Below are 83,993 nucleotides of genomic sequence, written 5' to 3' on the forward strand. Positions count from 1 at the left end.
AGCAGCATGAGTCTCTTTACCATACAAATAGCGAAGAACTGCTGATAATTTATCTTTTGCAGTAAACTTAGACAAAAAAACTGCACCTCCAACTGTTAGGTGTGTCTAACAATTGGGGTGCAATTCAGTCGGGGCTGTTTTTCTTGTTGCCTTTTCCATGTACTATCAGACTATAAAAATTATAAGGATGATAGTATAAGTGCTACTAAGGCCCTGCCTGCGCCAATAGGCTTGGCAAAGCCAAGTTTTCTAATGGTATAATGGACGAAGTTTCTGGTTGGAGAGGAGAAATTTCACGCACATGGGTCAAGAAAAGGCATCTGTACAATTTGTGAAAGGCGCCGCGATTCTCGGGGTTGCCGGTCTTGTCTCCAAACTGTTGGGCGCAGTATACCGCATTCCGTACCAAAATATTGCCGGTGACATCGGTCTGTACGTATACATGCAAGTGTACCCTCTATATACCACCCTCCTGATTTTGGCGACCGCAGGCTTTCCGATTGCCATCTCCAAAATCGTCTCGGAGCGTGTGGCAGTCGGCGATGTAATTGGCGCGCGCAGGGCATTTCGCGTAGCCAGTATTTCGCTCGTGATCCTCGGCTTCTTTTTCTTTCTCCTGTTGTATACAGGAGCCCCTCTAATTGCCACGTTTATGGGCGATCAGCATTTGACTACACCGCTTCGCGCGGTCGCTTGGTCGTTACCGTTAGTTCCGATGGCAGCTATTTTACGAGGTTATTTTCAGGGACACCAGAATATGATGCCTACAGGTGTTTCACAGGTAGCTGAGCAGTTAATTCGCGTTGTTTTTATTTTATTGTCCGCGGTTTGGGCAATGAGTGTGTATCAGGATGCTTATTTGGCGGGAACAGGTGCAGTATTTGCGGCATTCCCTGGTGGGGTGGCTGCTGTTCTCGTATTGCTGTGGTATTGGAAAAAGGACAAGCATAACCTGCTTCCGATTGCTTCGACGCAAGTACAGTCGTCAGGTGTAAGTGCGTGGACGAATCGGCAAGTGCTACAGAGCTTGTTGTATTATGCGCTGCCAATCTGTATGGGGGCATTGGTTCTGCCGCTCATTCCTCTGGTAGACTCGGTGACGGTCGTGAACATGCTCCAGTGGAGCGGTATGCATGAAGATTTGGCCAAGCTGGCAAAAGGTGCGTTTGACCGCGGGCAGCCGCTCATTCAGTTTGGAACGTTCTTTGCCACTTCGCTTTCATTGGCATTGGTCCCAGCTATTAGTGAAGCGGCGGCGCAGCGGCAAAACAAGCTGATTGCCAACCGGGCAGAGGTTGCCATTCGTCTTACCTTTTTGCTAGGTCTCCCAGCATCCTTTGGCCTCGCGCTGCTGGCTGAGCCAATCAACGTGATGCTCTATGGAGATGATAAAGGAACACAGGCACTTGCGATCCAGTCGTTCACGATTATTTTTGCGACGCTCAGTATTGCGAGTGCGGGAATTTTGCAAGGAATGGGCCGGGTGATGCGACCTGCGCGCAATTTGTTTATCGGGGTAGTTGTAAAGCTTGTCCTCAATCTAGTGCTCGTTCCTTTTTGGGGAATTGCGGGTGCAGCATTGTCCACGGTTCTCGCGTATCTGGTTGCCATGGGCCTCAATGTGCTTGCGGTGAAAAAATATACCGGAGCTCGAATCGGTCTGCGTCAAACAGCTCTGAGGCCATTCATCTCGGTCATCATGATGTCAGTCGTGGTGCTGGTTGTAGAATGGGGAGCGAGTGCTCTGTTCGGTAAAGTCATCACCTCGGAGCGACTGTTCCAAACCATTGTTGGCCTGATCGCGGTCGGGGCTGGTGCTGTCGTCTATTTGCTGGCGCTTCTCAAAACTGGTGGCCTAACGAGAGCTGACATTCACTTTTTACCAAAAGGCAAGCGTATTGCAGCGCTTTTAACCAAGTTTCAATTTCTTCCTAAGGAAAGACCATAGACGAACGTAACAGGTAAGGAGGCAAGGCCAGTGGGAACAGCGAAAAACACGCTTACGGTAGTAGGCTTGGGTGCTGGTGATCTCGATCAGCTTCCATACGGGATTTACCGCACGCTCAAGCAGGCATCTCATCTGTATCTGCGAACACAGGAGCATCCGGTCGTTACGCAATTAGTAGCGGAGGGCGTAACTTATGAGTCATTTGATGCAGTGTATGAACAGCATGATGCTTTTGCCGAAGTGTATGCGGAGATTGTGGAACGACTGTTGACGAAAGCTGCACAAGAAGACGGGATCGTATATGCGGTCCCGGGCCATCCTCTCGTGGCAGAGCGCACGGTTCAGCTTTTGCTGGATAATGGTCCGGCAAGAGGTGTAGAAATCGAAATTGGCGGAGGACAGAGCTTTATTGATCCTCTGTTCGCTCGTTTGAAAATTGACCCGATCGAAGGCTTCTCCTTGCTCGATGGTACGGCATTGGTTGCGCATCAGATCTCTCCTTGCTTACATACGATTATCGCCCAGGTGTATGACGCGTTTATTGCATCGGATGTAAAGCTAACCTTGATGGACGTGCTTCCGGATGAGTACCCAGTGACCGTTGCGACAGCGGTGGGGGTAAAAGGTGAGGAGCGCATAGAGACTGTCCCATTGTACGAGCTGGATCGACAGGGTCACTTTGGCAATTTGTCTCTCGTCTACGTCCCCCCTGCAAAAGATGAGAGTGCACTGTACCGTCAGTTTTCTCACTTGAAAGATATCGTTGCGATTTTGCGCAGTCCAGACGGTTGTCCGTGGGATCGGGAACAGACGCATCAGAGTATTCGCAAAAACTTGATCGAAGAGACGTATGAAGTGCTGGAGACAATCGATGACGAAGACCCCGATGCGATGTGCGAGGAGCTGGGTGATCTGTTGATGCAGATCATGCTGCATTCCCAAATGGCCGCCGAGGAAGGGTACTTTACAGTAGATGATGTCATTGCTACCTTGAACGAAAAGCTGGTTCGCCGTCATCCGCATGTATTCGGTGAAAAAAGCGCAGAGGATTCCGAAGAGGCGTTGGCGAATTGGCAGGAAATCAAGGCGCAGGAAAAAGCGGCAAAAGGAATCGACGTCACGACCCAGTCACAACTGGCTGGCATCCCGCGTGATCTGCCTGCACTCATGTACGCGTACAAGCTTCAGAAGAAGGCAGCACATGTCGGCTTTGATTGGGACAATATTGCCGATGTATACGCCAAGGTAGACGAGGAATACCGTGAGCTCCAAGAGGCATCCGAGGATGAGCGGGCGGGAGAGCTGGGTGATCTGTTGTTTGCTGTAGTAAATCTGGCGCGTTTCCTAGGGCTCGACCCAGAAGAGGCACTTGCGTTAACCAACAACAAATTTAAAAAGCGTTTTTCCTATATCGAACAAAAGCTCCAGGAAGCAGGCCGTTCATTCGAAGAGACGGATTTGCAGGAGATGGACAAGTGGTGGGAGGAAGCCAAGCACCACGCGAAAGGGAGAGGATAATACATGAGACTGGATAAGTATTTGAAAGTATCTCGTTTGATCAAAAGACGTACGCTCGCAAAAGAGGTATGCGACAAGGCACGAGTGGAAATCAACGATCGCCCGGCAAAAGCATCTAGTAACGTAAAGATCGGTGACAAGCTTGCTATCCGCTTTGGTCAAAAGATCGTTAGCGTAAAGGTAGAGGACATCAAAGAAAATCCGCGCAAAGAAGAGGCAGCATCACTCTACACCGTTATTGGAGAAGTACCAGTGCCGCGTGACGAAAAAGAAGAGGAAGCTTACATCAAAGGCAAAGAATAGACCGTAAATGCAAGAAATCGAAAAGGATGGGCATTTAGATGAAAATCTGACTGCACTGTCCTTTTTTCTTCGACAAAAAATACGTACAAGAAAATGATGGTAAATAGGCTAATTAGGTTAAATAAGTAGATAATCCCAATTCACCTGATTGTGAATGTAGAAAAATCAGATATTTTGGGTTGGTATGCAGATTGCAAAGTCCAGTATTGCCATTAAACCAAATTACGTTTAACTGAGGTGGAATGACAACTGGATAAAGTAGAGATGAAAAACGAGCATGGTCATTATTTTGAGGAATCCATCGAAGCGTTAGCCAGTAGATTGATTCAATTTGAGGCTACAAGTGCAGAACGGGTCAATCAAAGTGCCGATTATTGCTGCGACTGGTTGCGCAGCCATGGACTAGGCGTCGACGTTTATGTGAATCAGGGATTAAAAAGTGTGGTGGCGACTGTAGGTGAAGGGGAATCTACGCTCATCCTGAACGGACATCTGGATGTTGTGCCGGGGCAGCCGGAGCTGTTTGCACCAAGAACAGCGGATGGGCGACTGTATGGCAGAGGCAGCTACGACATGCTGGGAGCAGTGGCCTCGATGATGGTGCTGATGGCTGAATTGGTCAAGAATCCTCCTGATTGCAAAGTGATTTTGGCATTGGTGCCAGACGAAGAGACTGGTGGTGAGCTGGGAAGCGGCTTTTTGGTCCAGCAAGGAATACTTGGGGATTTGGTCATTTGCGGGGAGCCGACGAATTTCAAGATAGGCGTTCACGCAAAAGGGATTCTACAGCTAAAGGTCGATGTAAAAGGAAAAGCTGCACATGGCAGCAGACCGTGGCTGGGTAAAAACGCCATTCTAAAAGCAATGGAGCATTACCAATCGATCATTTCCATGGACGTTTTTCAGGAAAGCACAACGTATTTCAAGCAGCCGTCCATCAATTTAGCAAAAATACAGGCTGGAAAAGTATATAATCAGGTGCCTGATTTTTGTTCAATGGGGATCGATATTCGATATTTACCAGGGCAAAATCCTGATGAGATTATGGATCAAATCAGAGCATTGCTGCCTGATGCCGAGATCAAGGTTGAATTTCAGGGCAGACCAGTCGAGACCAAAAGCGATGATCAATTTGTAAGAAAATTATGTGAAGTTGCCACCCAGCTCGCGGGAGATCAGGTTATTCTCTTCGGGCAGGATGGATCAGCGGATACACGCTTTTATGCTGCAAAAGGGGTACCTGCTGTTGAGTTTGGTCCAGTTGGTGCGAATCATCACGGGCCGGATGAGTATGTCGATATCCATTCCTTATATGTATACAAAGACATTTTGAGGGAATTGACTAAAAATTCAAAAACAAAGGGTGAATGACATGAGTTTTCGTGACAAGGTAGTGATTGTAACAGGTGCTGGTTCGGGTAATGGGCGGGCGATTGCCCTGCAATTTCTGGCTGAAGGGGCAAAAGTGGTGATTGCCGACATTAACGTGGATGGAGCAAACGAGACTGTTTCCCTCTCCGAACATGGTGACAATGCGCTGGTCGTCAAAGTAAACGTGACGAAAAAAGCGGAAGTCGAGGGCATGATTGCGCAAACGATCGCGCATTTTGGAAAGCTCGACATTTTGATCAACAACGCAGGAATCGTCAAATTCTCCACCTTCCTGGAGATTGAAGAGGAAGAGTGGGATCTGGTGCATGACGTGAATCTGAAAGCACCATTCTTGTGCTCGCAAGCGGCAGCCAAGGAAATGATCAAATCGAATACGCGGGGACGGATTATCAATATTACGTCCGTAGAGGCTCACCGCATCGTATCTAGCAGCGGTCATTGTCAGCCACACTACAATTCCTCCAAGGGCGGTCTAAATTTGCTGACCAAAGCGATCGCGCTTGAGCTCGCCGCGCATGGAATTACGGTTAACAGTGTAGCTCCGGGTGTAGTAGAAACGCCGTTCACAGCAAAAGGTCTGGAAAATCCGGAGATTCGAGCATGGGTACTTGATCGCGTTCCGGTAGGACGTGTGGCAACGCCTAATGATATCGCCAATGCCGTTCTGTTCCTGGCAAAGCCAGAGTCAGAGTACGTGACAGGCGCGACGCTGTTTGTCGATGGCGGATGGACAATCCACTAAACAAATTTGGAGGGCGAATCAGATATGACAAGGCTGGACATGAACCGTCTGAAAGAACTGGAAGCACAAGGTGAGATTGATACGATCATCATTGCTGGTGTGGACATGCAAGGCAAGCTGTTTGGAAAGCGCGTGCCGGCGTCCTATTTTATTGAGGATGCAAAGGACGGGATTCACACATGCGCGCTCAATCTGGCTTGGGATGTCAGCTTGAACTTCGGTGGCTTCAAGTTTTGCAACTGGGATACGGGCGTACACGACATGAAAACGGTGCCTGATCTGTCGACGCTTCGTCCGTATCCGTGGCAAAGCAAAACAGCTTTCGTACTAGCTGATTTGCAAAATAAAGATGGCTCGGATGTTTCCATCGCACCTCGCAACATGCTGAAAAGGCAAATCAACAAGGCGCGGGAACAAGGGTTCATGGCAAAGGCAGCTTCTGAGATCGAATTTTATGTGTTCCGGGAAACGTCTTCCTCCGTGCGCGAAAAGAACTACAACAATTTGACGCCACTGTTTGAGTATCCGATCGACTATTCTCTCTATCGACTGACGGTGGATGACTGGTTCCTCAGCCAGCTGACTCGTAATTTGGAGGCGGTAGGAGTACCGATCGAAGCTCTCAAAGGGGAGTGGGGAAATGGTCAGATCGAGCTGAATGTTCGCTATGCCGAGGTTTTGGAGATGGCGGACCGCACGGCTATTTATAAAAATGGCATCAAGGAAATTGCGGCACTGAATAATTTAATGGCGACCTTCATGGCAAAACAAGATGCCAATGATTCCGGCAGCAGCGGACATACCCATATCAGCCTGTGGGATACCGAAGAAAAAAATAACATCTTCTACGATCCTTCCATGGAGTACGGGCTTTCACAGCTCGGTCGCTACTTCCTTGGCGGCATGCTGGAGCTGGCACCTGAGATGATGCTGATGTATGCCCCTTACGTCAATTCCTACAAGCGACTCAGCAGCTTTGGCTCTGGCGCACCGAATACGGTCAGTTGGGGGATAGATAACCGCAGTACATCTTTCCGCTACGACGGTAAAGGCAAGTCCAGCCGTTTTGAAAACCGAATTCCCGGAGCAGATGCGAACCACTATTTGGTGCTTACCGCGATGATGGCATCAGGAATGTACGGAATTGAGAATAAGATCGATATTCCACAGCCTGTGAGTGGAAATGCGGCAGATCAGCCCGTTCCGCGTCTACCCACCAACCTGTTTGATGCGATCCGCCTGTTTGAAAAGAGTGAACGCGTAAAAGAATTGCTTGGCAAAGACGTGTTTGATCACTATTTGCAGGCAGCGCAAAACGAGCTTCAGGACTTCTTGACTGCTGTAACAGATTGGGAGAGAAAGAAGTACTTCGAATTTATTTAGGAGGGAAATAGATGGCTGTCGATCAATTGAACCGTTGGAATCATAACTGGATTAATGGTAAAAAGATAGAAACCGATCAGGTCGTTGCTGTACGCAATCCGGCAACGGGTGAGGTGATCGGCCATGTTCCCAGTCTCACCGAGGAATTGGTCACAGGTGCGGTGGATGCAGCAAGCCAGGCGCTCCCAAGCTGGTCTCGCCTAACCGCGAAACAAAGGGGCGACTATTTGCTAGCGTGGGGAGAACGAATTCTTTTGCACAAAGAAGAATTGGCACAGCTTCTCTCGCAGGAACAAGGAAAAGCCCTGAAAGAGGCAAGGGGAGAAATCGGCGGATCGGTTGAAATTCTTCGCTGGTATGCCGAAGAGGCCAAGCGCGCATACGGAGAAATCATTCCCGCTTCGAATCCAGGCCAGCAATTGTTGATTTATCGCGAGCCAGTCGGTGTTGTCGGGCTGATTACACCGATGAACTTTCCTGCTGCTACGCTGATGCGCAAGGTAGCGCCAGCACTTGCAGCGGGCTGCACAGCGATCTTGAAGCCGGCGAGCACGACTTCACTCATCGCAGTTGCGCTGTTTGAGCTTCTGATGGACACGAACCTGCCCAAAGGGGTAGCAAATCTCGTAACGGGCAGCTCCAACGTGATTGGAACGGTATTAATGAACGATTCACGGGTGCGCAAGGTTTCCTTTACAGGGTCTACAGAGGTAGGCAAGCTGCTGATGGAGCAGGCAGCAAAAACGGTCAAAAAGCTCGGACTGGAGCTTGGCGGCAACTCACCTGTGATTGTCTTCCCGGATGCCGATTTGGACAAAGCTGCGCGTGATATCGTGGACAACAAGTTTGAAAACTGCGGGCAGGTATGCAACGGAATTAACCTGATTTATGCTCATGAAGATATTCGCGAGCAGCTGGCTGAAAAAATCGTAGAGCTGGTCAGTGGTTTGAAGGTAGACATCGGCACACAGCCGGACGCAGATGTCGGTCCGCTGATTGATCAGGGAGCTGTCAAAAAGGTAGAGGCATTGGTCAACGATGCGGTTGCCAAAGGTGCCAAAGTGCTGACAGGCGGCAAGCGCATAGAAGAAGGCGTGTATCAAAAAGGAAGCTTTTATGCGCCTACTGTGCTCGATCAAGTAACACCTGAGATGAACATCACTCAGGAAGAGATTTTTGGACCAGTGGCACCGATTCTCACGTTCAAGGATGAGGCAGAGGTATTGAAGCGTGCAAACAACACGCCGTATGGACTGGCAGCCTATTTCTACACGAAAGACGCAGCGCGCATCTATCGCGTGATTCAGGAGTTGGAGACGGGTAATATCGGCGTAAACGGAACCTCGCTTGCCTATGTCCAAGCTCCGTTCGGCGGGGTAAAGGAAAGCGGTATGGGCAGAGAAGGCGGCCGTCACGGCTTGGATGAGTATTTGGAGTCCAAATACGTTGCGTTGACCCTGTAGACTAGGCAAAAAAGAAATGAACTGACAGACAGTGGCAGAGTGAGCGGGTGGCAGCAAGCCAGTCAGTACCCGCTCCACTTTTGACCACAGAACATCTCAAATAAGGTGGGAATGGCGTATGGGAAGTATTTCGAGTGCAGAATTGAATAAGGGCAGCACTGAAACAGGCCACGATACCGAGAAGTTTGGGTATAAGCAGGAGCTGCATCGCGGACTGACATTAAAAGACCTCATCATTTATGGTTTAATCACCATGCTGCCGATCGCGCCCATTGAGGTGTATGGACTCGTAGCAAGTTCGAGCTTTGGGATGGTTCCGTTTGTATACATGATCGGGATTGTTGCGATGGTATTTACCGCGCTAAGCTACAATACAATGAGTAGAGAGTTTCCCATTTCAGGCTCTGTCTACTCCTATGTACAGCGTGGCTTGAATCCACATGTTGGTTTTGTGACAGGCTGGCTGATCATGATCGACTACATCATGTGTCCGGCGCTGCTGACAGGCTTTGCTGCATTGTGGCTGAACCGAATCATTCCATCCATCCCTATTTATTTAATTATTCTGATATTCACGATCATCAATACATTCATTATCGCTCGCGGAATCACGCTGACTGCGATTGCCAATCGGATCTTCCTTGCCATGGAGCTGATCATTCTCGCACTCTTTATCTTTTTTGCCGTAAAGTACGTCTTTATCGATGGACATGGCGCAGGCGGATTCTCTTTGGAGCCGTTGTTCCAGGCTGACAAAATGGACCTTGGCTTTCTCGCAACGGCAACCTCGATTGCGGTTCTAGGATTTTTAGGCTTTGACGTCATCAGTACATTGTCAGAGGAAGTCAAAAATCCGGTCAAAACAGTCGGAAGAGCTACCGTATCATCTCTATTAATTATCGGGCTGCTGTTTGTGGTTCAGACCTATGTAGCGGCGCTGGCTCATCCACAATACGAGAATCTCGACCCTGACATGGCGATGTTTGATATCGCAAGAGAGGTTGGGGGAGACTGGCTCTACTATACGTTCATCATCGTGGGCGTTCTCGCAGTAGGTGTCGCGAACGCGCTCGCGATTCAATCCGCTATCTCCCGTATTATTTATTCCATGAGCAGAGACAAGCTGCTGCCGTTTTCAGGGGTCTTGGGCAAGATCCATCCGCAATACAAGACACCGTTCAACGCGACCATCTTTGTCGGAATCGTTACACTGGTAGTTGCGGTTACTGTTTCAATCGAAGCGATCGTGCAGCTGTTAAACTTTGGCGCGCTCACTTCCTTTATGCTTTTGAACATAACCGTTTTTGCTTACTTCTTTATTAAAAAACGTCAAAGAGATTTCAAGGGCTTTTTGAAATACGCCGTACTTCCGGCAATTGGCTTTAGTATTATCGTGTTTGTTTGGTCCGGCTTTGACGCCAGGACGTTCATGGTTGGTTTCGTATGGATGGCGATCGGGATCATCATGGGTGCGGTAAAATCAAAGGGATACAAAGAAGTACCTCCAACACTTAGGGATGTTTAAGAAAACAGAATTATGTTACAACTAAATAGAACCATCAGCAAAAAAGAGCATGATGGGATCGTATCTTTTACTTCATATATGAAAATATGTGAAGTTTTTTCTTTGCTTCAAATAAAAATGAATAGATGCGATCAGCTTACGGGGGTGTTTCCCATTTCAATCGTAAAAGTTGCCATCATTGCCGGATATGAAACAACCAGTCAACGAATCTGTGATCAGCTCACGGCTCTTTGGGGCGCGTATATTTCATTCATCCCGATGGCTGCGGGCCGCTATGAAGAGAGTATGGCGCTTGATGTCGACTTGATATTGGTCAGTTCGCATATTATTTTTACCCGCTCATCACCTGCTGTGATCAATAAACGGACAGATGTACAAATTATAGGTCGAACATTGTCCAAAGCAGGGTGGGAAAAAATCAAAAACCTACCCGACGGAAATTATATGATTGTCAATGATGAGCGCGACTCTGCCGTGGAGACGATCTCGTTGATCTATGAATTAGGGCTCAGAAATGTCAATCTGCTGCCGTGCTACCCTGGCGTTCCAGAACAGCCAGAATCGGCGATCGCGATTACGCCTGGCGAGCGCAGCTTTGTCCCCGCTCATATCGAGCATGTCATTGATGTAGGAGAGAGGGTCGTCGATATTAGTACGATGGTGGAGATGCTGATGCGCTTTCACCTGCTCAATCATGAGACGACGCTCATCTTAAATGAATACGCGAAAAAAATCGTTTCGCGTAGCCAAGGTCTGCAAGCGACCATGCATGGCTTGATTCACACAAAAAACTTGTTCGAGGAAACGCTGAACATGGTTCAGGACGGAGTCGTTACGTATGACGAACGAGGAAAGATTACTTTTCTCAACAAAGTAGCGGAAGAAATTCTGGCCTTGCCGTTTTCTCGCGTAGCGAATCGGGATATACGCGGTGTGTGCAGAGAAATGCAGATTGATACAAGCTTTTTAGACGTGGATATGCAAAATCAATTAATTACGATTCGAAACCAGAATATTCTGGTTAATAATATGAAGATTTTGAGTCGCGGGAATGTGGCAGAAGGTGTCATTACGCTCAAGATTGCCAAGGAAGTCGAGGAATTGGAGCTAAAGCTCAGGACCCAGCTCAGAACGAATGGACATACGGCACGCTTTCACTTTTCAGACATCGTAACGAATTCACCGATCATGAAGCGGGTGGTCAGCCGCGCACAGCGTATGGCGCCAAACGATTTGGGTGTGCTCATCCTGGGCGAAAACGGAACGGGCAAGGAGCTGTTTGCTCACTCTCTTCACAATGCGTCGCTCAGGGCCAACTTTCCCTTTGTAGCTGTCAATTGCAGCGCGCTTCCTGAGTCGTTGTTGGAATCGGAGTTGTTCGGGTATGAAGATGGGGCCTTTACTGGTGCGAAAAAAGGAGGAAAGCCCGGCCTGTTTGAACAAGCTCATAGAGGAACAATTTTTCTGGACGAGATCGGCGATATTTCTCCCCATCTGCAAACTAGACTTCTTCGGGTTGTTCAGCAAAAAGAGATTATTAAAGTAGGAGGAACCAGGGTGCTCCCGGTCGATGTTCGCGTCATCGCAGCGACCAATCGCAATCTGGCTACGATGATAAGGGAAGAGAAATTCCGCGAAGATCTATACTATCGGCTCAAAGTATTGCAAATCGAGGTACCGCCGCTTCGGGAACGCAAAGAGGATATCCCTTATTTGGCCCAGCACTTTTTGAAGAAAAAGAAGATGCCCACGGAATTGCCAGAGCCCATCATAGACGTCATTACTCAGTACCATTGGCCCGGAAACGTCAGGGAGCTGGAGAACACGATTGAATATTTATCAATTATGAACGATGGAGACTTACAAATCGAGGACCTGCCCTTTAGCATTGGCGAAGCTGTTGTGCAGGTAGCAAGCGCGAGCGACAAGATGACCCAGCCGAGACAGGCGGTGAATCAGCGAGATGAAAAGCTCGTGCCCGCTGAATATGTGGAGATGAACGTCGAGCGACTTCTTTTGGAGCTCGTTCTGGAAGCCAAAGTGAGAGGGCTTCATACAGGGCGGAAGCATCTCATGCAGCTGGCTAGAGAAAGAGGCGTTCTTTTGACAGAGAACATGATTCGTAAGCAGGTCGATTCTCTCCGCCAAAAAGGACTGGTTAACGTACAAATAGGGCGAGCGGGCTGTCAACTAACGCCGAAGGGCTATGCCTATATAAAGAATCGAGAGGAAGATCTCTAGACTACTGCCTTCATGAAAAAAAAGGATATAATGGGGGTAAATGAAAGCGAAAAGAAAGGATGTGGTAACAGATGCAACAAAGAGGAGTGCGTATGGGTTACTTCCTAGCCATTTCGCTTTTGCTTTCAGCCTTGTTTTACTTCTTTGCCTCGAATTGGCCTGCGCTCGATCGATGGGGAAAAATCGGTGTGAGTGCTGCAGTGTTGGCTCTTTTTTATCTGTTTTCCTATGTGGGAGCATTCATATTAAAACGCCATTCGTTCATTAGTAATTGGCTGTTGGTAGCCGGAGGGCTGGCATTTGGGCTGAGCGTAGCCCTACTTGGGCAAATATACAATTCCCACGCGGATAGCTACATGCTTTTTGTCGTCTGGTTCATCCCCAATCTGCTTTTTGCCATATGGACCCGTTATCAGCCCTTTTACGTGATTAGCTACGTTCTCGCACACTTGGCAGTCTTCTTCTTTCTGGACCCTTCTGTTGTCAATGTGGCTCGTGAGGATGAATGGTGGTTCATGGTTTTCTGGCTGATTGCACTCGTGAATATCGCGTTATTCTGGCTCACCTCGACAGGGAGACTCCAATCGCGTCCGATCTACTACCTTTCCTTTTTTGTTTTTCAAGTAAGTCTGTTTACCTCTTCTTTTGTGGATGTATACGGCCCGTTTCCAGAGCTTTTATATATGCTGCTTGGGGTAGGCTTATTTATCACCTTTTTAAAAGGGGTACCGAATCGTGGCTTGTTAATTGCCACGTCTGCATTTTTGGCCCTGTTTTTACTGGCGAATTTCTTTTGGTTTATGATGAGGCATTTCTCAGAGGGCTTCTTTCTGATTGCTTTGCTGGTAGCGGCTGGACTTGTATGGGGAGCGGTGGCTGGTATCAAATGGCTGCGTCAGGATTCGCCATATCAACAGAGTGGTTGGGTGCGGTTTTTCCAGGAGGCGTTTACGGTTCTGGTCACCACGATTGCTTCCTTGATTGGAGCCATCTCGTTGACGGGGCTGCTGTTCCTGATTTTGGAGGATGAAACAGTTGTTAATTTTATCTTCTTCTTGTCTTTGATCGGCTTTGTTGCACCGGTCCTGTTCTATTCCAGAATGAATGCAACGGTGAGGTATACGCTGCTTACGATGGGATATCTCCTCGCAGCCGGCTCATCGATCTTTTTGGAGGGCTATTACTGGATCTTTTTCCTGGCCGTGCTTCTGTATGCGTGGTTTACTTTGTCCAGTATTCCTGCGAGGCTGTTGACTCAGCTGGCGTTTCTGCTCGTTCTGTATTTTCAGCTGGGTCATCAATATGCGGTTCGCGAAGAGCTCGCTTTGCTAATTGTGATTGTCTCACAGCTAGCGATGTATTTCCTTCCGCGTTTGCCAGTCGTTTTGCAAAACAGCTCCTTGGTTTATGCGCTACTCAGCTTTTTAGCGCTGACGGAGACGAATTCGTACGGCCCTGCTATGAATGTAGCGATTAATCTAGTGTTTTTCGGATTTACCACGTATATGCTCTACCGTACCCTGCATCAAAACAGGCGAGTTGATTTTGGCATCATCCTTGGCTTTTGGTTCGCCTTTTTACTGATGAAATACTACGACTTCCTCTGGAGCTTGCTGCACAAATCGCTCTCACTGATACTACTTAGCTTGTTGTTTTTTGCAGTCAGCTATTGGCTGGAACGTCGCTCGAAAGAAGAAGCGCCGCTACAGACACCGTTTTTTTTGCAAAGGCATAAACGACTCTTGCTTGGTGCTACAATTCTGCTGCAATTTGCGCTGCTCGGCTATCAGGTATGGAGCAGCGAGTCCATTCTGACCAACGGAATGACAGTAAAGCTTGAGCTGGCACCAGTAGACCCGCGCTCCCTGCTGCAAGGGGATTATGTACAGCTGTCTTATACAATCGCTACTTTGCCGGATACGGACTTCGAGGCTGGCAAGAAGCTTCGGATCGTGCTGAGGAAACAGGAAAACGGGATACACGGATATAGCGGGTTCTACGAACAAGATGGTGTGTGGAATCAGCCGTATGAAAAACAGGCGGATGATGTCATCATCAACGGGACGACAGTTGGCTACCAACGGATCGAGTATGGGATCGAAAGCTTTTTTGTCCCAGAAGGAACCGGTCTGGAGGTCGAGAGAACCGCAAAGTACGCGATCATCAAAATAGGAAGCAAAGGCGATGCCCTATTGGAAAGCTTGTCGCCAGAATAAAGAGACGTAGAAAGAGGCTGCTCGCTATACTGAGCAGCTTCTTTGTATGCTTTGGGTAAAGCCATTCGTTACCAGTCTGTAACCTTTTTTTGTCGAACTTTTCCTATCATAGAAGGAATTGCAGATCACAGTCTTGGCTGTGTTGTGCTGACCGCAAGCGGTCACATCCAATTTTTTGAAAGACGTCACGGGCGTTTTTCACGGAAAAGGGAGGAGTTACCGTTGAACAAGAGCGCGAAAAAAGGGATTTCATTACTGCTGGCAACATCGGTGTTGGCTAGCCCATTTGTCTTGGTACCGCATGCTGCATATGCACTTACCGTTGAAGAGGTTTCGGCGGACGATACGGGTGTAGACGAGGAAACAGAATATACAATTGAGTTCGAAATCGACAAGGAACTGAAAGCGGGCGGTACGATTACCGTCAAATTTCCTTCTGGATATCAGGTAGACAAGAACCTGAAAAAGAAGGATGTTACGCTAGAGGATGACGACGGCGATAAAATTGCGATTTACAGCGTGGATGCATCCAAGACAACTGTCGATATCGAAGTAGACGAAAAGATCAAAAAAGGCACAACCCTCGTACTGACCATCGACAAAGTAACCAACCCGGACGACAAGGACAGTTATTCGATCGGTGTGAAGACAAGTGCTGAGAGTACGTACAAATATGAAAAAATCAGCATTGGCAAGTCTTCGAGCAGCAGTAGCAGCAGCGGAAAATTCGTAGTCTCACTTAGCAGCAAAGACTCTGAAGCGGCAATCTCGCTGACGCTGGGTAAGCTGAGCCTAGCTTCCAAGACAAAGCTCAAAAAGGGCAAATACATTTACGTGAACTTCCCGACCAAGGACATGCTTCCCAAGAGTATTAACAAGTCTGACGTTCGAGTGAATGGTGAAAAGGTCGATTACGTATCAATTTTGTCTAATAATTCGGTTCGTATCGAGGTTCCGAGCAGAGTAGATGGAGACAACTATATTGATCTAGAATTTTCGAAATCAGCAGGAATCGTGAATCCATCAAAGGCAGATAAATATTATACCTTTACGATTGAATACGATGACAAAGAGTATAAATCAAAAGATGTAGAGGTAAGCGGATCTTCCTCCTCCAGTTCTTCATCGATCTCGGTGGGGATGTCCGATTACAAAGCAGGAGCACGCGCCAGCTATACGCTTGATTTGGAACTATCCGAAAAACTGTATTCGAATACAGACATTCAGGTTGACTTCCCAACAGCAGATATGGTGCCGCCTGTGCTCTCCGCTTATAATGTAACGGTGAACGGAGACCAGGTGTCGAATCTGTCTACCAGTGGAAGCAGGGTTAGCTTCCGTACACCAAGTGGATTCAAGAGCACAGACAGCATCACGATCCGATTTACCCAGGATGCGTATATTACCAACCCTAGAACAGCAGGATTTTATAACATCACGGCCAAAGTGGATGGCAAAACGTATCGCTCCAAAGAATTCCAGATTACTGGTGCGGCAATCCCTACCCCTATTGCAGTAGACAATTCGCTGGCAACCATCGGCCTCACAAGAGCGACAGCTGCTACTCCTGCGGGCCTTTCGATTGGTATTAAAGGTCTGGGTGTTGCGATTCCACGTGCCCAAGGCTTCGTGGAGGTCGTACTTCCTGCCGGATTCCGCGTACCTGCCTATCTGCCAGCAAACACGGTAACGGTAAACGGTGTGGCTGCCAACTACGTAGGTGTGCGTGGGCAAAATCTCATTATTTATCCTTCTCAGGATATTCCGGCACAAACCGCTGTTCAGGTAAATATCGCGGAAACAGCAGGTGTCGTGAACCCGGCGACTGCTGGTGTATACAGCATCGGTGTGTACACATCGGAGGAAAAAGGATTGCTGTTTGCTCGCCCAACGACCGTCGTTGCGCTGAACGGTGTCAGCTTCAAAGCGGATGTAGCGAATTTTACCAAGTCGGGTAAAACAACTGCTCTGGCAGTGGCTCCTTATACGGTAAACGGCAACACGCTGATTCCTACTACGTTTTTCCGTGATGCGCTAGGCTTCCAAATCAGCTACACAAAAACGACAGCGAAGGTCGTCAGCGGAAATACGGTCATGAATTTTAAAGTGGGTTCGAACGTAGTCAATATTAACGGACAAAACGTAACCCTTCCCGCAGCTGTTCAATTGAAAAACAATATTCCAACGCTGCCATTGAAAACAATTGCTGACCGTACAGGCTATAAAATCATTTATGTGAACGGAAATTACACCGTTTATAAATAGAGTGCGAGCAAAGCCCCGTCTATTGGCGGGGTTTTTTGTTCTAAAAGGACATCCCCCTCCATACGATTGTACAAGAAGGGTACGTTAGGGGGGAGTAATCATGAATGACCACATGAAGCGGCCTCGCCATGAAATCGTAATGATCAATCGACGCAGCTTGGCGATTTCAGGAGTGAAAAACGTCGAAAGCTTTGACAGCGAAGAATTCCTCTTGGAGACGGATGGCGGCTTTTTAACTATACGTGGCCAAAATCTTCATATGAAAAATCTGAGTTTGGAAACCGGAGAAGTAGCGATCGAGGGCCTGGTTCACGAAATGGCATATCTGGAGCAAGGGCAGGCGTCAGATCGGTCGAGAGGATTCTTCGGCAAACTGTTCAAGTGAGTATCGTCACTCAGCTGCAGACGGTGCTGGCCATGTCGACGTGTGGAGCATTAATGGGAATAGGATTTGACACGTATCATGTATTCAAAGGAAAGAGCAGGCTGCCGCTTTGGATCGTGTTCATCTTTGACATCCTTTTTTGGGTAGGAAGCATGGGCGCTGTTTTCTACATCCTTTTAAAAGTGAACGATGGTGTCATTCGATTCCCCATCTTTTTTGGAATGATCTTTGGTGCATGGCTGTATTTTTTAATAGGTAGTAAGAAGTATATCCATTTTTTACACCGCGTGATAAAATTTTGTCAGTGGTTATACCGAACAATTATACAAATCATTGACACCCTCGTAGTACGTCCCGTGTTGTTTTTGTACCGAGTGATCCTGATGTTGCTGGCATTTTTGTATTCCGTATTGCTTGCGATCACAGGCTTTTTGTGGAAAGTGACGCGTTTTGTCATTTCTCCGTTTGCCAAATGGGGTCAAGTTTTGGGGAAAAAAATGTTCGGGAAAACAACAGGAATTTGGACCAATTGGAAGAATTGGTTTCACTCAAAGAGAAAGCGGGAGTAAAAACGAGGTGGCCTACTCATGAAAGAAGCGATATCCATGCCAACTAATCGAAAAGGGCAACGGCGTAGAATGAGGCTCTTTTTCTTTTTTGTCCTCTGCTTTTTCATCTGGACTGGCTATACCCTTTACTTGCAGAGTGGTGTGCTGGCGCAGAAGAAAACCGAGCTGGAGACCCTGAAGCAAGAAGCAGCGGCCTTGCAGCAAAAGCAAGAGGAGCTTACCTATGAAGCGAGCCGTCTCAACGATCAGGAATACCTGGCGGAGCTAGCGCGCAAACGAATTTTCTACACCAAGCAGGGCGAGAGTATTTACGTGATTCCAGAATAAGTTGCCTTATCTGATCTTCGAGGAGAGGGAGGCTTTCCACATACATGGGAGTCGAGGTCGGGAGCAAACTTGAAGGAAAAGTGACAGGTATCACGAAATTTGGCGCGTTTATAGAGCTGCCTGGGAATGTGACCGGTCTTGTCCACATCAGTGAGATTTCGGACGTTTACGTCAAAGATATTCATCAGTTTTTGAAGATTGGTGATAAGGTGATTGTAAAAGTACTGAGTATCCGTGAAGGCAAGATTGGTTTGTCGATTAAAAAAGCACAGGAAAAAGAGCGTCCGCCGCGAAACCACCGAGAGCGTGGAGAAGGCTTTGAAGATAAATTAAACCGCTTTTTAAAAGAAAGCGAAGACCGCCAATCCCCATTGAAAAAGAGTGGGGACAAAAAGGGACGCGGTCGGTAAATGTTATTCCGAAGATTATGACTTTTCTTTCTTTGAGAAAAGTGTATTTTACTGCAAATTCAGGAAGGGCATTTGAAAGCAATGACGAATACGTATCGTAAGCCCGTTTCGCAAAGCGCGAATCACCTGTCAGCCGACGTTATCCGCCATAACGTCGGTTTTTTTTGTCCAAATACGTTAATGAATTTGTCGCACGATTCTGTGAATACTCTTTGGTTTTTTGACAAATTTTACAATACCACCTCCGTATAATTGAGAAACACATTGAACAAGAACGGGGTGGTACGGAATGATCGCAAACAAAAATGTCACTGGAGCCGGACAGGTATGGACCAGGCAAGTTTCAGAACGAATGGATACAACTACACGAACGTGGGGAGAGAAGGTGGCTGATGCAGCACAGAAGTGGAATGTCCTTCCGCTCCTGATGGGCTTCTTGCTCGGACGTGCGTTGATTCTCGAAGAACTGACCCCTTTTGTCATACCTTATTTCATTGTCATGTTTTATATCCGGCGAGATTGTATCCTAACAACCGGGTTTGCTCTGATTCTGGGAGCTTTTACTCAGTCAGTCCCCATTGGCTTGCAGACAGTCCTCAGCGTCGTGCTGGCGCTGGTTGTGTGCAAGATCATGGAGAGAACGCGCAGAAAGGATTTCTCTCGTACGCCTCTTTTAGTCGTAACGACGGTATTCATCAGTCATTTGCTTTATGCCGTGTTGACCAACCAGGTTAACACCTATGAGCTGGTGATGATCGCAGTCGAAGCGGTACTCGGTTTTGTTTTGACGCTCATCTTTATCCAGTCACTTTCGATCATCCATTTGGCCAAGCCCTATGAGCCGTTGAAAAACGAAGAGATCGTGTCGTTGGTCATCTTGCTGGCGTCATTGATGACAGGAACGGTCGATTGGATGGTAGAGGGAGTGTCGATGGAGCATGTACTCTCACGCTATCTGCTTCTCGTATTTGCCTTCGTTGGAGGTGGCACAATAGGTGCGGCTGTAGGTGTAGTTACTGGCTTGATTCTAAGCTTGGCAAATGTCAGTGCACTCTTGCAAATTAATTTACTGGCGTTTTCCGGTCTTTTGGCTGGTTTATTGAAGGAAGGCGGCAAAGTAGGGGTTTCCGCAGGACTTTTGATTGGAACAGCTATACTTGCGATATATGGCGGGGCAGAAGAGACACTGTACCTCTCATTAGTTGAGACTTCAATTGCGATCGCCCTGTTTATTTTGACACCGGCAGCTCTGTGGAAAAAGGTTGCCCGATTTATACCCGGAACTCCCGAAAATCTCCAATCCCATCAGGAATATATGCGTCGTGTCCGTGATGTTACTGCAGGAAAAATTCAGCAGTTCTCTGATTTGTTTACGCAGCTGTCACATAGCTTTGCCCAGACGGCGGATCGGGATGAGATCGAGGAGCAGGCCGATGCCTTCCTCAGTCGCGTAACTGAATTCACATGCCAGAGGTGCTGGAAAAAAGAACAGTGTTGGGAAAAGGATATGCAGTCTACCTACGAAGGTATGCGCCATCTTATGGATAAGGTGTACGAAAATGGTACGCTTGCTGGCGTAACACCGCCTCGGGATTGGGAACGGAAATGTGTGAAAACGGAAAAAGTGATGACTGTGATCGAGCAGGAATATGATCGACAGGAGTCGTTTGATCAACTGAAGAAGCAGGTAAAGGAAAGCCGCAAGCTCGTCGCTGATCAGCTGTCGGGTGTATCGCGAGTGATGAGTGACTTTGCCCGGGAAATTCAACGGGAGGGCATGGAGCTGAGCCTACAGGAAAAGCAAGTTTCGAAGGCGCTGGAAGGACTGGGTCTTTCTGTACGCCGCGTTGACATACACAGCTTGGAGGAAGGCAAGGTAGATATCGAGATCAGTCAGCCCACCTGCTATGGAAGGGATGAGTGCGCCAAGATTGTTGCCCCCATGCTAACCGAAATATTGGGAGAGAATATCGTGGTCAGGGAGCGGCATTGTGAAGCGCAAAAAGACGGCTCGTGCACGATGTGCCTCGCTTCCGCCAAAACGTTTGAAATTGAAATCGGCGTGGCTGGAGCTGCCAAGGACGGCAAGCTATTGTCCGGCGACAGCTTCCGCACGATGGATTTAGGGAATGGAAAAATGGCCTTGGCGATTAGTGACGGGATGGGAAATGGGGAGCGAGCTTCTCTGGAGAGCCAATCCGCGCTCGACATGCTCCAGCAACTGTTGCGCTCGGGAATGGATGAAAAAATTTCGATCAAAACGGTGAATTCAGTGCTTGCCCTGCGCTCAACTGAGGAGATGTTTGCCACTGTTGACCTGGCACTGATTGACCTTCAAACCGCTCATACCCGGTTTATCAAAATTGGTTCTACACCCAGCTTTGTTAAAAGAAGCCATGACGTCATAACGATCACAGCGAACAATTTGCCAGTGGGCATACTAGAGGAAATCGAAGTAGATGTCGTATCCCGTATGCTAAAGCCTGGAGATCTGTTAATCATGATGTCTGATGGTATTTATGAGGCCCCGCGGCATATCGAGAATCGCCAGATGTGGATGAAGCGGATTATTAGTGAGCTCGAAACCGATGATCCTCAGGAAGTGGCTGATCTTTTGCTGGAAAAAGTGATACGGCAGCATTCCGGAAATATTGTCGATGACATGACGGTACTTGTAGCCCGCATCGACCGATTTGTACCACAATGGGCAGCGATTCAGGTCCATGGGATGCCGAAGCTAGAGCGTCCACGGATTGTAAGTTAAGAGTATGATTTCCGATCTCCCCGTCGATACTGTTGCTAAAACAGGCAGAATGGGGAGATTATTTGTGAAAGAAGCGACACTTAAACAAATTTTGGTGGTGACCGATGGCTGCTCGAATTCCGGTATGAGTCCGGTTGCTGCGGCTTCCCTGGCACGAGAGCAAGGCATTACGGTCAACGTGATTGGCGTCATCGATAAAAGTGAGCTGGGTGAAAAGGGAGAACGTGAGATTCGGGATATCGCAGAAGCTGGAGGCGGTTTGTGTGATATCGTCTATCCTCAGCAGCTGGCACAAACGGTACAAATGCTGACGCGCAAGGCAATGACGAGAACGATTCATCAAGTGGTCAATAAAGAATTGAAAGAGATTTTGGGCGATTCCGGAATAGAGGAGCTGGCCCCGGAGAAAAGGGTACAAGTCGCGGGGATGGTAGATGAGCTGGGCGAAAAAAGCAGCCTCAACGTGGTCATGCTGGTAGACACCTCGGGTAGCATGAAGCCAAAGCTGTCTGCTGTGCAACAGGCGATTCACGATTTCAGTATCAGCCTGCATTCTCGAAGCGGACAGAGCAGAATGGCGGTAGGTTCTTTCCCGGGTAAACATAAATATTTGGACATTCGCATTCCGTGGACAGAAAAAGTAGAGCAGGCCCATCAAATCACCAGCGATTTGGCGATGAGTGGGATTACTCCTACAGGTCCAGCTATTGTCGAAGCGATCGCTTTGTTTGAGCAGGTAAAGCTCCCTCAGTCGTTATCTGACCGTTATGCCAGCATGGAAGAGGATGACGATCACAACGGAAGCTTGCGTGACCATGTCTTCTAAAGTGAATATTCCGGATCTGCCGAAGTATTTTCAGGGCAAATGGAACAAAAAATCGTATCACGTCCTAAGGGAGCTGGGACGTGGTGCGAATGGAGCCGTGTATCTAACCTCTCAGGACGGTATAAAGCGGGCGGTTAAAGTCGGGCTCGAGGGCATAGATATCTTAATGGAAGTAAACGTGTTAAAAAGCGTACAGCAGGGGCGGGATTCCCGAGTGGGACCGCTCCTGTGTGATGTGGATGATCTTGTCCTTAACGGCAAGCCTTGTACGTTTTATGCCATGGAATACCTGGATGGGGAACAGCTGGATCATTATATACAGCGGGCCGGGACAGAGTGGGTGACAGTGATGATTGTCCAGCTTCTTGCCCGGCTCGACATTCTTCACAAGCACGGCTGGGTATTTGGCGATTTGAAGCCAGAGAACATCATGGTGACCCAGTCTGACAAGCAGGTACGCCTGATCGATTTTGGCGGAGTAACCAAGCTGGGCAATGCCGTTCGTCAATTTACCGAAGAGTATGATCGGGCTGCCTGGCACGCAGGTGACAGACGAGCAGAGATTGGATACGACCTGTTCTCAACAGCCGTCATGATGGTGCGACTTATGGTCGACAAGGAAACGTGGAAAAGTAGCTTGGGCGACCCGCGCGAGACGGCATTGCTCTGTGATATAATACGGAAAAGTGACAGACTATACCCCTATCGAGTGTCTCTTCTTAAGGCCTTCCACGGAAAGTTCGCAACGGCGGGGGAAATGAGAGCAGAGCTGCTGGCCATTCTGCGAGAGCAGACTGTTGCCGCTATGCAGAAACCAAAGCGGGCATCCAAACCTGCAGGCAAAGGAATCAGTGGCCTGTTTGTCGCCTCTTTGCTGCTCTTGGCTGGAACTTTGTATTATGCATGGTTCATGTGAAGGGTGTGACAGTCGTGTCCTCAGATTTGGTGATGGATACATGCTTATTGGCTGGCTCGATTATTTTGAAGAACGGTGGAGAGACCTACCGGACAGAAGAGACGATGGCGCTGATAGCACAGGCAGCAGGAATGGATGATGTCAACAGCTCAGCAACGCCGACGAGCATCATTTTGTCTTTCCGCTGCAAGGGGCAGGACCATACACGTATGGTTCGTACTCCTAGAAGAACAACCAATCTAAACAAAATTACATTGGTCAACGATGTTTCCAGAAAGTTTGTCAGTGGTGGAATCAATCTGGAGCAAGCGTATCTGACACTGCGTGAAATCGATCAAAAAAAGCCGTTGTATCCCAAATGGATGCAACATATGGCAGCCACGATAGCCAGCGGCTCCTTTTCTATGCTGGTTGGTGGAACCTGGTACGATCTCGCTCCGGCCGCTCTGGCAGGGCTGATCGTCAACCTGAGTCAGGAATATTTGGAACAGTTTGTACGAATGAAGTTTTTTACGGAGTTTTCTGCGGCTTTATTGGGAGGATTATTCGCATTGCTGGCTGTGACAATTTTTCCGCAGCTGCACATTAGCATCATTATTATCGGTGCGATGCTCCCGATGTTCCCTGGTATCGCGATCACCAACTCTTTGCGTGATTTGATGGCGGGAGATTTGGTCGCAGGTGTTTCGCGCGGAGTGGAAGCGATGCTGACAGCTGTTTCCGTCGCGGTAGCTACAGCTATTATTCTATGGTTTATGAGGTGAGCCCAGATGTTGCTGCAGGGTATGGTGCTTAGCCTGATTTCATCAACCGCATGGTGTGTGCTGTTCAACGTCCCGATTCGTACGATCTTTGCGGGAGGACTTGCGGGAATGATCGGATTTTTGGTCTTTTCCTATCTTCCTACGTTGGGGTCGGAGGTATTGTTGTCCACATTTGTTGCTGCTGCGGTTGTTTCCTTGTTAAGCCAGTTACTATCCATCATATTGCGTGTCCCTTCTACCAACTTTAGCGTTGCGGGAATTATTCCGCTCGTGCCGGGGTCGTTGGCTTACAAATCCATGCTGGCATTTGTGAACAATGATTATGTAGAAGGCATTACGCTCGCTACCAAGACGATGATGGTAGCAGGAGCGATCGCTTCCGGTCTGATGTTTGGCATTTCTGTGTTGACGATTTGGAGAGGAGCGCGTCATGCTGGCAGACGTACGCAACGAGATTGAATCAGAAAAACTGCTGAACCCAGGCGAAACAGTTGTTGTAGGAGTTTCCGGCGGAAATGATTCTACAGCTCTTTTGCATATCTTGGCGACTCTGAATGAAAACTATCACTACGGTTGGAAGCTTCACGCGGTTCACTTGAATCATGGGTTTCGCGGTGAGGAAGCGCGGCAGGATGCATTATACGCCCAGGAGCTGTGCAAAAAGCTAGGCGTTACCTTTCACCTGTTTGAGTATGACGTGCCCGCTTATATGGAACAAACGGGTATGGGAGGGCAAGAAGCCAGCAGGGAAATTCGTTATCGCCTGTATCAGGAGGTAGGAGCCAGGTACAAAGCGACAAAGCTGGCAGTCGCCCATCATGCGGATGATCAGGTAGAGACAATCCTGTTTCGTCTTGTGCGCGGGACTAGGCTCCATGGGCTTTCGGGGATGCCTATGCGGCGGATGCTTGAGGATAGTCAGATGGAGCTGATTCGGCCGCTTTTGCATAAAACCCGTAAAGAACTGGAAGCCTACTGTCTGGAAAATGAGCTGAAGCCACGAGAGGATAGCAGCAACCAATCACGCAAGTATTCGCGCAATTTATTGCGGCTTGATGTGATGCCGCTACTAGCGAAAGTCAATGAGCGCTACCGTGAGCATATCCTTGATGCAGCCGCTGCCATTGGCCAGGACGAAGCCTTTTTGATGAAGCTCGCAGGCGAGCATTTGGAACAGGTTGCGATGGAGACAAAACGCGACTCTGTCGTGATTGAGAAAGACAAGTTTCAAACTTGTGACGTTGCTTTACAAAGGAGAATGATTACTCTAATATTAAGTTATCTCTCAAAACAAACCGAATGGTCTTCGCAGCATGTGGAGACCGTTTTGCACATGCTAGGGGGAAGTCGCCCCTCTGCGGAATTGCATTTGCCGGGGCAACTGGTTGTAAGCCGGATGTACGGCCGAATTCTTTTTCGTCGTAGCGGGCGGGAAGATCGCATACATACGTATTGTTACGAACTCGCCGTTCCGGGTAGTACCTGGATCGATGAGAGCAAGGCCACGGTACATATTACTTACCTTGAGGGTCCCATGGATTTGGAGCGACTTCCGAAGAATGAAGCGGTATTTGATGCCGATCATTTGCCTGGAGCGCTGTATTTGCGTAACCGAAAGCCTGGAGACCGTCTCACCCTGTTTGGCTCAGCAGATGGAAAAAAGCTGAAGGATTTACTGATTGATGCCAAATTCCCGAGAGTCTGGCGGGACAAACTTCCGCTTTTAACGGCGGGCGATGAGGTGATTTTGGTACCGGGCGTGCGCCGTTCCGCCGTAGCGCCAGTAAGTGAACAGACCAGGCGTTTTCTACACGTGCGGATAGAGTTTGGAGAAGATTGGCGGGAGGTTTTTTCATGAATCAAGACATCGAGAAGATTTTGCTATCAGAGAAAGAAATCGCAGACAAAGTACAGGAATTGGGCAAGACATTGGCTGCAGAATATCGGGATAAAAATCCTTTGGTTATCTGCGTGCTAAAGGGTGCAGTTGTGTTTATGGCTGATTTGATCCGTCACATGGATATTCCTTGCGAGATGGACTTCATGGCTGTTTCCAGCTACGGAAGCGGAACAGAGTCTTCTGGCATGGTGAAAATCCTGAAGGATCTGGATGCCTCTGTGCAAAACAGGCACGTACTGGTAGTAGAGGATATCATGGACAGCGGACTGACGCTGAGCCGACTGCTTGAGCTGCTGCGCCATCGTGAGGCAGCATCTGTTAAAGTGGTTACTCTCCTGAACAAGCCAGAGCGTCGCAAGGTGGATTTATCACCAGATTACAGCGGTTATGATATTCCAGACGAATTCGTTGTCGGATACGGCCTGGACTATTCCGAGAAGTATCGTAACCTGCCGTACATTGGGGTATTGAAGCCTGAAGTCTACACGAAGTAGGTTTGTTGTGGAGACTGTGCTTACTATGATAAAATGTGAAAAGTGTCTGTTCGTGAGAGGAGGTAAGGCATGAATCGCTTTTTTCGTAATACCGGGTTCTACCTACTGATTTTTCTTGTCACGGTCGGGATCGTGAATTTCATCCTCTCCGGTACTGATAAGGTTGGGAAACTTACATATCAGGATTTCCGGGTACAGCTGAAGGCCGACAACATTACTGAGTTGTCTATTCGACCAGAGAACGGTACATACCGCATCGAAGGTACGTTGGCCAAGGCAATTCCGGGACAGGAAAGCAACAAATTCTTTACCAATGTGTTTTTGTATGACTCTGATATTATCTCTTTGGTAGAAGCGAAGATTGATGAACAAAAAGTGAAGAAGGTAGAGGTCAATCCGGCCGAGGGCAACAGCATTTGGCTCACGTTCCTGACTTCCATCATTCCGTTTGTCATCATTTTCATTCTGTTTTTCTTCCTTTTGAATAATGCCCAGGGTGGCGGAAGCCGAGTAATGAACTTCGGTAAAAGCCGCGCGAAGCTTTACAATGAAGAGAAGAAGCGCGTTACATTCGACGATGTAGCGGGTGCAGACGAAGAGAAAGCGGAGCTGGAAGAAGTCGTTGATTTCTTGAAAGACCCGCGCAAATTTAACGCTGTTGGTGCCCGTATTCCTAAAGGGGTCCTGCTCGTAGGTCCTCCAGGTACAGGTAAAACCTTGCTCGCTCGTGCTGTAGCCGGTGAAGCAGGCGTTCCGTTCTTTAGCATCTCTGGTTCTGACTTCGTGGAGATGTTCGTCGGGGTGGGTGCATCCCGCGTGCGTGACCTGTTTGAAAATGCTAAGAAAAATGCGCCTTGCATTATCTTTATTGACGAGATTGACGCGGTTGGTCGTCAACGCGGAGCTGGACTCGGCGGCGGCCACGATGAGCGTGAGCAAACTCTCAACCAGTTGCTCGTAGAAATGGACGGTTTCGGTGGAAACGAAGGCATCATCATGGTGGCTGCGACCAACCGCCCTGACATTCTCGACCCGGCACTTCTGCGTCCGGGACGCTTTGACCGTCAAATTACAGTAGATCGCCCTGACATCAAGGGACGTGAAGCGGTGCTCAAGGTACATGCCCGCAACAAGCCGCTTGGTGAGGACGTAAAGCTGGATGTGATTGCTCGCGGTACTTCGGGCTTCACAGGCGCTGATCTGGAGAACCTCTTGAACGAGGCAGCTCTTTTGACAGCTCGTAAAAACAAGAAGCAAATTAATATGTTGGAAGTGGACGAAGCCATTGACCGCGTAATTGCTGGTCCGGCGAAAAAGTCTCGTGTGGTTAGCGAAGACGAAAGACGCCTGGTTGCATTCCACGAAGCTGGTCATACGATTATCGGCTACTACCTGAGAAATGCAGAAATGGTACATAAGGTAACAATCATTCCGCGCGGCCAAGCCGGTGGATACACAGTGATGCTGCCAAAAGAAGACCGTTTCTTCGCTACCAAGACTGACCTGCTTGATAAGATCGTTGGTCTGTTGGGCGGACGTGTTGCAGAGGAAATCGTGCTCGGTGATATTAGTACCGGTGCTCACAATGACTTCCAGCGCGCGACTGCTATCGCTCGCAGCATGATTACCGAATACGGAATGAGCAAGCTCGGTCCGATGCAGTTCGGTAAGAGCCAGGGACAGGTATTCCTGGGCCGCGATTATGGTAACGAGCGCAACTACTCTGATCAAATCGCATATGAGATCGATCAGGAAATGCGCAATATTATTAACGAGTGCTATGCGAAGTGTACAGAGCTGTTGACTACACATCGCGACAAGCTCGATCTGATTGCCAACACTCTGCTTCGTGTAGAGACGTTGGATGCAGAACAAATCAAACAACTCATCGAAACTGGTGAAATGACAAATGACCCACTCGAAACAAAAGATGTGGTAGTCAATATTTTGTCGAAGCAAGAACCAGTTCAACAAGATGCAGTTCAAGAGACCGTTCAAGAACAAGGAACGGAGCAAAAGCAAGAAGAAGATACAAAAGAAGAACCGAAACAATAAGGGGCGCCTCAGGTGCTCCTTTTTTTCACATGAAGGATATTGATACAAAAAGACATGAGAGAGGGGAAAAGGGATGCTACTCACACCGGGCTTGGCTGCTTTTGATATGGATGGGACCTTGTTAAACAAAGACTCACAAATGACAGAGGTTACCAAAGAAGCGTGTCGTCAACTAAGAGAGCATGGCTGTAAACTGGTTTTGTCTACGGGCAGAACGTATGGGTCGGCACAGATCCCCATCGATTCCTTTCCATTCGACGGCTATGTATGCAGCAACGGAGCGACTTTGTACGAGGCAGACGGGACGTTGGTTCAACGTATTTCGTTGCCTAAGGACATCGTGTTTGATATGCTTCATATGCTCAGAGCGGAGCCGATTTACTACGAGCTGCACGATACAGCCAGTAGCCGCATGATGGTGAAAGAAGACCGTGAGCGTCTTGAAAAGTTGATCGAGGAAGATATCTCGGTCGAAGGCATGCTCATGCGCAGATTTGCTTTTTACAAGCTGGCTCGCATCGTTCCCTTGGCAGAAATGGTGGAAAAGGTGAATTCCGGTGAAAGCGAGATCGTAAAAATCTTTATCTGGCACAGCAATCCGGAAAAATTAGAATGGGTTCGCCAGCAGCTGGAACCGTGGAGTATGCGTGCGAACATCACTTCTTCTGGAAGCCACAATGTCGAGGTCATCCCTCAGGGCGTTTCCAAATGGGAGGGTCTGCGGTATTTTTGCGACAAATGGGGCGTAGGGCCAGAGAAAGTAATGGCTTTTGGTGACGCAGAGAACGATAGGGAAGCGTTGACTGGGGCCGGTTATTCGGTGGCAATGGAAAATGCGTCCGAGGAAATCAAGCAGCTGGCGAAATATATCGCTCCACACCATAATGAAGACGGTGTCGCTACATTTATTCGTGAACGCATCATCGGCAAATAAGAATAAGCATATACAAACCGATCTGGAAAAGGTCGGTTTTTTGTATTGGCAAACCAGATACATTGACAAGGCTAGGTAATCAGCTTACAATGACCGTAAATTATGACACCACCGTAGGGGGATTTTTTCCATGGACGCTTTAGCGTTAGAAAAAAAAGCCCAGCGAAACGCTGAGTTACGTGAACGGCTGATGCAGCTGAAGAAAGAGAGAAACGCCATTATTCTTGCTCACTTTTATCAACGTCCAGAGATTCAGGAAGTAGCTGACTTTATCGGGGACTCTTTTGGCTTGGCTCAAAAAGCGAAAGAAACCGATGCAGATGTGATTTTGTTCTGTGGAGTTCACTTCATGGGAGAAAGTGCAAAAATTCTCAATCCCCAAAAGACAGTAATCATCCCTGACGAACGAGCAGGCTGTCCGATGGCCGACATGGTGAATGTGGAGGGTCTTCGCAAGCTGAAAGCACAGCATCCAAACGCGAAGGTAGTGGCTTATATCAATACTTCTGCTGATGTCAAAGCAGAGACCTACATCTGCTGTACGTCGTCCAACGCGAAGCGGGTGATCGAGTCTGTAGACAGCGATGAGATCATTTGGGTGCCGGATAAAAACCTGGGCCACTATGTCTCGCAGTTTACAGACAAGAAAATGATTATTTGGGAAGGCTACTGCAATACGCATGACCAGCTGTCTGTAGAAGACATCATGACGTTGAAGCAGCAGCACCCGGAAGCAGTCGTTGTCGTGCATCCGGAATGTCGTCCTGAAGTCGTTTCTTTGGCGGACTATGTCGGTTCTACAACAGGAATCCTCAAATACTGCCGCGAATCGTCTCACAAAGAGTTTATTATCGGTACCGAGGATGGCACACGTTATATGCTGGAAAAAGACAGCCCAGAGAAAACGTTTATTTTCGCTTCCAAGTACCTCGTTTGCCCGAACATGAAGGTAAACAACCTTAAAAAATGTGTGGAAGCACTGGAAAATATGAAGCCAGAGATTTTTGTTCCAAAAGATGTTGCAGATGCTGCGCGTGCTTCTTTGGAGCGTATGCTGGAAGTTGCTCCGGCTTAAGAAAACGATTCATTTATAGAAAAAAGCAGGGAGTAGGGCCGCTTATAGGCTCCACTCCCTTTTTGCTTGTGATATCCTTACTGTTTCGTTAGCTGCATGATATCTTTACGGCGATAGACATTGAGAACCAGCCCGATCAAGGCCATTTGCAGGACGAGATGCACAACTCCATTGCTGACAAATGGCAGAATAGCGGAGGTGGGTGGTACAAGTCCGATGGTCATGAAAATACTCCAGAAATACGGAGTGAAGAAGACTGCCATCCAACCGGACAAAAGCAGGAAGCCGTAACGGTCTTTTACCAGTTTTGTCGCTCTAAGCAGACGGGCGAACAGAATTATTCCAATCAGCACCAGTGCCGCCCCGGCTACCAAGCCAAAGCTGTAGACCAGATAGGTGAAGATGAAATCGGACTCGATGGCAGGGAGTGCATCCAGGCGTGAGCCGAAACCATTGCCCCAGAGCCCTGCGGAGGATAAGGCTTTCATGGATTGTACGAGCACGTATCCTCTGCCGTTTGGATCGGCATAAGGATCAAGAAAACTAAGAAGTCGCTCCCATTGGTTGAGGTTCATAGAAAAATATATCAAGCTTGCAACGGCAGGGATCGAAGTGCAAAGAAAAGATAGAATGATTCGTCGGTATGCCTGGGAAGTGAGAATGAGCACAAGGAATCCAACGAGATACAGCAGGAGAGAAAATGTGTTATTTCCTCCGAGCAGTAATAGCAAGGGTAGAGCAAAAATAGCAAGGATTTTTATAAAAGAGTAACTCGCTTTCCAATTCCATTCCGCAAAGATCCCTGCCAGCGACACGATGAGAAGGTAGGGAGCTATGGCAAAGATATTGATATACCAGCTGCCTAAAAGGAATTGTGGCTGCCCGTTAATCGTATTTCTGGTTAGCAAGCTATAGAGCAAAAGAAGAAGCGTCAGGAAGTACAGGTGCTTGCTGTATCGTTTGAGCTTGGTGTAGTCGGCAAAGAGAATCGCGATGAAAGCGATGCTGCCAAGCAGCACCCCGATCAGCTGTCGTTCTAGCAGTCCCCCCTCATCCCGAGAGACGTTGATCGAATACATGGAAAACAGTCCAAACCCAATCAAAACGGCTGCAAGTCCAAATATTCCCCACTCCATGCGAGGCTTATGTGCCTGATGAAGCTGTCGACCTAAAGTAGTAGGATCGCCCATGGCAGCTATCGCTTTTTCTACGGACTCTTCTTCGCCAACCCCCATGGAGCGAAAGTCTTCGATTTTGTCGGCAATATGATTCTCCAGTTCTAGCGTAATTGAGGGATGTACCTCTTTATTACGGATTTGTTTACAGACAAGCTGTATGTAATGGTCTATCCGTTCCTTTCCCATCATGCCTGTCCACCTCCCAGTACATGATCTACGGCTGTACGAAAAGTGACCCACTCCTGTTTTTTATCCTGAAGATATTTTTTGCCTTCTGGCGTAATTTCGTAGTATTTCCGCTTTCTTTCTCCTTCGCCCTCACTCCAATACGAATGGACCATTCCATCTGATTCCAGCGTGTGTAATATCGGGTAGAGTGTTCCTTCTTTAAGCGAGAGGACGCCATTTGAGTTCTTTTCCATGGCTTTGCTCATCTCGTAGCCGTACATCGGCTTTTGCTCCAACAGGGTCAGAATGAGAATAACCGTACTGCCCTTCATCAATTCCTTGTTAATTTTCATAGATACCTCCTTATGCATAGAAATACGATACATAGAATATCTAGGTATGATTCTAAAACAATTTGGCATCGTTTGGCAAGCGCTTTGACCTGATACGAAAAAAAGCTCCCGATTACCGGAAGCCATTTTCATTGTGATTGAGGTTTTACGAAGGCATAGGTGTAGGTGTTGGTTTGCCGTAGCCTTCTTTATAGGTATTGTCTATGTAGTTGCGAATCTCTAACGGTGTTTTACCTGCCTCTTTCAGCTTGGATGAAATGACGGCGATTTCCATACACACGCCGCAACGTGTACCATGGTCGTCCCAAACGATTGAGCCATCAGGTAGCTCTTCTTTTATGAAGCAATTGCCATTGTGAAGATGGCCGGCACTCTCACCACATCCGCAAAAGCAAGGGATCGATTTGAGCAGTTCGCGATTGGCGCCAGCGATTTTGTAGGACTCGATGATGACTGGGTCCAGGTTATCCAGAAATTTGGGCAGCTGATCGACCGAAGCCGTCTTCTCCTGTAGATCACCATTCGCTGCGTGCTGCGTGTGATCATGTTCATTGCTGGCATTATCCGTAGCTCCACAGCCAGTGAGAAGGGCTGCAGTAACGATACTAATGGCTAACCATGATTTACGTTTCATTGTGGACATACCCCCTACCCCCTATATTATCACAATCACATGGAGGAAATATGAAGCTATGCCAAAGGAAATGAACATATTCCAGTTAAATCGGAATAAATCCTATTTACTTTTTAGGCACCTGTCCGTATAATGAAAAACGAGAGAAAAGTAAATCGGAATCATTTTGAATTGGAGTAGGAGGATATCAGAGATGAAAAAGAGCCTGTTGGCTATGATAAGTTTATTAACTGCAGTGAGCATGGTAGGCTGCGGGGCAAAAGAGGCAGCGAGTACTCCGCAAGCGGATGGTCAAACTGCGGCAAAGCCAAAGGTGTATACAACGATTTATCCATTGGAGTATGTTTCAAAGCGCATCGGTGGCGAACATATTGACGTAACCAATCTCGTTCCCCCAGGTGTGGAGCCGCATGACTATGAGCCAACCGCAAAAGACATGGTGGCGCTCGCAGGTGCAGATATTTTCGCATTCAATGGAAGTGGTTTGGAGCTGTGGGTTGATAAGGCTGTAGGAAACCTCGACAAGAACAAAACGGTGATCGTCAATTCAACTGAGGGTATGGATTTGCTGCAGGCAGCTGAACATAAGCACGAGGAAGAGGGGAAAGCCGAAGAGCATGCTGAGGAAGCGCATGAGCATGAGCACGGTGAATTTGATCCACATGTATGGCTCGACCCGACCAAGCTAAAGGCACAGGCAGAAAAGATCAAAACAACTCTGGTACAGAAAGACCAGGCACATGCAGCTGATTATGAAAAGAACTTTGCACAGCTGGCAAGTGATCTCGATCAGCTGGATAAAGACTTCAAAGACATGGTAGCGCAAACGTCCAAAAAAGAATTCATGGTTGCTCACAGTGCGTTTAGCTACTTAGCGAGTCGTTATGGACTTTTGCAGGTAGCGATTTCCGGAGTGAATCCTGCTGATGAGCCATCTCCTTCGCAATTGAAAAACCTGGTGGAGCATGTCAAAGAGCACAACATCTCCTATGTGCTGTTTGAAACATTGGTATCGCCGAAAGTAGCGGAGGTCATTGCAAAAGAAGCGGGTGTGAAAACGGCTACCCTCAATCCATTGGAAGGTTTGACACAGGACGATATTAAGGCAAATCGAGATTATTTGTCGATTATGCGTGATAATATGGAAACATTGCGGACAGCATTAAAATAAAGCAAGAAAAAAGGGATGTCGCTTCTTTAGGGAGCGACATTCTATTTTTTCCACCAAGTGCTTTTTGACCAAGATATACTTGTGATTGGAGTAAAATCGTAGTAGGATGAAATCAAATCAGAACAAATCCGATTTAAGGAATGATTGATTCATGGAGCGGACAACACAAGGGACACCTGTCGTTAAGCTCACAGGAGTGTCCTTTCAATATGAAGACAAAGTGGTTCTCGATGAGGTTGGCTTCGCGCTGGAGCGCGGGGATTTTGTGGGCATCGTCGGTCCAAATGGATCAGGGAAGTCTACCTTGATGAAGCTGATTCTCGGTTTGCTCTCGCCTACCAAAGGAACCGTTGAGCTTTTTGGTCAGCCGCTACCCAAATTCCGTGAGTGGAACCGCATTGGTTACGTTGCCCAGCAGGTGGCACATGGTGCTGGCGGATTTCCAGCTACAGTACGCGAAGTCGTCGCCTCTGGTCTGGTTGGCAAGGTGGGGCTGTTTCGCAGGTTGACCTCTCGTCACCATGAGAGTGTGAAAAATGCCGTAGAGCGTGTGGGCTTATCGGCAAAGCTCGATCAACGGATTGGCAGCCTGTCTGGAGGTCAGCTGCAGCGCGTGTTTATTGCTCGTGCTTTGGTAGCCGAGCCGGAGCTGTTGATTTTGGATGAGCCGACCGTGGGTGTCGATCAGGAGTCGATCGAGCAGTTTTATGGTTTGCTGCGTTCTCTAAAGGAAGAAAACGGTTTGACGATGATGATTGTCAGCCATGATGTTGGTGTCATGACCCAGTGGGTGAACAAGGTCGCATGTGTACAGAAGAAAATTCACTTCCACGGAACAGCACATGACTTTGAGCACAACCAGGATAAGATTTTGGAAAGCATGTACGGCGGCTCGATGAAGCTGCTGTCTCATCATCACTAAGCTCGTAAACACGTTAAAAGAGGGAGTATGACCATGCTTGCTGATTGGTGGCAGTATGATTTTTTGCGGTATACCCTGTTTTCAGGGATTTTAATTGGACTGATCTGTCCGGTACTCGGGACATTTCTCATTGTTCGCCGTTTGTCCATGATGGCGGATGGCTTGTCGCACGTAACGCTTTCCGGGGTAGCGGCAGGGATGCTGGTATCCAAGAAGATCGCATTTTTCTCAGCTGTGAATCCGTTGTTCTTCGGGATGCTGTTTGCCGTGGTGGGCTCGCTCTTTATTGAGCGACTGCGCAAGGTGTACAAGGCTTATCAGGACTTGGCCATTCCGATTATTCTATCGACTGGCTTGGGGCTTTTCACTGTCTTGATCAGTGTGGCAGATGGATTCAATGCTGATTTGTACTCGTACTTATTTGGTAAAATTGTTACTGTCTCTATCGAGGATTTGTATGCACTGATTGGTGTGGCTGTCGTTGTTTTGGGTACAGTTGTACTGATTTACAAAGAATTGTTTGCTGTTTCCTTTGACGAAGAGTTCGCCCGGGTTTCAGGAGTGGCTAGACGTTCCATCAACTTATGGTTTATGGTATTGGTAGCATTGACGATTGCCGCTTCCATGCGCATCGTTGGTGTACTGTTGATCTCGGCACTGATTACGCTCCCGGTTGCCGCAAGCTTGCAAGTTGCGGGAAGCTTTCGCCAGACGATCTTTTTTTCCATTCTGTTTGCCGAAACCTCGGTATTGAGTGGTTTATATTTTGCCTATCTACTGGACTGGGCATCTGGTGGTACAATTGTATTGATGGCAGTATTGATTTTGCTTGTCGTTTTGGGTGTCAAAAAGCTACGGGTTCTTTTGCGATAAGGTCATCTGGATAAGACAAAAGGAAGGAGTGTTTGTCGATGAAAGTAGAAGAAGCGCTGCAAATATTGAAAGACAATGGGTTCAAATATACCGGCAAGCGGGAGGAGATGATTCGCATCTGCGCCGCAGAGAAGCGATACCTCTCAGCCAAGGATATTATGGAGCGAATCAAGGAGCTGTATCCTACACTCAGCTTTGATACCGTTTATCGCAACATCTCTACCTTTGTTGAGCTGGGGATCTTGGAGGAAACGGAGCTGGATGGCGAGGGCAAATTCCGGCTGGCCTGTTCGGCAGACGGTCACCATCACCACCACGTCATTTGTACGGAATGTGGAAAAACATCGTCGTTGCCAGGCTGTCCAATGAATATCATGGCAACGGTACCTGATGATTTTGAGGTGACGGGCCACAAGTTCGAAGTGTACGGAACATGCAAAGATTGCGTTTCACATACAAACTAAATGAACGTTTTTTCAAAAGGGAGTATCTGTTTTGGCAGATACTCTTTTTTCGTTTTCTTCCAGCGCCGATTTGCTATAATGAGTGGAAAATCATCCGTTTTTTCTTGAACCTTTTATTACATGGAGAGAAGGGACACTTATGATTCCCCGCTATATTGTGGACTTTGATTTGCAAGCTCTGCCTCGAATGAAAACCGATGTAGCCGTCATTGGAGCAGGCATCGCCGGCTTGTATACGGCGCTGCAAACGAGCGAATATGCCGATGTCGTACTGATTAGCAAAAAGGGATTGGATGATAGCAATACGCGCTGGGCGCAGGGTGGAATCGCAGCCGTGACGGCAAAATCGGATTCGCCCGAGCTTCATCGCCAAGATACGTTGGTTGCCGGAGCGGGTCTTAGCTCGTTTGAGGCAGTGGATGTATTGGTGCATGAAGGTCCAGAGCGCTTGAAAGAATTGATTGCTTATGGAACGGAATTTGACCGGGATGCAGAGGGCCGATACGAACTGACCCAAGAAGGGGCGCACAGTAAGCGGCGTATTTTGCATGCGAACGGGGATGCGACAGGCGCAGAAATCGTCCGAGCCTTGTCTGCAAGAGTCAAGGAGCAGCCACATATTCACGTACTGGAGCATCATTTTGCGATAGATGTCATCACGCAGGATGGCGAATCGGTGGGGGTTATTGTACAGAAGCCAACCGGGGAGCTCTTTTTCCTGGAGGCAAAAGCGACAGTGCTTGCAACAGGTGGGGCTGGTCAGCTTTATCGCTACACGACGAATCCGGACATTGCCACCGCAGATGGGATCGGAATTGCCTATCGGGCGGGTGCGCGCATCAAGGATGTCGAGTTTATTCAGTTTCATCCGACAGCTCTCTACTACCCGGGAGCACCTCGCTTCCTTATTTCTGAGGCTGTTCGCGGAGAAGGGGCGATTTTGCGCAATAGTAATGGCGAGCGCTTCATGGACAAGTACCATCCGCAAAAGGAGCTGGCCCCTCGTGATATCGTAGCGCGCGCGATAGTTTCGGAAATGGAGCAAACGCATGCTTCGTTTGTGTATTTGGACATTACGCATGAATCCGAGGAATTGATTAAGCATCGGTTTCCGACGATTTATAACTTTTGTCTGCAATATGGCTTGGACATGGTAACGGATTGGATACCCGTAGCACCAGCTTGCCACTATATTATGGGTGGGGTACAGACCGATCTCCACGGCGAAACGACGACAAAACGTTTGTTTGCCTGCGGTGAGGCTTCTTGCACGGGTGTACACGGTGCGAACCGATTGGCGAGCAATTCGCTGTCAGAAGCAGTCGTGTTTGGACATCGGATATCGGAGCGGATCAAGGAGCTGCCTGAGCTTCCCGTTATTCGAGCGTTTTCCGTGACTGCGGAACAGCGTGGGCATCGGATGTTCAATACACGTGAACAAAGAGTCAAGCTGCAAAAGCTGATGCTTCGTCATGTCAGTGTGAAACGCCATGAAAAAGGACTGAAAAAAGCTCTGGCAGAGCTGGAGCGTATGGAGCAATACTATCATTTTCAAATAGATGGAAAAGAAGCGTTTGAATTCTTCAATTTATTAAATGCAGCGGTGCTCACCACCAAAGCTGCACTCATGCGCGAGGAAAGTCGGGGCGGGCATTATCGCATTGACTTCCCAAACAAGGACGATTTGATCTGGCGCAAGCACTTGATACAATCGGTGAGCGAAGGTGTTCAGGAGGAGAGTGACCAATATGATGTGGAATAAACGAGAGCTTGGTAGAAAAATCGAAGAATGGCTGCAAGAGGATTTGGGATTTGGCGATGTTACGACGATGAGTACCATCCCCGAAACTGAGCATGGAATCGGGATTTTGTATGCCAAGGAGGCAGGGATTGTAGCTGGCCTGCCTATTGCTCAGCAGGTGTTTGAGACTGTGGACCCTGAACTGGTGTTTAGCGCTAAAGTAGAAGAGGGAACACGTGTAGAGGTCGGCGACCAAATTGCTGAGGTGAGTGGTTCGGTTCGCTCGATTTTGAGCGGTGAGCGTCTCGCCTTGAATTTGATGCAGCGTCTTTCCGCGATTGCGACAAAAACGAGCGAATATACAGCTGCAGTGGCTGGCACAAAAGCGCGAGTCGTTGATACACGCAAAACAACGCCAGGACTGCGCTTTTTGGAAAAGTACGCTGTTCGCGTCGGCGGAGGCTATAACCATCGCTTTGCTTTATATGATGCGGTTATGATCAAGGACAACCATATTAAAGGCGCAGGTGGTATCGCACAGGCAGTTGCGGCAGCTCGTGCAGCAATCCCGCACACGATGACGATCGAGGTAGAGGCAGAGTCGCTGGAACAGGTACGAGAAGCGCTTGAAGCTGGTGCAGACATCATTATGCTGGACAACATGTCGAACGAGCAGATGGTAGAAGCGGTGCAGCTCATCGATGGACGAGCATTAGTCGAGGCGTCTGGCGGAGTGAACCTGGATACGATCGGTGCTATTGCCAAAACGGGCGTCGATATTATTTCTGTCGGGGCTTTGACCCACTCTGTTAAGGCGTTTGATATTAGTCTTGATTTGAATACGCGGAAGCGCTAAGGAGTAATCGCTATGCTATTGGTGGTCGACATCGGCAATTCCAACGTGGTCATGGGTTTGTATGAGCGTGATTTACTGCGGCATCATTGGCGGTTTGCCACGGATCGCCAAAAGACGGAAGATGAGTATGGCATGCTGGTGAAAAGTCTTTTTGACAGTGTGGGAATGACGCTTGACCAGGTGAGCGGGATTATTATATCTTCGGTGGTTCCTCCGTTAAACGATACGATTGAGCGGATGTGCGTCAAATATCTGAGGCAAAAACCGCTGATTGTCGGGCCAGGAATCAAAACGGGTCTGAATATCAAATACGAGTACCCGCGAGAAGTAGGGTCTGACCGGATCGTCAATTCTGTTGCCGCGATTCATCATTACGGGACACCGCTGATTGTCGTGGATTTCGGAACAGCGACTACCTTTTGTTATGTGGACGAGCGGGGGCAGTACTGGGGTGGAGCAATTGCACCTGGTATTGGGATTTCGACGGAAGCGTTGTTTAGCCGTGCAGACAAGCTGCCACGGATCGAGATAGTCAAACCTGCGAGTGTCGTAGGGCGCAACACGATAACAGCGATGCAGTCGGGTATTTATTACGGATTCGTCGGACAGGTGGAGGGGATCGTGCGGCGGATTAAAGCTGAATTCGGTACGGAGCCAAAGGTGGTTGCCACCGGGGGATTAGCATCGATCGTTGCGAACGAGACGGAGTGTATTCACGTTGTTGATCCGATTCTTACGTTAAAAGGACTCCGCTTGATCTATGAACGGAATCAATAACAGGTATGGAATAAATAACAGCCGTGGCTCAAAATGCTACGGCTGTTTTTGGTGCCACCTAGACCTTTTTGCAAAAAAATAATTCCGGATCAGCCTGGTCAAGATGCGCAATTGTTCCACTGTAATCATAGCCTAACTTGTGGCAGAGCCGTTGCATCCGTTTGTTGGAGAGATTGGTGGAGGTAAATAGCTTGTCGGTAGGACAGATGGATTCCAAATACAAAAGAAGATCAGAACCAACACCGTGTTTTTGATACTGAGGGTGAACCATGATTAGTGATACAAAACTTTGTTTAAAAAATGACTGATCCATAAGAGCAAAACCGATGACATCCATATCAAAAGAAGCAACGTAGCATTGACCTGCTGCGATGGCGTTACATAGCTCAGCGGAGCGACTCGTATTGCCGAGAACCATAGCATCGATTCGACAGACAGCCGCGGAGTCCTGAGAAGTAGCTTGCCGGATGAGAGTCATAAGAACACTTCCTTCCTTTGCTAATCATCATAGCATTTTGACACTCTGGCATGAATTATATGGATCACCTCCGTTTGTAGGGGCCATTGTTTGTCTGCCTTGTTAGTCCATATGCAGATAGTGTAGAGAATAATCCTGGAAAAGCGTGATTGCGAAGAAAAGAATCTCGGGTATTTATCAGGGCGTTTGGTAATGATAATTTCGTGGTTGTTAAGAGCGCGTAAAAAAACCTCTATCGAGGCCTCCTCAAGAAAGAGCGACCGCGTTTAGTGGAAAGTTTTAATGCGCTCCGGAATTCATAAGCGTGACGCTTATAAATTCCTATACGTCAAAAAAAGTGTGATTTTTTATCATCTTTTCGTTGACACCAGGTACATGAGAGGATACAATGGCTATTGTGCCTAGCAGGGAAGTTTTATCACGATAAACTTTTTAAGCGGAATTGAAAATAACTCTTGCTTTTACAAAATAAACGTGATAACATTTGAGATCTGGAAGGCAACAATAAGTTGGATCACCTCGATCCACTTTGTATAGATTGTGGATGGATGTCCGAGCGGCCGAAGGAGCACGATTGGAAATCGTGTAGGCGGGGTCGACCCGTCTCGTGGGTTCAAATCCCACTCCATCCGCCATAACACTTTCATGGCCCGTTGGTGAAGCGGTTTAACACAGCAGCCTTTCACGCTGTCATACAGGGGTTCGAATCCCCTACGGGTCACCATATAAAACACCCCACAAAGTGAAGCTGATGATTTTTATCATCCTGCAAGTTGTCGGGGTCCCCGAAAAGTAATCGGTGTTGTTACAACGCTTCACTTCACTTTTTGGGGTTGCGGAGGCTTAGCTCAGCTGGGAGAGCATCTGCCTTACAAGCAGAGGGTCGGCGGTTCGATCCCGTCAGCCTCCACCACTTATATTCTTAAAGGATAAGGAAGGTCAGCTAAAAGCACCACGTCCTGTGGTAACGCTGACACCAGGTCGTCCTGATCATCGCGGGATGGAGCAGCTCGGTAGCTCGTCGGGCTCATAACCCGAAGGTCGCAGGTTCAAATCCTGCTCCCGCAACCAAATATGGAGCTGTGGTGAAGTTGGAGTTCACGCCGGTCTGTCACACCGGAGGTCGCGGGTTCGAGTCCCGTCAGCTCCGCCATTTTTAACCTAATGGTTTTAAGTGGCAGGAAACAATATAGCACGAGCCATTAGCTCAGTTGGTAGAGCATCTGACTTTTAATCAGAGGGTCGAAGGTTCGAGTCCTTCATGGCTCACCAGTTTTTAAAAAGCAAAAACTTCAAATGCGGTCATGGCGGAATTGGCAGACGCGCTAGATTCAGGTTCTAGTGGTGGCAACACCGTGGAGGTTCAAGTCCTCTTGACCGCACCAAACAACGCACAACTAAATTCATTTATGCGGACGTAGCTCAATTGGTAGAGCGTCGCCTTGCCAAGGCGAAGGTCGAGGGTTCGAGACCCTTCGTCCGCTCCATTACATGTGCCCTTAGCATAGCTGGATAGAGCGTTTGACTACGAATCAAAAGGTCGGGAGTTCGAATCTCTCAGGGCACGCCACTTTACACCCAAAAGTGAAGAAGAGCGTTGTAGCCTATTCCGAGTACTTTTCGGGGGCCCCACAACAAAATAAAATCGGGAAGTAGCTCAGCTTGGTAGAGTACTTGGCTTGGGACCAAGGGGTCGCAGGTTCGAATCCTGTCTTCCCGACCATGATTGCCCTTTATTAGATGCCGGGGTGGCGGAATGGGCAGACGCAACAGACTTAAAATCTGTCGGGAGTTTCTCCCGTACCGGTTCAAGTCCGGTCCTCGGCACCATAGATCTTCGATGCGGGTGTAGTTCAATGGTAGAACTCCAGCCTTCCAAGCTGGTCGCGTGGGTTCGATTCCCATCACCCGCTCCATAGTCAGAAAGCAGAATGTCTCATCGTCATTCTGCTTTTTTGTATTGTCAAAAAGAATAAGAGATCTACGCACCCACTTACTAAAAAAGGCCGCGTAGATCTCATTGCTTTTGCATTACTGGATCAGCTCATGTCTGTCGAACCGTGTCTGATCTTTTTTGTGGTAGAAACATATGTTTTCGTGTAGAGTAAAGCTATGATCGCTTACCAGATAAAGGTAACGGATCTCTTGCATCTCCTCCTGATCGCTCAGGAGGCTTTTTCGTTCATGGGTATAAAAGTCTACGCCGGCAGAGCACGGGGTAGTCATGTTTTCAAATTCATGCTTCTAAAGTCGGAAGCTTCCTGGAAAAAAGAACATGGAAACGATTATTCAGCCTGTCCAATTGGTAGTGATACGACAAAACGAGTACGTTTTTCGTTGGAATCACAATGAATCGTCCCGTTATGTTTTTCGATTATATTTTTGCAGATGGACAGTCCAATGCCTGTCCCATTTTGTTTTGTGGTAAAGAAGGGTTGAAACAAAATCTCAGCAATTTCTGGTGGAATCATTTCTCCATTGTTCTCCACACTTAAATACAGCCATCCATCAGAAGACGTAGAGATGACGTGAATGCATTTGTCCGTTCGATTCTGTACGGCATCAATCGCATTGTTCAACAGATTGACGACGACTTGCTTTAAGCCTTCTTCATAACCAGCAAGTGAGCAGGGGTGGATTAGTTTTTCAAAGCGTATGTTTTCTCCCAGTAAGCGTGGGGTGATCAGTACTTCGACTTCTTCCAGTAAGCTTTTCATTTCGATAGTTTTAAAAATTTCGTCTAGAATCGGTTTTTTCGAAAAACTGAGAAAGCCTGTAATTTGTCGGTGCAAATTTGCAAACTCATGCATAACAACCTGAATATAGGACTGCAGCTGCGCCTGTTCCCTGGTGGACTCCCCAATCAGCTTCAAGAAGCCCTCGATTGCACAAAGGGGATTGCGAAGCTCATGGGCCATATTTGCGGCGATTTTGCCCAGCATCGTCAATTTGTCATTATGCAAATAGGAGATAGTCTCTTCTTTTTGGATCAACTCACGGTTCATCATTTGCTCAAAATGATAAACAGCCCAAAATACGCTTTCATCCATAGCTTTGCCGAGCTGGGATTCTAAATAATGCATGTCCTGCGAGGAAAGGGCCCATTTTTGCAGTTCAGGTTGGAGTACCCGCCAGAAAACATTTCGATACAACTGATACGTACGCAAAATGGAGGAGAAGGGGTATTCCTGCGAACGCAGCCACTCTCCCATATCCAGTGACCAGGTTTGCATATCTTGATCCACATTTTCCACCAGATAACGGGCTAAGAGCACCGTTCGTTTCTCCGCGAAATCGCGGGGGATTGTTACAGGAATTTCCATACTTCGAATAATTTCTTGCATCCAAATTGTAGTGATATTTGGTGCGAGGTCCAATATTTTCCTAGAAACGTCCATTAGGTTTAGCGTCACAGTACCCACCATCTCTTATCCACCCCACTAAAATCGTAAAGGAAAAGGGATAGGGAAGACAAGGTATAAATTGCCCTTTTTAGCAATAAAAAGTTTTTTGCTGAAACTTTTTATCTACAAAATCTGCCGAAAAACGCCTTATTTCGGAAAAATATTTAATCATGAGTCCGATTCTAGTCGCATAAAGTAGAATGGACAGACTTTTGGTGGACCAGGGAGGCGGAGATGGAGGAGCATTTTTGGCTGGGACTGGTGCATATTTTCATGATTGATTTGGTCCTGAGCAGCGATAACGCGATCGTAATTGGGATGGCCTGTCGGGGGCTGCCGAAGAAGGAACGAGGAAAGGCAGTATTATATGGAACGCTGCTGGCAGTCATGCTGAGAATCCTTTTGACTTCAATGACAACCTGGATGCTAGATATTCCTCTAGTAAAAGCAGTAGGCGGGATGCTGTTGCTGTGGATTGCGTGCAAGCTGATGATGGGCGAGCAGGAGGAAATGACTGAAATCTCTCAAAACCAAACAGTAGGTCAAGCTGTGAGGACGATTTTGCTCGCTGACTTTGTGATGAGCCTGGATAATGTACTGGCTGTAGGCGGCGCTGCACATGGAGATTTGCGACTCGTCATTTTGGGATTGGTTATGAGTATTCCGCTCTTGATGTGGGGAAGTGCTTGGGTAGCTCGTCTCATGAACCGTTTCCGCAGCTTAGTGATCATCGGGGGAGGCATGCTCGCATTTACGGCAGTTGATATGTGTCTGGAGGATCCGTACATGTGGAAATGGATCAATCCATTCATGTTGAATCATATTTGGTTGCCTGTCATTGTTGCTGGACTGGTCATGCTGTGGGGACGCATGAAAAGAGCGTGAACAGGTAATGAGGAACTACTGTTATAGGGCATACTACAAAGAAAACGAGGCAAGAAAGGAACCGGTTGCAGATGAATACAAGCCTCTTGATGCTGTGGGGATTCTGGGATGAAATCTATCAACGCTGTACCCGGCTCAAGTATATTGAAAAAGGAAACAATATTTTCCGTATCGTTCCTTTGCGTTATCGTGGAGAATCATTGGTAACTGCAGATGGTCAGAGCATTCACAAGGGAGATCTGATTGTAAAGATACATATCCACAACTACTACTTTGCTACCTTGTGTAATGGAGTAAAGGATGAGCTTCGTATGGCATTATTGCTACGGCGTCATATTATGCAATCATTGCCCAAGCTGGCTGCCTATTTGGAAGGGATGAATAATCGGGAAGAAATTAAAGGGATTGTCGGGACAACCATGCTGCATAAAGGGGTTCAGCCCTTGGGTTTTTCCATCTCTGATGTACCGATGAACACCTTGTTCCGTTTCAAGCGGTGGTATTTGCACTTATTGATTCGTCTCATTCATCCAGATGGCAAGCGCAGGGTGCAGACACGGAGGCAGGAGATACCGTTAAAACGGGTGTACATGTCAAAAGAGCACTTATTAAGCCGTTATGGTTCTAATAGCAATGAGCCTACAGGAGAATTGTTCTAATGGCAAAACGATTCCTGTTAGTTACCGAAGAATGGGCAGGCAGTGGCCACCGAATGGCCGCGGAGGCACTACATGAAGTGCTGGACTCACATGAAGGCATAGAACGATCGAGAATAGTAGGGGGATTAACCACGGCCAGTCCCGCTTTACGGGAGCTGTCCCGTTTTTTTTATCTAAGCATGCTCCGCTATGGCAGGCCCATGTGGCAACGAATATACGAGCAAGACCGTCTCTTTGGGACGATACTGAAAATGCCGCTTGGCTGGTGGCTTTCCAGGCGCCTGGAGAACACCCTAATAGACATAGAAAACCCGGATGTCGTAATTGCCACACATGCCTACTGCTTATCGGCACTAGCTCAATCCAAGCAAAGGATGGATAAGCCATTCCATTTGGTCAGCATACCTACTGACTATCATTTAAACCGGTTTTGGGTGCATCCAGAAATCGACACGTATATAGTCGCTCATCAACAGATTGCGGATCGGCTTATTCGCTCGTACCAGGTACACGCCAGCAAAATACAAGTTCTCGGTATTCCCATACGCTCAGCGTTTACTACGGCTGCAAAAGTAGAAAAGAGCATTTGGAAAAAACAGCTTGGTCTAGAAGAGCAATTTACCGTTCTCGTATGCGGTGGGGAAGGTGGTTATGGGAGAATAGCTGAGGTCATGAAGGCACTTGCCAAAGAGATGGAGCCCCTCCAATTGATCGTGATTACCGGAAAAAACGAGAAGCTGTATGAAGAATTGCAAGGATTGACTGGCAAGTATCCTTCTACCCACCGTATCTTACTGAGGAAATTCGAAGCACAAATGTGGCAATGGATCGGAGCAGCGGATGTATACATAACCAAGCCAGGTGGAATTAGCTGTGCAGAAGCAATGGCACTGCGGACACCGTTGCTTCTTTATCAGCCCTTGCCGGGACAGGAGAGGGAAAACTCTTCCTTTTTGCTTGATCAAAAGGCTGCGGTTCTTGCTAATGACACGGAGGATATCAGGACATGGATCAGACATTGGCGAAATCAGAAGCAACGCGACAAGATCATTGAGCAGATGGAGCAGGTGCGGCGTCCAGAAGCAGCTCGGGAAATAGCAGAGTACTTACTTCATATGTAATACGTAAATTTGGAAATGAGAAAAAGAAAAAAGTACGAATGAACAATCCAAGCTTCACACATATTAAACTTACCAACGACGAGGAGGTGATAGAGATGGCTAACAACAACAACGGTTCCAGCAACAACCTTTTGGTACCTCAAGCTAACCAAGCGCTGGACCAACTGAAATACGAAATCGCTTCTGAATTCGGCGTTCAGCTTGGCCCTGACACTACTTCCCGTCAAAACGGTTCTGTTGGAGGAGAGATCACAAAACGTCTTGTCTCCTTCGCTGAACAACAATTGGCTGGACGTGGCTAATTGAATACGCTGGATGAGGAAAGGCACCTGCGGGTGTCTTTCCTTTTGTTCATGAATGAATATGGTAAAATTTTACAAGAAAACTTTGTAAACAAACAAGAATAAATTACGGTCAACGGTACGAATCTATATGTGTCAGGAGGTGAAGGGACATGACCGTATCAGCACAAGTGAAGCAAGCTCTTGCCAGCTTGAAAGGTGCACAAGCTGACCTGGAGACATTTGCGCTTAGCACGCAAAACCAGCAAGCGAAGCAACTGTACACACAAGCGGCGGAACAAACCCAGACGATTGTAAACAACCTGCAACAACGGGTAACAGAGCTGGAAAACGAAGAGCCGCAGTACAAAGGATTCTAGGGAATGGCAAAAGGGGGAGAGGGTCTCCCCTCTCTTCTCGCTTTTCCTCATGGCTGATGGAGGTGGATTATGCCTGACTGGCTGAACATAGCACTACGAACAATTGGCGCTTTGGTGTATTTATTTATCCTCACGAAAATCATTGGAAAAAGACAGATCAAGCAACTTACATACATCGAGTATATCGTCGGTATCACGATTGGTTCCATTGCTGCTTTCATGGCAACGGAAATGGACGGCCCAGCTTATCACAGCTTGATCGCGATGGGTATTTTTGCACTCTTTCCGGTTGTAATGGAATGGCTTTCTCTCAAAAGCAAAAAACTTCGTGATTTTTTCGAAGGCAAATCAACGGTCCTCATCAAGGAAGGAAAAATTTTAGAAGACAACCTGAAAAAGGAACGTTTGACGGCGGAATATTTAATGGAGCAGCTGCGAATCAAAAACGTGTATAAAATAGCCGACGTAGAATTTGCCCTCATGGAAACAAGCGGTGAAATCAGTGTCCTGCTCAAGTCACAGAATCAGCCCATTACTCCCAAGCTTATGGAATGGTCCGTAGCCCCCGTGGAAGAGGGACAAGTAATCATCATGGATGGCGTCATTATGGACGAGCCGTTGGCGACAGCAGGTCTTAATCGCAGGTGGGTGAGAACCGAGCTGCAAAAAGCAGGAGTGGCTCTTGAAAATGTTTTTCTTGCTCAGGTAGACAAAGGTGGAGAGCTGTACCTGGATCTGTATGACGACAAAATTAAGGTGCCACAGGCGCAAGCGATGAAGCAAACCTTTGCCACTTTGAAAAAATGTCAGGCGGATCTGGAGCTGTTCGCTTTGGATACAAAAAATGAACGAATGAAGCTGTGTTACCAACGAGATTCGGAAGAGCTGCAAGACGTAATCGATCAAGTAAAGCCGTTTCTGATACGGTAACCAAGGAGTGAAGAGAAGTTGGCCGACCAGAAAAAGAAAAAATTGACACCCGTGCAGCAGGAATACCAGCAGCTAGCAAAAGGACATGAACCGCCTAGACCGCTTCTGCGCAATTTCATTCGTGCGTTTTTAGTAGGGGGTGTCATTTGTTTCATCGGGCAAGGGATACAGGAGCTGTTCATCCAATACTTTGACTTCACGGAGAAGACAGCAGGCAATCCGACAGTAGCCGTATTAATTCTCATCTCCGCTCTTTTAACCGGATTCGGGTTGTATGATCGTATTGCACAATGGGCGGGCGCAGGAACAAGTGTCCCAGTAACCGGATTTGCAAACTCGATTGCCTCAGCCGCCATTGAGCACCGGAGTGAGGGATATGTTCTCGGGGTTGGCGGGAACATGTTCAAATTAGCGGGCTCAGTTATCGTTTTCGGGGTCGCGGCAGCATTCGTCATCGGGTTGATAAAAACGTTGTTCCTGATGGGAGGATAAGCGATGCGCCAGGGTCATCAGTCTTGGGTCTTTGCCACAAGGCCAGTCATAGTCGGTAGGGCGGCGATTGGTGGGCCGTTCGAGGCCAAGGGACCGTTGGCAGAGGATTTTGATACACTGCATGGGGATTTGATGCTCGGCCAAGACAGCTGGGAGAAGGCAGAAAGAGTGCTAATGGAGGAAGCGTGCACCAAGGCAATCGAGAAGGCTGGCGTACAAAAAGAAAAGATCGACTTCCTTTTAGCCGGCGATTTGATGAACCAGATTATTTCAGCCAGCTTTTCGGCGCGTACGCTCTCCATTCCTTTTCTAGGTCTGTTCGGTGCTTGCTCTACTGCGATGGAAGGGTTGGCGTTGGCAGCGCTTATGGTAGACAGCAAAGCGGCCGATTACGTAGTCGCAGCAACTGGAAGTCATAATGGAGCTGCAGAGAAGCAGTATCGGTATCCAACCGAGTACGGCTCACAGAAGCCGCCAACGGCACAATGGACAGTGACGGGGGCAGGTGCAGCCGTCGTAGCTAATCAGGGAACAGGGCTGCGTATTCAATCAGCTACCATCGGTCATGTGGTGGACATGGGAATGACAGATCCATTTAACATGGGAGCTGCGATGGCACCGGCTGCCCTTTCGACCATTGAAACGCATTTCCGGGACTTAGGACTCGCTCACGATCATTATGACTTGGTAGTTACCGGGGACCTCGGAAGAACGGGACATTCCATTTTGTCTGAGCTGCTTCCCAAGCATAATGTGCATGTTCCACTCGAGAGGTATAACGATTGCGGCAAGCTCATTTATGGTGAAAATCCCAATGTTTGGTCAGGCGGTAGCGGCTGTGGCTGCGTTGCAACGGTCACCTATGGCCACTTATTGAACCGTTTGCAGGCTGGCGAGTGGAAACGGATCTTGGTGGTAGCGACAGGTGCATTGTTATCACCTATCTCTTATCAGCAAGGAGAGAGTATTCCTTGCATTGCTCATGCCGTAGCCATTGAAGCAGAGTAGCTTGGAGGTGACATCATGACGTTTTTATGGGCGTTTTTAGTCGGAGGAATTATTTGTCTGATTGGGCAATTTCTCATGGATGTAGTAAAGCTGACACCTGCGCATACCATGTCGTCACTTGTTGTCGCCGGAGCTGTTCTGGATGGCATTGGGGTGTATGAGCCGTTGATCGATTTTGCCGGGGCTGGAGCGACTGTTCCCATTACCAGCTTTGGAAACGCACTCGTGCATGGAGCCATGGCCGAAGCCGAGCAGAATGGAGTTATTGGTATTGTTACCGGGATTTTTGAGGTGACAAGTGCAGGGATTTCTGCTGCCATCGTGTTTGGTTTCATCATGGCGCTCATTTTCAAGCCAAAAGGATAATCCAGGATTGAGTATCGCTATTTCTTGCCTGTACTACCAATAACATTGAATTGAACCTGCTTTCACCAACTTGTAGAATGGGTGCTTGAGGAGGGGATGTTCATGTGGTTCCATAAAAAAACGCTGACGACCCTACTGATGGCCATTTTGACCATAGCATTTGTACTGCCGACGAATTCACTCGCAGCTCCTTTACTGCAAAGGGGAAGCGAGAATGGCGATGTATGGGATCTACAATATCGGTTGCAAATCCTAGGATTCTATCAAGACAGCTTGGATGGCAGCTATGGAGGAAACACTTATCAGGCCGTCAGAAAGTTTCAGAAAGCATATGGATTGACTGTTGATGGGATAGCAGGGAATCAGACGTGGAGCAAGCTAAAGAAAGTTTCTGTGAATCGTTCGGAAATGCAAATGCTCGCGCAGCTCGTATACTCAGAAGCGCGTGGAGAGGCATTTGAGGGACAGGTAGCGGTTGCGGCAGTTGCAATGAATCGCGTGCAATCGGAAACTTTTCCGAACACACTGAGTGGCGTGATTTTTGAACCGTACGCGTTTACCGCTATTGATGATGGGCAATTCTGGTTGACTCCTAACAAATCAGCTTACAAGGCAGCATGGGAAGCTGTACGCGGATGGGACCCAACCAATGGTGCTCTCTACTACTTCAACCCGGATACCGCAACTTCTAGCTGGATCTGGTCACGCCCGCAAATCAAGCGTATCGGTAAGCATATCTTCGCTCGATAACAGAAAATGAAAATCGACTCCCTTGAATCTGGCTTAACGCTGTGGTTCAGGGGTTTTTTATTTGATCAACCAAGCATTGGGAAGAATTGTGCATTGTTTTCTGAAAGTGGTTCGGTAAAATGGAAAAAAGGTTACAAACCGATGACAACGGAGGTTGATGATGAAGAAGATGCTGATCCTGGCCTCTCTGGTCGTCCTGACGCTTGTAGGGACACCAGCCGTAGAGGCGGAGACAAACACGAATACCGCAACACCTTATGCTGATATTGCAGGACATTGGGCCGAAAAAGAAATTGAGAAATGTTACATAGCGGGTGCAGTAGGTCCATCTGAAGATTTTCGACCAGATGAAGCTGTGACACGCATAGAGCTGTTGACGATGTTTGTGAAGGCAAAGGGAATTGAGCCAGTGCAAACAAATCAGTCGTCATTTAAAGACATACCTGCAGATAGCTGGATGACGCCATATGCTGAAATTGCTTACCGTTTAGGCATCGTTCATGGACAAAAGCAGGGGAAGGACCTTTACTTACATCCAAACGACCCCGTTCAAAGGGAGGAGCTCGTATCTATGCTCGTTCGCTCTGCGGGGGATAGTGGAGTCGTCAATCAGCTGAAATGGTCAACGACGATCCAAGCCTTGGCTAAGTACCCTGATGGGGAGCGCGTACAGGAAGTGTATCAGCGCCCATACGTTTATGCACTCCAGAATGGGCTGATGAATGCTTATGCGGATGGCAGCTTGCAGCCGCAAAAACAGATGACACGGGCTGAAGCGGCGACCTATGCAGCCTTTCATCTTTTAACAGGAAAAACGAGCGAGCAAAAGACATTGGCAAACGGAACTGCTTTTAAGCAGACGATGACTGTGCAGACGACTGCGTACAGTTATCCCGATGATAAAATTTTGTCCTATCTGGAATATCCGCTCAGAGAAGGTGTTGTTGCAGTGGATCCAAAGGTCATTCCTTTGGGGAGTCATCTGTACATCGAAGGCTACGGATATGCAGTAGCAGCTGATATCGGTGGAGCTGTCAAAAACAATCACATCGATCTCTATTTGCCTACTGTAAATGAGGCACAAAATTACGGGCTGAAAAAAGGAGTCCAAGTCTTTTTGCTTGATTAAGATAAGTGATAAACATATTTCCTACTCTTTCCACTCATACTAACGTGGAAGGGGTGGGATTTTTTTGTGGATCTGGTTGCTAATAGCATGTATCGTTTTGGTGATCATATTGTTGATCACGCCGGTAAAAATAACACTGTATTACGATCGAGCGGGAGAAAATGATCAGCTTGTATTTGAACTGTCTGTCTGGTTTGGGCTGTTCCATAGAAAATATGACATCCCCATTTTGTTTTTGAAGCAGACAAAGGGCGGACCACAGGTAGTAGCCAAGGTGGAAACGATACAGGGTGGAAATAAAGTAAGAGATACCGTCCGCGATTTTACGCGCAGACAAGCAAAAAAGTGGTATCACAACTACCGCGATGTACTAAAAAAAGTACGTGATTTACAGCCTTTATTTAATCAGTTCTCCAAGCATATTCGCTGTTCGTATTTGGAGTGGCATACGCAAATGGGAACAGGACAAGCTGCAGAAACAGGGGCTTTGACTGGTATCATCTGGGGAGTAAAGACGATGATCATTGGAGTCCTATCGCATACGATTTCCCTACATGCCATGCCTCGTATGAGTGTGCAGCCCGTCTGGAATCAGGCATTGATCCAAACGCGCTTTCAATGTGTGCTCCATTTTTACCTCGGGTATCTGCTCATTACGATGCTGAGAATGGGACTGCGCCTCAGAAAAACGAGGGAGCACAAATGGCAAACGAGAACATCCGAAGCTTGAATGCGCATGTAGGCTCTTCTGGAAAAAATGCTTGCCTGTACATGCTCTGAATTTGTTGTGGGTATGTTAATAGATGAGCATGAGTGAAAGGAGGAGCATACATGGCAGACCACCCGATTCAAGGATTAATGCGGACAGCAATGGAAAATCTGAAACAGATGGTCGATGTGAATACAATCATTGGAGATCCGGTTGAGACTCCAGATGGCAGCGTTATTCTTCCTATATCCAAGGTTGGCTTTGGCTTTGCGGCAGGGGGAAGCGAGTTTCAATATGAGCACCATCACCAAGGAACGATTGGCTATCCATTTGGTGGGGGTAGTGGTGGCGGTGTTTCGATTACTCCTGTAGCCTTTCTGGTTGTTGGGAAGCAAGGAATTCGTTCCATTCCTCTTGAAAATACTACGCATCTGTATGATCGGATTTTGGATTCTGTACCGCAGTTTGTGGAGAAGATGCAGGGCATGTTTGGAAAGCATGAGGAGCCGCAGATTCAAAACACCACCATTATCGCCAAAACGGACGATCATGATCTGGAAGAACTGATGGAACGGGGATAAGTAAAAAGCAAAACAGGTATGCCTATGTTGCTTACAGGCATACCTGTTTTTTTACCACAATACATTCAAAAACAAGCCGGTTTTCGCCACGTGCAAATATTGCATGCTGGAGATCGTAGCAATCGTATACGGATGGGAACCGATGGCCTCATCGTAATACCTGGAAAAGCTACCGAATGGCTTGCTTTGGAGCTCCAGGACTTGTTCACGGAATTGGAGGGACAACCCTTGCATGGCCTCTTTAAAATCGGTGTAGCCCTCTTGAACAGAAGTCACCCATTTTTGTTCATCCAACACAAGTTCTCCAGTTGGCAGCGAACTGATCCCAAAACGGTTCAATACATCGTCAGCGGCTTTTGCAATCCTCTCGAAGGTAGGAAGCTTTTGCATTGCCAGAGTTTCTTCGTTCCGTTCCAAGAAATGATGCATGCTGTTAAAACGATCTACGAGCTTACGGGTATGCTGGAGCAAGCGCTCCAAGTCCGGCTTCACGGTAAGAATGATCGGCTCTGTCCCGGCATTATGGAGAGTAACAACAAGATTATCACTTTCTAGCATGAGTTGGTTCGTTGCTGATGTTTGCACTTTGCCATTTACGTAATAGGTGGCATCTGCGGCATGTGTCACGATATGATCGATTCCGAGTGCGCTAACACTGTTGCCAGACAGATCACGGAGTGTAAAAGCTTGTGCGGCCCCCGTTTTGGTGCTGGTGATGACCAGCGACTGCATGCTCCCGGAGGTTTCAATCCGAGTCGTCAGTCCTGATTGGTTTTGATCCAGCGCTTCCTTCATCCGCGCTAGGCTCTGTTCGGACGTATCACTAGCAACAGAGAAAAAGGAAAGCAGCTCCTCTTTTTCACCTGTTAGCAGAGAAAACTGCTGAAATCCTTCTCGCACCGAGGTAGGTGAAGTCTTCTCCAGCAAACGACCAGCATTGGTTTGTCCATTTGCCAAGCGAATAACATCTATGCGATAGGTAGCAGGCGCGGCCTCCGCATTGACTGTTGCAGTAGCCAAATTAGGCTGTGAGCTGATCGCCAGACGCCTGTTGATCGAGCTGTGTGGGCGCTTGGCATCAAACTCTTTGGCAGTCTGGTCCAGTAAGGCGGAATAACGGTACAGGTGCGACAGCGAATCGGACAGCTCTGTCATCCATTGCTGCTGGCGGGTGTAATAGGGCAGCAGGTTGTAAGCAGAAATCGGGTCTACCGGTGTATTCAGCTTTGCCTGAACCATTTGAAACTGATAACGGCCTACCCGTTGGCTGTATGGGACATAACTGACACGGTTCACTTTCATGATGATCACCTCACCTGCGAACAAGTAGCGTAATGATTGAACTACCTTCCATTATAAACGATGTTTATTCCATTTCAATGAGCAGGTCGCCAGTTTCAATCGCTTCTCCTGCTTTGACATACACGGCTTTGATTTTTCCGTCCATCGGAGCCTGAATGGTGGTTTCCATCTTCATCGCTTCACTTACCAGCAGGTGCTCGCCTTTTCGTACCTTGTCGCCTTCTGAGACGAGTACTTTGAGAACCTTTCCTGGCATCGATGCTCCGAGGTGGGCAGAGTTTTGCGAATCTGCTTTGCGTCTAACGAGCTCCGATACTTTCGCTGACTGATCTCGGACAAAAAGCTCGCGTGGCTGTCCGTTCAGCTCAAAGTAAATGATGCGACGGCCATCAGGATGCAGCTCGCCAATAGCTACAAGCTTGATGATGAGCGTTTTTCCGCGTTCAATGGTAATGGCTGTCTCTTCTCCGGCACGTAGTCCATAGAAGAACGTGGACGTGTTCAAAACAGAGAGATCACCGTATTCCTTCATGCGTTGCTCAAACTGCAGGTACACCTGTGGATACATAATGTAAGAAAGCACATCCAGCTCACTCGGTGCACGCCCGATTTTTTCCTCCAATTCAGAAGCGACCTGGTTAAAATCGACAGGAGAGAGCAATTCACCTGGTCGTGCTGTAAAGGCGTCTCTTCCTTTTAACACGAGCTCCTGCAGCTTTTTAGGGAAGCCACCAGGTGGTTGGCCCAAATAACCTTGGAAGAACTGAATGACAGAGTCAGGGAAGTCGAGGCGTGTGCCTTTTTCCCAAATGTTTTCTTCGTTCAGGTTGTTTTGCACCATAAACAGGGCGAGGTCACCCACTACTTTTGAAGAAGGGGTTACTTTTACAATGTCCCCACACATTTGGTTAACGACAGCATACATGTGTTTCACTTCATCCCAACGGCCTTCCAGCCCGACAGCTTTGGCTTGCTGCTCCAGGTTGGTGTATTGGCCGCCCGGCATTTCATGTACATACACTTCTGTGTTGCTTGCTTTCATGCCGCTTTCAAAGCCTTGGTAGTAAGGACGCACATCTTCCCAGTAGTCGGACAGTTTGTTAAACGATTCGAGAGACAGTCCCGTATCACGCTCAGTATGAGCCAAACTCGCGATCAGACCGTTCAGGCTTGGCTGGGATGTCAGACCGGACATGGAGCTGACGCATGCATCGACGATATCTACGCCGGCTTCAATTGCTTTAAGCAGCATAGCTGCGCCGTTTCCGGAAGTATCATGCGTATGCAGATGAATCGGAATTTCGATCTCTTGTTTCAGCGCGTTGATTAGCTCGTAGGCAGCATAAGGCTTGAGCAGACCAGCCATATCCTTGATTGCGAGGATGTGCGCGCCCGCCTTCTCCAATTCCTTGGCCAGATCAACATAGTAGGAAAGCGTATATTTGGTTTTCGAAGGATCGAGAATATCGCCAGTATAGCAGATAGCTGCTTCCGCTACTTTGCCATTGTTGCGCACGGCTTCGATTGCAGTTTGCATGCCTGGCAACCAGTTCAAGCTATCGAAAATGCGGAACACGTCTACGCCATTTTCTGCAGAAGCTTTGACGAACGAGTGGATGACGTTATCCGGGTAGTTGGTGTAGCCTACGCCGTTTGCTCCGCGGAGTAGCATTTGGAACAGCACATTCGGGATACGCTCACGCAAAATCTGCAATCTCTCCCATGGCGACTCCTGCAAAAAACGCATCGTAGTATCGAACGTAGCACCGCCCCACATTTCCAGTGAGAAGAGTCCAGCTCCGAGCTTGCCCGTCGCTTCTGCTACGGAAGCGAGATCATAGGTCCGTACACGAGTGGCGAACAAAGACTGATGCGCATCGCGGAAGGTCGTATCGGTAACGAGTACCTGCTTTTGCTCCTGAATCCAGCGAACGAGTCCGTCTGCGCCCTGCTTATCCAAAATTTGTTTTGTTCCGTCCGGATACGGCTGGGCAAAAGGTGTTCGCGGGATGCGCGGCGAATCAAAATGCGGCTTTTTATCCAGCTTTTCGAGTCCAGGATAGCCATTGACAATGGTGTTTCCGATGTAAGATAGTAATTTCGTACCGCGATCCTGGCGTCCAGGGAAGATGAACAATTCAGGCTTGGTATCGATAAACGAAGTGTCGTAGCTGCCGCTTAGGAAATCTGGGTGGGTGACCACATTTTCCAGGAATGGCAGGTTAGTTTTTACGCCACGAATACGGAACTCGCGCAGCGTTCTGAGCATTTTCCGTGCTGCCTGATCAAAGCTCGTTCCATAGGTAGAGATTTTGACCAGCAGGGAATCGTAAAATGGGGTAATGATTGCTCCTGGATAACCGTTTCCGCCATCGAGACGTACACCAAAGCCACCACCAGAACGCCATGCTGACAAACGACCAGCATCTGGCAGGAAGTTGTTTTCAGCGTCTTCTGTCGTTACACGGCACTGAATCGCAAAGCCGCTCATTTGAATCTGGCTTTGATCAGCAATGCCGATTTCCTCATCGGACAGAGCATGACCTTCCGCTACGCGAATTTGGGCTTGTACGATGTCGATTCCGGTAATGAGCTCCGTAATTGTATGCTCAACCTGAATTCGAGGATTCACCTCAATGAAATAAAAGCGATTGTCAGGGGTCAGCAAAAATTCAACTGTACCTGCGTTGGAATAACCAGCCTTTTGCATCAGCGTGAGTGCGGATTGGCATATCTCCTCGCGCAGCTTGTCGTCGAGAGAAAGGCTAGGTGCGACCTCAACCACTTTTTGGTGACGACGCTGTACGGAGCAGTCACGTTCGAACAGGTGAACAATGTTGCCGTGGTTGTCGCCGAGAATTTGAACTTCAATATGTTTTGGTTGCTCCAGGTAGCGCTCGAGATACACCTTGGCATTACCAAATGAGGAGCGGGCTTCGGAACGTGCCCGATCAAGTGAATCTTGGAGCTCGTCTTGACTGCGTACGATGCGCATGCCTCGGCCGCCGCCACCGGATACACCCTTGATGATGATTGGATAGCCGTATTCTTTTGCAAAAAGCAGCGCCTCTTGCAAAGTCTCAATCGGCTCAGGCGTACCTGGAATGACAGGAATGTTTGCTTCAATTGCTAGACGTCTTGCTTCTACCTTGTCTCCGAATTTATCAATCAGTTCTGGAGACGGGCCGATGAAGATGATGCCTTCATCCTGGCATCGTTTGGCAAATTCGGCATTCTCGGCAAGGAAGCCGTAGCCGGGGTGAATCGCGTCGATGTCGTTGCGTTTGGCAATCTCAATAATGCTGTCAATGTCCAGATACGCTTCAATAGGCCCCTTACCCGCACCTACCAGATAGGACTCGTCCGCTTTAAAGCGGTGAATAGAAACGTTGTCCTGCTCGGAATACACAGCTACGGTACGGATGCCTAGCTCGGTAGCGGCACGAAAGATTCGGATCGCGATCTCTCCACGGTTCGCTACCAATAAACGATTGATTTTTTTCCCTAGCATGATATTCTCTCCCCCTTGGTCTCCTGCGAGACTAATAAAAATTTTATATATAGTACAAATATACAAAATTTTCTCTACGCAATACACCCTTTTTTACGAAATGGAGTGCAATTCAATGAATTCAGTGCTTCCAATTTTTGTGTATGGCTCTCTTTTGGAAGGTTTTTGGAATTACGAGCAATACATCCGGCCATATGAGCATCGGATTATTCCTGCGGTCATCAAAGGTGAATTGTATCATCTGCCGCCTGGCTATCCGGGTTTGCTTGCAGGAGCTGATGATATTATCGGAGCAGTCGTCTACCTTTCGACGCAAGTATATGAAAAGGCGCTTACTGGTCTCGATGAGCTGGAGGACTTTTATGGAGCAAACGACCCCCGAAATGAGTACGAACGAATGATCGTGCCAGCACGAGTTTTGGATGAAATCGAAAAGGTAGAGAACGTATACGTCTATCGCTACGTAGATGAACAATATATAAAGGAAGAAGGAAAGAGGCTTGCACACGGAAACTGGCGCTATTTCATGCTTGGGAGGCAGGCTGAATAGGGATTGCCCGTTTTGCCAAAACTGGTAGGGAAAAGGAGGGTCCCTGCCATGGAAATTAATAATGGAGCTCCAGCTCAGATTTGGCGCTTATTGATTCCAAAGAGCTACTGGATGTACGCGGATGAAGTGCCAGAAGACGAACTGATTTTTCATTATCGCGACCATATTTACTTTGTAAACAATGATGGTTCTGTTCTAGCAATGCCAAAGCCAGCCTGCTATGATCTCTTGGATTTGGGCACCATTCTGGAGTATTTGGCTACTTCTGATGATACGATTGATTTTGATGATGAGGGAGAATTCGATTTTGGTTTTGTCCTGAAGCAGATGGGCTATATCGCTTCTGTAAAAGAAAGGCGGGCCAAGGCGACGTATCAAATCGAAATCATCAATACGGCGCTGCCCAAATCAAATGGATCACACTATGAATTAAAAAATGTCCATTTTGTATTTGCTCTTTATCACGCCTTGATGCGCTGCCATGAGCTCAATCAAAAAACAGATTGGGAATATGAGCATGAAGTAGTGAGGATTGTCAAAGTAGAGGCGAGCACCTCTGGAAAAGTGCAAGTGAATCTGTAATTTCTACTATTGGCATAGTGAAAAAAAGTGAATGATAGGGTATGATAAACAAGTACATATGATTGATTGGTGAGGAGGAAGAAATCATGACAACAGCTGTAGAGCGTCAAGGCGCATTTGCATTCAAAGGAGCACCAGTTACACTGCTCGGTCCTGAAATCAAAGTAGGGGATACTGCTCCTGATTTCACAGTAGTAGGTGGCGATCTGTCTCCTGTAACTCTGCAAGATTCCAAAGGCACTGTGCGCATCATCTCCGTAATTCCGTCCATCGACACAGGTGTATGCGATGCACAAACTCGTCGTTTCAACGAAGAAGCTGCGAAACTGGATGGAGTAACAGTCCTGACTGTTTCCGTTGACCTGCCATTCGCACAAAACCGTTGGTGCGGTGCTGCTGGTATCGATAAAGTAAAAACAGTGTCTGACCACAAAGACCTGTCCTTCGGTACAGCGTACGGCGTAGCAATCAAAGAATACCGTCTGCTGTCCCGTGCAGTATTCGTTGTAGATGCAAACGACAAAGTAGTTCACGCTGAGTACGTGGCTGCTGCTGGTGAGCATCCAAACTACGAGGCTGCTATCGCTGCTGCACAAGCTGCGAAGTAAGCAAATATTAGTCTATAAGCAAGAGAAAACCTCTTTTCGTGCAAGTCGCGAAGAGAGGTTTTTTATGTAGACAAATGCCTAGGAATAGCCTGAATGACTCATATGGAAAAAGTCCCTTGACATAAAAATAACCAGTGGTTATATTATAACCATCGGTTACTAACCACTGGTTATTAAGGTGAAGCAAATAGCATTAAGGAGTGCACACTAATGGCAACCAAACAAGAAATGCGATCGGAAGAAACTAAGCGCGCTATTTTGGCAGCTGCTGGTGAGCTTTTTGCCAATAGAGGCTATGACTCAGTATCCATCAGGGAGATCGCCAAGGCTGCAGGCTGTTCTCATACGACTTTGTACATTTACTTTAAAGATAAGGAAGCATTGCTGCATCAGCTGTCCAAGGGGCCGCTACAAGGATTGGCGGATCAGATGGAAGGGATGCTGAAGGACCACTCGCTGGCTCCTGAAGACTGTTTACGTCGAATCAGCATGCTGTTCATTCGTTTTGCGCTAGCAAATCGTACGATGTATACACTATTTTTCATGACCAAGGCTACCCGAATTGACGAGGATACTTCTGAGAGTCAGCTCCAAAAGCTGCGGATACACTTGTTTGATCTGTTCAGGCAGGCATTGACGAATTGCTTACCAGAGGAAAGAAAGGCGGAAGACTCGCTTGCCTATGCACGCGTCTATTTTTACACCTTGCAAGGCATTGTGGGGACGTACACACATTCCGAGGAAAATCTGGAGGGCATCTTGGATCGACTGACATCTACCTTTGAGCTGACGATAGACGTGATGCTTGCTGGAATCACACAACATGCGAACAATGGAGGGGACTTAAAATGAAAGTAGAACAAATTTCGGAGCATATTTGGAGTGTTCGTTCATGGCTGATGATTCCGTTTCGGGTATGGGTAGTTGTGGAAGCAGACGGTGTGACGCTTGTGGATGCAGGTATGCCTTTTATAGCAAAGGGGATTCTTACATTTGTGGAAGAGCTTGGTGCTGGTCCCTTAAAACGAATCGTACTTACGCATGGCCACTCCGACCATGTAGGCGCTATCCAAAAAATCATGGAGAAGAATCCGGTTCCGTTATTTGCTCATCGAATCGAGCTTCCCTATATGCAGGGAGAGCAGCTGTACCCAAGACGCAAGAAGCTAGAAAGAAACGTGCAGGCAGGCTTAGCACAGCCACTGGCTGAAACCGAGGAAGGCGGACTTGCTGCGATTGGAGGATTGCGTCCTTTTCTCACTCCGGGACATTCTCCGGGGCATGTCGTCTATTATCACGAGCAGGATCAAGTGCTGCTAGCCGGAGATCTGTTTACGTCGAAAAAGGGTAAGCTTCACCGTCCAATGCCGATGTTTACTGCCGACATGGCAGAGGCGTTAAAGAGTAGCCAGATTGTTCGTGAATTGCGCCCAGTGCATCTGGAAGTATGCCATGGGAAGCCGGTAAAAAATCCAGCAGAGCAGCTGGATGCTTATCTTGCGGATACATCAGCTGCTCTCTCTATCCCGACCAGTACGTGGCAGTCATCGTAAGAAACAAGTCACGGCATTAATACCGCAGAAGGATCGCTCAAACTTTTGCTCAGCAGCACGCTTCTGTAGTTCGTCTCGTTCCATTGGACGTAATCTACGAACCGGTAGCCTCTGGCAGAGTAATAACGGATCAGGTGATGAGCACCTTCTGCGGTATCAAGCGCCAGCTCGGCTGCTCCATCCTGAACGGCCAGCTCCTCGACACGGCGGATCAGTAGGTCACCGAAACCTCGTTTGCGATGCAATGGATTGACGGCGAATTGACCGAATTTCGCCACGTGAGACTGCTCATACCACTGCGTTCCTTTTGCCAATGCTGGTGGGTAATACATAATCGTTGCGATCAGCTCTCCTTCCAGCAAACCGACGAGACAGTGACCATTCTGCATCCTTTTGCGAGTTCTGGCAGCGTCTTGATAGGAAGCCACGAATTGGAACCCCATGTCGGCAAGCGTTTGATAGGATTGATTCAGAAGTCGGGTCAGGTCTTCAATTGAGTCGGTTTGTGGCTGAAAGGGTCGAATCACGATTTGGCTTTGAAGAGCATCGGCATCTGACATCATTTGCAGCTCCTTTGGCAACTGTTCATTTCTGTAAATTCTGATAGTATAGCACAAAATGTCGAAGTCGGATGAAACGTACCGGCTTTTTTTTCGTCTTACTAGAGAGGTGATTGGATGAAAAAGGTAGGAATCGCTGCCCAGCTGTTTCTGACAGCAGTACTTTTAACAGGTTGCCAGAGTAGCTTCTTCAATCAAGCCAAATCACAGGAGCTCGCCCAACCGCCAGAGCCGACTATAGCCTGGAAGGGAAAGTCAGCTACGACAGTGCCGACGTCCTCTTGTTGGCAGTATGAAAATGTAGGGCATTGCATTGATAAAGCCGCACCCCCTGAGATTATTGGTGAGATGAAGCCTAAGCCGCTTCAAGTAAATCCTGGTGCCGTTCTGTCTGTGACATATACCGCGCCACCCGAGGAAAATTCATTACGAGTGACCCAGTGGATCGGTACGAAGCAGATTGAGCAGCTTCTGGAGAATGGAAACGAGTGGAAGGTACCTGATCAGCCAGGGTGGTATTTGTTTGACGTCCGCGGCCAATGGTCACAAGGCGATGCAGGGCACGCATTCGTCATTGAGGTCCGGGACACGTTGCGTCTGTCGCCGCTGTAAAGCTCTTTTTGGTATACTAAGCGATGAGGGATGACCAAAAGGAGAGACAGCATGCTAGAAGAGTTGATGCGCTTTACGGCAGACGAATTGGATGAGGGGCATACCGTACGGGACGTTTTGCAAAAACGTTATGGGGTATCACGCCGTTTGCTCATTCGCGCCAAATTTAAAGGAAGAATAACACGCAACGATCAGCTGGTCTTTGTCAACGAGAAGCTGCAAGCAGGCGATGAAATTGTCGTCATGGTGCAGGAGGATGCGGAAGAAACGGTAGCACCTGAGGAAATGCCGCTGGAGATTCGCTTTGAGGACGATGATTTGATGGTGATTGCGAAGCCTGCAGGGCTGGTCATCCATCCCACAGGTAACCATGCAGGTGGCACGCTTGCAAATGGAGTGGTCGCTTACTGGAAAAGTCGCGGGGAACACCGGAGGTTTCGCGCGGTTAACCGTTTGGATAAAGATACATCAGGTCTCTTGATTGTCGCGAAAAATCAATGGGCTCACGAGCAGTTCAGCAGGATGCAGCAGGATAGAGAACTACACCGTACCTATCACGCGATTGCAGAAGGGGAAGTACAGGAGAATGAGGGGACACTAGATGGACCGATCGGGCTTGCCGAGGACTCCTTTATTACCAGAATGGTGCGCCCAGATGGACAAGCGGCTCTGACCCATTATCGTGTCTTGGCGCGAGGAAACGGGATGACTCACCTGGAGGTAAAGCTGGGAACAGGACGTACCCACCAAATCCGGGTACATATGAGTCATTTCGGGTATCCGCTGGCAGGTGATGATCTGTATGGCGGAGGCCGAGAGTACATCGGGAGGCAGGCGTTGCATGCCGCACGTCTGTGCTTTGTGCATCCCCGTTGCGGTGAGCTGATGGATTTTATCGAGCCGATGCCTGCAGATATGCAGGAGCTGGCGAGACGCTTCTTATTGTTGTAAAAGGAACAGGAAATGACATAGGCAAAAAATTTCGTCATTTTCCTATGGAAAGTTGAAAGCGTTTTCGATATGATGAGAGTAAGAAATGATAAACAAGAAACAGTGGAAACACTGGGACGACAGCTGGTTGTCTGCGGGGGAAAATCCCGCAAAGATTTTTTTCGTTAGCAGACAAAGCCCAGCTTGCGCCTAACGCTTGTTTCGGAACGTTTGACAAAGGGGTACCCCGCGTATTTGTCATGCAACCGATTCGGCTTGGGGGTGAGCTGGGCTTTTTGTTGACTGGAAAAGACGAAGGAGGAGAGAAGATGGCTTTTTATCATCGAATGGGGGAAATACCTAAAAAGCGGCATACGACCTTTTACAAGCCAAACGGAGAGCTGTATCGGGAACAAGTGATGGGCACAAAAGGGTTTTCCGGGATTCAGTCCATCTTGTATCATCACAATCCGCCTACACAGGTTCGGGAAACGCGTAAATATGCGGATGTCCGGCTGGAATTTGTCGAGCAGGAGAATTTGAAGCATCAGCATTTTCAAACCTTCAATCTGGAGCCAGGTGGAGATCCGATCTTTGGCAGGAAGTATCTCATGGGCAACAATGACGTCGTAATGGGCGTGTGTGCACCGACAGAGCCGATGGATTACTTTTATCGCAATGCGGATGGAGATGAGGTGGTATTCGTTCATCAGGGAGAAGGGGAGCTGCAAACAATTTTCGGTACGCTCGCCTACAAGCCAGGCGATTATCTCGTCATCCCGATTGGTACGACCTACAGGATCGTGCCATCGGTTCAGAGTCGGTTTTTAGTGATCGAATCACAAAATGAGATCGTTCCTCCCAAGCGCTATCGCAATGAGCACGGACAATTGCTGGAGCATTCGCCATTTTGCGAACGGGATATACGCGTGCCAGAAAAACTGGAAACGCACGTGGAAAGCGGGGATTTTGAAGTCCGCGTAAAACGCCAATCGGTCGTTTACAGCTACTTTTTTGATTTCCATCCGTTTGATGTGGTCGGCTGGGATGGCTATTTGTATCCGTATGCGCTCAGCATCCATGATTTTGAGCCGATTACAGGACGCATTCATCAGCCACCTCCTGTACATCAGACCTTTGCTGGCCAAAACTTTGTGATTTGCTCGTTTGTGCCGCGGATGTACGATTATCATCCTGATGCTATTCCGGCGCCGTATTTTCATAGCAATGTAGAAAGTGATGAAGTGTTATACTACGTGGAAGGCAATTTCATGAGCCGCAAAGGGATTTTTGAAGGCTCGATTACGCTGCACCCGATGGGCATTCCCCACGGACCTCATCCTGGCAAAGCCGAAGCGAGTATCGGCAAGAAAGAAACGAAGGAGCTGGCGGTTATGCTCGATACGTTCCACCCGCTGCGCGTCACTCGCGAGGCACTGCCAATTGAAGATGGAGCGTATATGTCGAGCTGGATGCCGCCACGTGAATAGAGAAGAGGGAGAGAGGCATGGAAATTTCCATTCAAGAGATCGATCGTCAGGACAAATACAAGCTGCTAATCGGATGTATCATCCCCAGGCCGATTGCATGGGTGACAACTGTTGGTAGTGAGGGTGTCATCAACGCTGCTCCATTCAGCTATTTTAATGTAGCTAGTATTGAGCCGATGATGGTCTCAATCGCTGTCATGCGCAAGCCAGGGAGTCTCATGAAGGATACGGCCAGGAACATTCAGGAGACCGGAGAGTTTGTCGTCAATATGGTCGATGTTCACAACGTCGATGTGATGAATCAAACATCTGCCGACTATCCTTCGACTGTCAGTGAAGTAGAGGCACTTGGACTTGAGCTCGTGCCATCCGCTCTGGTCAAAGCACCGCGGCTCTCTGCTTCGCGCATCCATTTTGAGTGCAAGCTGCATCAGATTGTAGAGCTGGGATCACCTACGACAAGTGACTTGATTCTGGGAGAAGTCGTCCATGTGCAGGTTGCAGATGAATTGTACCAAGCGGGCAGAATTGACGCTAAAGCATTCGCGCCTGTCAGCAGGCTGGCTGGGCATACGTACGCGGAGTTAGGCGAGCTGTTTGACCGCCCTCGCCCAGTATATACACCAGAGAACGATCAAAAATAATTCGTGAATTCGTATCCAATGAGAAAAGACCGTTCCTCTATAGGGAGCGGTCTTTTGCCTGTGTTGCCCAGCCCTACTTCAGACCCGGATAATGAGAAACTGCGTCTGGTCGTATCCAGCGATCGTATTCGCCAGAGGTGCTTGCGTTGACAGGCGGGCCATAGGGTGTGGCGTTTGGCTCATGACCTAGGGGATGCACGACGTTTTGCTGATAGTAAAAATTGCGATCACTTTGAATGAATGATCGGTCTGCCTGATTATCAGGAGTGCAGCCCCCGAGCAGACAGACGGCTACTATTATGAGCAGCGGCATCAGTAATCACCTCTTTGGTAGCGTAAACCTGAACCGGCTGTTTCATGCAGGCTTGACCAATATCCGTCCAGGGACGGAGGAGAAATCCCTCTACGGACCATTTTGCCGAAATCGCCCAAAGGGTATCCTGTAGATACAAGGAAAACGGATACTGTAGAGAGGACGGAATGCTATGATGGAAAGACGCTTATATCGTTCACAACAGGATAAAAAGCTATTTGGAGTCTGTGGTGGAATTGCTCACTTTCTCGGAATTGATTCTACATTAGTTCGGTTAGGAGTTGTCGTTTTAGCAGTTACGACAGGAATTCCGATTTTGATTTATATTCTTCTGGCGATGATTATGCCGAAGGAGCCGCGCTCAATTTTTGGCTCGGACACCTATGACATGTACAATTCTCCCTATCACTCTGGGGCGCGGATGAACGATCTGGATTCTGAGATCGATCGTTTGGAAAAACGTGCACTGGTGCAGGAAGTATATCGCCTGCGAGAGGAATTGGGTAAATATAAAGGGGTTTAAGGAAAGAGGAGGCTTTGGACCCAGCAGGGGCGAGTCTCCTTTTTGGGTAGAAAATAAGGCATTTCGACTCAAATTGGTTGGTAACTATTGGAACAATCCGCATAACATGTAAGGTGGATAACGTACATAGGGAGGGAAAAGCAGTGTATCTTGGCGTTTTTGATTTACATCAGCGTTTAGAGCAGACCCGAAAAGTTTTGCGGGAAAAGCAGCATCTGAAAAAGCTGATTGAAGAAGATATTCAAGAGCTGGAAAAAGACGTAAAAGATCTTGAAGCAATGACCGAAAAGAACAACTACGCAACAAGTATTCAGCGGTAATAGGACCAAAGAAAAGTGGCGGCTGCGCAATTGTGCAGAAAGGCCACTTTTTTATTTTCTTCTTGATGAGTCAGTTGCCTAGCAGGGGAGTATCCATCGACCATTCAGAGACAAGAAAATAGCGGCCACTTACAAAGCAGCCGCTTTTCTCTCGATATCTATTGTCGTTCGTCTTACGATTTCCAAATGTCTGCGACAATCTCAAAGGAACGGATGCGATCCGCATGGTGATACATTTGCGTAGTGATCATCAGCTCGTCGGCTTGGGTCGCTGCCAGCAATTCCTCAAGCCCCTCCTTTACGGTGTCTGGGCTGCCGATAACCGAAGAGCGTAGCTGGGATTGCACCGAGATCTTTTCAAATTCGGACCACAGTTCATCCATATTGTCTACTGGCGGTTGAATCGGCTGGAGGTTACCGCGAACGATATTCAAAAAGGCCTGAAAATGAGAGGTCGCCAGGCGCTGCGCTTTTTCATCCGTATCCGCAGCCATCACGTTAACACCGACCATCGCGTACGGTTTGTCCAGCATCTCGGACGGGCGGAAGCAGTGGCGATAGGTTTGCAGGGCAGTCTGCATGTAGTTGGGTGAAAAATGGCCGGCAAAAGCAAACGGCAGCCCAAGCAGGCCCGCGAGTCGTGCAGAAAAGTCGCTGGACCCGAGAAGCCAGATCGGGATATTCAGCCCTTCACCAGGAATTGCCCGTACACCTGTTGATGCACCTTCCGTTTGTGGTCGGAAATATTCGCGTAGCTCTTCCAGAAGCTCCGGGAAGTCCTCGCCGCCGATGCGCATATCACGACGCAACGCCCGAGCCGTACGTTGGTCTGATCCAGGAGCACGACCAAGACCGAGGTCGATCCGTCCGGGGTAAAGTGATTCAAGCGTACCAAACTGCTCCGCAATAACCAGCGGAGAGTGATTCGGAAGCATAATGCCACCGGAGCCGACACGCAGCTTCGTGGTCCCTCCGGCGATATGGCCGATCAAGACAGAAGTAGCAGAGCTGGCTACACTCGGCATCGAATGATGCTCGGCAAGCCAGTAGCGCAAGAAGCCCCATTTTTCAACATGCAAAGCCAAATCCAGACTGTTGCGGAAGGAATCTGCGGCTGTTCCCCCCTGGATGATGGGGGCAAGATCTAGAACGGACAAAGGAATATCGCGCAATGTCCGGGAATGATTTGTATCTGACATGAATAGTGACCCTCCTTTGACGATGAGCGGGACGTGTGTGCCAGGGCACCTGCACCCTAGCATGATGGTACTAAATGTACTTGCATGATACGTACCAGCCAATTTCATGTCAAGGCACCGATGTTCTGTGCAGCACATTGGCAAAAGAAAGAAGCCTTGTACCAGATGATGTACAAAAGGCTTCTTTCTCTCTCAGTATCCCTATTGTTTGGTTAGAATGACTGGCCCATCCGCTGTGATGGCAAGTGTATGCTCAAACTGTGCGGACAGCTTTCCGTCCCGAGTGCGGGCAGTCCAGCCATCTTCGTCAATCGAGACATGATACGTCCCGATATTGAGCATCGGTTCAATCGTGATAACCATGCCTTCCTTCAGGCGCTGGCCACGTCCGGCCGGTCCAAAGTGAGGTACATACGGCTCCTCGTGCATTTCCTGACCAATTCCGTGGCCTGTAAAGTCACGAACAACCGAGTAGCCTTGGGCCTGTGCGTACGTCTGGATAGCATGGGAGATGTCTCCAATCCGGTTTCCGACGACAGCTTGCTCGATGCCAAGATATAGTGATTTTTCCGTTACTTCCAGCAGTTTTTTCGCTTCCGGGGAAACGGTTCCTACTTCATAAGACCAGGCTGAATCAGCAAGCCAGCCGTCTTTGCGAACTACCATATCAATTGTTACGATATCACCGTCACGCAGGGGCTCTTTTTTCGGAAAGCCGTGGCAGATCACGTCATTTACCGAGCCGCAAGTCGCATATGGGTACCCGTGGAAGCCTTTTTGCTCAGGGGTTGCACCGTGCTTCGCCAAAAACTGCTCAACGAATTGATCGATGTCCCACGTTGAAATGCCGGGACGGATCATGGTCGCTATTTCGCGATGACACGCAGCAAGGATTTTGCCCGCTGCCCGCATCAATTCAATTTCTTCAGGTGTTTTGAGGATAATCATTGGTTCTCTCCTTGTCCTCGCGTAAATTCTATGGCTCTCTACAGTATATAGTGTAGACTTGTTTTCGGCTAATTGCCACAGTCAAAACAGCATGGTAGGATGAGGGAGAAATAATCAACCTGGGGGTAGGTAGCGTGGACAAGTTTCAGGAACATCTGGCGAACTACCAGATACATGTAAAAGAAGACGTGGAAAAACGCGTTGCTTTTATTCGTGAACAAATTGATGGACCGGGGCTGGGCGGGGCAGTAGTCGGTATCTCTGGCGGCATAGATAGCGCAGTTACAGCGGCTTTATGTGTACGTGCCTTGGGACGCGATCGGGTAATCGGTATATGGTTGCCAGCTTATTCCCTCGACGTTCATGCAGTGGATTCCCAGAAATTAGCTGAAGCGATTGATCTGAATCTCGTGACGATTGATGTAGGTCCTGCGTACGATGCGCTTGTTCCAGTAATCGAAGGCGTCCTGCCATTGGATGATAAAACAAAAGGCAATACGAAAGCACGTCTACGCATGACGACCTTGTATGCCATCGCAAATCAAAAAGGATACCTCGTTGCAGATACATGCAATCTTAGTGAAGTCCATGTCGGCTATATGACCAAGGGTGGCGACGGTCTGGCTGACTTTAATCCGGTTGCGAGCCTGACGAAGCATGAGATGAGAATCCTGGCTTCTGAGTTGGGAGTTCCCGATTCGATTATTACAAAGCCACCTTCTGCTGATTTGTGGGAAGGCCAAACAGATGAACAAGAAATGGGCTTTACCTATGAAGACCTCGACCGTTATTTAATCACTGGCGAGACACGTCCAGAAGCAAAAGAGCGTATCGACTACTTGCACCGCATTTCAGAGCACAAACGCAACCTCATGCCAGGTATTTAACATGGGGAAAACATACCAGCTGTTTACCAGCTATTTGTGGCAAACGACTAGTACCGTAGTGTCGACTGATGAGCGTATCTACTTGTTTGATCCAGCGTATTTTCCACAGGAGATTGATGGGATTTTTGATTATGTGCAAAGCGTTCGGGAGGGACGTGAGCTGGTTCTCGTGTTAACACATGGGGATTGGGATCATATTGCAGGCTACCCAAAGTTCCCGGATGCCAAGCTCATCGCACAAAAAGAAATTCTGGAGTCTGGACGGCTGGAAAAGAAGCTGAATAAAGTGAAGCGATTCGACGGCTCGTATTATGTAGTTCGTCCGTATGACTTCGAGCTGCCTTCCTTCTATAAGCTTGTAGAGGATGCCGAGGATTGGCAGGAGGTGTATTTGCTGCCTGTTCCGGGTCATACGCCGGATCAGCTGGCGACGCTTTTTCGGGACCAGAAGCTGCTTGTAGTTGGGGATATGCTCTCCAATTTAGAGTTTCCGTTTATCGATGATAGCGCTGCTTATCTGGAAAGCCTCGAAAAGATCGAGCGACTGGTGACGGATGGAGCGGTAGAGGAAATCATTCCTGGGCATGGGATTCCAGCTATAGGACGCGAAGACATTCTACATAGAATCCATCGGGATCGACAGTATCTAAGCGAAGCACGCGCCATCATTTTCGAAGGTCTGGCGTCAGGAGTAGAGGAAAAAGAGCTGGAAGAACGATTTGGACGGATGATGTATGACGACCAGCCGATCGATCCGCATTTGCTTTCGGAGCACGAGCAAAACCGAAATCAACTGATAAAAGAAGCTGTTGCGCGGAAAGGTTGATTCTTGGGCGGTTTTGTACGATAATAGAGGTTATGCATAATCTCTCTAGAAAGAGGTGGAACAGATGTCGACGACTGAATTGATGCTGAAAACGAGTCTGGAAGGACGCGTGAAGCGTACCTTGCAAACATACTTCCGTCGCCCCAACCTCGTGTTGGTGAGCGAGAGTCTGGGAGCGAACGGCCTGTCCCCAGAGCAAGTACAAGTTACGTTGGAGCTGTTGAAGCAAGACACTACTGTTGCCGAAATCATGGAGCAACTGCGGGATAAAGGCTACTTCGCATAACTTTGTGAGCAGGAAAAAGACCGGTTTGACAATGAAATTGTTGTCAACAACCGGTCTTTTTGTTTTGTCTTACGTAGTCGTGCGACCATGTGATAAAGAACGACGCATCCTTTTCCGACGATAAAACTGCAGTGCGGCAGAAACGAGAAAGTAACTGGAAAAGGCAACGATGAGCCCCATGACAGCACTGCCTGTGAAATAGGCGAGTCCTTTTTCCTTCATCCAGATCAGCCATTTTTCCCAAGGCTCATTATTGTGGACGAGATGCTCCTGCAGAGGTTTACCCGTAATCGCATATCCAAGATTGTAATTAATGACCATAAAAATTGGCAGGACGAGCTTGCCAATCACAAAAGCAATCAGGCTTGCTGGCAAGCTGGCACGAAACAGCTTGACCAATGGGAAAAGCAATAAAAATGCCAGCCCAAAGGTGGGAAGGGTAATGAATTCTACAAAAATCCCAACACTGAAGCCGCGAGCGACAAAGGATGGAGCCCCTTTCATGCGAATCAGCTTGTAGTATTCCAGTTTCAGCTTGCGAAAAATTTTTGTCCACATGATGTCTGTACCTCGTTTGTCACGTCTCCATTTTTTCATTATAACCAAACGGTGTTTTACTACTCAGCGAATTTGCAGTACAACGTAACGAAAACATGGATGATTCGTACTTGATTATAGAATAGAAAATAGTTATCTGAGAAAGTATTACCTAGGTAACCGTACACGGATGCTAGTTGATTGTCAACTGAGCATGTGATTTGTGAATACTTATATATTTTGGCATAATGAAGAGGGCAGATTCACTGGAAAAGTGGTGAAGGTTGTGACAGATGTAATGGCGACAATCGGTGATTCGATTTCGCAGTACGGATATGGCGCTTTGTTTGGATTATTTTTTCTAGGGATATTGGGAATGCCACTGCCAGAGGAAACCCTGCTCGTATTCTCAGGCTTTCTTGTCTCGACAGGTAAGCTGTCGTATTGGCCAACCCTGCTTGTTTGCTTTCTCGGTTCAGTTACCGCGATGACAGCTGCCTATTGGATCGGAAGAACGTTAGGCTTTGCTTTTCTGGAGCGATATGGGAAACGGCTGGGCATGGGCTACACCCTTTATAAAAAAACGGAAGACTGGTTTAATCGGGTAGGCAAGTGGGCGTTGCCGCTGGGATACTTTATCCCGGGTGTTCGGCAATTCACCGCTTATTTTGCCGGGATTACACGGCTACCTTTTCCTACCTTCATGATCTATACGTATTTGGGTGGATTATTTTGGAGTGTTTTGTTTGTGACGCTTGGATGGCAGCTAGGGGAGCGCTGGGAGGCTGTCTTTGATCTCATTTCCCGCAATCTCGCTATTTTCTTCATAGCCCTACTGGTTATCATCGCTGGCGTTTCGTATATTCGCCGTAAAAGAAACATGAAAAAACGTATGCAGGAGGAATCGAAATGAACGAGGAAGACAGAAATCAAGACAAGCAAAACGAAAATTTACCAGCTGTCAGAAAGCCCATTGAGCTGATTCCAGTTGAGCTGCCTGAGCCTCATCAGCGCTTCTACGACAAGTTGCGTGCAAAGATTGAAAGCTTTATCAAAGACAAGGGCGTCAACGAAACGGTCGCCAATTATATCCTGCTCGCCCCGGATTTGTTCGTCCTGCTTGCACGTTTGATCATGGACAAGCGGGTAGGCGGCACATCCAAAGCCATCGCTGGTGCTGCAGTTGCTTACTTTATTGCACCGATTGACTTTATCCCTGAGGCGCTCGTTGGCGGCTTAGGTCTTTTGGATGACGTTGTTCTTGCGGTGTATGCACTCCGTAGAATTCTCGTTGACGTAGATGAAGCTATCGTACGGGAGCATTGGAATGGCGAAGATGATTTGCTTGCGGTAATTACCAGGGTGATCAAAGCAGCTGACGATCTGGTTGGCAAAAAAATTGTGAAGAAGCTGGAAGAGATCGTGTTTCGAAAAAAATAAGGAGTAGGATGGGACGAGTCGATGAAATATCTCGCGGATTATCAAGAAGGAGAGCGTGTTGTCGCGTTTTGCCTGGTAAAAAATAAGGAAGCTGGCGTCGCAAGCAATCAGAGTGAGTATCTCAATCTGGAGCTGGGAGATCGCTCTGGTACACTCATGGCCAAGCTGTGGGATGTAAGTGCGGAAATGAAAGAAGCCATCGCAGTGAAGTCAGTTGTAAAAATTGATGCTGCGGTTCAAATGTACCGGGGGAAAAAGCAGCTGGTCATTCAACGAATCAGGCCAGTCTCGGCTTCAGATGAGGTTCTGATGGAATCGCTTATTCCTATCTCACCTGTACCTGTTGATGAACTGTGGGACAAGTTGGAGCAAAAGATTAACGGCTTGCAGAGTGGTACGCTAAAAGCAATTATCAAGGAAGCGCTAGCAGATGGTGAGATTCGCGAGAGAATCCGTCAATACCCTGCTGGAGTTCGGATGCATCATAACTACTATCACGGCTTATTGGAGCACATCGTTTCCTTGCTCACCGCCGCAGAAAGATTGCTTCCGCTCTATCCGCAAGTGGACAGAGATGTTCTCTATGCTACCTGCATCATGCATGATATCGGCAAGCTGTACGAGCTGTCTGATCCAGTAGCTCCTGATTATACAACACCAGGTCAATTAATTGGTCACCTGGTTATGGGAGTAGAGATGGTAAGCAGTATTTGCCGCAAACTGGATATTCCTATGGGGGATGCTGAGGTTCTGCATCTGAAGCATTGCATACTAAGTCACCACGGTGAAGTTGAAAATGGCTGGGGTAGCGCAGTTTCGGGCAAGACACCAACTGCTGTCCTCTTCCATTATCTCGATCAAATTGACAGTAAAATGAATGCCTTGGGTCAAACGCTCTCAGACATGGGCGAAGAGGATGAATGGGCATATGCTGGTGTACTGAAAAGAAAGGTTTGGCGTGGGTATTAATCTCAAGGCTGCTGCACAATGTGTAGCAGCCTTCATTTTTGTATGAGAAATGATGAAAAAAAGTAACGCTTTCCATTTCTTATACGTAATCGGAGTGATGGATAATTTAGGAGGGAAATGAGTGAAGGTTTCAACCAAAGCGGCAACACTTTTGCTGGCAGCAAATGTTTTGACAGTAACAGGAGCGGGTGTGAAGCCAATCATTGTTCACGCTTATGTAGGGAAATCGAGCGAGGGTACCGTTGAATTGCCACCAGAAGTGATCGAAACATTGGAAGAGCTGCAAGAAAATTATTTGCCAGCCATTCAAGATTTGCATGTCAATTATTTTGGAAATCGAAGCGACTCCTATATCCTGAACCTATCTGACCAGAAAAGTGCTATCAAAGCAGGGGCTTCCTTGAATCTCGTCATCGATTCTGGTCACAATATTTCCTCCCTAATCTATACAGACCCATACAGAGACAGCAGAAAAAAACCAGAAAAGCAAAAAAACTACAAAAAAGCAGTCGATTTTCTCCATAAAAATATGTGGGAAGATTATGTTGTTGCTACCCAACCGATGTTATCCAGCAATCGTGGATCAACGCGTGACAATCTTCTGGTCGTACCTTTTTATCCTAGACTACATGAAGTGCGTGTATGGAAAGAAGTAGGACAAGTCATGGTTGATGCTGAGGGGCAGATCGTGCTTTATCGCAAGAACGAAGAAAAATTGCCCCTAGAAACAGAGGTTGTGAATCCGAAGCAAGCGATTGCGAAAGACAAGGCAGAAAAGTCCTTCGGGGATGAGCTGACGCTGGAGCTTGTTTATGATAGCAAAAGTGGCAAGCTTGTTTATACACCGAAAAACGTACCGATCATTGACGCACTGACTGGGGAGGCTGTCCCACCGGTTACTGTAGAGAATAGCAAGACGCTGAGTCTCAAAGGAACAGCGGACAGCTCCAGTTGGAAGGACCAAAAGAAGCTGGAGCAGCTGCTCGTGGATGAATTTCAGCTCGCTATCCCCACACTGAACTACAAACATGGAAACGAGACGAGTAAGGAAAGGACCACGGATCTTTACCAATGGCTGAATCCGGTTTACGAAAGTGCAACGTTTGCTGTAGACCGCCAAAGCGGGCAGCTTATCGAGCTGAAGCTGGAAGGAGCAACAAGGGATGGTAGCGATAAAAAGTGGACCGAAGCTGAAGCGGAGAAGCTCGCTGTTCAATTTGTGGAAAAGTACATATTATCCACCGAAAAATCATTTGTAGTGAAAACATCAAGACTGATAGACAATTTGCCGGGCTGGGTGGATCAAAATCGCGTCCAACGAATATTCAGCTATGAGTTTTATCCGCATGTGAACGGTATCACGACGAAGGAGCCATTGTACACCGTTGATGTGGATGTCAAAAAAGGGAAGGTAGTTACGGCTAAGGTAGCGGAACTATCCAGCCTGCCAGCAAGTCTTGCACAGGACAAGCTGGTCGACATGGAAACGGCTAAAAAAGCTTTTCTAAAGCAGTCGAATGTTTCACTGGCGTACTGGTATCCAAAAGCTAATACACAGACAGCCAAGCTGCCACAGCTTGTATATGCCCCCACGCTGGAGATGCTATCGACACAAATCAATGCTGGAACTAGCGAAAAAGAAGAAAGCTGGCTTGAATGGATCGAATAAGATTTGCTCCCGGCGAAAGATAATTCTTCGCCGGGATTTGATTTTTTAACGCAAAAGAATGTATGAGCGACCCGCTATACCGCCATGCATTGGTGTTGATTGAGGCTTTCTTCCTAAATCAGAAAGTAAAAACTTCACGTATCTGCATCCTGAATTAGCAAGAATAACCTTCCACAAAAACGCGGTCGCACCTCCTTGAGAAAGCCTCGATAGAGGCTTTCTTATTATCGAAATTGATAAACACTTTCTGTCTAGTAGGATTTTTTTGCTTTTTGTAGAATATCTCTTTGATTCCCATTTGATTTGGCAAACAATGCCGATCACGAGAAGGAGAAAGTGCATGAAACGGCCAACCTATACCCTACCAAGTATTGTCAAGAAGGTATTCCGGTCTGGTGAGCGCTCCCTCCCCCGGACGGAGATATGCTCCCGGATGGAAGCGAATGAGCTGAATGCTTTTTTGGATCTGGACAGCACGGCACTCTTAGAGAAAGTGCTGCAGATGGATCAGTCACCAGTGCGGGTTGCCAGTTCTGAAGCAATCGTGGAACTAACTTATCAGCCACATCAATTGTATGATCTGGCGTACCGTTTTTTGCGGGATACTGGGGCACCAAAAAAGCTTGAGCAGATCGTTGCCGAGCTGCGCAGACAAACCCAGTTTGGATGGAATCAAATTTTGCGCATGCTGCAATTGGAGAAGGACACCCGCTTTGTCCAGTATCAGGGAGATATTCGCTGGTTTCTGGCTGAGTGGACACTGGGAAATGACCAGGTCTATGAGTTTTGCCGTAAAAATGCAATCACTCAAGTGACATCCCGCTCCTTGATTCACTTTCTGGAGCAAGAAGTAGGGATCGCGGGAGACGCGGCTTTTTTACCCGTCCTTGATGATCGCTTCCGGATCGATGGTGAGATTTTGTACATCATCGTTCGTAGTGAAGATGACATTGCAGAGGAAATCGAGGAGCAAATCGGCGAGCCAGCGGCAGCAGAAGTTGCCGTGACAGCTGAGGCCGTTGCTTCTGAAACGATAGCGAATACCGAGTCTGTGTCAGAGGCAGCTGTATCCGAATCCGCTCAACAAGTTTTGCATGAAGAACAAAAAGAAAAGATGAAACCGTTAATTACCAAGGAGGAAATGACAATGAGTAACGCAATTAACCAACAAGTCCTTGAGGAAGTACAACAGCTTTTGCAAGAGGCAATCAGCCGCTTGGAGACTCGCCAGCAAGATATGTCCCAGGAAGTTGTCGCCCACTTTCAACAAAGTAACATGCAAGCTATAGAAGTGCTGATGAAAGAGAAACATAAGCATGAGCAGATTGTACTTGGCATTCAACAAGTACTGGCTACCAGTGAACAACAATGAGTAAACTTGGGGCTACGATCCGGTTGGAGCAAAGATTTGTCTTCTTGCGCGAAGTAATCGCGGGCTATCGGATTCGCCTTCAAGAAATGGAGCAGGAAGTGGTGGAGCTTTTCACCGCAAACCAGCTCTCTGCTATATCAGCTTGCATGGGCGAGAAGCAGCGCATCGTCCGCTTGATGAACCGTTTGGAGCAATTTATTGCCCAATGGGAAGACAAAGGTGATGTGGGTATCGCACACGATCCAAAACGAGAACACTTGAACACATGACGAAAAATGCGGTAAAATAGGGGGATTGTGTAGGATTCCCCGCGCATGCCGCGTGGGATGGAAAGGAGACCCAAACCCTCTATGTCAGTAGGAAGAAACGAACTTTGCCCCTGCGGGAGCGGGAAAAAATACAAAAAATGCTGTGGAGTCGTTACGCCGATAACGGAATTGCGTAGCCGTCACGAGCAAAAATTACAAAAAGAATACGCTGGCTGGGTCGAAAGATTAAACCATTTTGTTGGTGGAAATGTGACCAGCGAAGTGATTTCAGAAGCTCGCAAACGTTTTGCAGACGAGATCGGTCTCTCCGAAGAGAGTGTGATGCAACCTGAGTGGGCGGCACATTTCTTCAACTGGTGCGTGCTTGATGTGAAAACAGGTGGAAGTACGCTGCTTGAGAACTATGTCAAGCAGCATGGACGTCGGATGGAACCGGATCTTCGCCGTGCCTTCGCCGAGTTGCATCTAAATGTATATGAAATCGTTGAAGTGGAACGGGATGTCCTGACGATTCAGCAGCCCATTACCCAAGAAAAGCACTACTTGCTGCGCTCCAACAATTTGAATGTACAGATCGGACAATTTATTGTGGGACGCCTCTTGAATTTGGGACTGCGCAATATGCTGTTTTCCGGAAGCATCATCTTGCAGCCGCATGTAAAAGCACAGCTCATGGAATGGCTGAAAGAGCATCCTGAAGTGGTGGATGCTGCTGACGATACAAGCAAACGTGTGTATACAACCGACCTGTATCGCTTCATTGTTCAGTTTGGTGAAACACAAGACCAGTCGCAGGGAGCAAAGGAAGATGCATTGCTTCGTCGCACCTATGCGTTGCCAAAGCGCGAGCAGTTCCGTAAGAAGATCGAGGCAAACAGAGCGTTTGAACTGAAAAAACGCGATGGTGCTCGTGAAATTTGGGTATATGCGACACGGAAAGAAGAGCATCTGTTCCCTATGCTGAAAAATGCATTGCTTGAGTTGTATGAAGTACAGGCAGAAGTGCTTGTACAGGAAGACAAGCTCATGCTGGAAGGATATGCTCCTCAGCTGGATGAAGTAGCTCGATTGCTTGAACTGGTTGCATATGACAACGAAGAAGAAATTCGTGTGTTGACGTCAACAGGCTCCAAGCTCTCGAAGGGCACTCTGTTCATTACTAGTCAGCCAATGCTGCCACCAAAAGTACTGCAATGGGCAGTCCAAACGTATTTCGCTGAAAAATGGCTGGTAACACCACATGAGCTGCTGGATGATCTGGCGCCTGTTCTAGTCGCAGCGACAGACAATGAGGAGATGCGTGGCAAGCTCCAGGCACTGATGGATCAGATGGAGCAGGATAGCAAAGTGGGTCAAGGCTTGGCGCGGTTCATTCGTATGGACATGCTCAGACCACGTCTTGCTTTATCAAATGAAAGCATTCACGTAAACAATCTGTTGAGTAGACCACTCATCGAAGGTCTCCCAGAGAGCGTGTATACCGTACATCCAGAGCGACTGGCGGATATCAATCGCTTCGTTCAGGAAATGACGGACGGCAAGTCAGAAGCAACTGTCAAAAAATACGACGAAGTGATGAATAACTTCCGTACTTTTGTCAGAGGGGCTTTTGGGCCTGCTTTTACATGGGACCAGCTGCGTCGTGAGGATGTGGCGTACTTCCTCATTCACGACATTTATACTCGTGCGGATGCTACGACTAAAACATTAGCAACCAATCTGTTGTCTGTACTTACAGCGTTCTTCAAATGGCTTGACAAGCAAGGAGAAACCTCCTTGTACGCAGCGCTGCAACCATTGTTTACAGAGCTGAAAGAGACTTTGCCAGAAACGTATCGACTGCGGGGAGTTCTGGAAAAAGAAGCGAATCAAAATGTCCTCCAAACGTCTGCTGGAATTGCGGAAATCGTGGATGAACCACTGATTCTGCAAGATCAGACTGCGAATGGCTGGGTGGCGCTTCGGCCAAATGGGGAAAAGCTCAACCTCGTAATCGAGGCTGAGCTGGGACAGCTGCTCGCTTCTGATTGGATCATTTCCGGTCTGTTTGGCAAAGGCGAGGATGGCAAATGGCGCCTGTTTGGTACGCCAGAGCTGTATCCACCTGTAGTAGCCCTGTTGTTAGGTGCACCGACAAGTGTACTCGTATAATAGAACAAAAGAACCCGAGGGAGCCTAAGCTTTCCTCGGGTTCTTTGCGGTTGTAAAAGTAGTTAGGATTGGTTCCAGGCACGAACAGTTGCATCTTTTGGTAACAAGAAGCCCAACATGCCGATTAAAGGCAGCCAGGAGCAAAGCGTAATGACAAAAGAAAGGCTGTACGTATCGGCGAGTGATCCAAAAACGAGAGCACCCATGCCGCCCATCCCAAAGGCTAGACCGATAATGAGACCAGATACTGTGCCAATCCGACCGGGAAGCAGCTCTTGGGCATATACGACAGTCACGGAAAAGCTGGACAGCATAATCAACCCACTCAAAAAGAGCAGGGGAAATGTCCAAAATCCTGAAACGTACGGAGTCAGGAGTGTTAACGGAAGCGAGCCCAAAGTAGAGAGGATGAGCAAATTTCTTTTTCCAAAGCGATCAGAGAGTGGTCCGCCCAAAAATGTTCCGATAGCTCCTGCCAAAAGGAAGCCAAAGACGACCAGCTGTGCGCTCGCATACTCCATGTCCTTGATATACATCAAATAAAACTGATAAAAGCTCTGGTACCCGGCATTCATCCAGGACCTGACACTGACGATCAGTACCAAAAGACCGATAGCAAGTAATCGTTTGTCACGATGTGCATAGGCTACAGCTGTAGCGGCCGCTTTTTTCAAACGTTGTTGACCCCGATACCAGAGAGCCACATACAAAAGTACCGAGCTGGCAACGAGTGCAGGCAATAAGAACCACATGGCTCCCGTCTGTCCCAGATTGGCAAAAACAAGAATCGTCATAAGAGGAGCGAGGGCCTGACCAGCGTTACCTCCTACCTGAAAAATGGACTGTCCCAGCCCGCGCCGTGGACCGGATGCTAGATGCGCAAAGCGTGATGCTTCGGGATGGAAGACTGCCGACCCGATCCCTACGCAGGCGACGGATAAGAGAACGACATAATAGTTCCCAGCAAAAGCAAGTGCAAGCATTCCAAGCCCAGAGACGATGAGGGCGATAGGCGGAAGCAGTGGTCGGGATTTTCGATCGGAGAAGTAGCCGACGACCGGTTGAAGAACAGATGAGGTAAGATTCATGACTAATAAGATCATGCCAACCTGCGTAAAGCTCAGTAACAGGTTTTTTTCTACAATGGGGAGCAGGGCAGGGATGACTGCCTGTAGACTGTCGTTCAGCAAATGGGCTATGCTAATCGCAAACAGCATGCGATAGACAGTAGGCGCTGCACTCCCCGAAGGTTTTGCTTGAATCGGTGTAGCTGAAGCGCTCATATAGGTTTCATCTCCGTCTGTTTTCGTCAAAACGGCTCTTCATCCTCCAACGAACTTTTTCACTGGAAGAGAAGCAACCGTCTTGTTTTTCCACTGTAGCACGGAAAGCCCAAGGCGTCATTACTGTATACGTGGAATATGGATATAGGCAATAACGGACAAGAGGCAGTCGATCAAGGAAGTTTTTCTACAGGTAGGTAAACGAACCATGTTTGTCGAAAAAGAGAGGATAATAATTCGCTAAATCACGAACAAAGGCGAAGAGGGGTGCTGTAATGCTGGAAGGGATGTCAGAATATTGGCTATGCGTAGGTGGAGCCAATGTGGATGTGCAGGGAGTCACTATTGCCAGATTGTTGCCTGGAACGAGTAATCCTGGTCATGTCCAGCAAGCGGCAGGCGGAGTAGCACGAAATGTGGCAGAAAATTTGGGCTGGCTGGGCCAGGAGGTGCAGCTATTTACACTGTTAGGGGAGGATGCTGACGGCGAATGGCTGAGACATATTACGGCGAAAAGTGGCGTAGCTACCCACGGGATGTTTCTTATCCCGGGTAAATCAACGGGGCGATATTTGGCGATTCGCGATCTGGACGGCGATTTGTACGCTGCTGTTGCCGATATGGATGTGAATGAAGCTTGGACAGATGCTTTGGTTCAAAGTGGAGTGCAACGCTTGCCGCAAGCAGCCGGACTGTTTATGGATGCGAATCTTCCGCAAATGGTGATGCAAACATTTCTTCAGGAAGCAAAGCGTCTCGGGAAAAAGGTTATTGTTGATCCCGTCTCGGTTAAAAAGGCAGAGAAATGGCGAGGTATGCTAAATGGAGTCCATTTGCTCATTTCCAGTATAGATGAAATCGAGCAATTGAGCGGACAATCGCTATACTCGTTTTATGACGTGGAGCGTTGCGCCCGCAAACTCGTAGATGAAGGAATCGGTAACGTTATGGTAATTTGCGGAGATGCGGGATTATGCCTTTGTGATCAAAACGGCTCATCGTGGCTGCCCGCTCCTCCCAATCCGATTAGAGAGACAGCAGGAGATGCGTTTGCTGCCGGAGTGATTTATGCGCAAAATAAAGCTGCGTCGCTTGCTGAGCAGGCCGCATACGGGATCGCACTGGCAGAGCTATCCACCCAGCAAACGGGCATGTATGACATCGACCATTTGGTAAACCGAAAAACTTTCTTTGCCTCTACCCAAAAGCAGTGATCGGGAGCTGGGATGAGATTACATACATTGACGCACACTACTCGGTAGTCTTGTACGAGGAGGAGTGTACCATGGAGAAGAAATCTAACGATGTAAACGGCAAACAGGAAAGCCACGTTCGCCAAGGGGGCGATTCTCATCGCTCGAAAAACAAGAAGCCAGAGGGTCCTGTGCAAGGCTTCAGCCAGGCGCCTCGCGGGTTGCAGTAAATCTGAATAGTATCTGTGTAAAAGTTTCCCCTATCGACAAAAAGATGGGGGATTTTTAATTGATGGGAACATTTTTCTACAAATGAAGACAATGGTATGGTACAATACCTGAATCAGACTATTACCAACAGAAGAAAATATTAGTGCATCCAGCCATGTGGCACTGTTTTGTATTGTGCCTCTATTTTCTTTTGTAAAAAAACCTCATTTGAGGTCTGCTTCTGACAAGAGCAGCCGCCATTGGTGGAAAAATTGACGCGTATCGGATCGTTTTTTGAAAGAATGTGGCATCCAAGTGTAACAACTAAACATTCTGATACGTCTTAAAAAGCGTGCGCGAACAAGGAGACTGATACATATGCCAGAAACTGTTGCAAAAACACGCGCTTCTGCCCCCCGAAAAAAGCAACCGACCCGTAACCGAAAAGTACGTCGATTTTTGTTTTTCTTTAGCTTGATAGCCCTGTTGTTGGTTGGCGGTGTGGCTGGAGCAATTTATTGGAAAATTGAAGACACTCTGAATGAAGTAACGAATCCAACGAACAATGGATTTACATCCACCGTTTCTCAAAATGTCGATCCGGTTTATCACTCTGACAAGCCAATGTCTTTTATCGTTCTTGGCTCTGACAGCCGTCCAGAGACAGGCTCGATGAACACAGATGTGATGATTGTGGCAGTCGCGAATCCAAAAACCAAGAAAGTGACGATGGTTTCGATCCCGCGTGATACACGGGTGAAAATTCCAGGCTATCGCGATTATCACAAGATCAACTCCGTTTATGCAAACGGAGAGGCAGAACGACGTCAGGCAGAACGTAACAACAAGGTTCCGACTGAGGACGGAATTTCCTTAACGAAAAAAACACTTAATGAAATTTTGGGTATTCCGATTGAGCATTATGTTGCCATCGATTTTGACGGTTTCAAAGCAGTGGTTGATGAGCTAGGCGGTGTTGAGGTGAACGTAGATCGCAAGCTGGTCTATGATGATCCGACTGACAATACACACATTAATCTGAGTCCTGGCTTGCAAAAGCTGAATGGGGAGCAAGCCTTGGGCTATGTACGACATCGTCATGACAATCGCGGCACTAAATACTACTCCAGCGATTTTGATCGCAACAGACGTCAGCAAGAGGTGATTAAAGCCATTGTGGACAAGGTCGCTTCTGTTGAGGGATTAACCAAAGTATTTAACATCATGGATGTAGGTGCGAAGAATATACATACAGACCTGTCTAAAGATCAAATCAAGGGATTGGCATTTGACTTCAAAGGCTTTAATGCCTCAACTGTCTCTGCATTGGACAATGGCGCCTACTGGCAGGGAGGATATACGTATCTCGAGAAAGAGAAGCTCGAAGAAATTCGCAGCTCTCTGCAAGCGGAGATGGGTGTAAGCGGCTCTGTAGTTGCTCAAATTAACAACTCTCCTGTTCTAGGCTCTGGTGAGGCAGCGGTAGCAGCATCGAGCAGCAATACATCGAAGAAAAAGAAAACGACAGAGACTGCAGCTCCACCACCAAAGAAAAAGACTCCGGAAGAAGAGGAAGCTGAGGCGACACCACCTGCAGATGCTGGCGACCCTCAGGATTCCCTTGACCAGGTAGCACCGCCCGCAGATATTGTGAGCCCGGAGCAGTCGGGACAAGCTGGACAGACTCCACAGAAGGAACAAAATCCACCGACGACAACAGTCCCACCTGCAACCAATGGCAGTGTAGCTCCGCCACCTGATATTATGCAGCCTACAGGACAGGAAGCAGGTTCTGTTGCGCCGCCAGGTATCTAAAGCACTTTCCAACAATTAAAAGACGCATGCTAAGCACCCGTTCAAAGTAGAGCGGGTGCTTTTTTCACTATTATGCGAGCACATCTCCTCTGCTGAAAGCGAGTGAGGTTTTCTTACTAGTATAAAATACTCACTTTTCAAAAAGTTTTTTTATAAAATAACGCGAGGAGAGGTTTAGAAAACACCAAAAGCATGGTACAATAATAATATGCTGATAAGACAGAGTAATCAGATAATTAAATGTATGACTGGAGGGATTTGGATGACTATTTTCTTGGTGAATCTGTTTCTGGTGATTGCTTTCGTGTACCTGATCAGCCGCCAACAAAATGAAGAATTGGTGTACGATGAAGATTTTTTCCTCCAGAACCCCTCAGCCTTGGAAGAATATCAGCAAATGCCGATTGATTTCCAACACGCCTTTTTCCGCAAGCATAAAGAGTGGATCAAGGAAAAATATATGCGCGGAGAGAGCTACATCCTGGGCTACTGTCCCAACAAGGAAGTGCGTCGCGCCTGGTTATCTGAATTCATGAATCAAAAAAATATCAACAACAATCCAACCCCTTCTTCTTGAAGGGGTTTTTCATGTGCGCCCAGCATGGGCGTTATCTCTAGGGTTAAAGTCCCGAATGGTGAAGGCAGTAGTAACCATTAGCCTAAGACAAGGGTGTCCACCGTGAGGTGGAATCTGAAGGAAGTTGGCGGCAAACCTC

General features: G+C 47.9%; 83 protein-coding genes and 12 tRNA genes. 82 read left to right on the forward strand and 13 right to left on the reverse strand.

Annotation, left to right across the window (positions count from 1 at the left end):
- The first annotated feature begins 301 nt into the window (after positions 1-301).
- The 25 genes from C3B52_RS29285 to nadA all read left to right on the forward strand — a co-directional run bounded on the left by C3B52_RS29285 (position 302) and on the right by nadA (position 30,415).
- Complete coding sequence (locus tag C3B52_RS29285) at positions 302-1,948, forward strand: putative polysaccharide biosynthesis protein (RefSeq protein ID WP_103109896.1); 1,647 nt, start codon at positions 302-304, stop codon at positions 1,946-1,948.
- Positions 1,949-1,978: 30 nt separating this feature from the next.
- On the forward strand, positions 1,979-3,466 hold the full coding sequence (gene mazG / locus C3B52_RS29290) for a nucleoside triphosphate pyrophosphohydrolase (RefSeq protein WP_103109897.1): 1,488 nt from the start codon (positions 1,979-1,981) through the stop codon (positions 3,464-3,466).
- A 3-nt stretch (positions 3,467-3,469) separates the two neighbouring features.
- On the forward strand, positions 3,470-3,769 hold the full coding sequence (locus C3B52_RS29295) for an RNA-binding S4 domain-containing protein (protein ID WP_049742848.1): 300 nt from the start codon (positions 3,470-3,472) through the stop codon (positions 3,767-3,769).
- 264 nt (positions 3,770-4,033) lie between these two features.
- Positions 4,034-5,140 (forward strand): M20 family metallopeptidase, encoded by a 1,107-nt coding sequence (locus tag C3B52_RS29300; protein WP_103109898.1) that lies wholly within the window; start codon positions 4,034-4,036, stop codon positions 5,138-5,140.
- A 1-nt stretch (position 5,141) separates the two neighbouring features.
- Positions 5,142-5,903: an SDR family NAD(P)-dependent oxidoreductase gene (locus C3B52_RS29305; RefSeq protein ID WP_103109899.1), complete on the forward strand. Its 762-nt coding sequence runs from the start codon at positions 5,142-5,144 to the stop codon at positions 5,901-5,903.
- Positions 5,904-5,927: 24 nt separating this feature from the next.
- Positions 5,928-7,286, forward strand: a complete 1,359-nt coding sequence (locus tag C3B52_RS29310; protein ID WP_103109900.1) for a glutamine synthetase family protein — start codon at positions 5,928-5,930, stop codon at positions 7,284-7,286.
- An 11-nt stretch (positions 7,287-7,297) separates the two neighbouring features.
- Complete coding sequence (locus C3B52_RS29315; RefSeq protein WP_103109901.1) at positions 7,298-8,749, forward strand: NAD-dependent succinate-semialdehyde dehydrogenase; 1,452 nt, start codon at positions 7,298-7,300, stop codon at positions 8,747-8,749.
- A 118-nt stretch (positions 8,750-8,867) separates the two neighbouring features.
- On the forward strand, positions 8,868-10,274 hold the full coding sequence (locus C3B52_RS29320) for an APC family permease (protein WP_103109902.1): 1,407 nt from the start codon (positions 8,868-8,870) through the stop codon (positions 10,272-10,274).
- A 117-nt stretch (positions 10,275-10,391) separates the two neighbouring features.
- Positions 10,392-12,515 carry a sigma-54 interaction domain-containing protein gene (locus tag C3B52_RS29325; RefSeq protein WP_164684988.1) on the forward strand — a complete coding sequence of 708 codons (2,124 nt, stop codon included), beginning with the start codon at positions 10,392-10,394 and terminating at the stop codon, positions 12,513-12,515.
- Positions 12,516-12,586: 71 nt separating this feature from the next.
- Positions 12,587-14,731: a GDYXXLXY domain-containing protein gene (locus C3B52_RS29330; protein WP_103109904.1), complete on the forward strand. Its 2,145-nt coding sequence runs from the start codon at positions 12,587-12,589 to the stop codon at positions 14,729-14,731.
- A gap of 222 nt (positions 14,732-14,953) precedes the next feature.
- A complete protein-coding gene (locus tag C3B52_RS29335; RefSeq protein ID WP_103109905.1) occupies positions 14,954-16,996 on the forward strand; it encodes a copper amine oxidase N-terminal domain-containing protein in 2,043 nt (680 codons plus the stop codon).
- Between the two features lie 100 nt (positions 16,997-17,096).
- Positions 17,097-17,381: a sporulation protein YabP gene (gene yabP, locus C3B52_RS29340; RefSeq protein WP_103109906.1), complete on the forward strand. Its 285-nt coding sequence runs from the start codon at positions 17,097-17,099 to the stop codon at positions 17,379-17,381.
- Complete coding sequence (yabQ, locus tag C3B52_RS29345; protein WP_103109907.1) at positions 17,378-17,950, forward strand: spore cortex biosynthesis protein YabQ; 573 nt, start codon at positions 17,378-17,380, stop codon at positions 17,948-17,950. The genes yabP and yabQ overlap by 4 nt, the downstream gene beginning before the upstream one ends.
- 18 nt (positions 17,951-17,968) lie before the next feature.
- Positions 17,969-18,277 carry an FtsB family cell division protein gene (locus C3B52_RS29350; RefSeq protein ID WP_103109908.1) on the forward strand — a complete coding sequence of 103 codons (309 nt, stop codon included), beginning with the start codon at positions 17,969-17,971 and terminating at the stop codon, positions 18,275-18,277.
- Positions 18,278-18,321: 44 nt separating this feature from the next.
- Positions 18,322-18,687 (forward strand): S1 RNA-binding domain-containing protein, encoded by a 366-nt coding sequence (locus C3B52_RS29355; protein WP_103109909.1) that lies wholly within the window; start codon positions 18,322-18,324, stop codon positions 18,685-18,687.
- A gap of 289 nt (positions 18,688-18,976) precedes the next feature.
- Positions 18,977-21,451, forward strand: coding sequence for a stage II sporulation protein E (gene spoIIE / locus C3B52_RS29360; RefSeq protein ID WP_103109910.1), 2,475 nt, complete (start codon positions 18,977-18,979; stop codon positions 21,449-21,451).
- A 64-nt stretch (positions 21,452-21,515) separates the two neighbouring features.
- Complete coding sequence (locus C3B52_RS29365) at positions 21,516-22,277, forward strand: vWA domain-containing protein (RefSeq protein ID WP_103109911.1); 762 nt, start codon at positions 21,516-21,518, stop codon at positions 22,275-22,277.
- Positions 22,267-23,193, forward strand: coding sequence for a serine/threonine protein kinase (locus C3B52_RS29370; protein ID WP_201264959.1), 927 nt, complete (start codon positions 22,267-22,269; stop codon positions 23,191-23,193). Before C3B52_RS29365 ends, C3B52_RS29370 begins: the two co-directional genes overlap by 11 nt.
- A 14-nt stretch (positions 23,194-23,207) precedes the next feature.
- The gene (locus C3B52_RS29375) at positions 23,208-23,957 is read left to right on the forward strand and encodes a threonine/serine exporter family protein (RefSeq protein WP_103109913.1); all 750 of its coding nucleotides are present in this window, start codon (positions 23,208-23,210) and stop codon (positions 23,955-23,957) included.
- Positions 23,958-23,963: 6 nt separating this feature from the next.
- Complete coding sequence (locus tag C3B52_RS29380; protein ID WP_103109914.1) at positions 23,964-24,416, forward strand: threonine/serine exporter family protein; 453 nt, start codon at positions 23,964-23,966, stop codon at positions 24,414-24,416.
- The gene (tilS, locus tag C3B52_RS29385) at positions 24,388-25,815 is read left to right on the forward strand and encodes a tRNA lysidine(34) synthetase TilS (protein WP_103109915.1); all 1,428 of its coding nucleotides are present in this window, start codon (positions 24,388-24,390) and stop codon (positions 25,813-25,815) included. The genes C3B52_RS29380 and tilS overlap by 29 nt, the downstream gene beginning before the upstream one ends.
- The gene (gene hpt / locus C3B52_RS29390; RefSeq protein WP_103109916.1) at positions 25,812-26,351 is read left to right on the forward strand and encodes a hypoxanthine phosphoribosyltransferase; all 540 of its coding nucleotides are present in this window, start codon (positions 25,812-25,814) and stop codon (positions 26,349-26,351) included. Before tilS ends, hpt begins: the two co-directional genes overlap by 4 nt.
- Before the next feature lie 69 nt (positions 26,352-26,420).
- Positions 26,421-28,406 (forward strand): ATP-dependent zinc metalloprotease FtsH, encoded by a 1,986-nt coding sequence (ftsH, locus tag C3B52_RS29395; RefSeq protein WP_103109917.1) that lies wholly within the window; start codon positions 26,421-26,423, stop codon positions 28,404-28,406.
- A gap of 73 nt (positions 28,407-28,479) precedes the next feature.
- Complete coding sequence (locus tag C3B52_RS29400) at positions 28,480-29,340, forward strand: HAD family hydrolase (RefSeq protein ID WP_103109918.1); 861 nt, start codon at positions 28,480-28,482, stop codon at positions 29,338-29,340.
- Positions 29,341-29,470: 130 nt separating this feature from the next.
- Positions 29,471-30,415: a quinolinate synthase NadA gene (gene nadA / locus C3B52_RS29405; RefSeq protein ID WP_103109919.1), complete on the forward strand. Its 945-nt coding sequence runs from the start codon at positions 29,471-29,473 to the stop codon at positions 30,413-30,415.
- A 77-nt stretch (positions 30,416-30,492) separates the two neighbouring features.
- On the opposite strand, the gene C3B52_RS29410 is transcribed toward nadA, so the two are convergent.
- From C3B52_RS29410 to C3B52_RS29420, 3 genes are all read right to left on the reverse strand, one after another.
- Positions 30,493-31,782 carry an FtsW/RodA/SpoVE family cell cycle protein gene (locus C3B52_RS29410; RefSeq protein ID WP_103109920.1) on the reverse strand — a complete coding sequence of 430 codons (1,290 nt, stop codon included), beginning with the start codon at positions 31,780-31,782 and terminating at the stop codon, positions 30,493-30,495.
- On the reverse strand, positions 31,779-32,114 hold the full coding sequence (locus tag C3B52_RS29415; protein ID WP_103109921.1) for a PadR family transcriptional regulator: 336 nt from the start codon (positions 32,112-32,114) through the stop codon (positions 31,779-31,781). The genes C3B52_RS29410 and C3B52_RS29415 overlap by 4 nt, the downstream gene beginning before the upstream one ends.
- Before the next feature lie 145 nt (positions 32,115-32,259).
- Positions 32,260-32,748, reverse strand: coding sequence for a PCYCGC motif-containing (lipo)protein (locus C3B52_RS29420; RefSeq protein ID WP_103109971.1), 489 nt, complete (start codon positions 32,746-32,748; stop codon positions 32,260-32,262).
- Between the two features lie 193 nt (positions 32,749-32,941).
- Between C3B52_RS29420 and C3B52_RS29425 the strand changes: the two genes are divergently transcribed.
- From C3B52_RS29425 to C3B52_RS29455, 7 genes are all read left to right on the forward strand, one after another.
- Entirely contained in the window at positions 32,942-33,919 is a 978-nt protein-coding gene (locus C3B52_RS29425; protein WP_103109922.1) for a metal ABC transporter solute-binding protein, Zn/Mn family, read from the forward strand.
- Between the two features lie 151 nt (positions 33,920-34,070).
- The gene (locus C3B52_RS29430) at positions 34,071-34,841 is read left to right on the forward strand and encodes a metal ABC transporter ATP-binding protein (protein WP_103109923.1); all 771 of its coding nucleotides are present in this window, start codon (positions 34,071-34,073) and stop codon (positions 34,839-34,841) included.
- A 33-nt stretch (positions 34,842-34,874) separates the two neighbouring features.
- A complete protein-coding gene (locus C3B52_RS29435) occupies positions 34,875-35,714 on the forward strand; it encodes a metal ABC transporter permease (RefSeq protein ID WP_103109924.1) in 840 nt (279 codons plus the stop codon).
- A 38-nt stretch (positions 35,715-35,752) separates the two neighbouring features.
- Positions 35,753-36,178, forward strand: a complete 426-nt coding sequence (locus C3B52_RS29440) for a Fur family transcriptional regulator (RefSeq protein ID WP_103109925.1) — start codon at positions 35,753-35,755, stop codon at positions 36,176-36,178.
- A gap of 139 nt (positions 36,179-36,317) precedes the next feature.
- Positions 36,318-37,940 carry an L-aspartate oxidase gene (nadB, locus tag C3B52_RS29445; RefSeq protein WP_103109926.1) on the forward strand — a complete coding sequence of 541 codons (1,623 nt, stop codon included), beginning with the start codon at positions 36,318-36,320 and terminating at the stop codon, positions 37,938-37,940.
- Complete coding sequence (gene nadC / locus C3B52_RS29450) at positions 37,927-38,775, forward strand: carboxylating nicotinate-nucleotide diphosphorylase (protein WP_103109927.1); 849 nt, start codon at positions 37,927-37,929, stop codon at positions 38,773-38,775. Before nadB ends, nadC begins: the two co-directional genes overlap by 14 nt.
- Positions 38,776-38,787: 12 nt before the next feature.
- Positions 38,788-39,552: a type III pantothenate kinase gene (locus C3B52_RS29455; RefSeq protein WP_103109928.1), complete on the forward strand. Its 765-nt coding sequence runs from the start codon at positions 38,788-38,790 to the stop codon at positions 39,550-39,552.
- A gap of 58 nt (positions 39,553-39,610) precedes the next feature.
- Here the strand turns inward: C3B52_RS29455 and C3B52_RS29460 are convergent, their stop codons facing one another.
- A complete protein-coding gene (locus C3B52_RS29460) occupies positions 39,611-40,030 on the reverse strand; it encodes a GNAT family N-acetyltransferase (protein ID WP_103109929.1) in 420 nt (139 codons plus the stop codon).
- 542 nt (positions 40,031-40,572) lie between these two features.
- Here C3B52_RS29460 and C3B52_RS29465 point away from each other — a divergent pair.
- The 12 genes from C3B52_RS29465 to C3B52_RS29520 all read left to right on the forward strand — a co-directional run bounded on the left by C3B52_RS29465 (position 40,573) and on the right by C3B52_RS29520 (position 41,946).
- Positions 40,573-40,665 (forward strand) — tRNA-Ser (locus C3B52_RS29465).
- A 12-nt stretch (positions 40,666-40,677) separates the two neighbouring features.
- Positions 40,678-40,754, forward strand: a tRNA-Glu gene (locus tag C3B52_RS29470).
- 113 nt (positions 40,755-40,867) lie between these two features.
- Positions 40,868-40,943 (forward strand) — tRNA-Val (locus tag C3B52_RS29475).
- 81 nt (positions 40,944-41,024) lie between these two features.
- A tRNA-Met gene (locus C3B52_RS29480) sits at positions 41,025-41,101 on the forward strand.
- 5 nt (positions 41,102-41,106) lie between these two features.
- A tRNA-Asp gene (locus C3B52_RS29485) sits at positions 41,107-41,183 on the forward strand.
- 43 nt (positions 41,184-41,226) lie between these two features.
- Positions 41,227-41,302 (forward strand) — tRNA-Lys (locus C3B52_RS29490).
- A 26-nt stretch (positions 41,303-41,328) separates the two neighbouring features.
- A tRNA-Leu gene (locus C3B52_RS29495) sits at positions 41,329-41,415 on the forward strand.
- Positions 41,416-41,441: 26 nt separating this feature from the next.
- Positions 41,442-41,517 (forward strand) — tRNA-Gly (locus C3B52_RS29500).
- 6 nt (positions 41,518-41,523) lie between these two features.
- Positions 41,524-41,600, forward strand: a tRNA-Arg gene (locus C3B52_RS29505).
- Positions 41,601-41,676: 76 nt separating this feature from the next.
- Positions 41,677-41,753 (forward strand) — tRNA-Pro (locus C3B52_RS29510).
- Positions 41,754-41,772: 19 nt separating this feature from the next.
- Positions 41,773-41,860: transfer RNA gene (locus C3B52_RS29515), tRNA-Leu, on the forward strand.
- Positions 41,861-41,872: 12 nt separating this feature from the next.
- Positions 41,873-41,946 (forward strand) — tRNA-Gly (locus C3B52_RS29520).
- Positions 41,947-42,315: 369 nt separating this feature from the next.
- On the opposite strand, the gene C3B52_RS29525 is transcribed toward C3B52_RS29520, so the two are convergent.
- The gene (locus C3B52_RS29525) at positions 42,316-43,455 is read right to left on the reverse strand and encodes a sensor histidine kinase (protein ID WP_103109930.1); all 1,140 of its coding nucleotides are present in this window, start codon (positions 43,453-43,455) and stop codon (positions 42,316-42,318) included.
- 213 nt (positions 43,456-43,668) lie between these two features.
- Between C3B52_RS29525 and C3B52_RS29530 the strand changes: the two genes are divergently transcribed.
- The 13 genes from C3B52_RS29530 (at position 43,669) to ytfJ (ending at position 52,725) form a co-directional block, all read left to right on the forward strand.
- The gene (locus C3B52_RS29530) at positions 43,669-44,319 is read left to right on the forward strand and encodes a TerC family protein (protein ID WP_103109931.1); all 651 of its coding nucleotides are present in this window, start codon (positions 43,669-43,671) and stop codon (positions 44,317-44,319) included.
- Between the two features lie 71 nt (positions 44,320-44,390).
- Positions 44,391-44,978: a YkoP family protein gene (locus C3B52_RS29535; protein ID WP_103109932.1), complete on the forward strand. Its 588-nt coding sequence runs from the start codon at positions 44,391-44,393 to the stop codon at positions 44,976-44,978.
- Complete coding sequence (locus C3B52_RS29540; protein WP_103109933.1) at positions 44,978-46,099, forward strand: MGDG synthase family glycosyltransferase; 1,122 nt, start codon at positions 44,978-44,980, stop codon at positions 46,097-46,099. The genes C3B52_RS29535 and C3B52_RS29540 overlap by 1 nt, the downstream gene beginning before the upstream one ends.
- 95 nt (positions 46,100-46,194) lie before the next feature.
- Positions 46,195-46,401 carry an alpha/beta-type small acid-soluble spore protein gene (locus tag C3B52_RS29545; protein ID WP_103109934.1) on the forward strand — a complete coding sequence of 69 codons (207 nt, stop codon included), beginning with the start codon at positions 46,195-46,197 and terminating at the stop codon, positions 46,399-46,401.
- A 152-nt stretch (positions 46,402-46,553) separates the two neighbouring features.
- Positions 46,554-46,760 carry a DUF1657 domain-containing protein gene (locus tag C3B52_RS29550; protein ID WP_049738220.1) on the forward strand — a complete coding sequence of 69 codons (207 nt, stop codon included), beginning with the start codon at positions 46,554-46,556 and terminating at the stop codon, positions 46,758-46,760.
- A gap of 69 nt (positions 46,761-46,829) precedes the next feature.
- Complete coding sequence (locus tag C3B52_RS29555) at positions 46,830-47,690, forward strand: DUF421 domain-containing protein (RefSeq protein WP_103109935.1); 861 nt, start codon at positions 46,830-46,832, stop codon at positions 47,688-47,690.
- An 18-nt stretch (positions 47,691-47,708) separates the two neighbouring features.
- Positions 47,709-48,182: a stage V sporulation protein AC gene (spoVAC, locus tag C3B52_RS29560; protein WP_103109936.1), complete on the forward strand. Its 474-nt coding sequence runs from the start codon at positions 47,709-47,711 to the stop codon at positions 48,180-48,182.
- A gap of 3 nt (positions 48,183-48,185) precedes the next feature.
- Positions 48,186-49,190: a stage V sporulation protein AD gene (gene spoVAD / locus C3B52_RS29565; RefSeq protein ID WP_103109937.1), complete on the forward strand. Its 1,005-nt coding sequence runs from the start codon at positions 48,186-48,188 to the stop codon at positions 49,188-49,190.
- 15 nt (positions 49,191-49,205) lie between these two features.
- Positions 49,206-49,556, forward strand: coding sequence for a stage V sporulation protein AE (gene spoVAE / locus C3B52_RS29570; protein WP_103109938.1), 351 nt, complete (start codon positions 49,206-49,208; stop codon positions 49,554-49,556).
- A 102-nt stretch (positions 49,557-49,658) separates the two neighbouring features.
- Positions 49,659-50,306 carry a spore cortex-lytic enzyme gene (gene sleB / locus C3B52_RS29575; RefSeq protein WP_103109939.1) on the forward strand — a complete coding sequence of 216 codons (648 nt, stop codon included), beginning with the start codon at positions 49,659-49,661 and terminating at the stop codon, positions 50,304-50,306.
- Between the two features lie 160 nt (positions 50,307-50,466).
- The gene (locus C3B52_RS29580; protein ID WP_103109940.1) at positions 50,467-51,435 is read left to right on the forward strand and encodes an S-layer homology domain-containing protein; all 969 of its coding nucleotides are present in this window, start codon (positions 50,467-50,469) and stop codon (positions 51,433-51,435) included.
- Positions 51,436-51,511: 76 nt separating this feature from the next.
- Positions 51,512-52,165, forward strand: a complete 654-nt coding sequence (locus C3B52_RS29585; protein WP_235615899.1) for a DUF2953 domain-containing protein — start codon at positions 51,512-51,514, stop codon at positions 52,163-52,165.
- 101 nt (positions 52,166-52,266) lie between these two features.
- On the forward strand, positions 52,267-52,725 hold the full coding sequence (gene ytfJ, locus C3B52_RS29590; RefSeq protein ID WP_103109942.1) for a GerW family sporulation protein: 459 nt from the start codon (positions 52,267-52,269) through the stop codon (positions 52,723-52,725).
- A gap of 51 nt (positions 52,726-52,776) precedes the next feature.
- On the opposite strand, the gene C3B52_RS29595 is transcribed toward ytfJ, so the two are convergent.
- Both C3B52_RS29595 and pyc read right to left on the reverse strand, forming a co-directional pair.
- Complete coding sequence (locus C3B52_RS29595; RefSeq protein ID WP_103109943.1) at positions 52,777-54,027, reverse strand: flagellar cap protein FliD N-terminal domain-containing protein; 1,251 nt, start codon at positions 54,025-54,027, stop codon at positions 52,777-52,779.
- 64 nt (positions 54,028-54,091) lie between these two features.
- Complete coding sequence (gene pyc / locus C3B52_RS29600; RefSeq protein ID WP_103109944.1) at positions 54,092-57,538, reverse strand: pyruvate carboxylase; 3,447 nt, start codon at positions 57,536-57,538, stop codon at positions 54,092-54,094.
- 115 nt (positions 57,539-57,653) lie between these two features.
- Here pyc and C3B52_RS29605 point away from each other — a divergent pair, with 115 nt between their 5' ends.
- The 5 genes from C3B52_RS29605 (at position 57,654) to C3B52_RS29625 (ending at position 60,831) form a co-directional block, all read left to right on the forward strand.
- On the forward strand, positions 57,654-58,088 hold the full coding sequence (locus C3B52_RS29605) for a gamma-glutamylcyclotransferase family protein (protein WP_103109945.1): 435 nt from the start codon (positions 57,654-57,656) through the stop codon (positions 58,086-58,088).
- A 48-nt stretch (positions 58,089-58,136) separates the two neighbouring features.
- Complete coding sequence (locus C3B52_RS29610; RefSeq protein ID WP_103109946.1) at positions 58,137-58,670, forward strand: hypothetical protein; 534 nt, start codon at positions 58,137-58,139, stop codon at positions 58,668-58,670.
- Between the two features lie 86 nt (positions 58,671-58,756).
- A complete protein-coding gene (gene tpx / locus C3B52_RS29615) occupies positions 58,757-59,278 on the forward strand; it encodes a thiol peroxidase (RefSeq protein ID WP_103109947.1) in 522 nt (173 codons plus the stop codon).
- A 210-nt stretch (positions 59,279-59,488) separates the two neighbouring features.
- Positions 59,489-60,130, forward strand: a complete 642-nt coding sequence (locus tag C3B52_RS29620; RefSeq protein WP_103109948.1) for a TetR/AcrR family transcriptional regulator — start codon at positions 59,489-59,491, stop codon at positions 60,128-60,130.
- Complete coding sequence (locus tag C3B52_RS29625) at positions 60,127-60,831, forward strand: MBL fold metallo-hydrolase (RefSeq protein WP_103109949.1); 705 nt, start codon at positions 60,127-60,129, stop codon at positions 60,829-60,831. Before C3B52_RS29620 ends, C3B52_RS29625 begins: the two co-directional genes overlap by 4 nt.
- A gap of 8 nt (positions 60,832-60,839) precedes the next feature.
- Here the strand turns inward: C3B52_RS29625 and C3B52_RS29630 are convergent, their stop codons facing one another.
- Complete coding sequence (locus C3B52_RS29630) at positions 60,840-61,391, reverse strand: GNAT family N-acetyltransferase (RefSeq protein WP_235615900.1); 552 nt, start codon at positions 61,389-61,391, stop codon at positions 60,840-60,842.
- Positions 61,392-61,508: 117 nt separating this feature from the next.
- On the opposite strand from C3B52_RS29630, the gene C3B52_RS29635 reads away from it, so the two are divergent.
- From C3B52_RS29635 to C3B52_RS29650, 4 genes are all read left to right on the forward strand, one after another.
- Complete coding sequence (locus C3B52_RS29635; protein WP_103109951.1) at positions 61,509-62,003, forward strand: hypothetical protein; 495 nt, start codon at positions 61,509-61,511, stop codon at positions 62,001-62,003.
- Between the two features lie 51 nt (positions 62,004-62,054).
- Positions 62,055-62,954, forward strand: coding sequence for an RluA family pseudouridine synthase (locus C3B52_RS29640; RefSeq protein WP_103109952.1), 900 nt, complete (start codon positions 62,055-62,057; stop codon positions 62,952-62,954).
- A gap of 308 nt (positions 62,955-63,262) precedes the next feature.
- A complete protein-coding gene (locus C3B52_RS29645; RefSeq protein ID WP_103109972.1) occupies positions 63,263-64,423 on the forward strand; it encodes a homogentisate 1,2-dioxygenase in 1,161 nt (386 codons plus the stop codon).
- 17 nt (positions 64,424-64,440) lie between these two features.
- On the forward strand, positions 64,441-65,067 hold the full coding sequence (locus C3B52_RS29650) for a flavin reductase family protein (protein WP_103109953.1): 627 nt from the start codon (positions 64,441-64,443) through the stop codon (positions 65,065-65,067).
- Positions 65,068-65,140: 73 nt separating this feature from the next.
- Here C3B52_RS29650 and C3B52_RS29655 read toward each other — a convergent pair whose 3' ends face one another.
- Positions 65,141-65,380: a hypothetical protein gene (locus C3B52_RS29655; protein ID WP_103109954.1), complete on the reverse strand. Its 240-nt coding sequence runs from the start codon at positions 65,378-65,380 to the stop codon at positions 65,141-65,143.
- A gap of 172 nt (positions 65,381-65,552) precedes the next feature.
- Between C3B52_RS29655 and C3B52_RS29660 the strand changes: the two genes are divergently transcribed.
- Both C3B52_RS29660 and C3B52_RS36890 read left to right on the forward strand, forming a co-directional pair.
- Positions 65,553-65,903 (forward strand): PspC domain-containing protein, encoded by a 351-nt coding sequence (locus C3B52_RS29660; RefSeq protein WP_201264961.1) that lies wholly within the window; start codon positions 65,553-65,555, stop codon positions 65,901-65,903.
- A 143-nt stretch (positions 65,904-66,046) separates the two neighbouring features.
- Positions 66,047-66,223, forward strand: a complete 177-nt coding sequence (locus C3B52_RS36890; protein ID WP_164684989.1) for a hypothetical protein — start codon at positions 66,047-66,049, stop codon at positions 66,221-66,223.
- Positions 66,224-66,396: 173 nt separating this feature from the next.
- On the opposite strand, the gene C3B52_RS29665 is transcribed toward C3B52_RS36890, so the two are convergent.
- Both C3B52_RS29665 and map read right to left on the reverse strand, forming a co-directional pair.
- Positions 66,397-67,422 carry an LLM class flavin-dependent oxidoreductase gene (locus tag C3B52_RS29665; RefSeq protein ID WP_103109955.1) on the reverse strand — a complete coding sequence of 342 codons (1,026 nt, stop codon included), beginning with the start codon at positions 67,420-67,422 and terminating at the stop codon, positions 66,397-66,399.
- A gap of 201 nt (positions 67,423-67,623) precedes the next feature.
- Complete coding sequence (map, locus tag C3B52_RS29670; RefSeq protein WP_103109956.1) at positions 67,624-68,370, reverse strand: type I methionyl aminopeptidase; 747 nt, start codon at positions 68,368-68,370, stop codon at positions 67,624-67,626.
- Positions 68,371-68,504: 134 nt separating this feature from the next.
- Between map and nadE the strand changes: the two genes are divergently transcribed.
- The 3 genes from nadE to C3B52_RS29685 all read left to right on the forward strand — a co-directional run bounded on the left by nadE (position 68,505) and on the right by C3B52_RS29685 (position 70,369).
- Positions 68,505-69,257: an NAD(+) synthase gene (gene nadE, locus C3B52_RS29675; protein ID WP_103109957.1), complete on the forward strand. Its 753-nt coding sequence runs from the start codon at positions 68,505-68,507 to the stop codon at positions 69,255-69,257.
- A 1-nt stretch (position 69,258) separates the two neighbouring features.
- Positions 69,259-70,083, forward strand: coding sequence for an MBL fold metallo-hydrolase (locus C3B52_RS29680; protein ID WP_103109958.1), 825 nt, complete (start codon positions 69,259-69,261; stop codon positions 70,081-70,083).
- A gap of 64 nt (positions 70,084-70,147) precedes the next feature.
- The gene (locus C3B52_RS29685; protein WP_103109959.1) at positions 70,148-70,369 is read left to right on the forward strand and encodes a hypothetical protein; all 222 of its coding nucleotides are present in this window, start codon (positions 70,148-70,150) and stop codon (positions 70,367-70,369) included.
- 69 nt (positions 70,370-70,438) lie between these two features.
- Here C3B52_RS29685 and C3B52_RS29690 read toward each other — a convergent pair whose 3' ends face one another.
- On the reverse strand, positions 70,439-70,927 hold the full coding sequence (locus C3B52_RS29690) for a DUF2062 domain-containing protein (RefSeq protein ID WP_103109960.1): 489 nt from the start codon (positions 70,925-70,927) through the stop codon (positions 70,439-70,441).
- A 265-nt stretch (positions 70,928-71,192) separates the two neighbouring features.
- Here C3B52_RS29690 and C3B52_RS29695 point away from each other — a divergent pair, with 265 nt between their 5' ends.
- The 7 genes from C3B52_RS29695 to C3B52_RS29725 all read left to right on the forward strand — a co-directional run bounded on the left by C3B52_RS29695 (position 71,193) and on the right by C3B52_RS29725 (position 78,776).
- Positions 71,193-71,819, forward strand: a complete 627-nt coding sequence (locus C3B52_RS29695; protein WP_103109961.1) for a DedA family protein — start codon at positions 71,193-71,195, stop codon at positions 71,817-71,819.
- Positions 71,816-72,346, forward strand: a complete 531-nt coding sequence (locus C3B52_RS29700) for a YkvA family protein (protein ID WP_103109962.1) — start codon at positions 71,816-71,818, stop codon at positions 72,344-72,346. Before C3B52_RS29695 ends, C3B52_RS29700 begins: the two co-directional genes overlap by 4 nt.
- Before the next feature lie 21 nt (positions 72,347-72,367).
- On the forward strand, positions 72,368-73,315 hold the full coding sequence (locus C3B52_RS29705; RefSeq protein ID WP_103109963.1) for a 3'-5' exoribonuclease YhaM family protein: 948 nt from the start codon (positions 72,368-72,370) through the stop codon (positions 73,313-73,315).
- A gap of 121 nt (positions 73,316-73,436) precedes the next feature.
- Positions 73,437-74,984, forward strand: a complete 1,548-nt coding sequence (locus tag C3B52_RS29710; RefSeq protein WP_103109964.1) for a YcdB/YcdC domain-containing protein — start codon at positions 73,437-73,439, stop codon at positions 74,982-74,984.
- Positions 74,985-75,324: 340 nt separating this feature from the next.
- Complete coding sequence (locus C3B52_RS29715; RefSeq protein WP_103109965.1) at positions 75,325-76,356, forward strand: hypothetical protein; 1,032 nt, start codon at positions 75,325-75,327, stop codon at positions 76,354-76,356.
- Entirely contained in the window at positions 76,353-76,625 is a 273-nt protein-coding gene (locus C3B52_RS29720) for a hypothetical protein (protein ID WP_103109966.1), read from the forward strand. Before C3B52_RS29715 ends, C3B52_RS29720 begins: the two co-directional genes overlap by 4 nt.
- A gap of 81 nt (positions 76,626-76,706) precedes the next feature.
- Positions 76,707-78,776, forward strand: coding sequence for a YecA family protein (locus C3B52_RS29725; protein ID WP_103109967.1), 2,070 nt, complete (start codon positions 76,707-76,709; stop codon positions 78,774-78,776).
- Between the two features lie 62 nt (positions 78,777-78,838).
- On the opposite strand, the gene C3B52_RS29730 is transcribed toward C3B52_RS29725, so the two are convergent.
- On the reverse strand, positions 78,839-80,059 hold the full coding sequence (locus tag C3B52_RS29730; protein ID WP_103109974.1) for an MFS transporter: 1,221 nt from the start codon (positions 80,057-80,059) through the stop codon (positions 78,839-78,841).
- Between the two features lie 275 nt (positions 80,060-80,334).
- On the opposite strand from C3B52_RS29730, the gene C3B52_RS29735 reads away from it, so the two are divergent.
- The 4 genes from C3B52_RS29735 (at position 80,335) to C3B52_RS29745 (ending at position 83,854) form a co-directional block, all read left to right on the forward strand.
- Positions 80,335-81,273, forward strand: a complete 939-nt coding sequence (locus tag C3B52_RS29735) for a carbohydrate kinase family protein (RefSeq protein WP_103109968.1) — start codon at positions 80,335-80,337, stop codon at positions 81,271-81,273.
- 71 nt (positions 81,274-81,344) lie between these two features.
- Positions 81,345-81,482 carry a hypothetical protein gene (locus C3B52_RS36895; RefSeq protein ID WP_164684990.1) on the forward strand — a complete coding sequence of 46 codons (138 nt, stop codon included), beginning with the start codon at positions 81,345-81,347 and terminating at the stop codon, positions 81,480-81,482.
- Positions 81,483-81,840: 358 nt separating this feature from the next.
- The gene (locus C3B52_RS29740) at positions 81,841-83,277 is read left to right on the forward strand and encodes an LCP family protein (RefSeq protein ID WP_103109969.1); all 1,437 of its coding nucleotides are present in this window, start codon (positions 81,841-81,843) and stop codon (positions 83,275-83,277) included.
- 262 nt (positions 83,278-83,539) lie between these two features.
- Positions 83,540-83,854, forward strand: coding sequence for a hypothetical protein (locus tag C3B52_RS29745; protein WP_103109970.1), 315 nt, complete (start codon positions 83,540-83,542; stop codon positions 83,852-83,854).
- The last annotated feature ends 139 nt before the right edge of the window (positions 83,855-83,993 follow it).

It is taken from the genome of Brevibacillus reuszeri, from assembly GCF_002897295.1.
Classification (GTDB): domain Bacteria; phylum Bacillota; class Bacilli; order Brevibacillales; family Brevibacillaceae; genus Brevibacillus; species Brevibacillus reuszeri_A.

Excerpts from the sequence above, each read along its gene's own strand:
- C3B52_RS29285 (WP_103109896.1), top strand. The coding sequence starts at position 302 with ATGGGTCAAGAAAAGGCATCTGTACAATTTGTGAAAGGCGCCGCGATT.
- C3B52_RS29295 (WP_049742848.1), top strand. The coding sequence starts at position 3,470 with ATGAGACTGGATAAGTATTTGAAAGTATCTCGTTTGATCAAAAGACGT.
- C3B52_RS29300 (WP_103109898.1), top strand. The coding sequence starts at position 4,034 with ATGAAAAACGAGCATGGTCATTATTTTGAGGAATCCATCGAAGCGTTA.
- C3B52_RS29305 (WP_103109899.1), top strand. The coding sequence starts at position 5,142 with ATGAGTTTTCGTGACAAGGTAGTGATTGTAACAGGTGCTGGTTCGGGT.
- C3B52_RS29310 (WP_103109900.1), top strand. The coding sequence starts at position 5,928 with ATGACAAGGCTGGACATGAACCGTCTGAAAGAACTGGAAGCACAAGGT.
- C3B52_RS29315 (WP_103109901.1), top strand. The coding sequence starts at position 7,298 with ATGGCTGTCGATCAATTGAACCGTTGGAATCATAACTGGATTAATGGT.
- C3B52_RS29320 (WP_103109902.1), top strand. The coding sequence starts at position 8,868 with ATGGGAAGTATTTCGAGTGCAGAATTGAATAAGGGCAGCACTGAAACA.
- C3B52_RS29325 (WP_164684988.1), top strand. The coding sequence starts at position 10,392 with ATGAATAGATGCGATCAGCTTACGGGGGTGTTTCCCATTTCAATCGTA.
- C3B52_RS29330 (WP_103109904.1), top strand. The coding sequence starts at position 12,587 with ATGCAACAAAGAGGAGTGCGTATGGGTTACTTCCTAGCCATTTCGCTT.
- yabP (WP_103109906.1), top strand. The coding sequence starts at position 17,097 with ATGAATGACCACATGAAGCGGCCTCGCCATGAAATCGTAATGATCAAT.
- C3B52_RS29350 (WP_103109908.1), top strand. The coding sequence starts at position 17,969 with ATGAAAGAAGCGATATCCATGCCAACTAATCGAAAAGGGCAACGGCGT.
- C3B52_RS29355 (WP_103109909.1), top strand. The coding sequence starts at position 18,322 with ATGGGAGTCGAGGTCGGGAGCAAACTTGAAGGAAAAGTGACAGGTATC.
- spoIIE (WP_103109910.1), top strand. The coding sequence starts at position 18,977 with ATGATCGCAAACAAAAATGTCACTGGAGCCGGACAGGTATGGACCAGG.
- C3B52_RS29370 (WP_201264959.1), top strand. The coding sequence starts at position 22,267 with ATGTCTTCTAAAGTGAATATTCCGGATCTGCCGAAGTATTTTCAGGGC.
- C3B52_RS29380 (WP_103109914.1), top strand. The coding sequence starts at position 23,964 with ATGTTGCTGCAGGGTATGGTGCTTAGCCTGATTTCATCAACCGCATGG.
- tilS (WP_103109915.1), top strand. The coding sequence starts at position 24,388 with ATGCTGGCAGACGTACGCAACGAGATTGAATCAGAAAAACTGCTGAAC.
- hpt (WP_103109916.1), top strand. The coding sequence starts at position 25,812 with ATGAATCAAGACATCGAGAAGATTTTGCTATCAGAGAAAGAAATCGCA.
- ftsH (WP_103109917.1), top strand. The coding sequence starts at position 26,421 with ATGAATCGCTTTTTTCGTAATACCGGGTTCTACCTACTGATTTTTCTT.
- C3B52_RS29400 (WP_103109918.1), top strand. The coding sequence starts at position 28,480 with ATGCTACTCACACCGGGCTTGGCTGCTTTTGATATGGATGGGACCTTG.
- nadA (WP_103109919.1), top strand. The coding sequence starts at position 29,471 with ATGGACGCTTTAGCGTTAGAAAAAAAAGCCCAGCGAAACGCTGAGTTA.
- C3B52_RS29410 (WP_103109920.1), bottom strand. The coding sequence starts at position 31,782 with ATGATGGGAAAGGAACGGATAGACCATTACATACAGCTTGTCTGTAAA.
- C3B52_RS29415 (WP_103109921.1), bottom strand. The coding sequence starts at position 32,114 with ATGAAAATTAACAAGGAATTGATGAAGGGCAGTACGGTTATTCTCATT.
- C3B52_RS29420 (WP_103109971.1), bottom strand. The coding sequence starts at position 32,748 with ATGAAACGTAAATCATGGTTAGCCATTAGTATCGTTACTGCAGCCCTT.
- C3B52_RS29425 (WP_103109922.1), top strand. The coding sequence starts at position 32,942 with ATGAAAAAGAGCCTGTTGGCTATGATAAGTTTATTAACTGCAGTGAGC.
- C3B52_RS29430 (WP_103109923.1), top strand. The coding sequence starts at position 34,071 with ATGGAGCGGACAACACAAGGGACACCTGTCGTTAAGCTCACAGGAGTG.
- C3B52_RS29435 (WP_103109924.1), top strand. The coding sequence starts at position 34,875 with ATGCTTGCTGATTGGTGGCAGTATGATTTTTTGCGGTATACCCTGTTT.
- C3B52_RS29440 (WP_103109925.1), top strand. The coding sequence starts at position 35,753 with ATGAAAGTAGAAGAAGCGCTGCAAATATTGAAAGACAATGGGTTCAAA.
- nadB (WP_103109926.1), top strand. The coding sequence starts at position 36,318 with ATGATTCCCCGCTATATTGTGGACTTTGATTTGCAAGCTCTGCCTCGA.
- nadC (WP_103109927.1), top strand. The coding sequence starts at position 37,927 with ATGATGTGGAATAAACGAGAGCTTGGTAGAAAAATCGAAGAATGGCTG.
- C3B52_RS29455 (WP_103109928.1), top strand. The coding sequence starts at position 38,788 with ATGCTATTGGTGGTCGACATCGGCAATTCCAACGTGGTCATGGGTTTG.
- C3B52_RS29460 (WP_103109929.1), bottom strand. The coding sequence starts at position 40,030 with ATGACTCTCATCCGGCAAGCTACTTCTCAGGACTCCGCGGCTGTCTGT.
- C3B52_RS29525 (WP_103109930.1), bottom strand. The coding sequence starts at position 43,455 with ATGGTGGGTACTGTGACGCTAAACCTAATGGACGTTTCTAGGAAAATA.
- C3B52_RS29530 (WP_103109931.1), top strand. The coding sequence starts at position 43,669 with ATGGAGGAGCATTTTTGGCTGGGACTGGTGCATATTTTCATGATTGAT.
- C3B52_RS29535 (WP_103109932.1), top strand. The coding sequence starts at position 44,391 with ATGAATACAAGCCTCTTGATGCTGTGGGGATTCTGGGATGAAATCTAT.
- C3B52_RS29540 (WP_103109933.1), top strand. The coding sequence starts at position 44,978 with ATGGCAAAACGATTCCTGTTAGTTACCGAAGAATGGGCAGGCAGTGGC.
- C3B52_RS29545 (WP_103109934.1), top strand. The coding sequence starts at position 46,195 with ATGGCTAACAACAACAACGGTTCCAGCAACAACCTTTTGGTACCTCAA.
- C3B52_RS29550 (WP_049738220.1), top strand. The coding sequence starts at position 46,554 with ATGACCGTATCAGCACAAGTGAAGCAAGCTCTTGCCAGCTTGAAAGGT.
- C3B52_RS29555 (WP_103109935.1), top strand. The coding sequence starts at position 46,830 with ATGCCTGACTGGCTGAACATAGCACTACGAACAATTGGCGCTTTGGTG.
- spoVAD (WP_103109937.1), top strand. The coding sequence starts at position 48,186 with ATGCGCCAGGGTCATCAGTCTTGGGTCTTTGCCACAAGGCCAGTCATA.
- spoVAE (WP_103109938.1), top strand. The coding sequence starts at position 49,206 with ATGACGTTTTTATGGGCGTTTTTAGTCGGAGGAATTATTTGTCTGATT.
- sleB (WP_103109939.1), top strand. The coding sequence starts at position 49,659 with ATGTGGTTCCATAAAAAAACGCTGACGACCCTACTGATGGCCATTTTG.
- C3B52_RS29580 (WP_103109940.1), top strand. The coding sequence starts at position 50,467 with ATGAAGAAGATGCTGATCCTGGCCTCTCTGGTCGTCCTGACGCTTGTA.
- ytfJ (WP_103109942.1), top strand. The coding sequence starts at position 52,267 with ATGGCAGACCACCCGATTCAAGGATTAATGCGGACAGCAATGGAAAAT.
- C3B52_RS29595 (WP_103109943.1), bottom strand. The coding sequence starts at position 54,027 with ATGAAAGTGAACCGTGTCAGTTATGTCCCATACAGCCAACGGGTAGGC.
- pyc (WP_103109944.1), bottom strand. The coding sequence starts at position 57,538 with ATGCTAGGGAAAAAAATCAATCGTTTATTGGTAGCGAACCGTGGAGAG.
- C3B52_RS29605 (WP_103109945.1), top strand. The coding sequence starts at position 57,654 with ATGAATTCAGTGCTTCCAATTTTTGTGTATGGCTCTCTTTTGGAAGGT.
- C3B52_RS29610 (WP_103109946.1), top strand. The coding sequence starts at position 58,137 with ATGGAAATTAATAATGGAGCTCCAGCTCAGATTTGGCGCTTATTGATT.
- tpx (WP_103109947.1), top strand. The coding sequence starts at position 58,757 with ATGACAACAGCTGTAGAGCGTCAAGGCGCATTTGCATTCAAAGGAGCA.
- C3B52_RS29620 (WP_103109948.1), top strand. The coding sequence starts at position 59,489 with ATGGCAACCAAACAAGAAATGCGATCGGAAGAAACTAAGCGCGCTATT.
- C3B52_RS29625 (WP_103109949.1), top strand. The coding sequence starts at position 60,127 with ATGAAAGTAGAACAAATTTCGGAGCATATTTGGAGTGTTCGTTCATGG.
- C3B52_RS29630 (WP_235615900.1), bottom strand. The coding sequence starts at position 61,391 with ATGTCAGATGCCGATGCTCTTCAAAGCCAAATCGTGATTCGACCCTTT.
- C3B52_RS29635 (WP_103109951.1), top strand. The coding sequence starts at position 61,509 with ATGAAAAAGGTAGGAATCGCTGCCCAGCTGTTTCTGACAGCAGTACTT.
- C3B52_RS29640 (WP_103109952.1), top strand. The coding sequence starts at position 62,055 with ATGCTAGAAGAGTTGATGCGCTTTACGGCAGACGAATTGGATGAGGGG.
- C3B52_RS29645 (WP_103109972.1), top strand. The coding sequence starts at position 63,263 with ATGGCTTTTTATCATCGAATGGGGGAAATACCTAAAAAGCGGCATACG.
- C3B52_RS29650 (WP_103109953.1), top strand. The coding sequence starts at position 64,441 with ATGGAAATTTCCATTCAAGAGATCGATCGTCAGGACAAATACAAGCTG.
- C3B52_RS29655 (WP_103109954.1), bottom strand. The coding sequence starts at position 65,380 with ATGCCGCTGCTCATAATAGTAGCCGTCTGTCTGCTCGGGGGCTGCACT.
- C3B52_RS29660 (WP_201264961.1), top strand. The coding sequence starts at position 65,553 with ATGATGGAAAGACGCTTATATCGTTCACAACAGGATAAAAAGCTATTT.
- C3B52_RS29665 (WP_103109955.1), bottom strand. The coding sequence starts at position 67,422 with ATGTCAGATACAAATCATTCCCGGACATTGCGCGATATTCCTTTGTCC.
- map (WP_103109956.1), bottom strand. The coding sequence starts at position 68,370 with ATGATTATCCTCAAAACACCTGAAGAAATTGAATTGATGCGGGCAGCG.
- C3B52_RS29680 (WP_103109958.1), top strand. The coding sequence starts at position 69,259 with ATGGGGAAAACATACCAGCTGTTTACCAGCTATTTGTGGCAAACGACT.
- C3B52_RS29685 (WP_103109959.1), top strand. The coding sequence starts at position 70,148 with ATGTCGACGACTGAATTGATGCTGAAAACGAGTCTGGAAGGACGCGTG.
- C3B52_RS29690 (WP_103109960.1), bottom strand. The coding sequence starts at position 70,927 with ATGTGGACAAAAATTTTTCGCAAGCTGAAACTGGAATACTACAAGCTG.
- C3B52_RS29700 (WP_103109962.1), top strand. The coding sequence starts at position 71,816 with ATGAACGAGGAAGACAGAAATCAAGACAAGCAAAACGAAAATTTACCA.
- C3B52_RS29705 (WP_103109963.1), top strand. The coding sequence starts at position 72,368 with ATGAAATATCTCGCGGATTATCAAGAAGGAGAGCGTGTTGTCGCGTTT.
- C3B52_RS29715 (WP_103109965.1), top strand. The coding sequence starts at position 75,325 with ATGAAACGGCCAACCTATACCCTACCAAGTATTGTCAAGAAGGTATTC.
- C3B52_RS29720 (WP_103109966.1), top strand. The coding sequence starts at position 76,353 with ATGAGTAAACTTGGGGCTACGATCCGGTTGGAGCAAAGATTTGTCTTC.
- C3B52_RS29725 (WP_103109967.1), top strand. The coding sequence starts at position 76,707 with ATGTCAGTAGGAAGAAACGAACTTTGCCCCTGCGGGAGCGGGAAAAAA.
- C3B52_RS29730 (WP_103109974.1), bottom strand. The coding sequence starts at position 80,059 with ATGAGCGCTTCAGCTACACCGATTCAAGCAAAACCTTCGGGGAGTGCA.
- C3B52_RS29735 (WP_103109968.1), top strand. The coding sequence starts at position 80,335 with ATGCTGGAAGGGATGTCAGAATATTGGCTATGCGTAGGTGGAGCCAAT.
- C3B52_RS36895 (WP_164684990.1), top strand. The coding sequence starts at position 81,345 with ATGGAGAAGAAATCTAACGATGTAAACGGCAAACAGGAAAGCCACGTT.
- C3B52_RS29740 (WP_103109969.1), top strand. The coding sequence starts at position 81,841 with ATGCCAGAAACTGTTGCAAAAACACGCGCTTCTGCCCCCCGAAAAAAG.
- C3B52_RS29745 (WP_103109970.1), top strand. The coding sequence starts at position 83,540 with ATGACTATTTTCTTGGTGAATCTGTTTCTGGTGATTGCTTTCGTGTAC.